Source organism: Haliea sp. E17 (assembly GCF_048323675.1).
Classification (GTDB): Bacteria; Pseudomonadota; Gammaproteobacteria; order Pseudomonadales; family Halieaceae; genus Mangrovimicrobium.
Map to the genome: position 1 here is coordinate 457,598 of NZ_JBLWFK010000004.1, position 114,417 is coordinate 572,014.

General features: G+C 64.5%; 103 protein-coding genes (2 of these 103 only partly in view). 55 read left to right on the top strand and 48 right to left on the bottom strand.

The annotated features are described in order from the left end of the window. The 7 genes from ACNKU3_RS12670 to ACNKU3_RS12700 all read left to right on the top strand — a co-directional run. A protein-coding gene (locus tag ACNKU3_RS12670; protein ID WP_418259837.1) for a succinylglutamate desuccinylase/aspartoacylase family protein crosses the window boundary here: on the top strand, positions 1–481 show its 3' end. 593 nt of this gene lie to the left of the window's left edge; only the last 481 of its 1,074 coding nucleotides appear in the window; the start codon falls outside the window, past its left edge; its stop codon occupies positions 479–481. 26 nt (positions 482–507) lie between these two features. Next, positions 508–1,743, top strand: a complete 1,236-nt coding sequence (locus tag ACNKU3_RS12675; RefSeq protein ID WP_418259838.1) for a mechanosensitive ion channel family protein — start codon at positions 508–510, stop codon at positions 1,741–1,743. 125 nt (positions 1,744–1,868) lie between these two features. Further along, on the top strand, positions 1,869–3,518 hold the full coding sequence (locus ACNKU3_RS12680; protein ID WP_418259839.1) for a peptide ABC transporter substrate-binding protein: 1,650 nt from the start codon (positions 1,869–1,871) through the stop codon (positions 3,516–3,518). Between the two features lie 10 nt (positions 3,519–3,528). Next, entirely contained in the window at positions 3,529–5,166 is a 1,638-nt protein-coding gene (locus ACNKU3_RS12685) for a peptide ABC transporter substrate-binding protein (RefSeq protein WP_418259840.1), read from the top strand. A 9-nt stretch (positions 5,167–5,175) separates the two neighbouring features. After that, complete coding sequence (locus ACNKU3_RS12690) at positions 5,176–6,108, top strand: ABC transporter permease (RefSeq protein WP_418259841.1); 933 nt, start codon at positions 5,176–5,178, stop codon at positions 6,106–6,108. Beyond that, complete coding sequence (locus tag ACNKU3_RS12695; protein WP_418260003.1) at positions 6,108–6,995, top strand: ABC transporter permease; 888 nt, start codon at positions 6,108–6,110, stop codon at positions 6,993–6,995. The genes ACNKU3_RS12690 and ACNKU3_RS12695 overlap by 1 nt, the downstream gene beginning before the upstream one ends. Beyond that, positions 6,995–8,584, top strand: coding sequence for an ABC transporter ATP-binding protein (locus tag ACNKU3_RS12700; protein ID WP_418259842.1), 1,590 nt, complete (start codon positions 6,995–6,997; stop codon positions 8,582–8,584). Before ACNKU3_RS12695 ends, ACNKU3_RS12700 begins: the two co-directional genes overlap by 1 nt. A 22-nt stretch (positions 8,585–8,606) precedes the next feature. Here ACNKU3_RS12700 and ACNKU3_RS12705 read toward each other — a convergent pair whose 3' ends face one another. After that, positions 8,607–10,538 carry a sensor histidine kinase gene (locus ACNKU3_RS12705; RefSeq protein ID WP_418259843.1) on the bottom strand — a complete coding sequence of 644 codons (1,932 nt, stop codon included), beginning with the start codon at positions 10,536–10,538 and terminating at the stop codon, positions 8,607–8,609. Positions 10,539–10,640: 102 nt separating this feature from the next. Between ACNKU3_RS12705 and ACNKU3_RS12710 the strand changes: the two genes are divergently transcribed. Then, positions 10,641–11,273, top strand: coding sequence for a response regulator (locus ACNKU3_RS12710; RefSeq protein ID WP_418259844.1), 633 nt, complete (start codon positions 10,641–10,643; stop codon positions 11,271–11,273). Here the strand turns inward: ACNKU3_RS12710 and ACNKU3_RS12715 are convergent. Beyond that, the gene (locus ACNKU3_RS12715) at positions 11,270–13,633 is read right to left on the bottom strand and encodes a hypothetical protein (protein WP_418259845.1); all 2,364 of its coding nucleotides are present in this window, start codon (positions 13,631–13,633) and stop codon (positions 11,270–11,272) included. The two genes, ACNKU3_RS12710 and ACNKU3_RS12715, sit on opposite strands and share 4 nt — an antisense overlap. 125 nt (positions 13,634–13,758) lie before the next feature. On the opposite strand from ACNKU3_RS12715, the gene ACNKU3_RS12720 reads away from it, so the two are divergent. From ACNKU3_RS12720 to ACNKU3_RS12735, 4 genes are all read left to right on the top strand, one after another. Then, positions 13,759–14,574, top strand: coding sequence for an inositol monophosphatase family protein (locus ACNKU3_RS12720; protein ID WP_418259846.1), 816 nt, complete (start codon positions 13,759–13,761; stop codon positions 14,572–14,574). Continuing rightward, positions 14,571–15,137: a L,D-transpeptidase family protein gene (locus tag ACNKU3_RS12725; protein WP_418259847.1), complete on the top strand. Its 567-nt coding sequence runs from the start codon at positions 14,571–14,573 to the stop codon at positions 15,135–15,137. Before ACNKU3_RS12720 ends, ACNKU3_RS12725 begins: the two co-directional genes overlap by 4 nt. A 70-nt stretch (positions 15,138–15,207) precedes the next feature. Further along, on the top strand, positions 15,208–15,486 hold the full coding sequence (locus ACNKU3_RS12730) for an Lpp/OprI family alanine-zipper lipoprotein (RefSeq protein WP_418259848.1): 279 nt from the start codon (positions 15,208–15,210) through the stop codon (positions 15,484–15,486). A 169-nt stretch (positions 15,487–15,655) separates the two neighbouring features. Beyond that, complete coding sequence (locus ACNKU3_RS12735; protein WP_418259849.1) at positions 15,656–17,806, top strand: PQQ-dependent dehydrogenase, methanol/ethanol family; 2,151 nt, start codon at positions 15,656–15,658, stop codon at positions 17,804–17,806. A gap of 8 nt (positions 17,807–17,814) precedes the next feature. On the opposite strand, the gene ACNKU3_RS12740 is transcribed toward ACNKU3_RS12735, so the two are convergent. Together ACNKU3_RS12740 and ACNKU3_RS12745 are read right to left on the bottom strand one after the other, a co-directional pair. After that, on the bottom strand, positions 17,815–18,753 hold the full coding sequence (locus ACNKU3_RS12740) for a L,D-transpeptidase family protein (protein ID WP_418259850.1): 939 nt from the start codon (positions 18,751–18,753) through the stop codon (positions 17,815–17,817). Then, positions 18,753–20,552: a gamma-glutamyltransferase family protein gene (locus ACNKU3_RS12745; protein ID WP_418259851.1), complete on the bottom strand. Its 1,800-nt coding sequence runs from the start codon at positions 20,550–20,552 to the stop codon at positions 18,753–18,755. Before ACNKU3_RS12745 ends, ACNKU3_RS12740 begins: the two co-directional genes overlap by 1 nt. Positions 20,553–20,897: 345 nt before the next feature. Here ACNKU3_RS12745 and ACNKU3_RS12750 point away from each other — a divergent pair, with 345 nt between their 5' ends. From ACNKU3_RS12750 to edd, 4 genes are all read left to right on the top strand, one after another. Beyond that, on the top strand, positions 20,898–21,977 hold the full coding sequence (locus ACNKU3_RS12750; RefSeq protein ID WP_418259852.1) for an MBL fold metallo-hydrolase: 1,080 nt from the start codon (positions 20,898–20,900) through the stop codon (positions 21,975–21,977). A 227-nt stretch (positions 21,978–22,204) separates the two neighbouring features. Further along, complete coding sequence (gene zwf / locus ACNKU3_RS12755; protein WP_418259853.1) at positions 22,205–23,659, top strand: glucose-6-phosphate dehydrogenase; 1,455 nt, start codon at positions 22,205–22,207, stop codon at positions 23,657–23,659. After that, positions 23,652–24,335 (top strand): 6-phosphogluconolactonase, encoded by a 684-nt coding sequence (gene pgl / locus ACNKU3_RS12760; protein ID WP_418259854.1) that lies wholly within the window; start codon positions 23,652–23,654, stop codon positions 24,333–24,335. Before zwf ends, pgl begins: the two co-directional genes overlap by 8 nt. After that, positions 24,335–26,158 carry a phosphogluconate dehydratase gene (gene edd, locus ACNKU3_RS12765; RefSeq protein WP_418259855.1) on the top strand — a complete coding sequence of 608 codons (1,824 nt, stop codon included), beginning with the start codon at positions 24,335–24,337 and terminating at the stop codon, positions 26,156–26,158. The genes pgl and edd overlap by 1 nt, the downstream gene beginning before the upstream one ends. 7 nt (positions 26,159–26,165) lie before the next feature. Here edd and ACNKU3_RS12770 read toward each other — a convergent pair whose 3' ends face one another. Continuing rightward, complete coding sequence (locus ACNKU3_RS12770; protein ID WP_418259856.1) at positions 26,166–27,020, bottom strand: sugar phosphate isomerase/epimerase family protein; 855 nt, start codon at positions 27,018–27,020, stop codon at positions 26,166–26,168. A gap of 268 nt (positions 27,021–27,288) precedes the next feature. On the opposite strand from ACNKU3_RS12770, the gene ACNKU3_RS12775 reads away from it, so the two are divergent. Genes ACNKU3_RS12775 through ACNKU3_RS12785 form a run of 3 tightly spaced genes read left to right on the top strand, consistent with a single transcriptional unit; the run spans position 27,289 to position 30,146 of the window. Further along, on the top strand, positions 27,289–28,287 hold the full coding sequence (locus ACNKU3_RS12775) for a branched-chain amino acid aminotransferase (protein WP_418259857.1): 999 nt from the start codon (positions 27,289–27,291) through the stop codon (positions 28,285–28,287). Between the two features lie 2 nt (positions 28,288–28,289). After that, positions 28,290–29,264, top strand: a complete 975-nt coding sequence (locus ACNKU3_RS12780) for an NAD(P)H-quinone oxidoreductase (RefSeq protein WP_418259858.1) — start codon at positions 28,290–28,292, stop codon at positions 29,262–29,264. A 48-nt stretch (positions 29,265–29,312) separates the two neighbouring features. Further along, positions 29,313–30,146, top strand: coding sequence for a transglycosylase SLT domain-containing protein (locus tag ACNKU3_RS12785; protein WP_418259859.1), 834 nt, complete (start codon positions 29,313–29,315; stop codon positions 30,144–30,146). 140 nt (positions 30,147–30,286) lie between these two features. On the opposite strand, the gene ACNKU3_RS12790 is transcribed toward ACNKU3_RS12785, so the two are convergent. The 4 genes from ACNKU3_RS12790 to ACNKU3_RS12805 form a co-directional block, all read right to left on the bottom strand. Further along, a complete protein-coding gene (locus ACNKU3_RS12790; protein WP_418259860.1) occupies positions 30,287–30,889 on the bottom strand; it encodes a hypothetical protein in 603 nt (200 codons plus the stop codon). A 118-nt stretch (positions 30,890–31,007) separates the two neighbouring features. Further along, positions 31,008–32,522, bottom strand: a complete 1,515-nt coding sequence (locus ACNKU3_RS12795) for a parallel beta-helix domain-containing protein (protein WP_418259861.1) — start codon at positions 32,520–32,522, stop codon at positions 31,008–31,010. Positions 32,523–32,526: 4 nt separating this feature from the next. After that, positions 32,527–33,696, bottom strand: coding sequence for a cytochrome-c peroxidase (locus ACNKU3_RS12800; RefSeq protein ID WP_418259862.1), 1,170 nt, complete (start codon positions 33,694–33,696; stop codon positions 32,527–32,529). Between the two features lie 5 nt (positions 33,697–33,701). Further along, positions 33,702–34,331: a c-type cytochrome gene (locus ACNKU3_RS12805; RefSeq protein WP_418259863.1), complete on the bottom strand. Its 630-nt coding sequence runs from the start codon at positions 34,329–34,331 to the stop codon at positions 33,702–33,704. Between the two features lie 183 nt (positions 34,332–34,514). On the opposite strand from ACNKU3_RS12805, the gene ACNKU3_RS12810 reads away from it, so the two are divergent. After that, positions 34,515–34,910 carry a zf-TFIIB domain-containing protein gene (locus tag ACNKU3_RS12810; RefSeq protein ID WP_418259864.1) on the top strand — a complete coding sequence of 132 codons (396 nt, stop codon included), beginning with the start codon at positions 34,515–34,517 and terminating at the stop codon, positions 34,908–34,910. A 93-nt stretch (positions 34,911–35,003) separates the two neighbouring features. Here ACNKU3_RS12810 and ACNKU3_RS12815 read toward each other — a convergent pair whose 3' ends face one another. Further along, positions 35,004–36,065, bottom strand: coding sequence for a DUF481 domain-containing protein (locus tag ACNKU3_RS12815; protein ID WP_418259865.1), 1,062 nt, complete (start codon positions 36,063–36,065; stop codon positions 35,004–35,006). 209 nt (positions 36,066–36,274) lie between these two features. On the opposite strand from ACNKU3_RS12815, the gene gor reads away from it, so the two are divergent. Genes gor through ACNKU3_RS12840 form a run of 5 tightly spaced genes read left to right on the top strand, consistent with a single transcriptional unit; the run spans position 36,275 to position 42,480 of the window. Continuing rightward, a complete protein-coding gene (gene gor, locus ACNKU3_RS12820) occupies positions 36,275–37,633 on the top strand; it encodes a glutathione-disulfide reductase (RefSeq protein ID WP_418259866.1) in 1,359 nt (452 codons plus the stop codon). Between the two features lie 18 nt (positions 37,634–37,651). Then, complete coding sequence (locus ACNKU3_RS12825; RefSeq protein ID WP_418259867.1) at positions 37,652–38,581, top strand: ABC transporter ATP-binding protein; 930 nt, start codon at positions 37,652–37,654, stop codon at positions 38,579–38,581. Then, complete coding sequence (locus ACNKU3_RS12830) at positions 38,571–41,387, top strand: Gldg family protein (RefSeq protein WP_418259868.1); 2,817 nt, start codon at positions 38,571–38,573, stop codon at positions 41,385–41,387. The genes ACNKU3_RS12825 and ACNKU3_RS12830 overlap by 11 nt, the downstream gene beginning before the upstream one ends. Next, positions 41,384–42,274: a DUF4340 domain-containing protein gene (locus ACNKU3_RS12835; RefSeq protein WP_418259869.1), complete on the top strand. Its 891-nt coding sequence runs from the start codon at positions 41,384–41,386 to the stop codon at positions 42,272–42,274. The genes ACNKU3_RS12830 and ACNKU3_RS12835 overlap by 4 nt, the downstream gene beginning before the upstream one ends. A gap of 23 nt (positions 42,275–42,297) precedes the next feature. After that, positions 42,298–42,480, top strand: a complete 183-nt coding sequence (locus tag ACNKU3_RS12840; RefSeq protein WP_418259870.1) for a hypothetical protein — start codon at positions 42,298–42,300, stop codon at positions 42,478–42,480. A 33-nt stretch (positions 42,481–42,513) separates the two neighbouring features. On the opposite strand, the gene ACNKU3_RS12845 is transcribed toward ACNKU3_RS12840, so the two are convergent. Continuing rightward, complete coding sequence (locus ACNKU3_RS12845; RefSeq protein ID WP_418259871.1) at positions 42,514–43,506, bottom strand: LysR substrate-binding domain-containing protein; 993 nt, start codon at positions 43,504–43,506, stop codon at positions 42,514–42,516. A 238-nt stretch (positions 43,507–43,744) separates the two neighbouring features. On the opposite strand from ACNKU3_RS12845, the gene ACNKU3_RS12850 reads away from it, so the two are divergent. After that, on the top strand, positions 43,745–44,326 hold the full coding sequence (locus ACNKU3_RS12850) for a hypothetical protein (RefSeq protein WP_418259872.1): 582 nt from the start codon (positions 43,745–43,747) through the stop codon (positions 44,324–44,326). Here the strand turns inward: ACNKU3_RS12850 and ACNKU3_RS12855 are convergent. From ACNKU3_RS12855 to ACNKU3_RS12900, 10 genes are all read right to left on the bottom strand, one after another. Next, positions 44,323–45,297: a 2-hydroxyacid dehydrogenase gene (locus ACNKU3_RS12855; protein WP_418259873.1), complete on the bottom strand. Its 975-nt coding sequence runs from the start codon at positions 45,295–45,297 to the stop codon at positions 44,323–44,325. The two genes, ACNKU3_RS12850 and ACNKU3_RS12855, sit on opposite strands and share 4 nt — an antisense overlap. Then, positions 45,294–45,734, bottom strand: coding sequence for an HIT family protein (locus tag ACNKU3_RS12860; protein ID WP_418259874.1), 441 nt, complete (start codon positions 45,732–45,734; stop codon positions 45,294–45,296). The genes ACNKU3_RS12855 and ACNKU3_RS12860 overlap by 4 nt, the downstream gene beginning before the upstream one ends. Positions 45,735–45,785: 51 nt before the next feature. Then, positions 45,786–46,349 (bottom strand): UbiX family flavin prenyltransferase, encoded by a 564-nt coding sequence (locus tag ACNKU3_RS12865; protein ID WP_418259875.1) that lies wholly within the window; start codon positions 46,347–46,349, stop codon positions 45,786–45,788. A gap of 575 nt (positions 46,350–46,924) precedes the next feature. Further along, positions 46,925–48,964 (bottom strand): TonB-dependent receptor, encoded by a 2,040-nt coding sequence (locus ACNKU3_RS12870; protein WP_418259876.1) that lies wholly within the window; start codon positions 48,962–48,964, stop codon positions 46,925–46,927. Positions 48,965–48,997: 33 nt separating this feature from the next. Beyond that, complete coding sequence (locus tag ACNKU3_RS12875; protein ID WP_418259877.1) at positions 48,998–49,291, bottom strand: hypothetical protein; 294 nt, start codon at positions 49,289–49,291, stop codon at positions 48,998–49,000. 77 nt (positions 49,292–49,368) lie between these two features. Further along, positions 49,369–50,211 (bottom strand): YbaY family lipoprotein, encoded by an 843-nt coding sequence (locus ACNKU3_RS12880; protein WP_418259878.1) that lies wholly within the window; start codon positions 50,209–50,211, stop codon positions 49,369–49,371. A gap of 83 nt (positions 50,212–50,294) precedes the next feature. Further along, complete coding sequence (locus ACNKU3_RS12885; protein ID WP_418259879.1) at positions 50,295–51,167, bottom strand: alpha/beta fold hydrolase; 873 nt, start codon at positions 51,165–51,167, stop codon at positions 50,295–50,297. Beyond that, positions 51,160–52,722, bottom strand: coding sequence for a class I adenylate-forming enzyme family protein (locus ACNKU3_RS12890; RefSeq protein WP_418259880.1), 1,563 nt, complete (start codon positions 52,720–52,722; stop codon positions 51,160–51,162). The genes ACNKU3_RS12885 and ACNKU3_RS12890 overlap by 8 nt, the downstream gene beginning before the upstream one ends. A gap of 129 nt (positions 52,723–52,851) precedes the next feature. Continuing rightward, on the bottom strand, positions 52,852–55,095 hold the full coding sequence (locus ACNKU3_RS12895) for a TonB-dependent receptor (protein ID WP_418259881.1): 2,244 nt from the start codon (positions 55,093–55,095) through the stop codon (positions 52,852–52,854). A 139-nt stretch (positions 55,096–55,234) separates the two neighbouring features. Further along, positions 55,235–56,689 carry a sodium:solute symporter family transporter gene (locus ACNKU3_RS12900; protein WP_418259882.1) on the bottom strand — a complete coding sequence of 485 codons (1,455 nt, stop codon included), beginning with the start codon at positions 56,687–56,689 and terminating at the stop codon, positions 55,235–55,237. 106 nt (positions 56,690–56,795) lie between these two features. Here ACNKU3_RS12900 and ACNKU3_RS12905 point away from each other — a divergent pair, with 106 nt between their 5' ends. After that, positions 56,796–57,437, top strand: coding sequence for a TetR/AcrR family transcriptional regulator (locus ACNKU3_RS12905; protein WP_418259883.1), 642 nt, complete (start codon positions 56,796–56,798; stop codon positions 57,435–57,437). Positions 57,438–57,457: 20 nt separating this feature from the next. Here ACNKU3_RS12905 and ACNKU3_RS12910 read toward each other — a convergent pair whose 3' ends face one another. Beyond that, complete coding sequence (locus ACNKU3_RS12910) at positions 57,458–57,814, bottom strand: hypothetical protein (protein ID WP_418259884.1); 357 nt, start codon at positions 57,812–57,814, stop codon at positions 57,458–57,460. Between the two features lie 303 nt (positions 57,815–58,117). Here ACNKU3_RS12910 and ACNKU3_RS12915 point away from each other — a divergent pair, with 303 nt between their 5' ends. Continuing rightward, positions 58,118–58,447, top strand: a complete 330-nt coding sequence (locus ACNKU3_RS12915) for a hypothetical protein (RefSeq protein WP_418259885.1) — start codon at positions 58,118–58,120, stop codon at positions 58,445–58,447. A gap of 48 nt (positions 58,448–58,495) precedes the next feature. On the opposite strand, the gene ACNKU3_RS12920 is transcribed toward ACNKU3_RS12915, so the two are convergent. From ACNKU3_RS12920 to ACNKU3_RS12940, 5 genes are all read right to left on the bottom strand, one after another. Next, complete coding sequence (locus tag ACNKU3_RS12920) at positions 58,496–61,138, bottom strand: TonB-dependent receptor domain-containing protein (protein WP_418259886.1); 2,643 nt, start codon at positions 61,136–61,138, stop codon at positions 58,496–58,498. Between the two features lie 29 nt (positions 61,139–61,167). Next, the gene (locus ACNKU3_RS12925; RefSeq protein ID WP_418259887.1) at positions 61,168–64,665 is read right to left on the bottom strand and encodes a hypothetical protein; all 3,498 of its coding nucleotides are present in this window, start codon (positions 64,663–64,665) and stop codon (positions 61,168–61,170) included. 14 nt (positions 64,666–64,679) lie between these two features. Beyond that, positions 64,680–65,087, bottom strand: a complete 408-nt coding sequence (locus tag ACNKU3_RS12930) for a hypothetical protein (RefSeq protein WP_418259888.1) — start codon at positions 65,085–65,087, stop codon at positions 64,680–64,682. 263 nt (positions 65,088–65,350) lie between these two features. Further along, positions 65,351–66,202 carry a TauD/TfdA dioxygenase family protein gene (locus ACNKU3_RS12935; RefSeq protein WP_418259889.1) on the bottom strand — a complete coding sequence of 284 codons (852 nt, stop codon included), beginning with the start codon at positions 66,200–66,202 and terminating at the stop codon, positions 65,351–65,353. Between the two features lie 10 nt (positions 66,203–66,212). Then, entirely contained in the window at positions 66,213–66,746 is a 534-nt protein-coding gene (locus tag ACNKU3_RS12940) for a nuclear transport factor 2 family protein (RefSeq protein ID WP_418259890.1), read from the bottom strand. A gap of 221 nt (positions 66,747–66,967) precedes the next feature. Here ACNKU3_RS12940 and ACNKU3_RS12945 point away from each other — a divergent pair, with 221 nt between their 5' ends. From ACNKU3_RS12945 to ACNKU3_RS12955, 3 genes are read left to right on the top strand one after another with little or no spacing between them, the layout of a single operon-like run. Then, the gene (locus ACNKU3_RS12945; RefSeq protein ID WP_418259891.1) at positions 66,968–67,162 is read left to right on the top strand and encodes a hypothetical protein; all 195 of its coding nucleotides are present in this window, start codon (positions 66,968–66,970) and stop codon (positions 67,160–67,162) included. Positions 67,163–67,174: 12 nt separating this feature from the next. Beyond that, a complete protein-coding gene (locus ACNKU3_RS12950; RefSeq protein WP_418259892.1) occupies positions 67,175–68,944 on the top strand; it encodes a lysophospholipid acyltransferase family protein in 1,770 nt (589 codons plus the stop codon). Further along, on the top strand, positions 68,925–69,719 hold the full coding sequence (locus ACNKU3_RS12955) for a UDP-2,3-diacylglucosamine diphosphatase (RefSeq protein WP_418259893.1): 795 nt from the start codon (positions 68,925–68,927) through the stop codon (positions 69,717–69,719). Before ACNKU3_RS12950 ends, ACNKU3_RS12955 begins: the two co-directional genes overlap by 20 nt. A gap of 9 nt (positions 69,720–69,728) precedes the next feature. On the opposite strand, the gene ACNKU3_RS12960 is transcribed toward ACNKU3_RS12955, so the two are convergent. Both ACNKU3_RS12960 and ACNKU3_RS12965 read right to left on the bottom strand, forming a co-directional pair. Next, positions 69,729–71,504 (bottom strand): hypothetical protein, encoded by a 1,776-nt coding sequence (locus ACNKU3_RS12960; protein ID WP_418259894.1) that lies wholly within the window; start codon positions 71,502–71,504, stop codon positions 69,729–69,731. Between the two features lie 45 nt (positions 71,505–71,549). Next, positions 71,550–71,897, bottom strand: coding sequence for a hypothetical protein (locus ACNKU3_RS12965; protein WP_418259895.1), 348 nt, complete (start codon positions 71,895–71,897; stop codon positions 71,550–71,552). A 113-nt stretch (positions 71,898–72,010) separates the two neighbouring features. Here ACNKU3_RS12965 and ACNKU3_RS12970 point away from each other — a divergent pair, with 113 nt between their 5' ends. The 6 genes from ACNKU3_RS12970 to ACNKU3_RS12995 all read left to right on the top strand — a co-directional run bounded on the left by ACNKU3_RS12970 (position 72,011) and on the right by ACNKU3_RS12995 (position 77,103). Further along, positions 72,011–72,274, top strand: a complete 264-nt coding sequence (locus ACNKU3_RS12970; protein WP_418259896.1) for a DUF3012 domain-containing protein — start codon at positions 72,011–72,013, stop codon at positions 72,272–72,274. A gap of 22 nt (positions 72,275–72,296) precedes the next feature. Then, a complete protein-coding gene (locus tag ACNKU3_RS12975; RefSeq protein WP_418259897.1) occupies positions 72,297–73,106 on the top strand; it encodes a transporter substrate-binding domain-containing protein in 810 nt (269 codons plus the stop codon). After that, entirely contained in the window at positions 73,107–74,129 is a 1,023-nt protein-coding gene (gene glpQ, locus ACNKU3_RS12980) for a glycerophosphodiester phosphodiesterase (RefSeq protein ID WP_418259898.1), read from the top strand. Between the two features lie 119 nt (positions 74,130–74,248). Then, entirely contained in the window at positions 74,249–75,697 is a 1,449-nt protein-coding gene (pyk, locus tag ACNKU3_RS12985; protein WP_418259899.1) for a pyruvate kinase, read from the top strand. Beyond that, positions 75,697–76,656, top strand: coding sequence for a glucokinase (locus ACNKU3_RS12990; RefSeq protein WP_418259900.1), 960 nt, complete (start codon positions 75,697–75,699; stop codon positions 76,654–76,656). Before pyk ends, ACNKU3_RS12990 begins: the two co-directional genes overlap by 1 nt. Before the next feature lie 240 nt (positions 76,657–76,896). Beyond that, positions 76,897–77,103 (top strand): cold-shock protein, encoded by a 207-nt coding sequence (locus ACNKU3_RS12995; protein WP_418259902.1) that lies wholly within the window; start codon positions 76,897–76,899, stop codon positions 77,101–77,103. Positions 77,104–77,196: 93 nt separating this feature from the next. On the opposite strand, the gene ACNKU3_RS13000 is transcribed toward ACNKU3_RS12995, so the two are convergent. From ACNKU3_RS13000 to lgt, 10 genes are all read right to left on the bottom strand, one after another. Then, the gene (locus ACNKU3_RS13000; protein ID WP_418259903.1) at positions 77,197–78,558 is read right to left on the bottom strand and encodes a tetratricopeptide repeat protein; all 1,362 of its coding nucleotides are present in this window, start codon (positions 78,556–78,558) and stop codon (positions 77,197–77,199) included. A gap of 15 nt (positions 78,559–78,573) precedes the next feature. Next, positions 78,574–79,176, bottom strand: coding sequence for an energy transducer TonB (locus ACNKU3_RS13005; protein ID WP_418259904.1), 603 nt, complete (start codon positions 79,174–79,176; stop codon positions 78,574–78,576). Positions 79,177–79,182: 6 nt separating this feature from the next. Further along, positions 79,183–79,536, bottom strand: coding sequence for an ExbD/TolR family protein (locus tag ACNKU3_RS13010; protein WP_418260004.1), 354 nt, complete (start codon positions 79,534–79,536; stop codon positions 79,183–79,185). Positions 79,537–79,607: 71 nt separating this feature from the next. Next, on the bottom strand, positions 79,608–80,015 hold the full coding sequence (locus ACNKU3_RS13015; RefSeq protein WP_418259905.1) for an ExbD/TolR family protein: 408 nt from the start codon (positions 80,013–80,015) through the stop codon (positions 79,608–79,610). 11 nt (positions 80,016–80,026) lie between these two features. Then, positions 80,027–80,554: a MotA/TolQ/ExbB proton channel family protein gene (locus ACNKU3_RS13020; RefSeq protein ID WP_418259906.1), complete on the bottom strand. Its 528-nt coding sequence runs from the start codon at positions 80,552–80,554 to the stop codon at positions 80,027–80,029. A 3-nt stretch (positions 80,555–80,557) separates the two neighbouring features. After that, positions 80,558–81,946 (bottom strand): MotA/TolQ/ExbB proton channel family protein, encoded by a 1,389-nt coding sequence (locus ACNKU3_RS13025; RefSeq protein ID WP_418259907.1) that lies wholly within the window; start codon positions 81,944–81,946, stop codon positions 80,558–80,560. A 1-nt stretch (position 81,947) separates the two neighbouring features. Further along, the gene (locus ACNKU3_RS13030; RefSeq protein WP_418259908.1) at positions 81,948–82,733 is read right to left on the bottom strand and encodes a DUF3450 domain-containing protein; all 786 of its coding nucleotides are present in this window, start codon (positions 82,731–82,733) and stop codon (positions 81,948–81,950) included. A 232-nt stretch (positions 82,734–82,965) separates the two neighbouring features. After that, positions 82,966–83,490: a dihydrofolate reductase gene (locus tag ACNKU3_RS13035; RefSeq protein WP_418259909.1), complete on the bottom strand. Its 525-nt coding sequence runs from the start codon at positions 83,488–83,490 to the stop codon at positions 82,966–82,968. Further along, positions 83,487–84,320 carry a thymidylate synthase gene (locus tag ACNKU3_RS13040; protein ID WP_418259910.1) on the bottom strand — a complete coding sequence of 278 codons (834 nt, stop codon included), beginning with the start codon at positions 84,318–84,320 and terminating at the stop codon, positions 83,487–83,489. Before ACNKU3_RS13040 ends, ACNKU3_RS13035 begins: the two co-directional genes overlap by 4 nt. Further along, the gene (gene lgt / locus ACNKU3_RS13045) at positions 84,317–85,135 is read right to left on the bottom strand and encodes a prolipoprotein diacylglyceryl transferase (protein ID WP_418259911.1); all 819 of its coding nucleotides are present in this window, start codon (positions 85,133–85,135) and stop codon (positions 84,317–84,319) included. The genes ACNKU3_RS13040 and lgt overlap by 4 nt, the downstream gene beginning before the upstream one ends. Positions 85,136–85,258: 123 nt before the next feature. Between lgt and ACNKU3_RS13050 the strand changes: the two genes are divergently transcribed. Continuing rightward, positions 85,259–86,020: an NRDE family protein gene (locus tag ACNKU3_RS13050; RefSeq protein WP_418259912.1), complete on the top strand. Its 762-nt coding sequence runs from the start codon at positions 85,259–85,261 to the stop codon at positions 86,018–86,020. Between the two features lie 2 nt (positions 86,021–86,022). On the opposite strand, the gene ptsP is transcribed toward ACNKU3_RS13050, so the two are convergent. Together ptsP and ACNKU3_RS13060 are read right to left on the bottom strand one after the other, a co-directional pair. Further along, positions 86,023–88,287: a phosphoenolpyruvate--protein phosphotransferase gene (ptsP, locus tag ACNKU3_RS13055; RefSeq protein ID WP_418259913.1), complete on the bottom strand. Its 2,265-nt coding sequence runs from the start codon at positions 88,285–88,287 to the stop codon at positions 86,023–86,025. A gap of 4 nt (positions 88,288–88,291) precedes the next feature. Further along, on the bottom strand, positions 88,292–88,792 hold the full coding sequence (locus ACNKU3_RS13060) for an RNA pyrophosphohydrolase (RefSeq protein ID WP_418259914.1): 501 nt from the start codon (positions 88,790–88,792) through the stop codon (positions 88,292–88,294). Positions 88,793–88,921: 129 nt separating this feature from the next. Between ACNKU3_RS13060 and ACNKU3_RS13065 the strand changes: the two genes are divergently transcribed. Further along, positions 88,922–89,590 carry an HAD family hydrolase gene (locus ACNKU3_RS13065; RefSeq protein ID WP_418259915.1) on the top strand — a complete coding sequence of 223 codons (669 nt, stop codon included), beginning with the start codon at positions 88,922–88,924 and terminating at the stop codon, positions 89,588–89,590. A 287-nt stretch (positions 89,591–89,877) separates the two neighbouring features. Here ACNKU3_RS13065 and asnS read toward each other — a convergent pair whose 3' ends face one another. From asnS to ACNKU3_RS13085, 4 genes are all read right to left on the bottom strand, one after another. Continuing rightward, on the bottom strand, positions 89,878–91,275 hold the full coding sequence (gene asnS / locus ACNKU3_RS13070) for an asparagine--tRNA ligase (protein WP_418259916.1): 1,398 nt from the start codon (positions 91,273–91,275) through the stop codon (positions 89,878–89,880). Positions 91,276–91,334: 59 nt separating this feature from the next. Next, positions 91,335–91,904: a hypothetical protein gene (locus tag ACNKU3_RS13075; RefSeq protein ID WP_418259917.1), complete on the bottom strand. Its 570-nt coding sequence runs from the start codon at positions 91,902–91,904 to the stop codon at positions 91,335–91,337. 148 nt (positions 91,905–92,052) lie between these two features. Next, on the bottom strand, positions 92,053–92,682 hold the full coding sequence (locus tag ACNKU3_RS13080; RefSeq protein WP_418259918.1) for a phosphoadenosine phosphosulfate reductase family protein: 630 nt from the start codon (positions 92,680–92,682) through the stop codon (positions 92,053–92,055). Between the two features lie 94 nt (positions 92,683–92,776). After that, positions 92,777–93,577, bottom strand: a complete 801-nt coding sequence (locus ACNKU3_RS13085; RefSeq protein WP_418259919.1) for a ParA family protein — start codon at positions 93,575–93,577, stop codon at positions 92,777–92,779. Positions 93,578–93,630: 53 nt separating this feature from the next. On the opposite strand from ACNKU3_RS13085, the gene ACNKU3_RS13090 reads away from it, so the two are divergent. After that, entirely contained in the window at positions 93,631–94,308 is a 678-nt protein-coding gene (locus tag ACNKU3_RS13090; protein WP_418259920.1) for a DUF924 family protein, read from the top strand. Positions 94,309–94,521: 213 nt separating this feature from the next. Then, on the top strand, positions 94,522–95,805 hold the full coding sequence (locus ACNKU3_RS13095; protein WP_418259921.1) for a CinA family nicotinamide mononucleotide deamidase-related protein: 1,284 nt from the start codon (positions 94,522–94,524) through the stop codon (positions 95,803–95,805). Between the two features lie 28 nt (positions 95,806–95,833). Here the strand turns inward: ACNKU3_RS13095 and pdxH are convergent, their stop codons facing one another. Genes pdxH through ACNKU3_RS13110 form a run of 3 tightly spaced genes read right to left on the bottom strand, consistent with a single transcriptional unit; the run spans position 95,834 to position 97,380 of the window. Then, complete coding sequence (gene pdxH / locus ACNKU3_RS13100; RefSeq protein ID WP_418259922.1) at positions 95,834–96,469, bottom strand: pyridoxamine 5'-phosphate oxidase; 636 nt, start codon at positions 96,467–96,469, stop codon at positions 95,834–95,836. 12 nt (positions 96,470–96,481) lie between these two features. Further along, positions 96,482–97,048, bottom strand: coding sequence for a DUF4136 domain-containing protein (locus ACNKU3_RS13105; RefSeq protein WP_418259923.1), 567 nt, complete (start codon positions 97,046–97,048; stop codon positions 96,482–96,484). Between the two features lie 35 nt (positions 97,049–97,083). Further along, positions 97,084–97,380 carry a hypothetical protein gene (locus tag ACNKU3_RS13110; RefSeq protein WP_418259924.1) on the bottom strand — a complete coding sequence of 99 codons (297 nt, stop codon included), beginning with the start codon at positions 97,378–97,380 and terminating at the stop codon, positions 97,084–97,086. Between the two features lie 199 nt (positions 97,381–97,579). On the opposite strand from ACNKU3_RS13110, the gene ggt reads away from it, so the two are divergent. From ggt to ACNKU3_RS13180, 14 genes are all read left to right on the top strand, one after another. Next, positions 97,580–99,319 (top strand): gamma-glutamyltransferase, encoded by a 1,740-nt coding sequence (gene ggt / locus ACNKU3_RS13115; protein ID WP_418259925.1) that lies wholly within the window; start codon positions 97,580–97,582, stop codon positions 99,317–99,319. A gap of 89 nt (positions 99,320–99,408) precedes the next feature. Beyond that, entirely contained in the window at positions 99,409–100,746 is a 1,338-nt protein-coding gene (locus tag ACNKU3_RS13120) for an energy transducer TonB (RefSeq protein WP_418259926.1), read from the top strand. Then, on the top strand, positions 100,733–101,980 hold the full coding sequence (locus ACNKU3_RS13125; RefSeq protein ID WP_418259927.1) for a hypothetical protein: 1,248 nt from the start codon (positions 100,733–100,735) through the stop codon (positions 101,978–101,980). The genes ACNKU3_RS13120 and ACNKU3_RS13125 overlap by 14 nt, the downstream gene beginning before the upstream one ends. Further along, positions 101,980–103,227, top strand: a complete 1,248-nt coding sequence (locus ACNKU3_RS13130) for a hypothetical protein (RefSeq protein ID WP_418259928.1) — start codon at positions 101,980–101,982, stop codon at positions 103,225–103,227. The genes ACNKU3_RS13125 and ACNKU3_RS13130 overlap by 1 nt, the downstream gene beginning before the upstream one ends. 620 nt (positions 103,228–103,847) lie before the next feature. Beyond that, positions 103,848–105,377 (top strand): hypothetical protein, encoded by a 1,530-nt coding sequence (locus ACNKU3_RS13135; RefSeq protein WP_418259929.1) that lies wholly within the window; start codon positions 103,848–103,850, stop codon positions 105,375–105,377. Continuing rightward, entirely contained in the window at positions 105,374–107,437 is a 2,064-nt protein-coding gene (locus ACNKU3_RS13140) for a PEGA domain-containing protein (RefSeq protein WP_418259930.1), read from the top strand. Before ACNKU3_RS13135 ends, ACNKU3_RS13140 begins: the two co-directional genes overlap by 4 nt. Positions 107,438–107,469: 32 nt before the next feature. After that, entirely contained in the window at positions 107,470–107,730 is a 261-nt protein-coding gene (locus tag ACNKU3_RS13145) for a hypothetical protein (RefSeq protein ID WP_418259931.1), read from the top strand. A 33-nt stretch (positions 107,731–107,763) separates the two neighbouring features. Next, positions 107,764–108,546, top strand: a complete 783-nt coding sequence (locus ACNKU3_RS13150; protein ID WP_418259932.1) for a MotA/TolQ/ExbB proton channel family protein — start codon at positions 107,764–107,766, stop codon at positions 108,544–108,546. A gap of 10 nt (positions 108,547–108,556) precedes the next feature. Beyond that, positions 108,557–109,795, top strand: coding sequence for a hypothetical protein (locus ACNKU3_RS13155; protein WP_418259933.1), 1,239 nt, complete (start codon positions 108,557–108,559; stop codon positions 109,793–109,795). A gap of 2 nt (positions 109,796–109,797) precedes the next feature. Next, positions 109,798–110,892: a vWA domain-containing protein gene (locus ACNKU3_RS13160; protein WP_418259934.1), complete on the top strand. Its 1,095-nt coding sequence runs from the start codon at positions 109,798–109,800 to the stop codon at positions 110,890–110,892. After that, on the top strand, positions 110,892–111,890 hold the full coding sequence (locus ACNKU3_RS13165; RefSeq protein WP_418259935.1) for a VWA domain-containing protein: 999 nt from the start codon (positions 110,892–110,894) through the stop codon (positions 111,888–111,890). Before ACNKU3_RS13160 ends, ACNKU3_RS13165 begins: the two co-directional genes overlap by 1 nt. Then, on the top strand, positions 111,865–112,635 hold the full coding sequence (locus tag ACNKU3_RS13170; RefSeq protein WP_418259936.1) for a hypothetical protein: 771 nt from the start codon (positions 111,865–111,867) through the stop codon (positions 112,633–112,635). Before ACNKU3_RS13165 ends, ACNKU3_RS13170 begins: the two co-directional genes overlap by 26 nt. A gap of 82 nt (positions 112,636–112,717) precedes the next feature. After that, positions 112,718–113,371 carry a hypothetical protein gene (locus ACNKU3_RS13175; RefSeq protein WP_418259937.1) on the top strand — a complete coding sequence of 218 codons (654 nt, stop codon included), beginning with the start codon at positions 112,718–112,720 and terminating at the stop codon, positions 113,369–113,371. Then, on the top strand, positions 113,371–114,417 hold the 5' portion of the coding sequence (locus tag ACNKU3_RS13180; protein ID WP_418259938.1) for a M48 family metalloprotease. It continues 330 nt past the right edge of the window; 1,047 of the gene's 1,377 nt are visible here — the first part of the coding sequence; its start codon is at positions 113,371–113,373; its stop codon lies beyond the right edge, outside the window. Before ACNKU3_RS13175 ends, ACNKU3_RS13180 begins: the two co-directional genes overlap by 1 nt.

Sequence of the window (114,417 nt, forward strand, 5' to 3'; positions counted from 1 at the left end):
CGTCCTCTACGAGGCGGGAGAGGCGCTGCGCTTCGAGGAGCTGCATATCCGGGCCGGCGTACGCGGCTGTATCAATGTCATGCGCCACATCGGCATGCTGCGCGAGAGCCGCAGCCGCAAGTCACTGCCAAAGCCGATTATCAGCGAACAGACCGCCTGGGTGCGGGCGCCGGAGAGCGGCGTCCTGCGCACCCTGGTGCCACTGGGTGCGAAAGTCAGCAAGGGACAGGTCCTGGCCCTGGTGGCGGACCCCCTGGGCACCATGGAAACCGAAATCACCGCGCCGGAATCCGGTATGGTCATCGGCCGCACCAACCTGCCGCTGGTCTACCAGGGCGACGCCATATTCCATCTCGCCTACTACGGCCGCCGGGTCGGCCGAGTGGAAAAACACGTGGAGCAATTCCAGGAGGAGTTCGGCAACGGCAACGACCCTGACGGCGATGCCGCTGGCGGCTTTGAAGAGCCCGCCATCGCCTGATTTACCCGACGACAAGAACGAGAACCATGCTGCAAGAACTGACCCAGACATTCCCGGCCCTGTCCGAGCTATTGACCCTCTCGGCCCTGTTCCTCGCCGCCCTGCTGGCCTACTGGCTCACCCGGCAGTTGCTGGTGCGCGCCGCGCGCAGCATGGCGCTGCGCTCGGCAGTGACCTGGGACGACGCCCTGGTGGCGCACCGGGTCCCCGGGCGGCTGGCACAGATGGTGCCGGCGCTCATCATCTACGCCGGGATCGACCTGCTGCCCCAGGTCCACGACACCCTGGAGCGCATTGTCCTCAACCTCACCGGCGCCTATATGGTGGTGATCGCCACCCTCACCCTTAGCGCTGTGCTGCAGGCGGCCAACACCATCTACGAGGCAACCCCCGGCGCCCGCCAGCGACCGATCAAGGGCTTTCTGCAGCTGGTCCAGCTGCTGTTGTGGATTATCGCCGGTATCCTGGTCATCTCGGTGCTGATCGACCGCTCGCCGATCATCCTGCTCTCCGGTTTCGGCGCTGCCACCGCGGTACTGATGCTGATCTTCAAGGACACGATTCTCTCCCTGGTCGCCAGCGTCCAGCTCAACGCCCAGGACATGATCCATGTGGGCGACTGGATCGAGGCCCCCGCCTTCGGCGCCGACGGCGATGTCATCGACGTGCAACTGCACACCGTCAAGGTGCAGAACTGGGACAAGACCATCACCACCATCCCCACCCATCGGTTGATTTCCGACCCCTTCAAGAACTGGCGCGGTATGTCCGAGTCCGGCGGCCGGCGGATCAAGCGCAGCCTCTACATCGATGCCGGCACCCTGCGTTTCCTCTCCCCGGAAGAAATCTCCCGCGCCGGGCGGGTCGCGCTGCTGCAGGACTACCTGGCCGGCAAGCAGCGGGAGCTGGCGGAATACAATGCGGGCCTTGCGGATCGCCAGGTCGTGGGCGAGATCAACATGCGCCGGCTGACCAATATCGGCACCTTTCGCGCCTATATCTACCACTACCTCAAGCACCACCCGCGCATCCGCCAGGACATGACCCTGATCGTGCGCCAGCTGCAGGCGGGCGCCGAGGGTATTCCCATCGAGATCTACTGCTTTACCGACACCACCGCCTGGAATGAGTACGAGGGCATCCAGTCGGACATCTTCGACCACCTTTTTGCAGTGGTCGGGGAATTCGGGCTGGAACTCTACCAGCACCCCTCGGGGCGGGACTTCGCGCGCTGGGGCGGGGAGGCCAGGGGCCCGGGCTGAGCCGGACCCGCCGGGCGTATCCCGGGTCAGTTGGCACGAATCGTGAGTGTATTTTGAGGGGTCGGCAGTCTCACTCGTCTATCACTATACTGTTTTGCAAACACAACAAATCCGGACCCCGATTCATGCCCTTTTTGCACCGTGCCCTGCTCGCAGTCCTGCTTTCCACCCTCGTCGCCTGCACCGGCGGTGAAACCAACGTAGAAAAGGGTAACCGCGAGGGAATCCTCCACTACGGCAACGGCTCCGAGCCCCAGGGCCTCGACCCCCACGTGGTGACAGGCGTGCCGGAAAACCATATCGTGCGGGCCATTTTCGAGGGCCTGGCGGTGAAGAACCCCTGGACCCTGGAACCGGAGCCCGGGGTGGCCGAAAGCTGGGATATCTCCGACGACGGCCTCGTCTATACCTTCCATATCAACCCCGAGGCGCGCTGGTCCAACGGCGAGTCGATGAGCGCCGAGGACTACGTCTGGTCCTGGCAGCGGGCGCTCAACCCGGCGATGGGCAACCAGTATTCCTACATGCTCTACCCGCTGGTCAACGCCGAAAAATTCGCCAAGGGCGAGATCAAGGACTTCAGCGAAGTCGGGGTCAAGGCCCTCGACAGGCTCACCCTGCAGGTCACCCTGAACGCGCGCACACCCTACTTCCTGCAGCTGATGGACCACTACAGCACCTTCGCCGTGCACCGCGCCACCATCGAGAAGTTCGGCGCGGCCACCGACCGCTATACCCCCTGGACCCGGGTGGAGAACATCGTCAGCAACGGCGCCTTCAGGCTCAAGGAATGGCAGCTCAACCGGCGTATCGAGGTGGAGAAAAGCGATACCTACTGGGATCGCGACAAGGTCAAGCTGAACGGCATCGTCTACTATCCCACCGAAAACGTGGTCAGCGAGGAGCGCATGTTCCGCGTCGGCCAGTTGCACTATTCCCAGACCGTGCCGCTGGACAAGATCCCCGTGTACGAGGACATGCCGGACACGCCTTTCGTCCAGGCACCCTACCTGGGCACCTATTTTTACCTGCTGAATACCAACCGCAAGCCGATGGACGACGTGCGCGTGCGCTGGGCGCTGTCGCTGGCGGTGGACCGGGTGACCCTGACCAACACGGTGCTGAAAAAGTCGCGGATTCCAGCCTATACCATTACCCCGCCCGGCACCCTCGGCTACCAGCCGCCAATCCTGTTCCAGTACGACCCCGAGAAGGCCCGCAAGCTGCTCGCCGAAGCGGGCTATCCCAACGGCGACGGCTTTCCGCCGGTGGAGGTCACTTACAACACCTCCGAGGACCACCGCAAGATCGCCGTGGCCCTGCAGCAGATGTGGAAAAAGGAACTCAACATCGAGATCACCCTGGCCAACCAGGAGTGGAAGGTCTACCTCGACACCGTGGACACCATGAACTTCCAGATGGCCCGCCGCGCCTGGATCGGCGACTACGTGGACCCGACCTCCTTCCTCGACATGTACATCACCGGCGGCGGCAACAACAACACCGGCTTTGCCGATCCGGTCTACGACGACATGATCCTGCGCGAGGCACCGCGGGCCGCCACCAAGGAGGAGCGCTTCCAGATCTTCTACGATGCGGAAAAGCGCCTGATGGAGCAGATGCCGATCCTGCCGATCTACACCTATACCAGCAATCACCTGATCCACCCCAGCGTCAAGGACATGCCGTCCAACCTGATGGATTCGATGAACTTCAAGTACGTGTGGCTTGATCCCGACTGGGACAGGGAGCAGCCGGCGGCGAAGGAGCACTGAGATCATTCCCGTGCCCAGAGCCCTGCACTGCGCGCTGCTGTCCACCCTGTTGCTGGCGGCCTGCGGGCAGGGTGAACCCAACGTCGCCAGCGGCAATCGCGAAGGTATCCTGCACTTCGCGATCGGGGCCGAGCCGCAGTCGCTCGACCCCCACGTGCTGACCGCGGACTCGGACTCCAAGATCGCCCGGGCGCTCTACGAAACCCTGATCACCCTCAACCCGGAAACCCTCGCGGTGGAACCGGGCGGCGCGCAAGGCTGGGATATCTCCCCCGACGGCAAAACCTACACCTTCCACCTCAATCCCCGGGCGCGCTGGTCGGACGGCGACCCGATCACCGCCCAGGACTGGCTCTGGTCCTTCCGCCGCTCGCTGCACCCGGACATGGGCAACCAGGTTGCCTACACGCTCTACCCGATCACCGGCGCGGAGGACTTTGCCCAGGGCAACACCGACTTCAGCGCGGTAGGCATCAAGGCGATTGATGACTACGCCCTGCAAATGACGCTGATCAATCCGACGCCCAACTTCATGCGGGTGCTCTCCAACAACCCGAACTATCCGGTGCAACGCAAGACCATCGAGCGCTTCGGCAAAGTCACCGACCGCTACACCGGCTGGACCCGCCCCGGCAACCTGGTCGGCAACGGGGCCTTCACCCTCGAAGACTGGCGCATGGGCCGTTCGGTGGTGGTGCGCAAGAACCCCTATTACTGGGACGCGGACCACGTCGCCCTCAATGGCATCGTCTTCCATACGGTGGAAAACCGCTCCGCGGAAGAGAAAATGTTCCGCGTCGGCCAGCTGCACTACACCGACAACGTGGTGCTGGCGAAGATTCCCTGGTATCGCGAGCAACCCGACTCGCCCTACCAGCAGGCGCCGCAGATGGGCAGCTATTTCCTGATGTTCAATACCGGGCGCTTTCCACTGGACGACACCAGGGTTCGGCAGGCGCTGGCGAAATCGATCGATCGCAAGTCGCTGATCGACACGCTGCTGCTGGGCACCGCCATTCCCAGCCCGGCGCTGGTGCCGCCCGACGTCGCCGAGGGCTACACCCCCCCGGACCTGCTCGATTACGACCCGGTGCAGGCGCGGCAACTGCTGGCGGACGCGGGTTATCCCGGCGGCCGCAACTGGCCGAAGGTGGAGCTGCTCTACAACACTTCCGAGGACCACCGCAAAATCGCCGTGGCGCTGCAGCAGATGTGGAAGCAGGTGCTCGGTATCAAGGTGACCCTCACCAACCAGGAATGGCAGGTATTCCTCAATACCGTGGATGTCGGTAACTACCAGATCGCCCGACTGGGCTGGATCGGCGGCACCGCCGACCCGACCGACATGCTGGAGATCTACACCAGTGACAACCTGATGAACATGACTGGCTTCTCCGACTCCCGTTATGATGACATATTGCTCAAACAGGCCCCCGCAACCATCGACCAGGCCGAGCGCATGGAACTGCTGCGGGAAGCGGAGACCATTCTGATGCAACAGGTGCCGGTACTCCCGCTGTATGCCTACACCAGCAAGCATCTCGTGCAGCCCAGCGTGAGCGGCATGCCCGCCAACAAGCTGGATATCCCCAATTTCAAATACGTCCGACTGGATCCCGATGCGCCAGTCTGGAAAGCGGAGGACTGACCCGAAACCATGTGGCGATTCATCTCTTACCGGCTGCTACAGGCAGTCCCGGTTATCCTGGCGGTCATCACGGTGACCTTCTTCCTGGTGCGGGTGGCCCCCGGCGGGCCCTTCGCCAGCGAAAAGGCCGTGCTGCCGGAGGTCAAAAAAGCGCTCGAGGCTCAATACAACCTCGATAAACCCATGTTCGAGCAGTACATGATCTACCTCGGCGACCTCGCCCACGGCGATCTCGGGCCCTCCTTCAAGTACCCCGGGCGCAGCGTCAACGAACTGATCGCCGCCGGCCTGCCGGTGACCGCGGAGCTCGGCCTGTATGCACTGCTGGTGGCGGTGATCATCGGCGGCCTCGCCGGGGTGATCGCGGCGCTGAAACCCAACACCGCCCAGGACTACATCCCCATGTCCGCGGCGATGATCGGCATCTGCCTGCCCTCCTTCCTGCTGGGGCCGCTGCTGGTGCTGGTCTTCGGCATCCACCTGGACTGGCTGCCGGTGTCCGGCTGGGGCGACATCCCCGGCGACAAGATCCTGCCGGCGATCACCCTGGGCTCCACCTATGCCGCCTACATCGCCCGCCTGTCCCGGGCCGGCATGCTGGAGGTAATGTCCCAGGACTACATCCGCACCGCCCGCGCCAAGGGCCTGCCGGAGTGGCAGGTGGTGATCAAGCACGGCCTGCGTGGCGGCCTCATTCCAGTCGTCGCCTTCCTCGGCCCGGCCTTCGCCGGCCTGCTCGCCGGTTCCTTCGTGGTGGAAACCATCTTCCAGATTCCCGGCCTCGGCCGTTTCTACGTGCAGGCCGCGTTTAACCGCGACTACACCATGATCCTCGGTACCACGGTGTTCCTGTCCACCCTGATCGTGCTGTTCAACCTCCTGTCGGACATTCTCGCCGCCTGGATGAACCCGCGCCTGCGCGCCCAGTTCGGAGAAAAATGATGGTTTCTGAAGTCATAACCGATATCACCGAGGCGGAACAGGGCACCTCCCTGTGGAAAGACGCCTGGCTGCGCCTGCGCAAGAACCACCTGGCCCTGGTGGGCCTCGTCGTGCTGGTATTCATGATCGTGATCGCGCTGCTGACCCCGTGGATCGCGCCCTATTCCTACGAGACCCAGAACCTGGAGCTGGGGGCCTCGGCACCCTCGGCGCAGCACTGGCTGGGCACGGACATCTTCGGCCGCGACCTGCTGACCCAGATCATGTACGGCGGCCGCATCTCCCTCGCCGTCGGTTTCGTCGCCACCTCGGTGGCGCTGGTGATCGGCGTCACCTGGGGCGCCATCGCCGGCTATGTCGGCGGCCGCACCGACGCCATCATGATGCGCCTGGTGGACATCATGTACGCCCTGCCCTTCATGATCTTCATCGTGCTGCTGATGGTGGTCTTCGGTCGCAACATGCTGCTGCTGTTCCTCGCCATCGGCGCGGTGGAGTGGCTGACCATGGCGCGGATCATGCGCAGCCAGGTGCAGACCCTGCGCCAGCAGGAGTTCGTCGAGGCGGCGATCTCCCTGGGCCTGTCGCCGGGCACCATCATCCGCCGCCACCTGATTCCCAACGCCCTGGGGCCGATCATCGTCTACACCACCCTGACCATCCCCTCGGTGATGCTGCTGGAGGCCTTCCTGAGCTTCCTCGGCCTCGGGGTGCAGCCGCCGAAAACCTCCTGGGGCCTGCTGATCTCCTACGGCGCAGAAACCATGGAGGAATTCCCCTGGCTGCTGATCTTCCCCGGCCTGGCCCTCAGCATCACCCTGTTCTGCCTCAATTTCCTCGGCGACGGCCTGCGTGACGCCCTCGACGTACGGAGGTCCAAAGACTGATGTCACTACTCGACGTACAAAACCTGCAGGTCAGCTTCGTCTCCCGCCTGGGAACGACCAGGGCCGTGGATGATATCTCTTTCACCGTGGAAACCGGCAAGATCACCGCGATCATCGGCGAGTCCGGCTCCGGCAAGTCGGTGGCCTGCTACTCCCTGCTCGGGCTGATCCCGCAACCCCCCGGCCGCATCGACGGCGGCCAGGCCCTGTTCGAGGGACGCGACCTGCTGCAGATGAGCGAGGCGCAGCTGCGCGAGATCCGCGGCCGCGATATCGCCATGATCTTCCAGGACCCGATGACCTGCCTCAACCCCTTCATGACCATCGGCAAGCAGCTGGTGGAACCGCTGATGTACCACAAGAAGGTGAGCAAGGCCGAGGCGAAGAAGCGCGCCGTGGAGCTGCTTGCCGAGGTGGGCATCCGCGACCCGGAATCCACCTTCGACAACTTCCCCCACCAGTTCTCCGGCGGCATGCGCCAGCGGGTGATGATCGCCATGGCGCTGATCAACGAGCCCAAGCTGCTGATCGCCGACGAGCCGACCACCGCGCTGGACGTGACCATCCAGGCGCAGATCCTGAAGCTGATCGCCGACCTGCAGAAAAACCGCGATATAGGCGTGATCTTCATCTCCCACGACCTGGCGGTGGTCGCCGACATCGCCGACCAGATCGTGGTGATGCAGCAGGGCAAGATCGTCGAGGGCGGCAGCAGCGACAAGATCTTCCACCACGCCGAACACCCTTACACCCAGAAGCTCCTGTCGGCGATTCCCGCGGGCAGCAAGGAGGGGCCGGTCGCCCACCCCGAACCGCTGATCCAGGTGCGCAACCTGTGCACCTGGTTCGAACAGGGCAAGCACAAGGAGCCGGTCAAGGCGGTCAACGACGTCAGCTTCGACATCAACCGCGGGGAGATCCTCGGGCTGGTGGGCGAATCCGGTTCCGGCAAGTCGACCATCGGCCGCTCGATCCTGCGCCTGGTGCCGGTGACCTCGGGGCAGGCGATGTTCGACGGCACCGACCTCACCCGGCTGGAAGGCTCGGACCTGAAGAAGATGCGCCGGCGCATGCAGATGATCTTCCAGGATCCCTTCGCCTCCCTGAACCCGCGGATGACCGTGTTCGATACCCTGGCCGAACCGCTGCTGCTGCACGGTATCGAGAACAAGAAGACTGTCGCCAGCGGCGTGCTCAAGCTGATGGACGATGTCGGCCTGGCCCGCGCCTTCGTGCGCAAGTACCCACACGAGTTCTCCGGCGGCCAGCGCCAGCGTATCGCCATTGGCCGCGCCCTGGCCACGCGGCCCGAGTTCATCGTCGCCGATGAACCGGTCTCCGCACTCGACGTGACCATCCAGGCGCAGATCCTCGACCTGATGCTGGATCTCGGCAAGGAGTACGGCCTGACCATGCTCTTCGTCTCCCATGACCTTGCCGTGGTGCGCCACCTCGCGGACCGCATCCTGGTGCTCTACAAGGGCCAGGTGGTGGAACAGGGCACCGGTGTCGAACTGTTCGACAACCCCCAGGAGGACTATACCCGCAGCCTGCTGGAGGCCATTCCGGGCCGGACGCTGCTGGCCTGAACCGGGGCCGGCTGCGCCCGACTCAGCGGCCGTTGTCGGCGGCGGACGCCAGGCGCAGTAATACCCTCGCCACAGCACCGCCGCAGGCACCGTTTTCCAGGCTGAAACCGTAGCCCAGTTGCTCGCACAGGCTGACTACGATATGCAGTCCCAGCCCGTGCCCCTCAACGCCGGTGTCGCCGCGCCGGTAGGGCTGCGCGAGATGCTTCAACGCTGCGGCGGGAAATCCCGGCCCGGTATCCACCACGCACAACACACAGTGTCCCCCCTGGCGCCGGCAGCCGACCAGCACGCCACCGCTGGCAGTGTGCTGGATGGCGTTCTTCACCAGGTTGCCGACAATCCGCACCGTCGCCACGGGGTCGCCCGACACCTGCAAGCGACTCGGGCGACCGCGCAGCTCAATGCCCCGGGACTCCGCTTCCGGGGCAAACATCCGGCATACCGCATCGATAATCAGCTGTACCGCGAAGGGTTCGCTGATTGCGGAAAGTTGCGGCGGCGTGCCTGCTTCACCTTCCTGATCCTGTTCGCTATCGAGGTAATTGCCGACCAGCGCATCCAGGTAGGCAATACTGTCGAGCGCCGACCGCGCATCACTGCCCTCTCCGGATAACTGCCCCAGCGCCATTTTCAGCGACACCAGCGGCTGGCGAATATCGTGGCTTGCGGAGGCCAGGGCCAGGCTCTTTTCCCGCGCCAGGCGCAGGGCGTCGGCACGGCCGACTTCCGCCGCCTCCAGCGCGCTGCGCGTGCGCACCTGTTCGGCCAGTGCCGCCATCTCCCGCGCCAGTGCCGCGTCGCGCTGGCGGCGCACATCCGCGGACTGGTCGGCAATCGCCATCCCGAACATCACCGCGTCGAACAGCAGGCCCACCTTGGTAAAATCAAAGCCCAGCGCTACCGGCAACACCCCCGGCAGGCTGTGCACGAAACTCGACACCAGGGTCGCCAGGCACAAACCGACCCATCCGGCGACGTAGAAACGGGCAAAGCGCTGGCCGCCGCGCAGGGCGTTGATGCCCGCGGCCAGGTAGACCAGCGCCCCGACACTGCTCAGCCAGAACCCCGCGCGCTTGACCCAGAGGTCCTCGACCAGCAAACCCCAGGCCAGCGTCGTCAGGAATACGCCTATCAATACGCGGATCAGCAGGTCGAAGCGCGGCGCACTCTCCCAGGTACGCAGGAAGTGGCGGGCAAAATTGGCCGCGGCGATGTTGATCGCCAGGCCCAGGGGAAGGGAGGCAAAGGCGTTCCAGCCCGGCAACTGCGGCCACAGGTACTGGAAACTGAGGCCGTCCATGTGAAAGACGTAAAGCAGGGCCGCGCCGAGGTAGAGAATGTAATAGAGGTGAATCCGGCTGCCCAGCAGCAACCACTGGAACAGGCCGTACACCAGCATCAGCGCGGCGGCGGTATAGAAACCGGCGCTGCGGGTCGCCTTGCGGGCGCGAACCTCGGCGAAACTCGCCGGGCTTTCGATCGTCACCGGCAGATAGGTAGTGCCCCGCGACTGGTAACCGATCAACAACCCCCCCTGTTCCCCGGCGGCGAGGGCAAATTCCACCGCGAGCAGGCGGTAATCCACCGGTCGCTCGGCAAAGGTCGAACGCTCCGAGTTGCGCAGGAGCAACTGCCAGCCCGCGGCGTGGCGCTGGTAGACTGCCAGCTCGTTCATGAAGCGGGTATTCAGGGACAGTATCCAAACGCCGGCTTGCGCGCCCGCATTGGTCACTGGCAGGTACAGCCAGACGGTGCCGTGGGTGAAGCCAAAATCGACCTGCCGGGATGGCAGCGGCGCAAAGCGGGAATCCCTGCGCGCCAGGACCCGGTCCGGGGCCGTGCTTACCGGCAGATCGTCGACCGCATAGCGAATATCCGCGTGGAACTGGCGGCTGGCCTGTCCCGGCTCCAGCGACAGGGCGTGCAGCGGCGCCGCGGAGAAAAACAGCAAGAAGAGCAGCACTGTGCGCAAGCGGGCGGTGATGGGCGATCCCCCTGCCGTGGTTTGTCTATACTGGTGCTTTCAGCCTACACCCGGTACCGGCAATCCGCCATGCAAGCACAACGCCTCGTGATCGCCGACGACCACGCCATCGTGCGCAGCGGACTGGCCACACTCCTCGCACAGTTCGCGGACGTGGCGATCGTCGCGGAAGCCGAGCACGGAATCGACGCCATCGCCGCGGTCAAGCTGCAGCAACCGGACCTTCTGCTCCTCGACATCGCCATGCCCCATGTCGGCGGCCTGGAAATCATCGGCGAGATCGCCCACTGGAGCCCCGCTACCCGCGTTGCGGTGTTTACCGGGCTGCGCTCCGGCGGCGTGATGCGGCAGCTCATCGACAGCGGTGTCGATGGCCTGTTGCTGAAAAGCCTGGCGCCGGCGGAGCTGCAGCAGGGACTCCGCCGGATTCTCGATGGCGAGACCTGGATCTGCCCGCAGGCCCGGGAACTCGCCGCCGCGACGCAGGGCCTGGTGGAACTCACCGAGCGCGAACGCCAGGTCATGCAGCAGGTCGTTTCCGGCGCCAGTAACCAGCAGATTGCCGAGCGTTTCAGCATCAGCGCCAAGACTGTGGACAATCACCGCACCAGCATCATGCGCAAACTGGATGTGCACTCCCTGGGCGGCCTGGTCCAGGTCGCCCTGCGCGAGGGACTGCTGGACGCCGGCGAACAGGCCTAGTCTTCGATCACCGCGCTCACTCCCAGCCGGTTGATGCCGGCCAGCAGCGCGGCGGGGTCGAGCACATTGAAATCCACCGCATATTCCCTGCCGCCATCGAAGGCGAGGTAGGCGGAATAGGCCCCGTCCACCACGCTGTAGCCAACCCCCGCGATCCCCGGCAGCTGCCGCAGCCCGGCCTCGACATCCGCGCGCGCGGCCTGCAGCGACTCGCGCAGCGGCAGGCTGTCCACCAGCGCCCGGGCGCTCACCAGGGTGGCGCTGGCCGCCGGAATCCGCTCGATGTTGTCGGCGGCGGCGAGGATATCTGCGGCCTGTCCGGCGCTGAGTACGTCGCGGTTGATGCGGTAGCTGTCGCTGACGCTGATGGTTTTGATCAGTATATCGACGGAGACGGTGACGCTGACCGTTCGATCGATGTGCCGGTAATCGTAAGCGGCGTACAGTGCCTGGCGCAGCGCCTCGCGGACCGCGTCGTCGTCATCCTGCGCAGCGCGGTCGCGCAGTGCCTCCATGGCATCGATGTAGGGAGCGATTTCCACCCGCGCCTTGCTCCGCGCACTGCTCGCCGCGGAGCTGGCGATACTGTCGCGCTTGCTGTCCGAGGGAGTGCAGATACCCAGGGCGCAGTAACGGCGGCTGTTGATTTCACTGCGCACGCCCGCATAAACGGCGGAGTAGACATCCCCCGGGATGGCCTCGACCCGGGCAATCGCCTCGGCGGTAATCGTCGGGATCACCGCGCGCAGGCCACGCAGGCTGAGCTCGAACTGGTAGTCCGTCGCCGCGGCCTCCAGGTCGTCGAGCGCCGCGTCGAGCTGTGCTTCTACATCGTCGAATACCTCCCCGGCACTGCGTCGCAGGTAGGTGCCAATTTCCGCATCGAGGTCGACGCTGGCATGGGTCTCCCCGTCGACAAAACTGATGGACACCGGCATCAGCAGCGCCGGCAATTCCACCCTGGCCTGCATGCTGACGCCCTCGTTGCGGATGAGGATTTTGCCGCGCAGGTCCGCTGCGGGCAGGACCGACCGGTAGCCGCCCGCGAGCGTGGCCCGCAGCGTGCCCGCGGCGTCAGCGGCAAAGGTCGCACGCAGGCGGGTGGCGGGCAGGATCGGCATCCAGTCCGGCTGCCAGGCGACATCGGGTTCGATATTGGCGTAGAGCGAAAGCCGCTGCTGGGCCGCCCCCCTGAGGGGCTGCACGTCGAAATTTGCGCTGGCTTCGGCGAGGTCGAAGTCGAACAGGCCGAAGCCCAGGATGGCGAAGGCGACGCTGGCGTGACCGTTGAAACCGGCGAAGTAACCCACCGGTGAAGCGAAGGGATCGGCGAGGTCGATATCGGCGAAAGTCGGGTCGCGGACGATGTACTCGCCGCGCAGGTTCAGGATATCGAAGATCTTGATGCCGACGGATTTCTCCCCGGTCTCGTAGCGATGGCCGTAGAAGGCCACCGCTCCGGCAATGCCCCCGAGGGGCACATAGGGCAGCAGGCCCTGGTCGGACTCGGCCTCGCCGCGGGCTTCGCCCAGCAGGTTGCCGTAGCGGTAGAGCATCTTGTCGACGAGGTCGTGCACCAGGATCACGCTGCCGCCGAAGGGCGGGTCGATGCTCACCAGCGTGCCGCCGCCGGCGCGATCACCGACCTCGAGTTCGACCCCGCCAGTGAGGTAGAACAGCAGGTATTGCCGCTCGTCGATCAGCCGGATATTGATGTCTTCGTCAGCGTTCAGCTGCGCACCGCTGTACAGGCCGACCTGCGCCCGGCTGGTGCCGATCACGCCGATGTAATCGGTCAACTGGCGTGGCAGGACGGTGCCGCCGAACAGCGACAGGACTTCCCCCTCGCTGTCGAAGCGGATGTCCACGTCGGAGTCGGTCAGGGCCTGTTCCGGCGTGGCCGCGGGCGACAGGCGGAAGCTGCCCTGGATATTGATCCCCCCCGGTATCGGGGTTTCACTGCCCTCGACACTGAGGTCATCCCGGACGAGCCGCGGATTCTCGAGAAACACCGGGCGGAGGTAAAAGGACCGTCCGGATTCGAGGATTGCCAGCAGGCTGGCGTTGTCCGCGAAACCGCGGGTGGACAGCGCGCAGTTGCCCTGGCGGTTGGCGCACAGGGCGCCAGCGCCGGCCGCCCAGCCGAGGAAGGCGTTGTTTCCCGCCGGCCTGGCCGCGAAGACTTCACTGAAATTCTGGTCGACCACCTCGAGGGTGCAGGTGCTCCCGGGCCCGCACTGGTAGGCCCCGGACTGGCTGACCACGCTGCCGCCCGCGGGCACCTCGACCACCAGCCTGCAGGCCGGCAGCAGGGCGATGAGAACGACCACGACAAGGCGCTTCGCCCACCGGGTTTCCATGGCATGACGCCTCCTTCGACTCCGGGTCGCGACCAGTATGCCCCCCGCAGCGGACTCGCCCAATGAGGGATTTTCCTCATTTTGTTCACGGGCCGGGCGGGCTGCGGGATGGTAGACTTGCCCGCATGAACTTCGACCACGACAAGATCTGCGCCGCCATCGTCGAGACCGCGGCCCAGGAAATCATGCCCCTGTGGCAGAATCTCGAATCCCACCAGATCGAACTCAAGCAGGCCAATGATGCGGTGACCGTCGCCGACCGCGCCTGCGAGCAGGTGCTCAGCAAACGCCTGGCAGCCCTGCTGCCCGGGTCGCTGGTCATCGGTGAAGAGGCGGTTCACGAAAATCCCGCACTGCTCGACGCCCTGCTCGGCGACGCGCCGGTGTGGGTGCTCGACCCGCTCGATGGCACCAATAACTTCGCCGCCGGCGACGGCCCCATCGCCACCATGGTGGCGCTGGTGAAAAAGGGAGAGACGCTCGGCGCATGGATTCATTATCCGGTGCGCCAGCAGACCCTGTTCGCCGAGCGCGGTGCTGGCAGCTGGCTGGACGGTGAACGGGTTTCCGTCAGCGCCTACGACGGCGCCATGAACGCCGTGAGCGGCGCCATGTCCGCCAAGTACCTGCCGCAACACCTGAAGGCGCAGGCGCTGCGCGGCGCCAGCAGCCTCGGCCACCACTGGGCCAGCGGCTGCGCCGGCTTCGACTACCTGATGCTGGTGACCGGCAACTGCCAATACCTGTTCTACTACCGGACGCTGGTCTGGGACCACGCCCCGGGCGTGCTGATCGCCAACGAGGCCGGCGCGGTGACCGGTCGCTACGACGGCAGCCCCTACCGCCCGGAGGCTGACGGCGTGGGCCTGATTTGCGCCAGCGACGCCGCCATCTGGCAGGAACTGCAGCGGAGGACACTGCCCGCAGGCGCCATGCAATGAGGCGCCGTTCGGTACTGCCTGTCCTGTTCTGCCTGGCCTGTGCCGGCTTCGGCGCCCGGTCGCTCGCCCAGCCACCGGCCAACCAGCCCTGGCTGCTGATCGACACCAGCGCCATGACCGTGAGCATCATGCGCGGCGACAGTTCGGTCAAAACCTACGACAACATGGCCATCGGCAGCGGCGGCACCAGCTGGGACAAGCGCCGCGGCGACGGCAAGACGCCGCTGGGCGAGTTCCGTATTCTGGAAATCCGCCCCAGCGCCCGCTTCGACCTGTTCATGGCCATCGACTACCCGACCATTCACCACGCGCTGCAAGCGCGCTCCCAGGGCGATCTCAGCGATGCCGAGTTCGCCCGCATCGAGTCCGCCTGGCACGCCAGGCGCTGGCCGCCACAGGACACCGTACTCGGCGGCCACCTGGGTATCCACGGCACCGGCGCCGGCAGCCTGGAAATACACCGCGACATCAACTGGACGGATGGCTGTATCGCCCTGACCAACGAACAGGTGGAGGACCTGGCCACCCGAATAGGTCCGGGCACCTTTGTCAGGATACGCTAAACTGAACCATTGCTGTCAGGGGCTGTCCTGATAGATTCACGATAACGTGAGCACTACCAAGGAGAATCAAATGAAATCACTTTACAGGGTTACTGCGGCCGGCCTGATGCTGGCGGCACTGGCGGGGGCAACTGGCTGCGCGTCGACGTCAGACATGAACGCCCTGCGCGCAGACATGCAGTCGGATATCGACAAGGCCAACGCCACTGCCAGCCAGGCCGCCGCGGACGCCGCTGCAGCCCGCCAGGAAGCCGCTGCCGCGCGCGCGGCCGCCGAGCAGGCGAATGCCACTGCCCAGGACACCAACGAAAAACTGGACCGGATGTTCAAAAAGTCCATGTACAAGTAAATACACCCGGCCCGTGTAATTCCTGCGGGCCAGGAAGTACAATCCCCTCAGGCCCACCCCGGTGGGCCTGTATTTATCAACGCAGAAACCCGCCCAGGCCCGCCTCCGGACAACGTGGTTTCGCCGCGTCCTGAACAGAGCCAGAATAAAATCAACGGGGTTTCAATCCATGCAGTATTTCAGACTTTTTGTCCTGTCGCTGGCAGTGGCCGGCGCCGGTTGCAGCGGCGACAAGGGACCCACAGCGCCCGACCCGCAACAGGTTCCAGCGGTCTCCGCAGCGCCGGCGCAGTCCGCGCCCGCGGCGGCCGATTCGACGGACTGGCCCAACTTTGGCGGCGATGGCAGGGAACAGCACTACAGCCCCCTCGCCCAGGTCAACCTCGACACCGTCGGCAAACTCAAGCTGGCCTGGTATTACGACCTCGAGGACGGCTTTTCCGTCTCCACCCCGGTGAAGGGCGGTGACAAACTGTTCACCACCACCGGCCACAGCCATATCCGCGCCTTCGACGCGGCCAGCGGCAAGCTGCTCTGGGAATACGACGCCGGGGTCCGCGAGATCGCCCAGTCACCCCTGCACCTGAGCTGGGGCAACAAGGGCATCGCCTGGTGGGACCACAAGGTCTATCTCGCCACCACCGACGGCCGGGTGATTGCGCTGGATGACAGCAGCGGCGAACCGGTGTGGGAGGCCCGCCAGTACGCGCTCGACGAGATCCGCTACAGCAATGGCGCGCCCCGGGTCTTCGACGGCAAGGTCATCATCGGCCACGGCGGCGCCGATATCACGCCGATTCGCGGCTACGTCACCGCCTATGACGCCGAAAACGGCGAACAACTCTGGCGCTTCTACACCACCCCGGGCGACCCCAACAGCCCCGCCACCAGCAAGGCGGAAGAGATGATGCGCGCCACCTGGAACGGCGACTGGTACGGCAAGGGCGGCGGCGGCACTGCCTGGAACGCCTTCAGCTACGACGCCGAACTGGACCTGCTCTACCTCGGGGTCGGCAACGGCTTCCCCTACAACCACCTGATGCGCAGCCCTGGCGGCGGCGACAACCTGTTCCTCGCCTCCATCGTCGCGGTCAAACCGGACACCGGCGAATACGTCTGGCACTACCAGGTCTGCCCCGCCGAACAGTGGGACTGCACCGCGGTGCAGGACATGACCATCGCCAACCTGGAGATCGACGGCAAGCCGCGCCGGGTACTGATGCAGGCGCCGAAAAACGGTTTCCTCTACGTGCTGGACGCCGCCACCGGCGAGTTCATCTCCGCGGAGAAAATCGCCAAGGTGACCTGGGCGGAAAAAATCGACCCGCAGACCGGGCGCCCGGTGGAAAACCCCGCCATGCGCTTCGAGGGCCTCGGCGACAAACTGTTCGAGCTCTGGCCCGGCCCCCAGGGCGCCCACAGCTGGCTGCCCCAGGCTTTCAGCCCGCGCACCGGCCTGGTGTATATCCCGATCATGGAAATGGGCGCCCTCTTCGGGCCGCCGCAGCCCAACATGACCGGGATCACCGCCAACATGGGCGTGACCATGATCCCCGACCCCGATCTCCCGGAAAGCCGCCGCAGCTACCTGCGAGCCTGGGACCCGGTCAAACAGCAGGAGGCCTTCACTATCGACCTGCCCGGCGACTGGCCCGGCGGGGTACTGGCCACCGCCGGCGACCTGATCTTCCAGGGGCGCATGGACGGTTACCTGAAGGCTTATAACGCCAGCACCGGCGAGGAAGTCTGGTCCTGGAAAACCGCCTCACCGGTTGTCGCAGCGCCGATCGCCTACAGCGTGGACGGCCGCGAGTACATCACCGTGCTCACCGGCAACGGTTCCCAGGGGGGCGGCCTGCTGGCCACCGGCAACGCCGCCTACCGCACCGATTACCGGCTGCCGCGCCGGGTGCTGACCTTCGCCATCGACGGCGCGGCAACGCCGCCGGATGTGACGCTGCCGGAGCGCGTGCCGCTGGAGGACCCGGATTTCATCCCCGACCCGGAGAAAATCCAGGCGGGCGCCCTTACCTTCCACAGCGGCTGCCTGGTGTGCCATGGCATGCAGGCCATCGGCGGCGGCGCCGCCCCGGACCTGCGCTACTCGCCGATGATCCTCAGCGCCGAGCTGTTCCAGTCGGTCGTCAGGGACGGCGCGCTCAAGCCCCGCGGCATGCCGCCCTCGCCGCAGCTGTCCACCGACGAGCTGGAAAACATGCGCCACTACCTGCGTTTTCGCGCCATGCAGGCGGCCCAGGCCGCCGGTGGTGAAGCGGGTGCCGAGCAGCCGGCGACACCGCAAATCTCCACCGGTACCTGAGTGGCTCGTCAGTAGACCGGAATCCGGCTGCCGGAGATTTTCACGGGCAGCCCACTGGGCCGGGCCAGCTCCCGCTCGATGGCGGCCACGTTGATAGACGTCGGCCGCTGGAACAGGGCCGCGTCCACTGCGTTTTCCGCGAGTGTATACAGGTCTGAATGTTCCGGGCTCGCACCCTCCAGCGGCGGATAGACCTGGATGTAGAGCTCATCGCCGTACCAGCCTACCTTCACCGGCTGGTTGATGATGCGTACCGGGGTGCCGACCGGTACCGTCTCATAGAGGGTTTCAATATTTTCCGGCAGCAGGCGTACACAGCCGTGGGACACCTGCATGCCCACCCCGAATTCCTTGTTGGTGCCGTGCATCAGGTAACCGGGAATGCCCAGGCGCAGCGCGTAACGCCCCAGCGGGTTATCCGGTCCGGGGGGAACGACTCGCGGCAGGGGGTCGCCCTGCTCCGCGTGCTCCCGGCGGATACTTTCCGGCGGTGTCCACGACGGATCTTTCTGCTTGGAAATCACCCGGGTTTCGCCCAGGGGTGTCTCCCAGTCCATGCGTCCGATACCCACCGGGAAGGAGTAGACCACCGGCTCCTCGCCCCGCGCGGGTTTCGGGTAGTAGTAAACCCGCATTTCCGGCAGGTTCAGCACCAGCCCCTCGCGCGGCGCATCCGGCAGGATATGCCGGGAGGGCAGCACTACCCGGGTCCCGGCTCCGGGCAACCAGCGGTCGACCTCGGGATTGGCGAGCACGATCGCCTCCTGGCCGACGTCGTTGCGGCGGGCGATATCGATCAGGGTGTCCTGCTGCAGCGCCGTGACCGACATCTCCATGCCGACCAGGCTGAACTCCGCCGGCGGCAGGTAATACATGGCCGCACCGGCAGTACCCGGAAGCCAGCCCAGGGCGATAACCAGAGTGACGGGAAAACGGAAAATACGCATTACCAGGCGACTACCGTACCGTCCTTGCGCATCTCGGTCGCGCCCTGGTAGACACCGCTGTGCGGGTCGCGCCAGATAGCCTGGTAGCCGCCGAAGCGCACACCGCTGCTGTCGATCTCCACCCGGTAACCCATGCCGCGCAGGCGTTCCGCCGTCGCCGCGGGCACGCCCGCCTCCAGGTAGAGGGTACCCAGGGGGTCCTCGTCGACCCCGGTGGGCTGGCGGCCGCCCTCGTGCATGAAGCGCGCGGCGTCGCCGGCCTCCTGCAGGTTCATGCCGTAGTCAATAAGGTTGACCAGCACCTGGACGTGACCCTGGGGCTGCATGGAGCCGCCCATCAACCCGAAACTCATCAGCGGCTGGCCGTCCTGCATCAGGAAGCCGGGGATGATGGTCTGGAAGGGTCGCTTGCCGGGGGCGTAGACGTTCGGGTGCCCGGGCTCCAGGGAAAACAGCTCGCCCCGGTCCTGGAACATGAAGCCGAGCCCGTTCGCGACCATCCCCGAGCCCATGCCCCGGTAATTGGACTGGATCAGCGAGACCATCATGCCGTCGGCGTCGGCCACCGTGAGGTAGGTGGTGTCGCCCTCGCCCTCGACTTTCGGTTCACCGGGGCCGAATGCGGGCGAAGCTTTCACCGGGTCGATCAGCGCAAAGCGCTCCCGGCCATAGGCATCGGAGAGCAGCGCGGTCTCCGGGAAGGCGCTGAAAGCGGGGTCGGCGTAGTAGCGGGCCACGTCCTCGAAGGCCAGCCGCTTGGCTTCCACCATGTAGTGGAAAACCTCGGCCGACTCGCGCGGCCACTGCTTTAACTCAACGTTTTTCAGGATCGACAGCATCTGCAGGGCGGCGAAACCCTGGCCGTTGGGCGGCAGCTCGTAGAGCTGGTAGCCGCGGTAATCGACGCTGGCCGGCGCAACCCACTCGCCGCGATGGGCGGCGAAGTCCGCGTATTCCAGGCCGCCGTCCATGGTCGCGAAATAATCGGCCATGGCCCGCGCGAGGCTACCGCTGTAAAACGCCTCCCGGCCGTCGCGGCCTATGGTTTCCAGGGTTGCCGCCAGCTCCGGATTGCGGAAGATTTCCCCGGCCGCGGGCGCCGAACCATCGCGAAACCAGGTTGCGCGGATATTCGCCAGTTCCGGCCGGCCCGCGTAGACGCGACTGAAATATGCCCAGTTGCGATCGAGGTAATAGGCGATGACGGGAGACACCGGGAAACCGTCCCGGGCATAGCCGACCGCAGGGGCCAGCACTTCCGCCATGGGCAGTTTGCCGAAGCGCTCGTGCAGCGCAAACCAGGCGTCCACGGTGCCGGGAACCGTTACCGGCAGCGGGCCGATGGCGGGGATACCTTGCGCATTGCTCCCCGGCGCACCCGCCGCCCTGCCCGCGGCAATCCGCGCCTGCAGCTGCGCCAGGTCCTGGTTCTGTGGCGAGCGCCCGGAGCCGTTGTAGCCCTGCAGTTCGCCGCTCGCGGGGTCCCAGACAATGGCGAACAGGTCGCCGCCGATGCCGCAGCCGGTGGGTTCCATCAACCCCAGCGCCGCGTTGGCGGCAATCGCCGCGTCCACCGCAGAACCGCCGCGGCGCAGGATATCCAGCGCCACCTGCGAGGCCAGCGGCTGGGCGGTGGCGGCCATGCCGTGCTCGCCGTAGACCGGGCTGCGCGACCAGGCGGCGCCCACCGGTCGGCCACCGGGACCGAGTGCGCTGTCGGTATTACTCACTGTCGGGGCCGGGGTGCTGCAGGCGCTGAGCAGGAGCAGGGCGGGCAATAACTGGCATAGACTTCTCATTGTTGCTTTTCGGCCTTTTGTCTTCGGCTTCCAGCATAGCGTAACCGGCATTTACTCGCAGCGGTCCACTTGAATGGGTTTTGTCGGTAGATTGCCGGTCGCGCGCGAGGCGTTTGGCCCGTTGAAACACGCCAAAAAGCGTACCTCCATGTACAGGCTCGGTCGGCGACGTCCTGTCGCCTCACGGTTTCAACGGGCCAAACGCCTCGCACACACCCTACCCACAGTGCCATATCCTCTTACACTGGTATACGGGAGTACTGGCGTAAAGCAGTCAACGTCCTCCGGGTGGACAGCGCCCCCCGGAAATCCGACCATAGGAAGACTCAGCAAGGTATAAATCAAATGCTCGCAGAAACCCCGGAAATCTATCGTGGCCTCAAATACCCCTTCGGGCGCAAACCGGACATCCGCCCGGGCAAGCCCGAGGAGATCGCCCCCGGCGTGTACTGGGCGCGCTTTGCCATGCCGATGTCGCTGGACCATATCAACCTGTGGCTGCTGGAGGACGGCGAGGGCTGGACGATTGTCGACACCTGTCTCGATATTCCCTCCACCCGCGAGACCTGGGAGACCATCTTCAGCGATTTCATGGGCGGCAAGCCGGTCACCCGGGTCATCTGCACCCACCTGCATCCGGACCACGTGGGTTCGGCGGGCTGGCTGACCGAACGCTTTGACTGCGAGCTGTGGATGTCCCGCGAGGAGTTCCTGATGTGCAAGGCACTGACGGCGGATACCGGTCGCCCGGCGCCGGAAGTGGCCCTGCGGTTCTATCGCCGGGCAGGTTATACCGAGGAGCAGCTCGACCACTACAAGGGCCGCTTCGGCCAGTTTGGTCAGTACGTCTACGCGCTGCCGGACAGTTTCCGACGCCTGGTCGACCGCGAAACCATCACCATCGGCGAGCACTACTGGCAGCTGCTGGTGGGCCGGGGACACTCGCCGGAACATGTCGCCCTTTACTGCCCGGCGCTCAAGCTGCTGATTTCCGGCGACCAGGTCCTGCCGCGCATCACCCCCAATGTCAGTGTCTTCCCCACTGAACCGGAGGGCGACCCGCTGCGCGAATGGCTGGCCTCCAACGCGGATTTGCGCGACACGCTGCCCGACGACCTGCTGGTGCTCCCCGCCCACGAGGCGCCTTTCCTGGGCCTGCACTACCGCCTCGGCCAGGTCATCGAGTCGCACAATCGCGACCTGCGCAACCTGTTCGCCTTCCTCACCGAGCCCAAGCGGGTGGTGGACTGTTTCCCGGCGCTGTTCAGGCGCACCATCGGCATGGAGGATCTCGGGGCGGCGACCGGGGAGACGCTCGCCCACCTCAACTGCCTGCTGCGCCGGCGGCGGATTACCCGGCGGCGGGACGAGCACGGGGTGCACTGGTACCGGCAGATCGCGGCGACCGCCGGGGCGGACGTCTAGGGCCGCCGGAACCCGCCCGGCGCAGCGGTCGCCGCGTTCCAAAGGAAAAAAACAGACAGCGAGCAGCGCCCGAAAAATCCTGCTACCATGAAACAAAGCAGGAAAAGCCGGGCACAGAATCCGGCGTTCAGTTCACAACAGCACCGCTACTCGCAATACACGCTCGCGCCCTGGTAAAGGCAATTCACCCGGCTATCGTACTGCTACAGTTCGAGGTTCATTAGCGCATGAGTCAGTTGGTCGACCTGGTCATATTCGGCGGCACCGGAGACCTCTCCTCCCGCAAGCTGCTGCCAGCCCTGTTTCAACTTCACCGCCACGGCCTCGCCGAGCGCCTGCAGCGCATCGTCGCCACCGGACGGAGCGAGATGGATACCGACGCCTTTCGCCAGATTGCGCGCGACAACCTGCTGCGCTACCTGCCCGATGACGACTGGGACGAAACCATCTGGAGCGAATTCCGCGAGCGCCTGCACTATGTCCGGGTCGAGGCGGCGCACGCGGAGCACTACCGCGCGCTCGCCAGCCTGTTGCAGGAGGGGCATTCACAGGGGCAGCTCTACTACCTGGCCACGCTGCCAGCGCTCTACGGCGAGATCTGCCAGCAACTGCAGGCCGCGGGCGCGGTGGGCGAGCACAGCCGGGTGGTGCTGGAAAAGCCCCTGGGTCACGACCTCGCCTCCTGCCAGCAGATCAATCACCAGGTGGACCAGGTGTTCAGCGAGGAGGCGACCTTCCGCATCGACCACTACCTGGGTAAGGAGACGGTGCAGAACCTGCTGGCCCTGCGCTTCGGCAACCAGCTGTTCCAGCCGATGTGGAACAACACCTTTGTCAGCAGCGTGCAGATCACGGTGGCGGAGGAGATCGGCGTCGCCGGGCGCGGCAGCTATTACGCCGAGACCGGCGCCCTGCGCGACATGGTGCAGAACCACCTGCTGCAGGTGCTGTCGATTGTCGCCATGGAGCCGCCTGCCAGCCTGCAGGCCAGCGATATCCGCGACGAGAAAATGAAGGTCCTGCGCAGCCTCGAACCGATCACCGCCGCCAACGTCAAGGAGCGCACGGTGCGCGGCCGCTACGCGGAGGGCGCGGTGGATGGCCACGCGGTGAAGGGATTCCTCGAGGAGGACGAATTCCAGCACGCCGAGGACACCGAGACCTTCGTCGCCCTGAAGGCCAGCATCAACAACTGGCGCTGGGCCGGCGTGCCCTTCTACCTGCGCACCGGCAAACGGCTGTCGCGGCGCTATTCCGAAATTGTCATCGAATACCGGCGGCCGCCGTTTTCGCTGTTCGCCAACGACCCGCAGGAGTTGACCAACAAGCTGGTGATCCACCTGCAGCCGGAGGAAAGTATTTCCCTGCACACGCTGAACAAGAAGCCAGGGCTGCGCAGCAAGCTCAAGCTGCAACCGGTAGAGCTGCACCTCACCGACGACCAGCAGCGGGTGGAGGACAGCTACGACGCCTACGAGCGGCTGCTGCTGGATGCCCTGCACGGCGACCAGACCCTGTTCATGCGCCGCGACGAGGTGGAAACCGCCTGGCGCTGGATCGATACCATCATCGCCGCCTGGGAAGAAAACAGCACGCCGATCAAGAACTACAACGCCGGCACCATGGGACCCAACGCGGCCACCGCGCTGATCGCGGTGGATGGACGTCAGTGGCATGAGTGAATGGCGCCGCTTCGCCAGCCGGGAAGAACTCGACTGCGCGCTGGCGGCGCACCTGGCCGCGCGCCTCGGCGCGGCAATTGAACAACACGGTGCGGCGAGCATCGCCCTGTCTGGCGGCAGCACACCGAAAGGCATGTTCGCGCAGTTGTCGCGGCAGCCACTGGACTGGGACAGGGTCTATGTCACCCTGGTCGACGAGCGCTGGGTGGATGCCGACCACGCCGACTCCAACGAGCGACTGCTGCGGGAAAACCTGCTCGTCGGGCCCGCGGCGGACGCCCGATTCATTGGGCTGAAATCGCCGGCACCTTCCGCTAGCGAGGGACTCGCGGCCTCCACGGAACAGCTATCGGCGCTTCCGCTGCCCCTCACCTGCGTGGTGCTGGGCATGGGCGGCGACGGCCACACCGCCTCCTGGTTCCCCAGGGCCGCCAATCTCGCCGCGCTGCTGGACCCCGGCAACCCGGCGCTGCTGGGTACCTGCGACCCGGTGACCGCGCCGCACCAGCGCATTACCCTCACCCTGCCGGTGGTGCTGGCGGCGGGCGAGATCATCCTGCATATCACCGGCGAGGAAAAAACCGGCGTGCTCGCCGCAGCCGCCGCGCGGCACTACCCCGTCGCCGCCATTACCGAACAGCAAGCCAACCCCGCGACCATCTGGTGGGCCCCCTGATGACTGACCCGAGACTGACCGCAATTACCGACCGCATCGTCGAGCGCAGCCGCGACAGCCGCGCCACCTACCTGCAGCGCATGGATAAGCTGCGCGGCCAGGGGCCGACGCGCAGCCGCATGTCCTGCTCCAACCTGGCCCACGGCTACGCCGCCTGCGACAGCGGCGAGAAACAGACCCTGCGGCTCACCGAGGCGGCCAACATCGGCATCGTCAACGCCTACAACGACATGCTCTCCGCCCACCAGCCGCTGGAGACCTACCCGGCGCTGATCAAGCGGGCAGTCCACGAGATCGGCTGCACGGCCCAGGTCGCCGGCGGCGTGCCGGCGATGTGCGACGGCGTCACCCAGGGCGCCGAGGGCATGGAACTCTCCCTGTTCAGCCGCGACGTGATCGCCACCGCGACCGCGGTGGCCCTGTCCCACAACATGTTCGACGGCGCCATCTGCCTCGGCGTGTGCGACAAGATCGTCCCGGGCCTGTTGATCGGCGCGCTCTCCTTCGGCCACCTGCCGGTGATCTTCGCCCCGGCGGGTCCCATGACCACAGGTATTTCCAACAAGGAAAAGGCCGCGGTTCGGCAGCAGTTCGCCGAGGGCAAGGTGGGTCGCGAGGAACTGCTGGCGGCGGAGTCCGCGGCCTACCACGGCCCCGGCACCTGCACCTTTTACGGCACCGCCAACAGCAACCAGATGCTGATGGAAGCCATGGGCATCCATATTCCCGGCGCCGCGTTCGAGCACCCCGGCACCCCCCTGCGCGATGCGCTGACCCGGGAGGCGGCCCAGCGCCTGTGCCGGATCACCGACCTCGGGCCGGACTACACTCCCCTGGGCCGGGTGGTAGATGAAAAGTGCATCGTCAACGCGCTGGTCGCCCTGCTGGCCACCGGCGGCTCCACCAACCACAGTATTCACTGGATCGCCGTGGCCCGCGCCGCGGGCATCCATATCAACTGGCAGGACTTCCACGAGCTCTCCGCCATCACCCCGCTGGTGGCGCGGGTCTATCCCAACGGCAGCGCCGACGTGAACCATTTCCACGCCGCCGGCGGCTCGGCCTTCGTGATCAGAACCCTGCTGGAAGCCGGCCTGATGCATGAAGAAGTGCTTACCAACTGGGGCGCGGGCCTGTCCCTGTACACCCGCGAGCCGCGCCTGCAGGAGGGTGGCCTGCACTACGTGGCCGGCCCCACCAGCAGCGCCGACACCGAGGTGATCCGCCCCGCCGACCAGCCCTTCGCTCCCGAGGGCGGCCTGCGCCTGCTGCAGGGCAACCTCGGCCGCTGCGTCATCAAGACCTCCGCCATGGCCCCCGAACACTGGCTGGTCGAGGCCCCCGCCCGGGTATTCGAGACCCAGGAGGCGCTGAAGGATGCCTTCGATGCGGGGGAACTGGATCGCGACCTGGTGGCGGTCATCCGCTACCAGGGCCCGTGCTCCAACGGCATGCCGGAGTTGCACAAACTGACCCCCTACCTCGGGGTGCTACTGGATCGCGGCTACAAAGTGGCACTGGTCACCGACGGCCGCATGTCCGGCGCTTCGGGCAAGGTTCCCGCCGCCATCCACCTGAGTCCCGAGGCCGCGCACGGCGGTGCGATCGCCAAGGTCCGCGACGGCGACGTGATCCGCGTGGATGCGGAGAAGGGCGAACTGAACTGCCTGGTGGACGCCGTGGAGTGGGAGTACCGGGAGCCGGCACCGCGCGTATCCGACGACTGCGAGTGGGGCATTGGCCGGGAACTGTTCAAATTTATGCGCCGCGCCGCCAGCGAAGCCGAAGCTGGCGCCAGCGTGCTGTTTCCCGAGGGCCACTAGGCAAGGGCTACTGCCGCTGGATGCGGACCGCGCTCTCAACCATGCGGATGGCGTCGGTGGCCAGCGCGTCCCGGCTGTCGAAACTGTCGCGCCAGATATGTTCGGGCCGGGCAGGTTCTTCGGCGATGCCCAGCGCCTGGACTACCAGCCAGCCGCTGTAGTCGAGGAAGGCGAGGGTGGCGAAGGTTTCCTGCCACTGTACCTGGCCGCGCCCGAGTTCCCCGCGGTGGCTCTCGGACAGGCGCACGTGAAACAGGTAGTCACCGGCGGCGGGCAGTGCCCGCGCCGGGTTGAACTCCTCCAGGTGGGCGTGGAAGGTATTGTAGGTGACCCCGATGTTATCCAGCCCCACGTCCCGGCACATCCGCGCCGCGGCGCTCGCGGTATTCACCAGGTGGGCGTCATAGCGGCTCTGGAACTCCAGCCCCAGCGCCAGGCCCAGCCCGGCCGCGTGTTCCGCCGCCGCCTGCAGGCAGTGCCGGCTCCACTCCCATTCGCGGTCGGTGGGCGGTGTGCCGGACAGGCAGCCCTGCGCCTGGCACAGGCCGCCAGCGAGCAATTCGGCGCCGATCAGGGCCGCCTCGTCGATTCGCCGGCGCAGGTAGTCCAGCGCCCGGGCACGCACCTTCGGATCGGGAGAGACCGGGTTGGCCTCGGCCGGCAGCCGGGTGCTGGCGGTAGCGGCGAGACCGAGGTCGGACAGCGCGACGCGCAGCAGCTTGAGCACCGATTCGCCCTGCCCGTTCACCGGGATCTCGACCCCGTGGTAACCCAGGCCTGCCAGGCTCTCCAGCACCGGCAGCTGCGCGACGCCAGTAGTCTCGCCCCACAGGCGCATGTCCATTCCAATCCTGACGTCCAACGTCGCCCCCCTGTCCCCGCGTTGCCGGCGTGCCCAACCCGCACCGGCAGCAGGCCCAAGCATGCCATGAGCGGAGTGATTAATCCGCGCTTTAGTGGCGAAAAAGCCACATCCTGCGCCGCCCGTAGCGGGTGCATTCCACCCCCGGGTCGCTGCCCCATGATCCAGCGTGAAAATTGCCGCAATTCACCGGACACTCCCCCTAAAAACCCCAATCTCGGGTTATGATTAACTGTTATCTTTCCTGAACAGTGAAGAGTTACCCTCGATGGCGGCTTTCGGCACCAGTTTTACAGCCAACATGGTTACCAGTTATTTCAGTGACGGGCAGTGGTCACCGGCGCGCCTCGAGCCCGTCGCACCCTTTGCCCTGCACCCGGCGACCCACGTCCTTCACTACGCCAGCGAATGCTTCGAAGGCCTCAAGGCCTACCGCAGCGACAGCGGTAGCGTGCACCTGTTCCGCCCGAACAGCCACGTCGCACGCATGCAGCGCAGCGCGGCCCGGCTGTTGCTGCCGGCCCCCTCGGAAGAGGTCATGCTGCAATCCCTGCAGATGGCGGTTGCCGCCGCGGTGGACGAGATTCCCGAGTACCCGGGCGCCCTCTACCTGCGGCCTACCCTCTTCGGCACCACCGAGGATATCGGCGCCGCCGCCCGCCCCTGCGATCGCGCCACTTTCTGTGTCCTGGCCTCGCCGGTCGGCGACTACTTTGCCGGCGGCCTCAAGCCCCTGCGGGTGAAGGTCGATGACAAGGCCCAGCGCACCACGCCGGGCTTTGGCGAGGTGAAGACCGGCGGCAACTACGCCGCCGCCCTGCGCGAAGTCGTTATGGCGAAAAAGGAACTCAATGCGGACCAGGTACTGTTCGCACCGGGCGGCGTCATCCAGGAAACCGGCGCCGCCAACTTCGTGCTGATTGAAGGCGAGGAACTGATCACCAAGCCCCTGGACGGCTCGATCCTGCCCGGCATTACCCGCGACAGCATCCTCACCCTGGCCCGCGCCGCCGGCCTGAACGTGGTCGAACGCGACTTCGACGTGGCCGAACTGCTGGAACGCGCCCCGCGCGGCGAAGCAGCCCTGACCGGGACCGCGGCGGTGCTTACCCCGGTCGGCGAACTGGTCTACAACGGCGCCACCATCACCGTCGGCAACGGCGAGATGGGGCCCTGGTCGGCCCGCCTGCGCGAGCAGCTCTGCTCGATTCAGAGTGGTGCCGCCGAGGACCCCCACGGCTGGCGCGTGGCGCTGCAGGCTGACTGAGCATGCGGCGTTACGTCGCGATCAATCCCGCGGACCAGTCGCTTTCGGTCGAGCGGGACACTGTACCGCAGCCTGCCGCTGGTGAATTGCTGATCGAGGTCTGCGCCGCCGGCCTCAACCGCGCCGACCTGTTACAGCGCGCCGGCCATTACCCGCCGCCCGAAGACGCCTCACCCATCATGGGCCTGGAGGTCTCCGGGCGCGTCGCGGCGATCGGCGCTGGCGTGGAAGGCTGGGCAGTGGGCGACCGGGTCTGCGCCCTCACCCACGGCGGCGGCTATGCCGACTGGGCCCTGGCGCCCGCCAGCCAGTCCCTGCCGGTGCCCGCGTCCATTGACCTGGAAGCCGCTGCGGGCCTGCCGGAAGCCCTGTTCACGGTCTGGCACAACCTGTTTCAGCGCGCCCGGCTGCAGGCCGGTGAACGCGTGCTCATTCATGGCGGCGCCAGCGGTATCGGCACCCTGGCGATACAGGCCTGTCGCGCCCTCGGCGCGGACGTCTACAGCACCGCCGGCAGCGCGGAGAAATGCGCTGCCCTGGAGGCCCTGGGCGCCACCCGCGCGTTCAATTACCGGGAGGAAGACTTCGAGCAGGCCCTCGCCGGGCTCGGCCTGGCGAACCGCATCGAGGTCATCCTCGACATGGTCGGCGGGGACTTCATCCAGAAGAATTTCAATGTCGCCGCCCCCGAGGCGCGCCTCGTATCCATCGCCTTCATCCGCGGCTTCAAGGCCGAGGTAAACTTTGCGCCGCTGCTGTTCAAGCGCCTGACCTTTACCGGCTCGACACTGCGTGCCCAGTCCTTCGCCCAGAAGGCCGTCATGAAGGAGGAAATTCTCCAGCACCTGTACCCTCATCTCGACAGCGGCGCCCTGCGCCCGGTCATCGACCGGGTATTCCCGCTGGAGGAAGTCGACGCGGCGCAGCAGTGGATGCAGGGCGGCACCCACACCGGCAAGATCCTGCTGCGGATGTAAGCGGCAATTGCCGCGAGCACCGTATCCCGCAAGCCCCCCGGACCGACCATGCCACACTTGATACAGGTTTTCCTGACGCTCGCGCTGTGCCTGCACATCGCTGCCTGCGACAACCACACGGCGCCTTACCCCGAGGGTATTTTCGGGCCGGGCGCCAACACCTGGGAAAACGGTGCCGACAGCTTCATGCATGACGCAGGCGACGAGGCCGCGCTGCGCGAACTCTGGCTTGCGGGCAGTCTGGAGTACGGCGAGCTGGAGCAGATCGCAAGCCGTTTCCTGGCACAGGCGGACTGGGTCACACCGACCCTGAGCAGCGAGGACTACCACCAGTTCATGGCACTGCAGCACCTGTTCATCCAGTACGGGGAAAAATACGGGGTCGATTACCAGCTCGCCGCGGCGGTCGGCTTCCAGGAATCGCGGCTCAACCAGGACGCCCGCGGTCCCGGCGGGGCGATCGGTGTCATGCAGATACTGCCCAGCACCGCGGTCGACAGCAACGTCGGCATCGCCGACATCCACCAACTGGAGGCCAACATCGAGGCCGGCATCAAGTACGTTGCCTACCTGCGCGACAGTTACTTCCCGGAACCCGAAGTGGACCGCATGAACGGTACACTGATGGCGCTGGCCGCGTACAATATCGGCCCGCACCGGATGGCCGTGATGCGCGAAAAAGCCGCAGAAATGGGTTATGACCCGAACAGCTGGTTCGACAACGTCGAGTTGCTGGTTGCGGAACAGGTCGGAAAGAACTCCGTGCAGTATGTGGCGAATATCTTCAGGTACTACCTCGCCTACCGCTTCAGCGCGCAGCAGCAGCTGTCGGAAGAACCAGGGGGCCCGCAGGCGCTATCGGGCGAAGACGGCGCCAGCTAGCCCGCCGTCCAACTGTGCCGGTGCTGGCAATCCCTCAAACGCGTGGCACCCGCCCTCACCGGGCCCCGGCGGGATACCTGATTCCCCGGGCTGGCCGGAGGCGCCTCTAACTGCGGGCGGCCCCGGCCGGCGGGTGTGGATCAGGGGGTAGCGGCTTTGGGTGCTGCCTTGGGTCGCGTGGCGGCTTTTTTCTTCGCCGGTGCTTTTCGAGCAGCTGCCTTTTTGGCGGGCGCCTTCTTCACCGGCGCCTTTTTGGCGGCCGGTTTACGCTTCGCGGCAGCTTTTTTCACCGGGGCTTTCTTACCCGCCGCCTTTTTCTTCGCCGGCGCTTTTTTCGCCACTGTGGTGCCGTAGGCCTTCTCTACCATCTTTGCCGCCTGGTCGGCCGCCTTGGTCTTGCGCTCGATCAGTATCAGGTCCGCTTTTACTGAACCGTATTGTTGCGCGGATTCATAGGCTGCAACGGCGATTTTCGCGACCGACTCCGCCAGTTCCTGCACCTGTTTAACCAGTGCATCCACCTTCTCCTGGTTGCGCGGTGTGGCCTTCGCTTTCAGCGTGGCGCGCGCCTTTTTCAGCCTGTCGTTGGCCGTGCGATGCCGTTTGCGCGCCGCCTCCAGTTCACGCTTGGCCCTGGAACTGGCCTGTTCGGTTTCCGCCACCAGCTTCTTGCGAAGCTGCTCCACTTTTTTATTGGCCTCGGCCGCCATCCGGGTAGCCTGGGCGAGTTCTTTCTCCAGCATGGGCGTGTCGCTCCGTCTGAGGTTGGGATACCGCGTTCTAAGTGTAGGCAGAAAACCGCCGCGCGAATACGACTTTTTCATCCGCGGAAAAAACCTACCGCGGCGGGGCGCAGTTTTTTCAGTTTTTCAGCGAGAGCATATAGCGTGCGGCGGCCAGCAAGGTTTCCCCGTCGAGGTGCTGCTGCGGCGGCATTTCCGGATAATCCTCGCGCTTCTTCACCGGCTGCCGGGCGTACGCGGCAATGCCCTGCGGATTGTCCATGTAGAGCGCCTGGATGATTTGCGTCGGCGGGCCGATCAGACGCACGGAGTAAGCGTGGCAGCCGGCGCAGATACCGTAGTAGGTGAGCTTGCCGATATCGACATTTTCCAGGCCGCGCGGCGGAACCGGCTGCGGCAGGGTATAGGTCGCGACCTTCGCTGTCGTGTCGAAGGCGCATTCGCCGTATTTTTCCAGTCCGATGGTGCGGTAGCGCGCCGGGTGCAGGATGCAGCCATCATCCATTCCCACGGTATCGACGATGTCGGGTCCCCGGCTTTCCAGCTGGGTTGCCAGGTAGGCGCGCACGACAGGCGCGGGATCGAGGCCGTTGTCGCGCATCAGGTTATCGAGCAGTTTGGGACGATTGGGATTGGGTTCCGATCCGGGGTCGTTGGGAATATTGGTCGCGAGGGTGAAGTCGGTAAAGATGATGCCGGCAGAATTGTTGCCGGTGACAATATTGCCCTCGATAACCACATCGTCACAGGCCATCACCAGCATGCCGGTGCCCGCGGGGACATTGGCCACAATGGATCCGGGCACAGCGAAATTTTCGTGATTGTTATCGATCACGAAATTGTTGCGGATCAACACGTCACCACAGGTCTTGATCGGCAGGCCCGGCGTGACGAAGGCGAGAATGCCGCCGGTGTTGTTATAGACGTAGTTGGCCTCCACCAGGGCGGAGCGGCTGTTCTCGATCTCGATGCCGGCAACACTCTCGAACACCCGGTTGTAGACCACGTCGACATTGTCGGACATGCCGATGTAGATGGCCGCGTCCTCAATTCCCGAAAGCACGTTGTGGGAGACAATCCCGTTCTGGCCCAGCTGGGGAAAGATGCCATAAACCCCGGTATCCACGACGATATTGTTGCGGATGATAAAGTTGTTACCGGCCTGCCCCATCACGCCGTTGCCCTTGTAGTGTGTGATATGGAAATTCTCGATGGTGGTGCCATTGCCGGAATAGAGAATTGCGTCGTTGCGCACCCCGTCCCCCTCCAGCACCGGGTAGTTGCCCTGTTCGATCACTCCGGACAGGGTGATATTGTCCTTGTCGATATACACGGTCTCGCGGTAGGTGCCGGGCATGACCTTGATCACGGCGCCCGGCGCCGCGCGATTTACCGCGTCCTGTATGGATTCACCGTCCCGCACCAGGATCACTTCGCCGCTGGTCGGTGTCGCCAGCCGGCGCACCGCGTCCTGCGCAACCGCCCCCACCGACTCGCTACCCGCGGAATTGAATTGGGCCGCCGGCGTCGAGGGCACTTTTATCACGACGGGTTCGGCGCGCTGCCGGGTGCCGAGCTGGTAGGCGCCCGCCAGCAGGGCCAGGGTGACAATCGGGACGATCAGCTTGCGCATAGTGTTATTCTCCTTGCGAACCGGCGGCGGCTTCCGGCCGATTGTGAACCGGCGGCAATCCCGAAGGCAACTGCGCGGGTACCTGCGGCATGAAACTCTGGTCGCTGAGGGCGCCGAGGAAATCCACCAGGCGATCCACTTCCTCGTCGCTGAGCCGGGGATTCCAGATATGCCAGTGAATATTCAGCTGCTCGCCAGCGGGAACGGCGTGACCGCGGCCACCGTTATAGAAAGCGACGGCCGCGCGCAGTGTGGCGAAGTTGCCCGCGTGCATGTAGGGCGCGGTGAGGGCGACATTGCGCAGGCTGGGAACCCTGAAGGCGCCGCGCAGGCTGGCGTCCCCGGTGGCGCGCTGGGCGCCCGGGTCGAGGGGAGCGCCATCGGCCTCGGGTACACCGATGACCGCCAGTTGCTGGTTGCTGAACAGGGGCGGAGTGTGGCATTCGGCACAGCGGGCCACAAACGAGCGGAACACGTTGAGTCCCTCCTTCTCGCGGTCACTGAGCGCTCCCGCGGCACCGTGGGCGTACAGGTCATAGCGGCTGTTCAGCGATATCAGCGAGGATTCAAACGCGGCGAGTGCGGTATACACAGACGCCAGTACGATCGTATCCGTGCCGGGAAACGCCGTGGCGAACAGCGCCCGGTAGGCGGCGCTGGCGCGCAGCGCTTCGAGCAGGCTGGCCGGGGTGGTCGCCATTTCCCGCGGGTCATACAGGGGCCCCTGCATCTGCGCCTCCAGGCTGTCGGCCCGGGCGTCCCAGAACAGGCGGCGCTGGAAGGCCACATTCCACAGGCTGGGCGCCGAACGCTCCAGCAGTTCACCGCCTACGCCTGCGCTGCGCGCCCGGCCATCGGCAAAGCCGAGTTGCGGCTGGTGGCAGCTGGCACAGGACAGGCTGTGGTCGGCGGACAACAGCGGGTCGAAAAAGAGGTAGCGGCCGAGATCGATCTGCTGCGGCGTGAAGCCTTCGCGCAGCGCGGGCAAGCCGCTCTTCAGGCCTCCCACACCCGCCGATTGCAGCGAGTCATACTGCCGATACAGGCTGCGCAGGAAGCAGCCCCCCCGCTCAAGCTCGAAGCCCGGGGGGCAGGTGGTGCTGAGGGTAAAACCGAAAGCGGCACTGCAGTACAGGCCTGCGGCAACCAGGGTAACGCGCAGCAACTGCCCCACAGGCGCTATTTCGCGAGGCTGCGCAGGTAGCTCACCACGTCGCGGACGGCCTGGTCATCGGGCAGGGTAGCGGCCATCGCCCGCATTTGCCGGCCGTTCAGGTCCGCCGGGGTACTGCCCCGGCTACCCTCGCGGAAGGCATGCAACTGGCTTTCCAGGTACCAGTCATCACTGCCCGCCAGGCGCGGCGAATGCAGGGCCTTGTTACCCATCGCATCGGCGCCGTGGCAGGCGCCACACAACTGCCGGTAATAGTCGCCGCCCAGCCCGCTGTCCCCGCTAACCGTCACCGGCGAGACCGGACTGTCGAGACTGGCTATGTAATCACTCACCGCGTACAGCGCCTGGTCATCCGGCAGGCTTTTCGCCATGGCCGCCATGGCCTGGGCCCGCGGGCTGTCGCTTTCCCCACCGCGCAGTCCGCTGCGGAATTTCTCCAGCTGGGTGGACAGGTAGACCGGCGCCAGGTGATTGAGTCGCGGGGCACCCTGGGCGGGGTTCCCCCCGGCGTCAGCCCCGTGGCAGCTGGCACAGACCACATAGAGGGGACGCCCCGCTTCGGCGGACTCGGCCTGCGCCGGCGCAGCCACTGCAGCGACCAGGCCTGCGGCCAGTAAAACGAGGGGATAGCGCATGCATTATTCTCCGAACTTGTATCATCCCGGGCTGCGTATAATAATTCCAAATTACGCCACACTGAAATTTCACCCACTGGCCCGGGAAGACAGATTCAGCTGTATCGGCTAGACTCGGAGCCATGGGGGCTGCTGCACCGGCAGCGCGATAACAGACTCTCCAGACATCACAGGGACCATCACATGGAATTCAACCCCGAAACTCACAGCATCCAGTGCCCCAAGTGCGGCCATGGCATGAACGAGGTCACCTACGGCGACGTGACGATTGATCGCTGTTCCCACTGCCAGGGGCTGTGGTTCGATACCGGGGAAGCGGACGCCCTGAAGGGCAAGTGGATGGGCGATGCACTGGACCTGGGCGCCTCCTCCGAAGGCCGCAAGTGGGATGCGGTAGAGGATATCTCCTGCCCGCGCTGCGGCAAGGACATGGAAAAGCGCTCCGACCCAAAACAGAAACACATCTGGTTCGAGGAGTGCCCCGACCACGGCATGTTCATGGATGCCGGCGAATTCACCGACTACAAGCACGAAACCTGGGCCGACTGGTTCCGGCGCCTGCTGCGCGGCAAGCGTTGATGCTTTGCTGGCTGTGAAAAAGGGCGACATTGTCGCCCTTTTTCGTGGCTGTCGCTAACGCCCGGGGGCAGCGCCTGCAGCCCGGCCGCCGACTTACCAGGTGTAACCGAGGCGGACCGAGTAGGTCTGGTCCAGCTCATCGACGGTGTCCGGAACACCGGAATCGTATTCCAGCAGCACTTCCGCCGCGGCCTCGAAATTCCACAGCAGCGGGAAGGCCAGGCCAAAGGTCGTATTCACCACCACGTCCGAGGTATTGTTAAGGTTCCACAGGCCGTTCTGCAGGAAGTACAGGCGCGAATCGCCGCCCAGGTAGTTGCTGGTAAAGTCGATATTCCAGGTCGCGCCGGGGTAGTCGTTGTCCGGCGCCACAATGTAATCCTCGTTGACGTAGGCCAGGCCCGCATCTGCGGAGAGGGCGAAAATCGGGTCGGTATAAAATTCCCGGCCGATGTAGGGACCGATGTAATAGCGCAGGTCCAGGTCGGCGAATTTATCCGCCTCCGCATAGGCCTGGATACCGCCGTAGGCCGGGCCGTCGAAGAAATAGTCGTATTTGCCCTGAACGGTCCAGTTATCGGCATTCTTGAGGCCATTCACCTCATCCAGTTCGCCGAAGTAACGCAGGGTGTAGCGATCCTTCTCGCTGCGCCAGACACTTTCCAGCCGGTAGTCCAGTTCGTCGGTATCGGTGTTGCCGCGCTCCATGGTGAGGGCGAAGTTCACCAGGCCTGTCCATTTATAGCCCTGGCCCAGCTCCCAGGGCTCGGGATTCACCAACAGCAGGTCTTCCAGGTCGGGGACCTCGCCGTCGGCGGCGACGCCGCTAACGACCAGTTGTTGTTGCTCGACCACCAGCGGCTGGTCCTCGATCACGGTGTCGTCCACCAGTTCCATTACCACCGGAGCCGCGGTGCGGATATCGCTGACTTTTTCCATCGGGATGGCAAGGGTGCCGGCGAAATCGGTTTCCAGTTCCAGCGCGCCGTCGCGCACACTGAGCACCTTGCCCCTGATTACCGAACCGTCAAGCATCGTCACTTCGTCGGGCGTTACCGGTATCTCGGTGGCTATTGCTTCACTTTCTGCCCGGGCACCGCCTATGCCCAGTGCCAATGCGCCTGCAAACAGCGCCGCGCCTAGAAACCTGTTCATTTGGTCACCTTGTTTTCATCATGGGGTACGCCGCGGCGGCCAGCTTCGCGGCTGCGCACAATGGTAACGGCCTGTCGCGAGGTTACAAGCCCTTCCGAAAGCCACTTGCGTGGTTCAGGGTGACGGCGCCTGCTGATAGACTAGGAAGCACCGGGGACTGTGCTCGCGCACAGGGTATCCCGGAATCATTGCACAGAGGGGAAAACCAGGTGGCTGACTTCGACTACGACCTTTTCGTCATCGGCGCGGGTTCCGGCGGTGTGCGCGCCGCGCGCATGGCGGCCGGTTTTGGCGCCCGGGTAGCCGTGGCCGAAGACCTCTACCTCGGCGGCACCTGCGTCAACGTGGGCTGCGTGCCGAAAAAGCTGTACGTCTACGCCGCGGAATTCGGCAAGGGCTTCCGCGACGCCCAGGGCTTCGGCTGGGACAGCGGCGAACCGGTTTTCGACTGGGCTACCCTGCGCGACAACAAGCAGGTGGAAATTTCCCGGCTCAACGCGATCTACCGCAATATTCTCGGCGGTGCCAACGCGCAGATCATCGACGGCCGCGCCCGCATCCTCGGGCCCAGTCGCGTGGCGGTGGACGGCCGCGAGTTCAGCGCCGGCAAAATCCTGGTCGCCACCGGTGGCTGGCCCTACATCCCGGAATTTCCCGGCAGCGAATACGCCATCACGTCCAATGAAGTCTTCGACCTGGAAGACTTTCCCCAGCGCCTTGTGGTGGTCGGCGGCGGTTATATCGCGGTCGAGTTCGCGGGAATTTTCAACGGCCTGGGCGCCGACGTGACCCAGTTGTATCGCGGGCCGCTGTTCCTGCGCGGTTTCGACCAGGACCTGCGCCAGCACGCCGCACAGGAAATCGCCAAGAGCGGCGTCGACCTGCGTTTCCAGACCCAGGTGGCGAGCCTGCGGCCCGGCATCAACGGCCTGCATGTCACGCTCGACAATGGCGATACGCTGCACGCAGATGCGGTGCTCTATGCCACCGGCCGCAAACCCAACCTGGCAGGACTGGGACTCGAAAACGTCAACGTCCGCTGCGACGACAAGGGCTATATCGCCGTGGATGCGCATTTCCAGACCAGTGAACCGACGATTTATGCCCTCGGTGACGTCACCGGCGGCATGGAGCTCACCCCGGTCGCCCTGGCCGAAGGCATGGCCTTTGCCCGGCGCGAGTTCGGCGGCCTCGACGCCAGGCCGGAATACGACTTCGTTCCCACGGCGGTGTTCTGCCAGCCCAACATCGGCACCGTCGGCTTCACCGAGGAAGCGGCGCGGGCGGAGTTTGGAGACGTCGAAATCTACAAGAGTACGTTCAAACCGATGAAGCATACGCTCTCCGGACGCGACGAGCGCAGCCTGATGAAACTCATTGTCGACAGGGCCACGGATCGGGTGGTCGGCGTGCACATGGTGGGACCGGACGCCGGCGAGATCATGCAGGGTATCGCCATCGCCCTCAAGGCGGGCGCTACCAAGGCAATCTTCGACAGCACCATCGGCATCCATCCCACCGCCGCCGAGGAGTTCGTCACCATGCGCGAACCCTGGTCAGGCAACTGAGGCTGACGCAATCCGGCAATGATTGAAGCGCGTCACCTCACCCGGCAATTCGGGCGCACCACCGCGGTATCCAACGTCTCTTTCCGGATCGAGGACCGCGAAGTGGTGGGCCTGCTCGGCCCCAATGGCGCCGGCAAGACCACCATCATGCGCATGCTCAGCGGCTACCTGGAGCCGACCACCGGCAGCATAGAGGTCGGCGGTGAAAGCCTCGGCCAGAACGCCTATTGCATCCAGCGCCAGCTCGGCTACCTGCCGGAGAACCTGCCGGTCTACCCGGAAATGATGGTCGCCGATTACCTCGACTACGCCGCCACGATCAAGGGTATCGAGCGCAGTGAACGCATGCGCAGCGTGCGCGAGGCACTGGTCGCCACCGACATGCTGGAGCATGCGCTGGACAACATCGGGCGCCTCTCCCGCGGCCAGAAACAGCGCGTCGGGGTTGCACAGGCCATCCTCGGCCGGCCCCACTACCTGATTCTCGACGAACCCACCAACGGCCTGGACCCGCGCCAGACGGAACAGATGCGCGAGCTGATCCAGCAGCTGGCCCGGCGCGCAACGATCATTGTCTCCACCCACATCATGCAGGAAGTCGAGGCCGTCTGTGACCGCGTACTGATCCTCAACAGCGGGCAGCTGGCGCTGGACCAGCCGCTGGCGCAACTGCGCAACTGCCGCGAGTTGCTCCTGCACACCGACGCCGGAACCGCGAACCTGGAGCAGTGCCTGTCCGGGCTCGAGGGTATCGAGAGCTTCTCTCACAGCGCGGGTTCCGACGGACTGCACTGGCGACTGCGGCTGCGCGCCGGGACCGATTGCGACCAGCTGGCGGGCGAGGTTTCACAGTGCGTGCTGCAGGCCGGAGCCCGGCTTTACGGGCTGAGCCCGCAGCAGGCGCACCTGGAAGACATTTTCCGCGAGGTCATCGGCGATGGACACTAGGCCCGCCGCCCGCCGGGTGGCGCGCAAGGAACTCGGCATCTTCTTCGCTTCACCCGCGGCCTGGTTGTTCCTCGGGACTTTTGCCGGCGTATCCCTGTTCGCCGTGTTCTGGGTCGAATCCTTCTTCGCCCGCAACGTGGCCGACGCCCGCCCGCTGTTCCAGTGGATGCCGCTGCTGCTGGTCTTCCTGTGCAGCGCCCTCAGTATGCGCAGCTGGAGCGAGGAGCGGCGCAGTGGCACCCTCGAACACCTGCTGGTCCAGCCCACCCCGCTGTGGCGTATCGTACTCGGCAAGTTCTACGCCTGCCTGGCCCTGCTGAGCCTGGCACTGGTGTGTACCCTGCCCCTGCCAGTGACCGTGGCGCTGGTCGCCAACCTCGACTGGGGGCCGGTGTTCGCCGGTTACCTGGCCAGTATTCTGCTGGGCGCAGCCTACCTGAGTATTGGCATGTGGGTGTCGGCGCGCACCGATAACTCCATCGTCGCCCTGATCGGCAGCGTGACACTGTGCGGGCTGTTCTACCTCGTCGGCAGCGACCTGTTCACCAATTTTTTCCCCAGCGCGCAAGCGGAACTGCTGCGCGAGCTGGGCAGCGGTTCACGCTTCGACAGCATCACCCGCGGGGTGATCGACATTCGTGACCTGTTCTATTATCTGAGCCTGTGCTGCGCCTTCCTCGGCCTCACCATCTACCGCCTGGAGCGGGAGGGCTGGGCGCGGTTTGCCACCACGCCACGCCAGCGCCACTGGCGCGTCGGCATCGTCCTGGTACTGGCCAACCTGCTGGTGGCCAACCTGTGGCTGGCAAAGGTACCGGGACTGCGCCAGGACATTACCGAGGGCCGCATCTATTCGCTCTCCGACACCAGCCGCGAACTGCTCGGGCAACTGCGCGAGCCGCTGTTGATCCGCGGCTATTTCAGCGCCCGCAACCACTCCCTGCTGGCGCCGCTGGAGCCCCAGCTGAAAGACCTGATCGAGGAATATGCGACAGCCGCCCACGGCAACGTGCGGGTGGAATTTGTCGACCCGGCCGGGAACCCGGAGCTGGAACAGGAAGCCCTGCAGCGTTTCGGCATGCACCCCACCCCGATCCAGGTTGCCGACCGGCACCAGACCTCACTGGTCAATGCCTGGTTCCATGTGCTGGTGGAGTACGCCACCGAGTTCCGGGTACTGGGATTCAGCGACCTGATAGAGGTTCGCACGGCCACCAACGGCCGACCGGAGGTTCTGCTGCGCAATCCGGAATTCGATATCACCAGCGCCATTCGCGATGTGATGCACGACTACCGCTCCGGCGGCGACCTGTTCGCCGGCATCCAGGACCCGGTCGAATTTATCGGCTATATCTCCGCCGACGGGAAACTTCCCCAACGCCTGCGCGACTATCGCGACGTGATCGAAAAAACCCTGGCCGATGCGGTGGCTGCGTCTGCCGGCAAACTGAGTTTCCGCCTGCTGCAGCCCGAGGATGGCGATGGCGCGCTGGCGCAAAAGCTCGAGCAGGACTGGGGCTTTACCCCGCTGCATGACCCCGATACGGACACCCCGTTTTTCTTCTACCTGACCCTGGCGGATTCGCGCCAGGTGGTGCGACTGCCGGGAGAGGGCTTTGACCCGGCCAATTTCCGCCTGGTGCTCGACGCCGGGTTGCGACGCTTTGCCCACGGATTCACCCGCAGCGTGGCCCTGGTCGCACCGCGCACACGTCCGGAGCTGGCGCGCCTCAATCTCGGCGGCCCCGGTTTTGCCCGGCTGCGCGAGGCCATATCCCGGGACTACACCCTGATCGAGGAAAGGCTCGACGATGGCAGCGTCAGCCCCGAGGCGGACGTGCTGGTCCTTGCAGCACCGGAAAACCTCGATGAAGTCGCCGTTTATGCCGTCGACCAGTTCCTCATGCGCGGCGGCACGGTGATCCTCGCCACGTCCCCCTGGACAGTTACCCCCGGCGAACAGGGCCTGGAGCTGCATGGGTACAACAGCGGGTTGCGGGATTGGCTGGCGCACAACGGTGTCGGGATCGGCAAGGGTCTGGTCATGGACAGCCGCCAGGCGAGATTCCCGGCCCCGGTACAGCGCGCCCAGAGTGACAGCGCCGCGGACAACCTGAAAATCATCGACTATCCGTTTTTCGTCGACGTGCGCGACGACGGACTCAGCGAGCACCCGATCAGCCGAAACCTGCCCCATGTGACCGTGGCCTGGCCCTCTCCGCTGGAAGTCCAGCACCTGCCCCAGCGCCGGGTAACTCCCCTGCTGTTCTCCAGTGCGGATGCCGGGGTCAGCCAGCAGCCGGAAGTGGCCGCGCGCGAGAACAGCAGCTGGCAGATTCCCGAACCCCGCGCCAGGCAGGTGCTGGGGGTTTCGATTCACGGGGTGTTCGACTCGGCTTTCCAGGCTCCGCCCCTCGCCCTGGCGCGGCACATCGACGGCCGCCTGCCCCAGGCCTTCGTGCGCCGCTCGCCGGAATCCGCGCGGCTGATTGTCTACCCCTCCAACGATATCTTCAGTGACCGGGTGCTCAGCGCGCTGGTGCAGGCCACCGGCACCCAGTACCTCGGGCCGATAGCCCTGTTCAGCAACACCCTCGACTGGGCGCTGCGCGACCAGCGCTTCCTGCCAATTCGCGCACGGGCGCACTTCAACCGCACGCTGCCGCCGATGACAGAAAAGATGCGCCTGGGACTGGAACTGTTCAACTACGGCGCCGCGCTGGGCTGGCTGCTGCTGCTGGCACTGCTGGGTTGGCTGTTGCGGCGTCACCGCAGGACCTGGCTGCGGCGGGAGCTGGGGCTGTGAACCGGCCCGGCATTTTCCTGCTGACGCTGTTGCTGTTCCAGCTGGGCCTGCTTGGCTGGCTGCTGCGCAGTGCGGGCAACGCGGATGGCAATACCATCCCCCTGCTGGTGCAAACCGGCACCTATGTGGTGGATACCCTGCGTATCGAAGACAGCGCGGGTGACAGCGCGATGCTCCACAAGGGCGCCAACGGCTGGATGCTGCCGCAGCTGAACGGCCTCCCCGCTGACAGCGAGCGTGTCGAAGCGCTGCTGAAAACCCTGACGGCAACCGATGCCGGCTGGGCCATCGCCCACAGCAGCGCCGCCCGGCAGCGCTTTGAAGTGGCCTCCTACCGTTTCCAGCGCAAGATCACCCTGGTCGCCCAGGGCCGGGAACTGGGCAGCGTCTATATCGGCTCCTCCCCGGGCTTTCGCCGGCTCTACGCACGCAGCGCCCACAAAAACCCGATCTACAGCATCCCGCTCAACCGCCACGAAATCCCGGCCCACGACGATGGCTGGCTACTGCCGTCGCTACTGCAGGTGCGAGCCCCGGTCGCGATCAGTTCCGACGGTTACAGCCTGCGGCACAGCAATGGCCAGTGGCTGGACGGCAACGGGAACCGGGTAGCGGAGGAGCAGATCGAGGCACTGCAACACGCCCTGCGGGACCTGCGTGCAGAGGGGCTGGCGCCGCAACAGCTCGCCGACAGCCTGCAACCCGCCCAGGCGGAACTGATTCTCGGCATCGAATCCCTGGGCGGCAACTTCACCCTGGAGTTCTACCTGCACGAGGGGCAGCACTACCTGCGCAGCAGTCGCTACCCCTTCCTGTTCCGTTTGCCCGGTTTTATCTACGAGCGGATCCGTGGACTCGACAGCCTGATCCTCACAGGCGCAGAATAGGGCCAAACACAGGAGAAGCAGCGATGCGATTACTGGGCATGATTCTCGCCCTCGGTGCAATCGGCTGGTTGCTGTATACCGCCGCCGGCGGCGAGGATGCCGAGACCGCCATTCCGGAAGGTTACCAGCAGTCGCTGGAAAAGGCGCAGGGCGTACAGGACATTGTCAACCAGGCCGGCGTCCTGAAGGAAGAGGATACCTACTAGTAGTAGCGGGTAGGTGCGGGTAGTAGCTGGCGCTCAGGAGATTGCGTGCAGTTGCGCGGCATTCTCCGCCACCTCCCCGGGGCCGTTGAGATGCTTCATCAGCAGCCCGCGCATCCACTGGTGGGGGGCGCTGCGCGAGGTCCGGGTGTGCCGCATCAGGGACATTTTGCCGCGGTTGCTGCTGTGGGTATTGCGAATCATGCGCTGCAGTTCCATGGGCAATTCGCGGCCGGTAATCAGCTCGCTGTACAGGCCCGAGGCTTCGAATCCCGCATTCGCCACCAGCAGGCTGTCCGTCCGCGCCAGCACCCCGACCGCCGAGGCAAACTGGGTGGTTTCCAGGGCGATGGTGCGGTGCACGCCGTACTGTCCGAGCACATCGTCCACCATAGAGGTGTTTTCACGGGTTAGCCGGGGCAGGTACAGGCGCAGGTGCGGGTAGTCGAGAAAGTCCTGCAGGCCGATCGCCCCCTTTTCCGCCAGGGGATGATCCCGGCGCATGTAGCAACGCGGTGCCAGTGTGGTTATGGGTTCCGCGTGAATATCGCGGCAGGTTTCCAGCGCCACGAACGCGGCAAAATCCACTTCGCCCTTTTTCAGCATCTCCTGGTAGTCGGGCGTGATCTCCGCGGCGATAACCTGCACATTGGGGGCGCTCACGTACAATTCCGCGATCAGGCCGGGCAGCAGAGCTTCACAGAGAATGGGCGGTAGCAGTAGTTTGAAGGTACCGGAATAGGTGGCGGGGTCAAAATCTGCATCACCCAGCACCCGCTCCACAGTCTCCAGCAGCCGGGGCAGTTCCAGCGCCAGTTCCTCGGCCCGCGGGGTGGGCACCAGGCCGTGGGCAGTGCGGGTAAAAAGCTCATCCTCGAAGGCGTCGCGCAGTTTCTGCAAGGTCTTGCTCAGCGCGGGCTGGCTCACCGCAAGACGCTCCGCAGCCCGCGTCACGTTGCGTTCCTCGAGCAGAATCTGCAGTGCGACCAGCAGGTTCAGATCGGTACGAATCAGTTTCTTCGAGATCATTCACTTCCCCCGGAAACAGCGATAACCGCCTGTTGTAGTCGGATGCTAGCAAAGACTAGTCAAATACCGGAACAAAAACTGCCCTTTTTGCCAGTTAGTGGCCGCGATCCGCATCGATCTGCGAGTATGAGGCCGTTAAAATGTCGCCGCCGGAAACTCCGCGCCCTCGATACATGGCCGGAAGTCCCCTGCCCTGCTACCCTTTGATTCATCGCAATATCACTTGCCGAGGCATAATATGCGCAAACTTTCCGCCTTTTTCACCCCCTGGCTCTTGCTCCTGCTGACCGCCTGCAGCGGTATCGAGACCCAGCCCGCCGACACGGCGACGTTTGCCGCAGGTTCCTACAAGTACTACAAGTGGCGCAATGAGCCCCTGCGCAATACCAGTAATTCAGGCGATTCCTTCTACCTGGTAGACCGCATCCTGCGCGAGGAAGTTGACGCGGCGCTGGCGGAAAAGGGCTACCTGCTGGATCCGGCGCGCGCGCAATTCAGCGTGGGTTACGTGCAGGGCCCCGGATTTCTCGAAGGCGTGAGCAGCCAGGACGCCTGGGGCGGTATCGACCCGATCCCTTCGGCCCGCCCCAACCGGCAGGTCAACCAGGCGATGGTCGATAACGCCAATGCCCTCTCGGGCGTGCATGAAACCCAGAACATCGCGCTGCAACTGGACGACACCGCCACCCAGACCGAAGTCTGGCATGTCCTGATAACCAAGATCGTGGAAAACGCCAACGAAACCGACGTGAAAAAGCTGACTGACGTCATCCACCAGGGCATTCGCGAGGGCCTGAAAACCCTGCCCGATGCCGACTAGTCCCGGTAGACCCCGGGGTTGGCGCAGTGCGGCATGCGCTGCCCGGCCAGCGCCGCCAGCGCATTAGCCACGGCCATATCCGCCATCCGCGCGCGGGTCTTCAGGGTGGCGCTGCCAATGTGCGGCGCCAGCACGACATTCGGCGCCATCAGCAGGGGATTGTCAGCGTCCACCGGCTCGCGCTCGTAGACATCGATCCCCGCCGCCGCCAGCCGGCCGTCCGCCAGCGCCGCCGCCAGCGCGGCTTCATCCAGCACGCCCCCGCGTGCCGTGTTCACCACGATCGCCCCGGGTTTCATGCGCGCGATTCTCGCCGCGTTCAGCAGGTGGTGGGTATCCGCGGTCAGGGCCACGTGCAGGGAGACAAAATCACTCAGACCGAGCAGTTCGTCGAGATCGACCATCTCCACCCCCGGGACCTCGCGCGGCGTGCGATTCCAGGCCAGCACCCGCATACCGAAACCCTGTGCCCGCCGCGCCACCGCCTGGCCGATCTCGCCCAGTCCGACCAGGCCGAGGGTCGCCCCGCCGACGTCCGTGCCGACGAAGAATTCCGGCGCCCAGGCCTGCTGTGGGGACCACCTGCCAGCGCGCACGAAAGCATCGGCTTCCGCCACCCGGCGCGCCGCTGCCAGCATCAGTGCAAAGGCGGTATCCGCCGTGGTTTCCACCAGCACACCCGGCGTGTGGCCCAGGGGAATTCCGCGCGCGGTGAGGGCGGCCACGTCGACATGATCGACGCCCACCGACATACTGGAGACGAATTCCAGCTGGCGCATGGACTCAATGAAGCCCGCATCAATCCGGTCCGTGAGCAGGCAGATCAGGCCCCGGCAGCCGCTGGCGGCCTCGCGCAGAGCAGCGGGCCCGATCAGGCCCGGTCCCGGCCAGACCTCGAATTCACAGTGCTCACCGAGGTGACGGAAGCCTTCGCCGGGCAGCGTGTGGCTGACGAATATGCGCCGGCTCATCCCGCCCGGTCCGGCAGCGCAGCGGCCTGCAGCCCGGCCATGCGCACCAGCAGTTCCTGCCACTCGCCGAGGGTTGTCAGGGAGTAGTCCTCCCCCGGCGGCAGGTTGCCCCAGATGGGCTGCGGCCAACAGGGGTCGTCCTGGGCACGGCCGACGATGTGCAAATGCATCTGCGGCACCTGGTTGCCGAGGCCGGCAAAATTGACCTTGGCATAGCCGAGCGCCGACTTGACCAGATCGGAGAGCGCCGCGCAGTCAGCCAGTACCGCGTTGCGGTGGTCCTCCGGCAGGTCGAGAAAATCCGTCAGCCGGGTTTCCGGCACGAGGATCAGCCAGGGCAGGCTGGCGTTGCGGTGCAACAGTACAGCCCCCGTCGGCATCTGCCCGAGGTAGTGGGCATCCGCCAGCAGCTGGGGATGAATATCAGACTTGTCCATTGCCATGCTCCATGGTGAACGCCGGGGCTACCTGTTACTTTAGTCCGGCTATCAGTGTCCCTGCCAGCGCTGCACCCGGTCGACCGTGATGCCAAACAACTCGAGGGTCCGCCCCACGGTCTGGGTAACCAGCGCATCGATGGAGTCCGGACGCGTATAGAAGGCCGGCACCGGCGGCGCGATCACCGCGCCCATTTCAGAGAGCTGGGTCATGCTGCGCAGGTGCCCGGTGTGCAGGGGCGTCTCCCGCACCATCAGCACCAGCCGGCGGCGCTCCTTGAGCACGACATCCGCCGCCCGGGTCAGCAGGGTCGAGGTCACGCCGGTGGCGATCTCCGACATGCTGCGGATGGAACAGGGCGCCACCAGCATGCCCAAGGTGGGGAAGGAGCCGCTGGCGATGGTGGCGCCTACATCCTTGATCGGGTGAAACTCGCTGGCCAGTGACTTGAGGGCACCCAGCGGCATATCCAGCTCGTGGTGCAGGGTCAGCTCGGCGGACTTGCTCATCACCAGGTGGGTTTCCACGCCCAGTTCGCGCAGGATTTCCAGGGCGCGCACGCCGTAGATAATGCCGGAGGCGCCGCTGATGCCGACAATGATTCGCTGCTGCATTGGATGGTGCTGTCCGGGTGGTATGTGTGGTGGACTCTAGCAAAAATATGGCGGGATCGCTTGAAATTACGCTGTTGTCTATTGTGCCGTACTCAAGCTATTCCGTTGATCTCGTGCCCTTGGTTGGCGGGTCCACAAGCTCTGGAGTACTAGCGCCGAGCGCGATCCGGCATATCCCCGCTGGAACACGCCAAAAAGTGCACGTCCGTGTGCAGGCTCGGGTGGCGACGTCCTGTCGCCACACGGTTCCAGCGGGGATATGCCGGCTCACACTCTACCTGTGGCGCAGAATTCGAAGAACGGCACTGCGTAGAACGAAGAGTAAAACCAGAGTAATTGTATTTACTCGTACCAAAAGGCTGGAGGTTTATTTCTGGAACGAAGGAACAGAATTCTGAGTTCGCTGCATACGAGAGACTCAGTTCCGTACTGCCCCCACGGTGAGTTAAAGCGCTCTCGAGCCGTGGGGGCAGTACGGAACTGAGGCTCCATCGAGCACGCAAAAGCACGACAAAAAAGCCGGGTTGCCTCGAAAAAACAGGGCAGACCCGGCACTCGAACCTCTCACATGGCGCCTAGAAACGCAGGCGCAAACCGGCCTCCACTCCGCGTCCAGCCTCGGGTGCCACCTCTCGCAGGAAGGAGGTACTGAGGCGGATCTCCTCGTCGGTGAGGTTGTTCAGCGTGGCGAACAGCAGCAGTTCCGTTTCACCCAGGGGCAGGGCGTACTCCGCGCCGAGGTCCCAGCGCGTGTAACCCGCGGTGGGCAGCTCGTTGGCGCCGGGACGGTCCTGGTCCGCGGCGTCGAGCACCTGGCCCCAGACGCTGAGGGCATCGCCGGTCCAGGACAGGCGCGCGCCGAGGCGCAGCGGCGGCAGGCGCGGTACGTCACCGCCACCGTCGAGGCTGCCGCGGACCGAGTCACCGAACAGTCGCAGCCGCACCTCGCCGGCGCTGGTCTGGACGAGGGAAAACTCGCTGTCGACCTCGACGCCATAGAATTCGGCATCGCGGTGGGCGTAGAGGTACACCGGCACCCCGTCCCACTCCTCGCCGCTGGCGAACAGGCCGATATAGTCGCTGAAATCGTTGTAATACAGGCTCAGCGTGGCAAAGTGCCCCTCCTGCTGCCACTCCAGGGAGAGGTCGATGTTGTTGGACACCTCGGTATCGAGCTTATCGTCGCCGATCTCGATGGCGTTGGTGGCGGCGTGGACCACCCACTGCGCGGGACTGCTGGCGCTGGTATTGGAATAGAGTTCCTCGATGGCCGGCGCCCGCTCCGCCCGCGACAGCGATGAGCCAACCTGCCACGCGGGCGATAGCTGCCAGAGGGCCGAAGCGGACGCGCTGAAGGCGGTGAACTCACGGCTTTTCGACGGCCCCTCCGGATCGCGCGAATCGCGGTCGAGGCGCAGCCCGAACTCGAACAGCCAGTCGCCCACGTGGTAGTCCTCGAGCAGGAACAGGCCGCTGTCGTCGCGCTCGGTGGGCGGGATGAAAGCCTCCGTGCCGATGGCGCTGAAGTCACCGGAGACTGCCTGCAGCCCGACAACCCCGTGCAGCGGCCCCAGGGGCTGGTGCACCAGTTCCAGCCGGCCCTCCCAGCTGTCGTTGACATAGCGGGTACCCACCGCGCCGTCGTCTTCCACTTCCGCGTGCTCGTACTCGGTGCGGGTGAGGAAAGCGCTCAGTACTTCGACGCCGGGCAGCGGTTCGTGCAGGTGCAGCGCCGCGTCGTAGCGGGTCTGCTCCATTTCAATGGTCACGCCACCCTCCTCCAACTCATTCACTTCTTCGGCGTCGTGATCTTCCTCGTGGGCGTGATCGTGACCGGCAAGGGGGATGCCGTAATTGTTGTCCAGCCGGTTGACGGCGAGGCCGAAAAAGCCCGCGTCGAAGTGATAGCTGCCACCCAGTGTCAGGCTGCGGCTATCACCGGCGGTATTCTCCAGAGTGCCCAGGCTGTGCTCGTCGAGGTCCTCGTCGGGCGTCGCTTCCGGGCTGCCCGGAATATCCAGGTCGGACCAGTCACTGGCGAAGCCGTCGACATGCAGGGCGAGGGGACCCAGCGCGGTTTCCGCGCGAGCGACCACAACATCCCTGTCCGAGGCGTTGTCGTGGCGGTATTCCACCCCCCCTTCGGGTGCATCGGGCAGGGCGGTGGGGATGCGGTTGTCCAGCACATTGACCACACCGCCAATGGCACCGCCGCCGTAGAGCAGCGTCGCCGGCCCGCGCAGTACTTCGATGCTGTTGGCCAGCAGTGGCTCGAGGGCTACCGCGTGGTCCGCGCTGATAGCCGAGGCGTCGGCGCTACTGGTGCCATTTTGCAGCACCCGCACCCGGGCGCCCTGCTGGCCGCGCACCACCGGCTGGCCGACACCGGGTCCGAAGGAGGCGCTGGCGAGGCCGGGGTTGCCGTCGAGGGTGGCACCGAGGCTGCTGGCCACTGTCCGGTGCAATTCGTCACCGGAAAGCACGGTAACCGGCAGCGCGGTTTCGGCAGATTTCTTGTGCAGTGGTACGGATACCAATACGTGTTCCATCGGCAACTGCTCTGCAGCCGCCTGCGCCGCGAACAGGGCCGCGGCGATCGGGGTAAAACGCTTCATGTCTGTCTCCAGTCGAAATCAAGAAGGATTGCGTCAGGAGAAGTGCGGTGGCCCCCGGGCGAGGAAACCGATGCGGGGAACGGATTCAAAGGAAGGGCTGGCGTGCCGGAGTGGCGGTAACAGGCCAAATTGCGGCAGGCTGGAGGAAGAGCTCGTGTTGACCGCGAGGCCGGTGGTGCTCTTGCAAACCAGGCAGTGGGAAGCGGTGTCGGCGTCGCTGTGCCAGTGATCGAGTTCATGCAGTTGCAATCCGGCGACGCACAGCAACGCCGCCAGGGCGAGCAGGCGCGCAAATCGGAAGCGGTGCAGGGGCAGCAGGGAACGCATGATTTCGGGAGTCAACTCAGTAGCGCGGTATTATAGCGGGCAGGCGCTGCGCCGCACTACCCTCTGCGGTGTCCCTGTCACTCCATTTTGAAAGTGGCGACGACCTCTTCGCCGGACAACAGGTCCATGGTGTTGCCGTCCATGCGGTAGGCATCCACGCCTGCAAGCATTTTCAGGTAGGCCTGTTCCGTCTCCATGCCGGAAACGCAGGCCATCATGGTGCTGGCCATCTCGCCAAAGCGGATCGGGGTGCCGTGTTCGGACTCGCCCTCGGAACTGAACTGGCCGTGGTAGCGGTTACAGCCACTGAAGCCGGCGACCGACTTGTCCTGCTGGTTCAGTTGCAGGTTGACAGGTCGTTCACCTGCACCCAGCGGGGCCGGTTCACCACCCAGGGTTTCCAGCACCCAGGCCGGGTCGTCACCAGTGGCGGCGGGGCTTTCACCGGCAGCTGCCGCGGGCGCAGCGGCGGCGGGTCGCGGCGGCGGTTCCGCCACACGCCGCACCAGGATTTTCAGCGGTCCCTCGGCAAAGGGATCGATGTATTCTGTGGTGGTAAACATGAGCTTGCCACCCACGGAAACCGTTGCGCGCAGGGCGTAGCGCATACGGCTGTCTATAGCAGCGGGATCGTAACTGATACTGAAGGGCCAGGGTGGGCCGGACTCCGGCTTGAAAATCACGGTTTCCATCACTGACGCGGGCGCATCGGCGCGGGAAATATCCTGCAGCTGAACCTCGACCTCGGCGCCGGGCGGCAACAGCATGCGCTCGCGGTAGTAGACCTCGCCTTCGATGAGCGCCGTATCCGCCTGCCCTGTCGCCATGCCCGCCTTGCCTTCATCATTGCCGCAGCCCGCGACGCTCACCAAAAGGCCCGCACCCAGGAGGGTCAGCCAACTGCGCAAAATCGATTTCATAACTGTTTTCTTGCCCCGTTCCGACAGCCCTAACTATAGAACAGATTGCCTCCGGCAAGTAGTTATCGGCCTGCGTCCGCCGGTCACGGATCGAGAGACGCGAGGAAAGTATCGATGGCTGCGCGTGCCGCGGGCTCGTCCAGGGTCGGCGCATGGCCGCGGTTGGACAATTCGGCGTATTGCAGGTCGGGCTTCCTGCGCTGCATCGTCGCCACGCAGGAGGCCGCGAGGATATCCGAAAGCGCCCCGCGCACCACCAGCATGGGGTGCGCCGCGGCTGCGTCGAACACCGGCCAGAGGTCTGCGGGTATGGCGGCGCCATCGTCGGCATCAACCGGCTGGGCGATTGCCTGGTCGTAGGCCAGAACCGGCACCCCGTGCTCTTCGCGATAGACCGCGCGGGCGAAATGCAGCCAGTCGGCATCGGTGAAATCCGGAAATGCCTCGCCATTGATCCCCCGCGACTGGGCGACGGCCCCGGCCCAGTCGATCACCGGCTGCGCCTTGCCCACATAGTTCTTGATCCGTTCCAGCCCGCGGGGATCGATCTCCGGCCCGATGTCGTTGAGGATGATCGCGCGCACCCGCGCGGGTGCCATCGCCGTCATCAAAAGCGCCATCAGCCCGCCCATGGAAGTACCGCAAAGCACAGCCTGCGGCACATCGAGCTGGTCCAGCAGGTGCAGCATGTCGCGGGCATAGGTCAGGGGCGTGTAGTTGGCCGGGTTGCTGTCGTACTCGGAGCGCCCCCTGCCGCGCACGTCCACCGCCACCACCCGGTAGCGCTGGCTCAGGTGCGGGGCCAGCCCGGCAAAATCCGCGGAATTGCGGGTCAGGCCGTGCATACACAGGACCAGCCCGGGTTGCGCCACTGCGGGGTCGGCACAGGGATAGTCCCTGGCGTAGAGTTTCAGCCCGTCCTCACTGTGGTACCAGATATCGCTATATTCACTCATAGTGCCGGTCTCCGAAGGTCTGGCGCAGCTCGCGCTTGAGTATTTTGCCATTGGGGTTGCGCGGCAGTTCGTCGACGAAAATCACCTCGGCGATGCGCTGCTGCTTGCCCACCCTGCCGTTGGTCCACTCGCGGATAGCACCGTGGTCCGCGCCGGATTCCGCCACCGGCACCACCAGCGCCACCGGGGTCTCACCCCAGCGCCTGCTGGGCAGGCCGATCACCGCGGCATCATCCACCTCGGGGTGTTGCACCAGCACCGCTTCAATGTCCTGGGGATACACATTCTGTCCCCCCGAGAGAATCATGTCCTTCTTGCGGTCCACAATGTAGAAATAGCCGTCACTGTCGTAGTAGCCGATGTCGCCGCTGCGCAGCCACTGTTTCCCTTCACTGTCGACGAACATCGCCTGTGCGGTAACGTCCTCCCGTCCCCAGTAACAGGGCATGGCGATACGCGCGCGGGAGACGATCTCGCCCGGCTGGTCGGGACCCAGTATGCGATCCTCGTCATCGATAATGCAGATGTCGGTTCCCAGCAGCGGCCGACCGACACTCGACCAGCGGCCCTGCGCTTCCTCCGGTTCCAACGTGGTGATGATCCCCTCGGTCAGTCCGTAGAGCTCGATCACCCCGCAACTGAACTGCTCGAAAATTTCCTGTTTCAAGCCCTCGTGCAGCGGCGAGCCGCAGCTCATCATCGCCTGCATGCTGCTGACATCGCCGCCTGCCGATTTCAGGGCCTCGATCACCCGCTGGTACTGGATCGGCACCATGGCGATATGGCTGATGCGCTCCCGCTCGATCTGCCGCAGGGTATCCGCGGGATCGAAGCTGCGGCAGACCACGGCGGTGCCACCCGCCAGCAGCGTGCAGAGCATGCCCACCCAGGAAATGTTGGAATACAGGCCGATGGTAAACAGGCTGCGCGCACTGCCGTGGTAGCGCAGCGCAATCGCCAGGTCCATCGCCCAGGCCAGGCGGCCCTGGTGGGTATGGAGAATACCCTTGGGCAGGCCCGTGGTGCCGGAACTGTAGATGATGTTCAAGGGCGCATCCGGCGCGATGGCTATGCCGGGGAAAGCTGCAGGCTGCCCCTTGCAAACCTCCTCCAGGCTGAGCCAGCCGGAGCTGCCCGGGGACGCGGCAACGATGCGCAGGGCCAGTTGCGCCGGCAATCCCCCGTCGAGGTTGTCCAGCCGCGCCCGCTGGTCCTCGCTGGCGATCAGCGCGCTGGCGCCGGCGTCAGCAAGCATGCCGACCAGGGCCTCGTCGCTGACCGAGAGGTTGATCGGCACCGAGCAGGCGCCGGCGGCCATCACGCCGCACAGCGCCTGGACCATCTCCAGGCTGTTGGACATGACCACCGCCACACGCTCGCCGGGCTTGATGCCACGGGCCACCAGCCCATGCGCCAACTGGTGGCTGGCGGCGCAGAATTCCGCCCAGGTCCAGCGCCGGTTATCGCAGATGACCGCCTCCTTGCTGCCGCGCCACTTGCCGTGCAAGGCCAGGATCTCCGGCAGGAGCGGGGAAATTGATTCGAACTTGTCCACTGGGTAGTTTCTCTTCTCGTAGCCGTGCGTGCCGATGCCACTAGCGCCAGGCAGTCTAAACCGGGAAAAAATGCCGCGGGATATCCCGCGGCGAAGTCAGGTCGGGCTGCAGGCCCGCCTCCACCTGGTTCAGAATTTGTACTCTACCGAGGCACTGATAGTGCGCGGCGGCGCATAGAATACTGTCGTGTTGTTCTCCAGCCCGAGCGCGGACGGACAGGTAAACCCGAAACAGTACCCGGAGGTCTTGATCTCCTCGTCAGTCAGGTTCTTGCCGTTGAGTCCCAGCAACCAGTCGCCGCTGGCGCTGGTCCAGACGATGCTGGCGTTGATGGTGTCGTAGGCGTCCTGGTCGATCTCCGGCACCGGAGTCTCGAACTGGGCCACATCGCCCTTGTAGGACCAGTTGAGGTTGAAGTTGGTGTTGCCGCTGAACAGGTCGCGGTTGTAGTTCAGGGCGATATAACCCATTTCCTCCGGCGTATTCTGGATCACGACGTCGTCGGAGACATCCACGCCATCGACGATCCACTCCTTGATATTGGTATCGAGGAAGCTGGCGGCCACCTGCACGCTGAAGTTTTCGGTCAGCAGGAAATTGCCCTCGATCTCGATGCCGGAGATCTCCGATTTACCCGCGTTGTAGAGGGTGCCCACGAAAGTGTCGTTGATGCCGTCCGCGTTGGTATCAAGGCCCGCGGAGCCAGGCACCTGCATGTCGGTGTACTCACTGTAGAACAACGCGATATTGGTCACCGCGCGGCCGTTCCAGTAGCGGGATTTCAGGCCCACCTCGAATGAATCCAGGTTCTCCGGCGCCACCCCGTCCTCGACATCGGCGAACACGAAGTTGGCGCCGCGGGGATCGAACATGCCCGCCTTGAAACCCTGGCTGTAACCGGCATAGGTGGTGATGTCGTCATTCCAGTGGTAGCTCAGGTTGATGCGCGGGGAAAAGTCGTAGAAGGTTTTTTCCGCGCTGTAATCACTGGTCACGCCCAGTTGCACGCCGGTACCACCGAAAGCCGGCGAATTGATGCCCAGGTAGGACGCGCGGTAGACATCCGCGCTGCGGGTATCCTCGGTATAGCGTCCGCCCACGGCCAGGGAAAGCTGTTCGGTCAGGTTGTAGGTCAGGTCGGCGAAGGCAGACCAGGATTCGGTTTTCGCCACCCCGTTGCTGTAGGCGGAAACCCCGATATTGCCGAGCACCACGTCGAACTCGGTGCCCGCGCTGGCATCGAGGTAGTAGAGACCGGCCACCAACTGGATGCGCTCGCTGTTGTACAGCAGCTGGAATTCCTGGCTGAACTGTTCGTTGTCGTAGATGCCCGGGGCATCGAGGTCCATGCCCGCGAGGCCGTCGAAATCGATTACCGTGTTGAACTCGTCCTCGCGATCCGCGGTAATCGAACGCAGGGTGATGGTTTCGCTGAGTTCCCAGTCCACCGACAGCATCCAGCCGTCGGCCTCGAACTCGTTGCGCCCGCCAATGCCCGCGGTGGAAGGCTGGTCGGCGGCACCCGCGGTGCTGTCGTAGATATCCTTGAGCACCGGGGTACCCGAGAAGGCGCCCGGATAGACGCGGTAACCCGCCACCGGGCTGCTGTCGTCCTCGGTATTGTCGTAGGCGAAGCGGAACAGCAGGCTATCGGTGGGTTCCCACTCGGCGCTCAGGCGGTAGGCAAAGATGTCCTTGTCGTATTGGTCCTGGCCGGTGGTCAGGTTGTCGCCGTAACCGTCGCGCTGGAAGGAGGCAAGGGTGCCGCCGACGCGGAAACTGTCGCCCAGCGGCGCGGACACCGTGCCCACCAGGTCGGTCTGGTCATAGCTGCCGTAGGTGGCTTTCAGCGAACCGGAGAACTCGTCGTCCAGGCGCCGGGTGACATACTTGATCGCCCCGCCAATCGTATTGCGCCCGTAAAGGGTGCCCTGCGGCCCGCGCAGGATCTCGATGCGCTCCACGTCGTAGATGTCCAGTACGTTGCCCTGGGGCCGCGCCAGGTAGACGTCGTCCAGGTAGAGCCCCACGCCCTGCTCGAAACCGGCGACCGGGTCCTGCTGGCCGACCCCGCGGATAAACGCGGTCAGGGTGTTGGTAGTGGCGCGGGAGGCTTCCAGGGTCACGCTGGGCACGGAGAGCGCCAGCTCGGTAATGTCCGACGAGCCCTTCAGGGCCAGCTCTTCGCCGGACAGCGCGGTTACCGCGATCGGCACGTCCTGGAGGTTCTCCGCACGGCGCCGGGCAGTCACGACCACCTCCTCAAGGGCAAACTGCTTGCTCGTGGCCTGGGCGGCAACCTGGGGAGCGGTGACAGCACAGCTGGCGGCGAGCGCCAGGAACAGGGGTGTACGGGTGCAAATAGGCTTCATCGGTTTTGACCTCGTGGGTACTGTTATTCTTTCAGTCGGTTATTAGCATTATTTTCGGGGACTGTGTCGCCCGATATTTCAACGCATGTTGAATTTTTCTGGAAACATATTCAACAAACGTTGAACTGTCAAGCGCTATTCAGTCGGCTGTGGACAAATCCGCCGGACCAACCGCCCGCGCAGGGCTCAACAGGAGCCCGCCAAGACCAAAGACCAGCGCCGCGAAAATCGCGTAGGTGGCTGAAACTGCGGGATTTTCTACCCCCAGAGCGAGATTGAGCAGGAGGTGGGCAGCGAGGCCGATCAGGGCCGCCCCCCAGACAACCCAGACCGGTATAGGCCGCCGCACCAGCACCCCGAACAGAATCGGCACCACCGAGGCGGCGGCCAGCCCGTAAACCCCCTTCTGGGCAAACAGGCCCACCAGTGGCGGCGGGTTCCAGGCCAGCACGACGCCGATGACACCGACCCCGACCAACACCCAGCGCGACAGCTTCAGGCCGTCGACGCGCCTGCTGGCCAGCGGGCCGACAATGTCGTTCACCACCATGGCGGACAGCGCGACCAGGATACCGTCCAGGGTGCTCATTCCCGCCGCCAGCAAGGTGATGAAGACAAACACCAGCGCGTACTCGCCCCAGGGCGACGAGCCCAGTTCATGCAGCAGGTACTCCCGCACCACCGCATCCTGCGACTCCACCTCGACACCTGCCAGTCGGGCGTAGAAACCGATCATCAACATCAGCGTGAACACCGAGCCCACGACCACCGTGGAAATGATGAACTGGCGAATATCCTTCTCACTGCGCAGGTACAGCACCTTGGTGAGAATGTGCGGCTGCAGCATGAGCGCAAAGGTAATCACGAAACCGCTGACAAACACCGAGAAGAAATCGAAGTAGAGACTGCTGTCGCGATTGAAGGGCGCCGCGTATTCGGCGCCGACACTGCGCAGCGCACCGATGAAATCACCGTCGAAATACTTCCAACCCTGCACGAACAGCACTGCAGTCACCAGCAGCATCATGATGCCCTGCAGGGAATTAGTGTAGGCGTGGGCGTAAGTGCCGCCCATCAGCACATAGGAAAAGACGAACACCAGCACCAGTACCAGCGCGGTCTTCTGGTCCACCGGGAACAGGCCGGTCACCAGCAGGCTGCAGCCCACCAGGATCAGCACCACGAAGGTGATCGACAACAGGTTGATGAAGGCGAAGAACAGGCTCAGCCCCCGGTGCTGGTAGCGGTAGTGGATCCACTGCGGGATGGTAAGCGCGGCGCCGCGCTCGCCGAGGCGCAGGAATCCCCGGGTCAGCACCAGGAAGGCGGTCAGGATGCCGAGGGAACCCGCCACGCCGTAGTGCAGGTAGGCCGAGAGTCCGTCCGCGTAGACGAAACCGGGATTGATGACAAAGGTGGCGGTGGAGGAGATGGACGCGGCCAGGGTGATCCCGATCAGCCAGGGATGCATGTCCTTGTTGCCGATGGAAAAACCCGCTACCGACCGGGTGCGGCGCATGCCGCGCCAGGACAACCAGTAAACCAGCGCGGCGTAGGCGCCGACCACGCAATACTTGAACACTTCCGGAGTCATGGGAGAAATCCTGAGTTTATTCGATTTATAGGAGGCGAAGATTATTCAACATTTGTTGAATAATCAAATATGATAATCTTCTGGTCGAACGCCGACAGGAAAAACAATGAGCAAAAAGCCGCCCAGCACCAAGAGCGAACGCATTCTCGACGTCGCCGAGGAGTTATTCGCCATTCACGGTTATGACGGTGTGACGCTGCGCCAGATCGCCCAGGGCGCCGGTGTCGACGTGGCGCTGGCCAACTACCACTTTGGCAAGAAACTCGACCTGTTCAAGGCGGTTTTCGACCGCCGCGCGGTAGAGGTCAACCAGGCCCGCCTGGACGCCCTGCGCGCCTGCCAGGCAGCCGCCGGGCCCGGCGGCCCGCCGCTCGAGGATATCATCGGCGCGTTCCTCACCCCGCTGGACGACGCCCAACAGGGCGGTGGTCCGGGCTGGACCAATTACCTGGCGCTGGTCGCCTACATCAATAACTCGCCCTACTGGGCGCCCAAGATGATGTCGTCGCTGTTCGATACCCTGGTACTGGAGTTCATCGCAGCGTTGCGCAAGGCCCTGCCGGGGGCCAGCGAAGAGGATATTTTCTGGTGTTACCAGAGCCTGTCGGGCGCGCTGACCCTGGCCCTGGCGAAAACCGGGCGGATCGACAAGCTGTCGGGAGGGAAATGTAAATCCGCGGACATCAGCGCCGCCTTCGAGCGCATGATCCCCTTCACTGCGGCGGGTTTCCGCGAGGTCTGTCGCTAGGCCCCCGCGGCGGGCGGGTATTACAGGCGCAGGGTCGCGTTCTGGTAGCCTTCGCTGGCACAGGTGGTGCTGGCGACGAACTCCTGCAGGCGGCCATCGACCAGGTTGTTGTTGTCGGCGGCGATATCAAACATCAGGCCATCCACGTAGCCGATGGCCTTGGCCAGGATATTGTCACGTTCCGTGTCGTCGAACCCGTCGAGCACATCGTGGGTGCGCGCACCGTACTCCACCTCGGTGAGGTAGCCAAGCGACTGCTCCGCGAGCACGCAGGCGAGCTGGCGGGAAGCATTGAATTCCTCGGGCGCCAGGGACAGGGCGGCGGCCGGCAGCGCCACCAACAGGGAAATAAAACCGGCCATCACAGCATTTCGCATTTGCATCGGGTTCCACATTCTTTACGCCAGCGGAATCGACGCATCCGCGGCCTGATGAGCGCGAAGTTAACCGCCTTTGGTTACAGCAATATGACAGTATCTTGACACCCGCAAACCGGCCGCAACCGGTGCAGCGCTTATATGTCATAAATATTTATTAAATATGAATTTTTTATGACAACGATAGATGCACGCACCGGTTTATGCGTATTCTTGCCCCATACGCCTAGCAAGCGATTACTACAACATTGTTACAGTATTATGAATTTTGGCCGCCATCGGCCCCGCCAGGAGATAGGTACCATGAAAAAAATCGCCATAGCCCTGTCATCGTTCGCCCTGATCGCCTTCGCCTCAATGTCACAGGCGGACAGCGCCAAGGACTGCATGCTCGAGGGCACTGTCTATAAATCCGGCCAGGGTGACGAGCAGAGCACCAAGGTCGAATTCCACTCCATGCAGAAGTATGACGAAGACGCCAACTGCCGCGTACGCCGCAACGAAAAGATGGAATTCAAGCTCCCCGCCGACACCCGCCTGAAGGAAGCGCCTTCCGGCAGCACGGTACGCTACCGCTACCAGGAAGACAAAAACGGTAAAGCGGATACCCAACTGATTTCAGTCGGCGCATAAGTCTCGGCTGCAGGGTAAAAAAAGGGGTGCGCAAGCACCCCTGAATCACTAGAACCTGGCCTTCAGGCCAAGACTGTAGGTAATACCCGGATCCCACTTCTCGTAGACCTGTCCACCCTGGGTCCACTCGATGTCGTCGCCGAGAATATTGGCGGCTTTCGCCTCCAGTTCCACTTCCTCGCCCCACAGTTCGAAACCGTACTTGACCAGTACGTCGATGCGGTTGCGGTCTTCTTCGATGATATCCGGCGCGTTGTTGTCACCCACCAGCACGATGCGGTCGCCGGTGAAGTTATAGGCGATACTCGCGGTGATACCCGTGTCGTAGTCCTGGTAGGAAAACAGCGCGTTGGCCAGCAGGTCTGACTGGCCGGTCATGCGCCGGGTGTTGGAATACAACGGCGCAATCTGGCGCCCGCCGGTCAGCGGCACGTCAGCGGCGGTTTCACCCGAGCCCAGCAGCGTCACCTCGGAATCGATCCAGGAGACGTTGGCGGAGATCCGGAAGCCGTCGAAGGCCGGGCTCAGGCCGAACCACTCGCCGAAGTACAGGTCCTTGCGCATGTCGAATTCCACGCCCTCAAGCTGCGCTTCATCCGCGTTGAACCAGGTGTAGATATCGCCCTGGGCCTGGATCTTGGCCAGCTCGATGGGATTGCTGAAATCCTTGCTGAATATGCCGATCGACATCTCGTCGGCCTGGCCGAAATACCACTCCCAGCGCAGGTCGAGGTTCTCCACGTCCGCGGGCTCCAGGAACACGTTACCGCGGTAGAGGTTCTGGTCTTCCGGGTTGCGCAGCGTGGAACCGGTGATTTCCAGCAGGCTGGGGCGGTTCACCGTTTCCGAGTAGGCCAGGCGCACCTGCATGTTCTCGATGAATTCCCAGGTCACGGAGACCGAGGGGAGGAGGTCGTCATACTTGCGCTGCGTGGCGTTGATCGTGCCCTTCTCGGTGTTGCCACCCCAGGCATCGGCTTTCAGCTCGGTATCCTCGCTGCGCGCGCCGAACTGCAGGCGCACGGTGGGCAGGACCTGCATATCCACCGAACCGTAGTAGGCGGCAATTTCCTCCGAAGACTCCGCGAAGGGATAGATGCCCGAGGCATTGGCCTGGCCGGCGGAGAAGTCCCGCACGCTCAGGTAGAGGTTGGCCCAGTTATCGTTGCTGAACAGCTGGCTCGGGGTTTCCCAGCCGATGTAACCGGGCGCGGTCGGCTGCAGGCCGAAGCGGAACAAGCGGTCGTTGCTCTCACGGGTGCGCTCGTAGGTGGAATAGCCGGCGCGCAGCGTGGTATCCATGAAATCTACCGGCAGTTCGATATCGAAACCGTACTCACTGATATCGTCGTCCAGCTTGCTGTAGTTGCGCTCCGGTGCCTGGTACACGTCGCGCAGGTCACCCGCCGCCTGGCGGCTGGGATCGACCAGCGCCATATAGCCGGAGTTGTCCTCCGCGTAGGTGAAGGTGCGGGTGTCCGGCGCCTTGCGCGAACCGCCGCCGTCCACCGCGCGCCAGTCCAGGCGCATATCGTTGAGCGCGGAAAAGTAGTGCTCGCCGGACAGCTGGTAGGACTCGATCTCGTTCTCGGTCCACTGCAGGCGGTAGCTTTCCACCGGCGTACCGTCGGTGACATCGTCTTCGCTGGACAGGCCGCGGTCCTGCTGTACCTGGTCTTCCGACTGGCGCAGGTCAATGGCGGTGAAGGAGATCGAGTTGTCCTGGTTTATCTCCCAGCCGACATTGAGGAAGCCGCTGAGGTTGACCTGCTGGGTGGTGATCCAGCGGGTGTAGTCCACGGTCTGGTTGCTGCCGCCGTCCACACCGGTAAACTCGTAGCGACGCATGTCCTTGATGGTATTGAGCCAGGAATTGCTGTATTTCACGCTGGCGAGCACCCCGAGGGCGCCGCCATTGTCGAAATCGATACGCTTGCCCAGTTCGGCCTCGGCACCGTAGATCGGCTTCACATCCTTTTCGTAGATGTCCCAGTTGTTGTAGAAACTGGCGCCGAGGTTGGCCTTGTCCGGGTAGGGCGTCGCCTCGAACTCCTCGCTGGTCAGGCCCTGGATATTTTTCGGTATCTTGCGGGTACCGTCATCCCAGCCCCAGTTGTCGTTTTCGCCGCCCTTGTAGTAGACGCCGTCGCCACCGGTGGACTCCGAGTTGCCGCCCATGCGCAGCTTGAACTCGAAGTAATCCTCGTCGGGCAGGGTCTTGGTGCGAATATCCACCACACCGCCGGAGAAGTCGCCGGGGTACTGGGCGGAATAGGTCTTCTGCACCAGCAGGCTGTTGACGATATTGTTCGGCACGATATCCAGCGGCACGGTCTTCTGGAAGGGTACCGGGCTGGAAATGCGCGCCATGTTGATCAGCGTCGATGAGTAGCGCTCACCCAGGCCGCGCACATAGACGTACTTGCCGCCGACCAGGCTGAGGCCGGCCACCCGTGACAGGGTGGAACCGACATCGGTTTCGGGGACGAGGTTCATGTCCTCCTCCCCCAGTACATTGGAAATCTCCGAGGTGTCGCGCTTTTCGTCCGGGATGAACTGCCCGGTGACGAACACCTCTTCGATCTGCGGCACCGCCATGGGTGCCGGATTCGCGGCTTCCTGGGCGAGAGCGCCGGGAACCTGGGTTCCCAGCGCTGCCAGTACGGCCAGTGATAACTGCTTGCGTTTCATCAGTTGCACTCTCACTTGCAGGCCGACCCTTAGAGGCCAAATACCCAGTTGCCCTTCCAGCTGTCGAAGTCGGAACCGACCACGCCAGAGGACTGGAAGAAGCCGTCGGCGGGCAGGGTCGCTGCCGACGGGATGCTGCCGTCCTGGGTCACATTGACCGCGCCGTCCAGGTACATCTGCAGGTCGGCGTTGTCGCCATCCACCACATCGGCGCAGCCGAAGGAGCTGCTCTCGATGTTGATATCGATGCCGAGCAGGCCGACGGACTCACCGGACACGTCCAGGCAGGTTGCGGAGCCGGTGACCAGTACGTTGTAGAGGTCGGCACCGGTGCCGCGACGCAGGCGGATGGCCCGCTCGCCGGTGTTGCCGATGATGCTCATGTTGGCAATTGTCGGGTTGGAGCGCGGCTCGACGTTCTCGTCGCCCTCGCGGTTGTCCGCCTCGATGCCGTTGTCGCCGGCGTCATCCGCCTGCACGATGTGCACAAACTGCATGCGGCCAACCCAGCCATCGGTCCAGTCGAGGGAGTCGTCGCCGTTGCCGGTCAGCACGATGTAGCTCACGTCCACGGCGCCGCCGAAGAACTCGACACCGTCGTCCAGGTTGTTGTGCACCTGGATGTGGTCGACCTGGGTGCCGCGACCGATACCCTGGAAGGCGATACCGTTGAGCTGGTTTTCCGGGTCGACGTTGGAGCCGGCGTACTTGACCACCACGTAGCTGAGCTTGCCGCTGTTGTCGTCGGCGTTGCTGCCGCCGAACAGGCCGGAATTGGCCTCGCCTTCCTTGGTGCAGGCATCGGTGCCACCCACTGCGCCTTCCGGACAGTCGTTGATCGGCGCGTTACCGTTCAGCACGACGCCACCCCACAGGCCGCGGGCGCCGTCCAGGTTCTGGCCCTGCACGTCCTCGATCGCGGTGAAGGTCACCGGCGCATTCGCGGTGCCGTTGGCCATGATCTGCGAACCGCGGGAGACCACCAGGAAGTCGGTGTCGTCGTCGCCGAGGATGGTGGTGCCGGCGTCGATGACCAGGGTGCCGGTGTCGGTGTTGTCACCGCCCACGACCACCTTGCCGTCGAGCACGTAGTAGTTGCTGTTGTTGAGCTGCAGTTCACCGGAGATGGTGCCGCTCAGGACACAGCTGGGCATACCGGCGATTTCCGCGCCCTCGGTAGTGCCCGCGGGGCAGCCAGCCGCCGGGAATTCCGGCACGCCGGTGTCGATGTCGCCAAAGGTCCAGCCGCTGGTCCAGTTGACGTCGCCCACCGCACCGATAAAGTCGCTGCTCTCGAGGTTGGCGATGCCGGAGAGGTCAGCCGGGGATACCGCGCCGCCGCTCTGGGAGACATTGCCCAGGCTGTCGAGGAAGGCCTGCAGGTCGGGGTTGTCGCCGTCAACCACTTCGGGGCAGTCGAAGGAGACGCCGTCGAAGGTGATGTCGGTACCCAGCAGGTTCAGGGACTCGCCGGAGACATCGATACAGGTCGCGCTGTTGGTCAGGTAGCTGCTGTACATGTGGATGCCGGTGCCGCGACGGAAGCGCACGCTGCGCTCGGTGGGGCTGCCGACGATGGTCATGTTGGCGATGGTCGGGATGGAGCGCGGCAGCGCATTCTCGTCGCCCTCGCGGTTGTCCGCCTCGATGCCGTTGTCGCCGGCGTCGGTGGCCTGGTTGATCAGCACGTACTGCATGGTGCCGGTCCAGCCATCAGTCCAGTCGAGGGAGTCGTCGGCGTTGCCAGTGAGAACAATGTGGCTGGCGTTGACGGTGCCGCCAAAGAACTCGAAACCGTCGTCAAGGTTGTTGTGCACCTGTACGTAGTCAACCACCGTGCCGGAACCGATACCCTGGAAGGCGATACCGTTGAGCTGGTTTTCCGGATCGACGTTGGAGCCGGCGTATTTCACTACCACGTAGTTCAGCTTGCCGCTGGAATCGCTGGCGTCGCTGCCGCCGAACAGGCCGGAGTTGGCCTCGCCTTCCTTGGTGCAGGCGTCGGTGCCGCCTGCGGCGCCTTCGGGGCAGTCGTTGATCGGGGCATTACCGTTCAGCACCACACCACCCCACAGACCGCGGGTAGTGGCCGGATCGACGTTGCCGAGAAGATCGTCGGCGCCGGTAAAGGTCACCGGCGCGTTGGCGGTACCGTTGGCCATGATCTGCGAGCCGCGGGAGATCACCAGGAAATCGCTGGAGGTGCCACCGAAGACGGTCACGCCTGCAGCGATGCTCAGGGTCGCGGAATCGGTGTTGTCACCGCCGACAACCACTTTGCCGTTCAGGCGGTAGAGGCGACCGGCGGTCAGGTTCAGGTCCTGGGTAATGGTACCGGTGAGGTCACACACGGTCTGGCCGGCGAACTCCTCGGCCTCGGTGGTACCCGCAGGACAGCCCATGCCCGGGTTCGGGGTGGTGTTGCTCACGGAACCGGCCACGGTCCAGCCGGCGGTCCAGTTGTCGCCGCCGATGGCGCCGATAAAGTCGGCACTCTCGAAGAAGCTGCCGCTCGGGGTAACCGGTGACACGCTGCCTCCGCCCAGGGAAACCTCGTCGGCGCTGTCGAGGTACATGGCGACCGAGCCATCGTCATCGTCGGTCACCGCTTCGGCGCAGTCGAAGCTGGTGCCGGCCACGGTGAGGTCCGAGCCGAGCAGGTTGCGGGATTCGCCTTCGACACGGATACAGGTGCCGGAGCCGCTGACCAGCGAGTTGGTCAGGTGCAGGCCGGTACCGCGACGCAGGCGCAGGCCGTTTTCGCCGGCGAGACCGAAGCCGGACATGTTGCTGATCGAGGGAATGGAGCGCGGCATGGCGTTCTCGTCGCCCTCGCGGTTGTCCGCCTCGATCAGGTTGTCACCGGAGTCGGACTGCTCCAGGTAGAGGTACTGGATGCTGCCGCTCCAGCCGTCGGTCCAGTCCAGGGAATCGTCACCGTTGCCGGTCAGGACGACATATTTGGCGCTCACCGTACCGCCGAAGAACTCGATACCGTCGTCCAGGTTGTTGTGTACCTGAACGTACTCGACGCTGGTGCCGCTACCCACGCCCTGGAAGGCGATACCGTTGAGCTGGTTTTCCGGGTCGACGTTGGAACCGGCGTAGCTCACCACCACGTATTTGAGGACACCGGAGTCGTCGCCGGGGTTGTCGCCGCCGAACAGGCCGGAGTTGGCCTCGCCTTCCTTGGTACAACCGGCAGTGCCGCCCTCTTCGCCTTCCGGGCAGTCGTTGATCGGTGCGAAACCGTTGATCACCAGGCCGCCCCAGAGGCCGCGCACGTTGTCTTCTACCGAGCCGGTAACCGCCTGCTCGGCGGTAAATTCGATGGGCTGGTCTGCGGTGCCTTGCGCGTCGATGCGACAGCCCTGCTCAATGACGATGAAGTCCTCGCTGCTGCCACCGACAATGGTGGCACCGGGCGCGATTTCCAGGGTGCAGGACTGGGCCTGCGCCTGGCCGGAAACGCCTCCGGCAATAAGGCCTGCGGCGGCCAGCGCTGCGTAAAGTTTGCTGCGATTCATTGCTTTCACTCCCCTTAATCGTTGCTAACGCGCAATGCGCCGCCAGTAATGCGGAAGACCACATCGTTGCCCAGTAACAGGCCGTCCGGGTTCAGCTTGCCGCCGGGCAGCTGGCTCACGTCGATGTCGTAGATTTCGCGGCCGTCGTTGGCGGTTTCGCCGCTGGCGGTGATCGCGGAGGACAGGGAGTCCGGGATGACGCTCTCGATCACGTCACCATCGCCGTCTCCGTCGCCATCTCCGTCGCCATCGCCATCGCCGTCTCCATCGCCATCACCATCTCCGTCGCCATCGCCGATAACAATCTGGCCGGGAGAGACGTTGTCCGAGGAAGAACCGCCGCAGGCAGTCAAGGTGGCTGCGGTCAGCGAAGTCACGCACAGTGCGAGCAGGAATTGCCGCAGTCGAGAGTCAAGAACCATGTTGAACCCCTAATCCGAGTTAGTGGAATAAAGACACGAATGTGCCCGGCGTTAGCCGATCTATGTGGGGTGCATGGTAGGAATGGGAGGTGACACATATGTGATAGTAATGTTTCATTTCTGTTAAACGTTGGGAGGTGCTCATTTTTCGTGCGCAATATGCCCGGTTATGGACAGGCGGGGTCACATAGGGCTCCGCGCGGGTGGTGGCGAGGGATTTTGGCCGGCAGCGGGCGCCGAAGGCCGGGGTCGTTATTGCTGCGTCAGAAAGCGACAGGTCGTGGAGAAGGATTCAGGGTGTGCGGCGCGGCCCCTTCGCTGCCGACGATAACCCGCTGCAACACCCGCCGCCCTACCGCTGCCAGCGAGCCTCGGGCGTGCTGCAGCGCCCGGTTATCCCAGATCACCAGGTCGCCGCGCCGCCAGATATGCTCGGCGATGTTGTCCGGGGCGTAGAGGTAATCGAAGGTCTCGCGCAAGAGTTCCCGGCTGTCCGCCCACTCCAGGCCCACCAGCTGCGCAGCATGCATTTCGCTCAGGTTGAGGTAGGACTGGCCGGAGTGCGGATTCTCCAGGATGGTTGGGCGACGCCCCCGCTGCATGAACTCGGGATCGGGAACATCGCAGACCCGCTGTTCCAGCAGGCTGAAACCCGGGGTGATCATGTCGACCTCGCGACTGGCGATCGCCTGGCGCAATCGCTCCGGCAGCTTTGCCAGGGCCCGCTCGGCGTGGGCGAAACGGGTGGAGGAAGCGCCATCGACCACGTCCAGCGCATGCAGTGCGATGGCCTCGAAAGGATGCTCGGTGTAGGCGGCGTCGGCGTGAAAGGCCAGTCCGCTGCGCACCACCGCGTGCTCGCCCTGGTTGCTGAGCACGCCGCTTTCGCCGTCCCGCAACAGCACCGGACCGAACCAGCCGAGCACCTCGCGCTGCCGCGACAGGCTCAGTTGCTGGCCGGGCGCGACCAGCAGGCTGTGGCGCCAGAAGAGCCTGACCAGCCTTGCGATATCCGCCTGCTCCAGCCGGCCGGCGAGATTTGTGCGGACCTCTACCCCGTAGGGCGTGAGTTGCCGCCAGCTCAGCTGTCCGTCGGTCTGCCAGCCAGCGCCCATGTCTCCGGATTCAGACCAGGTCGAGATCCCGGTAACTGGCGTCGTCAGGACGGCGCCCGCCGGGCTCGATCATCATGCCGAGCATGCCCTGGGACCAGTCCGCGGAGTCCGGGTACTGGCGGAACCAGTCGGTGACGACTTCGCGGCGGATGACCCGCCATTCGTCGCCGCGCTTTTCAAACTTGTCGATATAGCGACCGGCGCCGATGACATCCATCTTGCCGCCATCGGGCGTGCTGATGCGGTGAATGCCGTAGAAGTAGGCCTCGACATCCGCCTGCTGACCGCGGATGCTCATCAGCACGTTGGTGATGTGGTGCATGGTCTGGTCCATGCCACCGCCCATCAGGGGAAAGGCCCAGTCGACAAATTCCTGGGCATTGCCGGTGAAGTCCAGGTGTTTGTCGACACAGTCGGGCCAGTAGGCGCTCAGCACCATGTCGGCGTCGAGGCGATCGACGCCGCGGGCGTAGCGGTAGAGGCATTCGCGGATGGCCTCGCGGTCGGCCAGTTCCTCGAGAATTCGGCTGGTGGCTGTTGTCATCGGGCTTCGACCTCTGTTCTTTCATTATTGTCGGGGGCGGGCGCGGAGAATCCGCGCCATGCTGCCAGTATCGCAATTTGCCCACACATTACAATCTGCCCGGACCCGGCATTGCTGCCACAGGCAAGCCCGGTAACCCGTCACAAAACATTCACCGGTGTTTATTCCCGCTGTAACACGCAAATCCGATGCTTGTACCCACAAATCGGGAGGGGACACCGATGAACCGAAACAGTACAGGCACCAACCCAATTGAGAAAGGCCGGATCCGCGACGAAATCAATGCGCAGATCCATGAATTCCTGCAGCGCGGCGGCAAGATCGATGTCCTTGTCGCCAACCAGCGCCAGCAAACCAGCAGCACAGCGATCGGCTCCGTCTGGCGGGTAGACGACCTCGCCGAGCTGGATCGCTAGGGGAGCACTTCCTTGCTGGAGATACAGGCGTTCCTCGAGCGCCGCTACCCCGATTTCGTACAGCGGCACCAGCGCACGGCACGGACGCTGGGCCGCTTCCTCGGCTTCCTTTTCTACGAGTCCCGCTTCCAGCAGTTCGAGCGTGATTATCCGCACCTGCAGGGCTTCGACTTCATTGAACAGACCCTGCGCTACTTCGACTTCACCCTGCGCCTGACCGACAAGGAACGCGCCCGCATTCCCGCCTCGGGTCGCGTGGTGATCGCCGCCAATCACCCGATCGGCTCACTCGACGGGCTGGCGCTGATGCAACTGGTGCGGCAGGTCCGCCCGGATGTCAAAGTGGTCGCCAACGAACTGTTGAGCGCGGTGCACCCGCTGCAGCCGGTACTGCTGCCGGTCAACAACATGGGCGGCTCGACGCCGAAGAAGAACCTGCGCAATATCCGCGAACATCTCGAAAACGACGGTGCGCTGATTATCTTCCCCGCGGGGGAGGTCTCCCGCTTCGGGCCGAAGGGCGTAAAGGACGGCGAGTGGCAGAACGGCTTTGTAAAAATCGCCGCAGCCACCCGGTCGCCGATCCTGCCGGTGTTCGTCGCCGGGCGCAACTCGCTGTTTTTCTATAGCCTGTCCTTCCTGGCGCGCCCGCTGTCGACCCTGTGGCTGGTGCGCGAGATGTTCAAGCAGAGCCACAATACGGTCGACGCCCGGGTCGGCAACCCGATTCCCCACGAACACTACGCCGGCATCAAGGTATCGGCGAAGAAGCTCGCGGCCATGTTCCGCAAGCACGTGTATCGCCTGGCGCGCAATGGCCGGCCGATTTTCCAGTCGGTTGAAACTGTCGCCCATCCCGAGAACCGCCTGCTGCTGAAGCGGGAAATTGCCGCCAGCGAACACCTTGGCGAAACCGCGGACGGCAAGAAGATCGTGCTCTGCCGGATGCAGGATTCACCCTGCGTGATGCGCGAAATCGGCCGCCTGCGCGAACTGACCTTCCGCACCGTGGGTGAGGGCAGCGGCAAGCCCCGCGACACCGATCGCTTCGACCGCTACTACCTGCAACTGGTACTCTGGGACAGCGTCGACCTGGAAATCGCCGGCGCCTACCGCCTCGGCGACGCGCGCATGATTGTCGCTGAACTGGGCGTGGACGGACTCTATTCCGCCAGCCTGTTCAACTACGGGCCGGGCATGCAGGATATCTTTGCCCGGGGCCTCGAACTGGGGCGCAGCTTCGTACAGCCGCGCTACCAGAATCGCAATGCCCTGGACTATCTATGGTTCGGGATCGGCGCATTCATCAGCAAGTATCCGGCTTATCGCTACCTGTTCGGTCCCGCGTCGGTCAGTGCCATCTACGGCGAAGAGGGCATCGCGCGCATCGCCCACTTCCACCACCTGTACTACGACCGGCCGGGCCTGGAAGCCTCAGCGCGCACACCCTTCCGGATACCGGCGGACCTGGCGTTCCGCTTTACCACGGAATTTACCGGCGCCGACCACGACGAGGACTTCCGCGCCCTGCGCGACGCACTGGCGGAAAAAGGCCTGCCGGTGCCCACGCTTTACAAGCACTACGCACAGGCGCTGGAGCCCGGTGGCGTGAGCTTTACCGCCTTCAATGTCGACCACGATTTCGGCGACTGCGTAGACAGCCTGGTCCTCGCCGACCTGGACATGCTCAAACCGAAAAAGCGCAAACGCTATCTGGGGGCCGCCACGGCCGCATGCGACAGCCTTGGGGAGGGCTCACACCATGAACGCACTGAATGCTGAAGGCCGTATCGACTGCGAAACCCTGTGGATTTCCGACGTCCACCTCGGCAGTGTGCACAGCAAGGCGGAATACCTGCTGCAGATGCTCAAACGGGTGAACTGCAAAAAGCTCTACCTGGTGGGCGATATCGTCGACGTCTGGGCCATGCACCGCCGGGTCTACTGGCCGGAAGCGCACAACGCAGTATTGCGGGAACTGCTGAAAAAGTCCCGCTCCGGCGTGGAAGTCATTTATGTTCCGGGCAACCACGACCAGAATTTCCGTGAATTCTGCGGCAGCCAGTTCGGCAATGTCACCCTGCGCGAGCGCGTCGTTCACACCACGGCCGACGGGCGGCGCTTCCTGGTGATCCACGGCGACGAACTGGATTTCGCCGTGCGCTACAGCCGCATCAATCGCTGGATCGGCGACATCGCCTACGACACGGTCATGATGCTGAACCGGCTGCTCAACCACTTCCGCGCCTGGACCGGCCGCCCCTACTGGTCGCTGGCCGGCTGGCTGAAATCCCATGTCGCCCAGGCCGAACAGGCGATCAAGGCCTACCAACAGGCGGCGGTGAAACTGGCCATCGAGAGCGGCTACGACGGTATCATCTGCGGCCACCTGCACCACCCGGTGGTGCAGCAGTACGGCGACGTGCTCTACTGCAACGATGGCGACTGGGTGGAAAACTGCACCGCCCTGGTCGAGGACGCCCAGGGCGAACTGCGCCTGGTCAAGGCGATCAGCCTGGACGCCCGCGCCACAGAGCTGGTCCTGGCCGCGGCCTGAGCTGCCCCCTCACTGCGCGGCGACCGGCAGCAGGCTGCCCTTCCCGTCATCCGCCGCGAGGATTTTCTGCGCCGCCAGCAGGGTATGCTGGACGTTGTCCACGCGGATCACGTTGTTGTAGACCGTGGTGCGCAATCCGCCACTGGTGCGCAAGAGGTCGTCCACGAACCACTGGCCATCCGCATCCCTGAACTGCAACTGCATCGCGCTGCGCAATCCCTGCACAATCGCGCTGCGGTAGCGCTGCTCGCGCACGCTGTCACCCAGCGCCCGCGCCAGCTGCCAGGCATCCACCAGGCCCTCCAGGTACACGCCGGTCGAAGATGCGTGGGGCGGCCCGTATGCCGGCACTCGCGGATTGTAAAAGCGCCCGGGGGTGTCCGGGTAACCGTCACCGGAGTGCTCCTGCATCGCCAGTAGCCAGTCGTTCATGCTGAAAATCCAGTCGGACAGTTGCGCTGAACCGCCGTCCTGCCAGCGCAGGTAGGCCGCCTGGGTCTGCCAGGGCACAAAGGCCGGGCGACGGTGGTCGCGATGCCACTGGCGATAGAACTCGACGCTCTGCATGAAACGTCGCTCACGCCCGGGGTCTGCCTCACGCTGCAGCAGCGCAGCCCACAACAGCAGGGTTTCACCAGGATAAAAATTGTGGAAATTAGCCTCCCGGTTGCGCTTTTCCGGGCGCAGGAAGTTGTTGAATTCACCGCTGTCCTGCCACAGCAGGTCCGTGGTCGCCACCAGGGAATGCAGCTGTGCTGCATATTCATCGCCGGGCATTTCCAGCAGGGCCAGCGCCGCCAGGGCTACCGCGCCGAGCTTCACCTGGCCCTTGTACTGGATAATGCCGAGCTCACCCTCGCGGCGGTAGAAGTGCGCCAGGTTGTACTCGATATTGCGGCGGGCGGCGGCGAGGTCCTCCCCGTCGCCGCTGACCCGGGCGAGGCGCACCAGCGCGAGCGTTGCCATCCACTGGCGGATCATGTTGTTGGCGTGGCTCTCGCGACCTGAACCGGGGTAATACATATAGGTCATGCGGCCGTCCGGGTGCAGGTTCGCATGCATCCAGCGGCCCATCTGCCGGGCAAACTGCGCTACCGAATCCCGGTTCACCGCAGCGGGCGGCAGCGTTCGCTGGCCCCGGAACAACTGCTGCGCCCGCGGTTCCGGCTGCAGTGTGACCAGCACCTGGGCGGCTTCGAAACTGCGCAGCTGCGCCTCCCGGAGGAGCGTATCGCCATCCACCTGCAGGAACCTGGCCGCGCGCGACAGCGCCCGCTCGAAGGACAGGTTCTCCGCCACCATCATGGTGGGGGCAAAGCGCAGGCTGCGGCCCGCGTAGATGACCTCCAGGCCGCGCACCCCGCGCTGCGCCGGCGTGAGATCGTCCCCCAGCTGTTGCGGATCGAGATCGCGGAAGCAGCAGGCCAGCGACAGCTCGACACTGTCACTGGCGGTGGCAGCGCGCTGCCGGGCCCGGCTCACGGCGTCGAACACGCTGTCCGGTCCGGCCTGGCTCCAGGCCTGTCCGTCGCGTTTGCCGTCACGCCACAGGGCGGCATACACGGACTCCCATGCGGGCTCCAGCGGTGGCGCCGCGGTCACCGGATCGCCGCGCAACGCGCTGTCGACGACTCCCGCAAGCGTCTCCAGCCGGGTCGCCGACAACTGCGGCGCGGCCGCGGGCGATCGCCCCTGCAGCCACTGGAAATAGACGCCCTCGAGAAGCGCAGCAAGCAACAGCGCCGGCACCCACAGGGCAGGTCGCAGGAATTTCGGTTTAGGCATGACCGCGGGCGCCTGGAGACATGGGGGATTCCGGGAGGGTGCGAATCAGAGATCGGTTTCCTGCTGGAACTCCCGCTCAATGCGCTGTTGCAGTTCGTAGCGACTGCCGGCGCGCTGCTGCTGGGTAGCCCGCAGGCGATCCTGGTAGCGCTGGCGACGGTACTGGGCGACCAGGCCGGGAAATCGCTCCTGCTCGATCTCGCCGGCGATCAACTGCTCGATGAAGGCGATATCAATCCCCACCCGGTAGGCGATGCGGCTGGGGCGAATCTTGTTGGCGTGAAACAGGGCCACGATATGAATCTGCTCCTCGCGACTGTGCTCACAGGGGCGCGAGTAACCGTAGGGCGGCGAGGGCGTGCGATTATCGGTACTGGAATGCTCGGCAGACATGGCTGCATTATCGACACAAGGCCGCGCTTTTTCCAGTGTGACTGGCGAGCACCGCCCGCCGATGCAATACTACCCGGGGCCAGCGCAACAATTGCGGCAAACGGAGAGCAGACATGAAAAAGATACTGACTGTGGCTATCGTACTCGGACTGGCCGCCTGCAGCGCCGAACCCGGCAGCAAGAAATGGTGCGAAGCCAAAGCAGAACAGCCGAAAAGCGAATGGAGCGGCTCCGACGCCACCACCTACCTGGCCAACTGCGTCATCGAGGGCAGCGAGGTAGGGTCGGAACGCTGGTGCAAAAAACTTGAGGAAAAGCCCAAGGGCGACTGGACGAGCAACGAGGCCGCCAGCTACGCCAAACACTGTGTAATGTAATCCCCGGGGAGAGCGACCGTACATGCTGAAACTGAATCGACGCACACTGGCGGGCTGGATGCTCGCGGGCCTGATGGCCCTGCCATTCACCGCCACTGCCGGCGAAACCCTGCAGCGGATAACCGACTTCAAGGTGCTCAAGGTTGGCATGTCCGCCGACCAGCCGCCGATGACCACACTCAACCGCCGCGGCGGAGTCATGGGTTATGACGTCGACCTCGCCCAGGCCATGGCCGCAGCGATGCGCGTCCAGCTGGACATCAAACTGATTCCCTTCGGCGACCTGCTCGATGCACTGGAAAAGGGTGAGGTGGACATGGTGATATCCAACCTGTCCATTACCCCGGAGCGCGCCGAGCAGGCCTATTTTGCGGGCCCCTACATGATGTCGGGCAAGTCGATTCTCACCACCGACAAGGTCCTGGCGGAAGCCACCACCAGCGACACCTTCAACACCGGGGACGTGCGACTCGCCGCGGTCAAGAATGGCACCAGCGCGACCTTCGTGACCGAAAACATACCCGAGGCCACCCTGATCCTGGTGGACAACACCAACCTCGGCATCCAGAAAGTGCTGAACGGGGACGCCGACGCCATGCTCGCGGACCTTGCAGTGTGCAAGCTCGCCGTGCTGCGCAACCTCGGCACCGGTCTCGTCACCCTGCCGGAACCGCTGACCCTGGAGCCCATCGGCATCGCCGTCAGCCGCGACGACCCGCAGCTGCAGAACCTGGTGGAGAAATACCTCGACTCCTACGCCAAGACCGGCGCGCTGAACAAGCTGCGTGACAAATGGTTCGAAAATGCCGACTGGGTTACCGAGCTGCCCTGATTGCCCGTTCCCCGCTGGCTGCTCGCGCTCGCTCTGCTCGCCGTGAGCACTGGCATTCATAGCGGGCCGCTGGTCATCGCCCATCGCGGTGCCAGCGGCTACCTGCCGGAACACAGCCTGGAAGCGAAGGCGCTGGCCCACGCCATGGGCGCGGATTTCCTGGAGCAGGATGTCGTGCTCAGCCGCGACGGTGTCCCGGTCATCCTCCACGACATCCACCTGGAGTCCACCACCGACGTCGAGCAGCGCTTTCCGCAGCGGGCGCGCGAGGACGGCCGCTTCTATGCGCTGGATTTCGATCTCGCCGAGCTGCGCAGCCTGCGGCTGCACGAACGCAGTCATCGCGACGCCGATGGCCGGGAGCGCGCCTACTACCCCGGCCGCTTTCCCCTCGGCCAGGGCAGCTTCCGCCTGCCCACCCTGCGCGAGGAGATTGAACTCATCGATGGCCTGAACCGCTCCACCGGGCGCCCGGCAGGCCTGTATATCGAGCTCAAGTCTCCCAACTGGCACACCGCCCAGGGCTACGATATCGCCACCGCGGTGATTGCCGTGCTCGAGGAGACCGGCTACGCGGACCGCTCGCAGCAGGTCTTCCTGCAGTGCTTTGACGACCTCACCCTGCGCCGGCTGCGCGAGGAGTTCAGGACACCCCTGCCCCTCATCCAGTTGATCGGCGAGAACAGCTGGGGCGAGGACAGCAAGGTCGACTACAGCTGGCTGCAGACCGACGCCGGGCTCGCCTATATCGCCGGCTACGCCGACGGGATCGGCCCCTGGATTCCCCAGGTGGTCGCAGTGCACGATGACGGGCTTCTCACCCCCACCGGCCTCGCAGCGCGCGCCCACCAGCACGACCTGCAGGTGCACCCCTACACCCTGCGTGCGGACGACCTGCCAGCGGGGGTCAGCGACCTCGGCAGCCTGCACCGGGCCCTGTTCACGGAGGCCGGGGTCGACGGCCTGTTCAGTGACTTTCCCGACCTCACGGTGGCCTTCCTGCGCGGCGCCGCGCAGCAGTAATCTGCGGCAATCCTGCCGCTTCCCGGGTACTGGCACTGGCACTGCCCGCTGGAACAGGGCATCATTTCACCCCTGAGCAATGCCGCCCCCACCTCCCTGAACAAGACTCTGGAACACCCGTGACACCCAAGGTAAACCGACGCACCAAAATCGTGGCCACCATCGGCCCGGGCAGTGAATCCGAGGACATGATCGGCCGGCTGATCAACGCCGGCGTCAATGTCTTCCGCCTGAACTTCAGCCACGGTACGGCGGAGCAGCACGCCACGGTGGCCCGGCGCATCCGCCGCCAGTCCGCCGCGGCAGGCCGCTATGTGGGCATTCTCGCCGACCTGCAGGGACCCAAGATCCGCATCGCCGGATTCCGCGACGGCGCCATCAACCTGTCGCCCGGCGACCGCTTTGCCCTCGACCTCAGCCTCGGCAAGGACGCGGGGGATATCCGCGCGGTGGGCGTCGACTATCCCGAACTGTGCGAGCACGTGGGGCCGGGGGATACGCTGCTGCTGGACGATGGCCGGCTGCGCCTGACCGTGGACGCGGTAAGCTCCCCGGTGGTGGAATGCACGGTGCTGATCGGCGGTCGCCTGAGCTCGCGCAAGGGTATCAACCGTCTCGGCGGCGGCCTCGCGGCCCCGGCGCTGACCGCCAAGGACATGGCGGATATCGACGACCTGACCCAGGTGGCCCCGGATTTTGTCGCGGTTTCCTTTGTGTCCAGCGCCGAGGATATCCACCAGACCCGCCAGCTGCTGCAGAACGCCAACCTCAACCCGGCGATCATCGCCAAGATCGAGCGCGCCGAGGTGGTAGCCGACGAGGAACTGCTCAACGGCATTATCGAGGCCTCCATGGGCATCATGGTCGCCCGCGGCGACCTCGGCGTGGAAGTGGGCGACGCCCAGTTGATCGGTATCCAGAAATCGCTGATCGCACGGGCGCGCAAGATGGACCGGGTGGTGATTACCGCCACCCAGATGATGGAATCCATGATCGACAGCCCGATGCCCACCCGCGCGGAGGTGTTCGACGTCGCCAACGCGGTACTCGACGGCACCGACGCGGTGATGTTGTCGGCCGAGACCGCCGTGGGCAAGTACCCGGTGGAAGTGGTGACGGCGATGGCCGACGCCGCACTGGGGGCGGAGGTACAGGCGGTGGCGCGCACCTCGCGCTATCGCATCGACCGGCAGTTCAGCACTGCCCAGGAAACCATCGCCATGTCAGCCATCTACGCGGCCAACCACTACCCCAACGTCCGCGGCATCGCCAGCCTTACCGAGTCGGGCAATACCCCGCTGCGGATGTCGCGCCTGAGTTCCGGCCTGCCCATTTTCGGCCTCAGCAACAACGCAGAGACGCTGCAGCGCCTCTGCCTGTGCCGCGGCGTCGTCCCCCTGTACTTCGACGCCAGCGCGTTTGAGGAAGAGGAAGTCGAAGCCCGCGCCATCGAGTTTCTCAAGGACGGCAATTACCTGCTCAAGGGGGATTCCATCCTGCTGACCAAGGGGACCGTGATGGGCCGCGCCGGCTCCACCAATATCATGAAAATCCTGCCGGTCAGCTGATGGGCGACCGCGGCACGGAAATCCGGCTGGTTGCCGATATCGGCGGTACCAACACGCGTATCGCCCTGTTTGACACGCAGACGGGGGAGTTTCGCGGGCTGCAGGAATTTCTCAACCGGGACTTTGCCGGCCTCGGCGAGGCTATCGAGGCCTGGCTCGCCACCCTCGATGAAACCCCGCCGGACCGCGCCTGCATCGCCGCGGCAGCCTACCAGTCCGGCGATCACCTGCGCATGGTCAACTGCAACTGGTCGTTTTCCCGTCGGCAGCTGCAGGAACGCTTCGGCTGGCGCAGCGCCGGCTGGCTCAACGACTTCGAGGCCAATGCCCACGCCCTGCCCTGGCTCGGCGCGGAGAATTCCCAGCCGCTGCAGGCGGGTAATACGGCCAATCCCGGCAGGCTCGCCGTGGTCGGTCCCGGCACCGGTTTTGGCGGCGCCAGCCTGCTGCAGGCTGGCGGCCGGGCGGTTGCCTGCAGCGCGGAACCCGGCCACATGGGGCTGTCACCAGCCAGCGACCTGGAACTGGCGGTGTTCGAATACCTGCTGCGCGACCACCCGGACATCTTCGTCGAATTACTGGTCTCGGGCCCGGGACTGTGCCGGCTCCACCAGGCGCTCTGCGCCCTGGAAGGACTGCCGGCGGAACCCCTGCAACCGGCCGACATCAGTACCCGCGCGCTTCAGGGCAGTGACCCGAGCTGCAGCAGGGCCCTGGGACTGTTTTGCAGCCTGTTCGGCTCCGCCTGCGGCGACTTTATCCTCGCCAGCGGCGCCTGGGGCGGACTCTATATCGCCGGGGGAATTTCCCTGAAAATCATGGACTTCCTGCAGCAGAGCGAGTTCCTCCCGCGCTTGCGCGCCAAGGGCGCCATGGGCGAGCACCTCGCCGGGGTGCCGGTGTGGATGATCACTGCGAGCCACCCCGGCCTCATCGGTGCCGCTCACGCACCGATTTGAGCCGTTTTTGCGGTTTTTCCTGCACTAAAAACTGGCTAAAAATTCCGCATTATTCCCAAATAATATTTTTTTCGGGATACGGCCTATTTCCCCACCAAGTGATACACTCAAAGATGTCGAGGGTTTTTCTTCGGCAGGATTTGGTATGCGCTCGAAGTTCCGCTGAGGTCCTTTGCACGTCTCCAAGTACTTTATTGGCAGTTCCCCGCACGGGGCGTTTCATCTAGACAGGTAATATGTATGTCCACCACCACTGGCACCGTTAAATGGTTTAACGAAAGTAAGGGCTTTGGTTTTATCGCTCGCGAAGACGGCCCGGACGTCTTCGTTCATTTCAGCGCCATCCAGGGCGACGGCTTTCGTACACTTGCTGACGGGCAAAAAGTCCAGTTTGAAGTGACCGAGGGCCAGAAAGGTCCTCAAGCGGCAAACGTTGTAGCGCTGTAACAGCACCCAATAAAAAAGGAGCTTTCAAAGCTCCTTTTTTATTTCTATTGCTGTAAAGGGAAGAGCCAGTCATCACACCGGCTCTGGCCAGGTTCAGCCCTCTGCAAGGCTGCGCTGACGCTCCAGTTCGGAATCCATAAACTTGATCCACTGGCTCGCATATTCCTGGGACCGCTTGTCCTTGGCGGCAGCCTGGAATGCATCGCGCGCTTTCGCGTACTGCTTGGTATTGAAGTAAGCCATACCGAGCACCAGTCGAGCCGTATCGGGGCGGCGTACACCTCCGCGTGACAGGCCCTTGTTGATCGCGTCAATCGCCTTCTCATTCTGGTCGCCGTCGAGGTAGATATTACCCAGTCGGGCGTACAGTTCACCGGAATCGGACTTGGCCGCGGCCTTTTCCATCGCCGGGATGGATTTGTCCACTTCCTGTGCCTGGCGCCAGGCGCCACCGGTGATTTCCCAGTTCTTCGAGGTGTCCTCGATGGAGCCGTCCTTGAGGCCCTTGTCCATGACTTTGGCCGCGTAGTAGGGAAGCTCGCCGTTCAGGTAGAGGTAGGCCATGGTGACCTGCTCGGTCCCCTTGTCCAGCACGCCCTGCACATAGGCGGTATCCATCGCCGCCAGCTGCTCTTTCTCCTTCTTCTGCTCGCCGTACATGTGCGACAGCTGTACCCAGTAATCCTTCTTCGGGTAGTAGGTCAGCAGAATTTCGAGCATCGCCACGGTATTCTTGACGTCGTTTTTCTCGAAGTAGAGGAAACGCGCCAGGTTGTACCACTGCTCCTTGGCCGGCTTGCGCTCGGCAGCGGGCTTGTCGGCCTGCCGCTGGTTGTGCATGCTGATCGCCTTTTCGACATTGCTCAGGGCCTTGTCGTAGTCTTTCAGCTGGTAGTAACCCTGGGCGAGCAGTACATAGGCGTCCGGATTCGGGGAGTCGGTCATCTTGAACCATTCGTTCAAGGCATTGATACCCTTCTGCCACTGCTCCTGCACGAAATACAGCTGTGCCACGGTGAAGCGGGTATTGATCTCCATCGCCAGCGGGATGTCCGGCTGCGCAATGACCCTCTCGTAAGCTTTCAGGGCATTGGCGTAGTCACCGCGCTCGTAATAAATGAACGCGTACATGTTCCAGACGTTGGCAAGTTCATAGCTGTTCAGCTCGTTCTTGCCGCCGGCGCCGATCAGTTCGTCGAGCAGCTTCTGGGCAGTTTTCATGTCCTTGGCTTCGGCCGCAACCTGGGCCTCGGACAGTTTTTCATAGACCTTGGCCCGCAGTGCCGGAGTACGGCGGGTTTCACGCTGGTCGGGCTGTTTGTCCTGTGCCATTACCGTTGACAGGGCGGAGAAGCCCATGTCGCTTTGCAGCTGGGTAACGGCAACCTGGGCGACCAGCACCGGGAGCGCGAACAACGCGGCGCGACTCCAGGTTTTTGGATGCAACAATTTCATATCACTTACGCCTCGTTACTCTTCCAGCTCATAGGTGAACTTGTTCTGTACACCGGGCACTTCGATCGCCTGGCCGTCCATCACACGGGGCTTGTACTTGAACTTCATCGCCGCACTAACCGACGCCTTCTCGAACACGCCAGAGGGCTGGCAGTCGACCGGCTGGGGATCGCGGATCGCACCCGAGGTGGTCACGGTGTATTCGACGATGCAGTAGCCGGTGATGCCGCGGGTCTGGGCCCGGCGCGGATAGATCGGCGCGACCTTCACGATCGGCAGGTATTCGCCATCGGTACCGACACCACCGCTGACATCGACATTCACATCGACCTTGGCGGTCGGCGCAGTGTTAACAATGTCGATATCCACGTCCATGTCGAGCTCCGGGGTTTCCATTTCCGGCGGCGGTTCTTCGGGATCCTCGACCTTGTCGGGCTTCTTGACTTCCCGCTGGGTCTCGATCTCCTTGTCCTGGCGCACGATCTCGGCAACCTTGGTCGCCTTGACGTCGGGGTTTTCGAAGTTGCGGTCGATCAGTTTGTACATGATCACAAACAGACCGAGCGCGGTGGGAACGGCGAGCAGAATCGCCACAATCATTCTTACAGACTTACCCATTTCTACTTACCCCGCCTCTTCCGTAGATGCACACAGAGGCGAGCCTTCCATCAACGGCTTCAATATCGTGAACAATTTGCTTACTACGCCGGTCGGTGAATCGACGTCCGCCTGGATCACGAAGTTGGCCTTCGGCGACTCCTTCTTGGCCGCTTCCGCCAGGCGGCGGGCGTTGTCCAGGGATATCTCCTTCTTGTCGTAGTAGATATCGCCGAGCGCAGTTACCGCGAAGATAATCGTGCCGCGCTCACAGGCGCCGGTCGAAACCGCTTCGGTCTTGGTGATCTCGACACCGGGTTCTTTCACAAAGGAAGACGTTACGATAAAGAAGATGAGCATAATGAAGACCACATCCAGCATCGGGGTCAGGTCGATTTCACCCTCCCCGCCACCCTGGGCTGCGGCTCCGCCACCGGAACTCCCACGCCTACTCACTTCTTCGCCTCCTCTGGCCAGTTCACAGCTATCACCCCAGCTTCTCGGGCGGCGTCACCTACTTCGATCAGTGTCCTGGAAGTAGCACCGGGCTCGGTTTTCACCACAAAGGCCTGTTCGGGATCGGACGCCAGCAGTTTCGCAACGTTGGCGCGCACCGCCCGGATATCGATCCGGCGGTTCTCCATCCAGATCTGGTCGTCACCGGTGATGGTGACCACGATACTTGTCGCATCTGACGGATCCGCCTGGGATTTATCAGGCCGGTTGACTTCGATACCGGCTTCCTTGAGGAAGGAAGCGACGACGATAAAGAAGATCAGCATGATAAAGACCACGTCGAGCATCGGCGTCAGGTCGATCTCTGCCTGGTCGGCATCCGCATTTTTGTTTCGTTTACGCATTAACTACGCTCTCAATGATCTGTTGTCAGGTTGTCCTGCAAGAATTCACTTTCGCGCTGGGCAATCCTGGTCACGTAGGTGTTGCCGAATACTCCGGACAACGCTGCCACCATGCCGGCCATGGTGGGGATGGTGGCCTGTTGCACACCACCCGCCATGGACTTGGCGTCGCCGCCGCCGGTCACAGCCATCACGTTGAAGACCTCGATCATCCCGGTCACCGTACCCAGCAGACCGAGCAGCGGACAGAGCGCCACCAGGGTCTTGATCACCGGGAGGTACTGGCTGATCTGCATCCGGCACTCGGAAATCAGCTTGTCGCGAACCTGGTGGGCATTCCAGGACTTGCGCTCGGGGCGGCTTTCCCAGGCAGTAATCGCCTTGGCCACATCCGACTTCCAGCCCATCTTGAAATAGCAGATTCGCTCGAAGATCAACATCCACATGACGAAGAGCAGGGCGGCAATAAGCCACAGCACGTCGCCGCCCTTGTCCATGAAGCCCATGATGGCTTCATACAAACCTCCTAATCCGACCATGTCTTAAGACCTCAGGTTGGCTTCGGTGTGCTCCGCGATGATACCGGTGGTCTGCTCGTCCAGGATGTGGACGATGCGCTGGGCACGACCGTTGACGAAGGTGTGCAGCAGGACGACGGGGATCGCCACCAGCAGGCCGAGAACCGTGGTCACCAGAGCGCTGGAGATACCGCCGGCCATTGCCTTGGGATCGCCGGCACCGAAGATGGTGATGGCCTGGAAGGTAATGATCATACCGGTCACCGTACCCAGCAGACCCATCAGCGGTGCGATGGCCGCGATGATCTTCAGTACAGTAAGACCGCTTTCCAGTTTCGGAGTTTCCTTCAGGATGCCTTCGGAGAGCTTCAGTTCCAGCGTCTCGGTATCCATGTTGGGGTTGTCCTCGTGAATCTTCAGGACGCGACCCAGCGGGTTGTTGGTGTTGGCCTTGTCGGACTTGAGCTGGGCGCTAACCTTGCCACCGACGATGGTCAGCACGATCAGGCGCCATACGGCCAGGATCAGTGCGAACACACCCACTGCGGTGATTGCATAACCCACGTAGCCACCCTGGTGCCAGCGCTCCTCGAGGGTCGGGCTGTTGATCAGGGCAGACAGGTAGGAACCGCCGGTCGGACCGGTCGGGTCAACACCGAACTTGTTCATGCCGCCGGAAGAGGCGACCAGGGACTTGGCCCAGCTCTGGTAAGAGCCGGAGGGCTGGCGAGCCAGTTCTTCCAGGCTGCCTTTACCCGGCTGGTAGCTCAGGTACTTGCCTTCGTCGGAGACGACGTTGAAGGTACCGACACGCACCACGCGCTGTTGCAGTTTGTCGCCGTTCGGCTTGGTGACTTCGGCGTCGAAGGATACCACGCGGCCGGACTCGACCATCTCCCGGTTCATCTCGTACCAGACGCGCTCGATTTCCTCGATGGAGGGCAGCTTGTCGGACTGGCTCATTTTCTCGATGAGTTCTTTCAGGAACGCTTCACGACCGGGGTATTCGGCGGAAGTGAGCGAGTTTTCCAGGTTGCGGGCGAGGTCACCGGCGGAGGAAGTCAGGTGACCGAACAGCTCGGACAGGGTACCCAGCTTCTCGCGCAGCTGCTGCTGCTTGGCCGCCACCTGCAGCTCGTTTTCCTCGAATTTGCCTTCGAGGTCAGCAGAGATCTGCTCCTGGCGGGTGCGTTCGGCTTCGGCGCGCTTCAGCTCTGCAGCCTGGTTGGCCTTGTCCTTGGCGAAGCGCTGCTCGCGCTCGCGGTTTTCCTGGGCAGCATTTACCTGGCCGCGTTTTACGAACTCCAGCAGCTGGTCCAGGCTCTGCGCTTCCTGGGCCACGGCACCGGTGGAAATCGTCAACAGGCCGGCGAATGCAGTTGCCGCGACGGCCTTCACTAATTTGATACTCATGTTACTTGGCCTCCGGTGCGGCAATAGGCAGGGTCAGCAGGTCGATGGCGGCCTCTTTGCGAGCGATGCGCAGTCCCGACATGATGGCGTTGCGGTATTCACCGCGATCCAGCGGTACCCATGTGCGGCTGGCCTGATCCCAGGCGCCGGACAGCTCGGTGTCGGTGGTCTGGTACAGCAGGGCTACACGACCGACGCTGAGGAAGTTGACTTCACGCTCCTGGCCATCGATTTCTACCGATCCCTTGTAGGCTTCGATGCTGCGACCGTATTCATTTTCGATCTGGTACGCTTCAAGCACCTGACGGAATTTCTCCGCGATGCTGACGTCAGCGCGATCCACGTTGGCGCGCAGGAAGGCGACACGCTGGTTGCGCTCGTCCATGTGGAAGGGCACGTCCAGCTCGATGAATTTTTCCAGGCCGTCGATCATGCGGATGACAAGCGGGGTCATCTGGCGCTGGATCACGGTTACCTGGTCGATGGACTCATCGATTTCCGACATCCGCTTCACCTGGTCGTCGATCTGGCGCTGCAGGCGGGCGTTGTAGACCTTGAGGCCGTCGATCTGCTTGTTGACTGTTTTGTAGTCATTCAGCAGGTCGCGGGTCTCGTCGGCCAGCTTGTCGATTTTGACCTGCGAAGCCCGAGCGGCGTCGTGTTTGGCTTCACCAACATTGATAACGGAGTCAAGCGTACTGGCCTGCGCTGTCGTGCTCAGGCCCCCGAGGGCGCCCGCTGTGACAAGCGCAGCGATCAGTGCATTTTTTAATCGATGCATAGTCATGGGAGTTTTGTTTCCTGTGTCCAACAAAAGAAGAAGCGGCTCTGAGTAAACCGGGGATCGGAATTACACTAAGTGAATAACAACAGAGTCGGTATACAGAGGGACCTCATTTAAGCTGATTGCAAAATTATTTTCAATTTTCCGACGCACCTGATTGTTCCTCTCTGCACAAGCGGGAAATAAGGTAACACCTGTCAAAGTGCGATACCATCTGCGGTAACACTTTTCTACCCTAACGGGTTAGAAAATCGCGTTCAAATGTCACAAAGCTGTAGTCACAGGGGTTCTCAGCGTCGTTGGCGTGACGCTCCCGACTGACCTCGCGCCACTCATGCCAGTCAATTGATGGCAGCATCGTGTCACCATTTAACACCTTATGAATCTCGGTGAGGTAGATGCGATCGGTGTCGGGTAACAGCTGCCGGTACAGTTCCGCCCCGCCGATCACCATGACCTCAGCCACCCCCGCTGCGAGCGCCAGGTCCCGCCCCCGGGCCAGGGCCGCAGCTGCATCATTGGCCACGTGGACACCCTCAGCCCCCCACCCCGGGTTGCGGGTCACCACGACATTGGCGCGGCCCGGCAGCGGCCGGCCAATCGACTCGAAGGTCTTGCGCCCCATCAGCACGGGCTTGCCCATGGTGATCCTGCGGAAGTGGCGCAAGTCCGCGGGCAGGTGCCAGGGCATGCCGCCATCGCGCCCGATCACGCCGTTGTCGGTAGCTGCCACGATCAGGGCGATCACCGGCTCGCTCATATCGCCACCGGAGCCGCGATATGCGCGTGCGGCTGGTAGTCCAGTATCTCGAAGTCCTCGAAGCGATAGCCGTAGATGCTGTCAGGCTTGCGCAGGATGTTGAGCCGGGGCAGGGCCCGCGGTTCCCGCGCCAGCTGCTCACGCACCTGTTCGAAGTGATTGCTGTAGAGATGGGAGTCACCGGTGGTGATGATGATCTCGCCGGGCTCGAGGTCGCACTGCTGGCACAGCATGTGGGTCAGCAGGGCCAGGCTCGCCGTGTTGTAGGGCAGGCCGAGGAAACTGTCGCTGGAGCGGATATAGAGCTGCGCCGAGAGCCGGCCGCCCGCCACGTAGAACTGGTAGAGCAGGTGGCAGGGCGGCAGCGCCATGCGCCCGGCGCGGGCATTGTCCTGGGGGCTGACCTTTTCATCCGGCAGGTACTCCACGTTCCAGCCGTGGAACAGGATGCGGCGGCTGTCCGGGTTGTTGCGCAGGCAGTCGACCACGTAATCGATCTGGTTGATGTGGCCGCCGTCGCGGGTGGGCCAGGCGGTCCACTGGGCGCCGTAGATGGGTCCGAGGTCGCCGCTTTCCGTGGCCCACTCATCCCAGATGGAGACACCGTTCTCCTTCAGCCAGCGGGTGTTGGTGTCGCCGTTGAGGAACCAGATGAGCTCGTTGGCTATGCCCTTGAAGTGCAGCTTCTTGGTAGTGAGCAACGGAAAACCAGCGGCGAGGTCGTGGCGGAACTGGCGGCCGAACACCGACAGGGTACCCGTGCCGGTGCGGTCGTCCTTGCGCACGCCGTTGTCGAGAATATCCTGCAACAGGTCGAGGTACTGTTTCATGTCTTGCTCACGCTCCCGGCTGAACTGGACCGCCCCTGGCCGCGGTAGGCGACGACCAGCAACACGATACCGATAATGATCATCGGGGTGCTTAGCAGCTGGCCCCGGGTCAGCCAGCCGAAGGCATCGAAACCGATATGCGCATCCGGCTCGCGGAAAAATTCGACGAAAAAGCGCGCGCAGCCATAGATCAGCGAAAACAGGCCGGACACCGCGCAGGTTGGCCGCGGCTTCGAAGAAAACAGGTAGAGCACCGTAAACAGCAGCACCCCCTCGAGGGCGAACTGGTAGAGCTGCGAGGGATGCCGCGCCAGCTGCGCCGGGTCCGCGGGAAACACCATTGCCCAGGGTACATCGGTGGGCCTGCCCCACAGTTCCTGGCCGATGAAGTTACCCAGCCTGCCGAGCCCCAGCCCTACAGGTACCAGCGGCGCCACGAAATCCATCAGTTTCCAGAAGGGGATGCTGTTGCGCCGACCGAACAGCCACATGGCGAACAGCACGCCGAGGAATCCGCCGTGGAAGGACATGCCACCCTCCCAGACGCGCAGCGCCCAGCTCGGGTCCTCGACCAGGTGCTTGCCGCCGTAGAGGAAGGTGTAGCCGATCCTGCCGCCCAGCACCACGCCGAGGGCGGCGTAGAACACCAGGTCGTCGAGTTGCTCCCGGCGCACCGGACTCCAGGGCAGGGCGCAACGGCGCCGGGCCAGCAACCAGCCCACCGCGATACCGGTGAGGTAGGCCAGGCCGTACCAGTGGACTTTCAGCGGGCCGATGGCGACAGCGACCGGATCGATTTGCGGGTATGGCAGCATGGGGGGTACCGTGCGAATGAGCGCGTATTATGTTGCAGCGATTGCCGTTTCTCAATTCCGCCCCGGTTCCGGGCGACGCCGCAGTATTCCACCGGAAGGTTACAGCGGGTAAGCTTGCCCCGCATGTGCCTGATATTGTTTTCCTGGCGGCAGCGCGCCGACATTCCGCTGCTGCTCGCCGCCAACCGCGATGAATTCCACGCCCGCCCCTCGCGGGCCGCCGGCTTCTGGCCGGAGCACCCGGAAGTGCTGGCGGGCAGGGACCTGCAGGCCGGGGGCACCTGGCTGGGGCTTACCCGCGGCGGCCGCTTTGCGGCAATCACCAACTTTCGCGATCCCTCGCGCACCCGGCCGGCGCCCCGCACCCGCGGCGAACTGACCCTGAACTTCCTGCTGTCGGGGCAATCGGCCGCCGCGTATATCAGCGACATCCGCCGCCACGAGGCCGACTATGCCGGGTTCAACCTCCTGCTCGGCGACGGGCAGGCGCTGTGGTACTACAGCAACACGGGCGGCGGCGCACAGCAGCTCGCGCCGGGCACCTACGGACTCTCCAACGCGCTGCTGGATACCCCCTGGCCGAAGGTCGAACTGGGGCGCGCGGCCTTTGCCCCGGTGCCATCCACCTCCCCTTCACATGAGCAACTGGCGGCAGCGCTGGCAGACCGCAGCATTGCCAGCGAGGCCGGCCTGGCCCTGCAGGGGCTGGAGGGAGAAATGGAGCGGGGCCTGTCCGCGCAGTTTATCGTCGACCCGGTGTACGGCACCCGCGCCACCACTACCTTGTGGCTCGGCGCCGACGGCGACTGCAACTTTCGCGAGATCCGCTACGACAATCGGGGGGAAGAGAGCGGCAGGACCGAAGAGACCTTCCGCAGCACCTGAATCTAGTCCACCGGCTTGTGGATGTAGCGCTGCATGCCGTGGTCGCTGAGGAAGGTCACCATGCGCTCCTGGATGGTTTCCGCCCGCTCCATCTGCAACACCTCGGCGAGCAGCGCCCGGGCTTCGGCCAGGGTGATATTGCGCAGCGCGTTCTTGACCCGCGGCAGGCTGGTGGCGTTCATCGACAGCACCTCGTAACCCATCGCCATCAACAACACCGCGCCCGCGGGATCGCCGGCGAGCTCACCGCAGATGCTCACCCGCTTGCCCTCGCGCATGGCGGCGTCGGCCACGGCAACCAGGGCGTGCAGGACCGCGGGATGCATCGCGTGGTACAGATCCGCCACCCGGGCATTGTTGCGGTCGACCGCGAGCAGGTACTGGGTGAGGTCGTTGGAGCCGACCGAGAGAAAGTCCACCCGCCGGGCCAATTCCCGGGCCTGGTAGACCGCCGAGGGCACTTCCACCATCACGCCGATGAGCGGCAGTTCGGTCTCGATCCCCTCCTGGAGAATTTCCTGATGGCTGCGCTGGATCAGCTGCAGGGCCTCGTCGAGTTCGGCGACATTGCAGATCATCGGCAGCATGATGCTCAGGTTGTTGAGGCCGGCATTGGCTTTCAGCATCGCCCGCACCTGGGACAGGAAAATCTCCGGGTGGTCGAGGGTCACGCGGATGCCCCGCCAGCCGAGGAAGGGGTTGTCCTCCTCGATGGGAAAATAGGGCAGCGCCTTGTCGCCGCCGATGTCGAGGGTGCGCATGATCACCGGCCGCGGCGCAAAGGCCTCGAGCTGGCTGCGGTAGATCTGCCGCTGCTCCTCCTCCGAGGGGAAGCGGTCGCGCAGCAGGAAAGGTACCTCGGTGCGATAGAGTCCGACGCCCTCGGCGCCCTGCTCCAGCGAGCGCACCACATCGGCGGTCAGGCCGGTGTTGACGAACAGGGGCAGGCGGTGCCCGTCGAGGGTCTCGCAGGGCAGGTCGCGCAGGGATTCCAGGTCGCGGCTCAACTCCCGGTCGGAGTCCAGCACCGCCTCGAAACGCTGCAGCACCTCCGGCCGCGGGTTGAGGTGAACCGCACCGTTATAGCCGTCGACCACCACCTGGCGCCCCTCGAGGCGGGTATAGGGCAGGTCCACTGCGCCCATCACCGTGGGGATGCCCATGGCCCGGGCGAGAATCGCCACGTGGGAGTTGCCCGAGCCGCGTACGGAAATCAGCCCCGCCAGCTGTTCGCGGGGAATCTCACCCAGCGAAGACGCGGTGAGCTCCTCGCCGACCAGCACCGCCTGCGCGGGATAGGTCTTGACCTGCTTGTCCTCCGCCTGCAGGTGGGCGAGCATGCGGGTTCCCAGGTCCTTCACGTCGACCGCACGCTCCTTGAGGTAACTGTGCTCCATGCGCTCGAAGTGGCGGATGTGCTCGATCATCACCTGGCTCAGCGCACCCTGGGCCCACTGGCCCTCCTTGATCAGGGTGACCACCTCGCGGCCCAGCTTGGAGTCGTCGAGGATGCCGAGATAGACGTCGAACAGGGCGTGATCCTCGGGGGATAACTGGCCGCCCAGGTTATCGGCCACCTGCTGGATATCCTCGCGCACCCGGCGCAGCGCGGTGCGAAACGCGTGCAGTTCCGCGCGGCGGTCGGTAATGGTCTTGCGCGGCACCGCGTAGAGGTCCGCCACCGGCGACACCACCACCGCGGTGCCGATGGCGATCCCCGGCGCACCCGGCACGCCGCTGACCCGGGCGGCGGCGGAGTCATCCTTGCTGTCGGGATCGAAGGAACCGGTCACCCGGGCGTGGGCGATCACCGCGGCCAGCTGGGCTGACATGGTGACCAGGAAGGCCTCTTCGCCCTCGTCGAAGCGCCGGCGATCCGCCTGCTGTACGACGAGGACGCCCAGCACCTTGCGCTGGTGGATGATCGGCACGCCGAGGAAGGCGTGGAAGGGCTCTTCGCCGATGTCCGGGAAAAAGCGGAAATTGGGGTGCGCCGGCGCATTGTCCAGGTTGAGCGGCTCCTCCCGTTCGGCGACGGTACCGACCAGACCCTCCCCCGGCCCCAGGCTGGCGACGCCGACCTGGTCCTGGTTGAGGCCCTCGGTGGCGCGGAAAATAAAGCGCTCGCCGCCGCGATCGCGCAGGTAGACACTGCACACCTGGGTGCCCATGGCGTCCCGCACCCGCCGCACGATGATGCGCAGCGCCTCGTCGAGACTGCCTGCGGCGTTGACCTCCTGGACGATATGGCGCAGGGTTTCGAGCATCGGCCTAGCTCCCGGCCTGCAATTCGGTCAGTCGTCCCAGCGGCAGTGCCAGCTCTTTCATGGCCCGGCGGTAGACCTCCCGCTTGAAGGAAATCACCTGGTTCAGCGGGTACCAGTAGCTGACCCACTGCCAGTGGTCAAATTCCGGTTTGTCATTGAGGTCCAGGCACACCGCGTTGTCCTCCGCCAGCAGGCGCAGCAGGTACCATTTCTGCTTCTGGCCGATACAGGCCGGGGTCTGCCCCTTGCGCACATAGCGCTTGGGCAGGCGGTAGCGCAGCCAGCCGCGGGTCGCGCCGAGCACCTCGACGGAATCCGGCCCGAGGCCGACTTCCTCGTAGAGTTCGCGGTACAGGGCCTGCTCGGGGCTCTCGCCCTCGTTGATCCCGCCCTGGGGAAACTGCCAGGCGTCACGCCCCCCGACCCGCCGGGCCCACAGCACCTGCCCGTGGTCGTTGGCGAGGACTATCCCTACGTTAGGCCTGAAACCGTCTTTATCTATCACTGTTGTCGCAATCTTATGGTTGGCGAGCTATTGTTCCACACTTTAAAGCACCTGAGAAATTTACTCCACGGGTAGCAGGCGCTATCCTCCCGCACCCGGTTTGTGACAGTTCAACGGCCCCAAAACTCCATGTCCCTCGCAATATTTGATCTCGACAATACCCTCCTCGGCGGCGACAGCGACTACCTGTGGGGCGAATTCCTCTGCGAGGAGGGCCTGGTGGACGGCGCGCACTTCGCCGCCGAAAACGAGCGCTTCTACTCGGACTACAAGTCGGGCAACCTCGATATCCTCGCCTACCTGCGCTTCGCCCTCGGCCCCCTGCGGGGCCAGCCGCCCGCGGTCCTGGAGGCCTGGCACCGGGAGTTCATGCGCCGCAAGATCGCGCCGCTGATTCTCCCGGAGGGGCTGGAACTGCTGGACAAGCACCGCCGGCTGGGCGACCAGCTGCTGATCATCACGGCGACCAATGCCTTTATCACCCGCCCGATTGCCACCGCACTGGGCGTGGCCGAGCTGCTGGCCTGTGAGGGGGAGATCGTCGACGGCCTCTATACGGGGGAACCGGCGGGGGTTCCCAGTTTCGGTGCGGGCAAGGTGACCCGGCTGAATGACTGGGTCGCGCTGCACGGGGCCAGTCTCGACGGGGCCTGGTTCTACAGTGACTCCCACAATGACCTGCCGCTGCTGGAGGTGGTCGACAACCCGGTGGCGGTGGATCCGGACGAGCGGCTGCGCGCGCATGCGGAGCAGGCGGGTTGGCCCGTGATTTCCTTGCGGGAGAATTGGCCGGGGTGAGCAATCAGGGCGACTTCATGCCCGGAATCAAAACCTCTCCTAACCCCGCTGTCACACCAGCCAGTCGGCTCCAATACCAGATGCGATCCTGCCATGTTGACCACTTGGCGGGCAGGCACTCTGCAGCCCGGGCCACCGACTCCAGCACGCCTCGCCGGGACCGCCAAAAAGCGCACGTCCATGTGCAGGCTCGGCCTCGGACGTCCCTGTCCTCGGACGCCCCGGCGAGGCGTGCTGGAGCCGATGTCCCTGATGGGTTGCCAGCGACTTAACTGGCGTTTGCACTTCTAGAAATGGGCATTGCCGGGGGTTCTGGGGAACGGTATCGCGTCGCGCACGTTTTCCATGCCGGTCACATAGTTCAACAGGCGCTCGAAGCCCAGACCGAAGCCGGCGTGGGGGACGGTGCCGTAGCGGCGCAGGTCGCGGTACCACCAGAGCTCCTCGCGCAGGTGTTCTTCCATGCGTGAATCGAGAACATCGAGGCGCTCCTCGCGCTGGCTGCCGCCGATGATCTCGCCGATGCCGGGGGCCAGGACGTCCATCGCGGCGACGGTTTTGCCGTCGTCGTTGAGGCGCATGTAGAAGGCCTTGATGTCCTTGGGGTAGTTCATCAGGATCACCGGGCGGCCGACGTGTTTCTCGCTCAGGAAGCGCTCGTGCTCGGAGGCGAGATCGACGCCCCAGCTGACCGGGAATTCGAAGGACTCGCCGCAGTTTTCCAGGATCCTGATTGCCTCGGTGTATTCCATGCGCTCGAAGCGGTTGTCAATGACGGCGCGCAGGCGCTCGATGACGGTGTTGTCGATACGCTGCTGGAAGAAGGCCATGTCGTCCTCGCGCTCTTCCAGCACCCGGGTGAACAGGTGCTGCAGCAGGCCCTCGGCGAGGTCGGCGTCGTCCTGCAGGTCGGCGAAGGCGATCTCCGGTTCGACCATCCAGAATTCGGCCAGGTGGCGGCTGGTGTTGGAGTTTTCTGCCCGGAAGGTGGGACCGAAAGTGTAGACATTGCTCATGGCCAGGCAGTAGGACTCCACTTCCAGCTGGCCGGAGACGGTGAGGAAGGCGTCGCCGCCGAAGAAGTCCTGGCTGTAGTCGGGCTTGCCGTCGGCGCCGCGCGGCAGGTTGACGGCGTCGAGGGTGCTCACCCGGAACAGTTCGCCGGCGCCTTCACAGTCGCTGCCGGTGATGATCGGGGTGTTGATCCAGTGGAAGCCCCGCTCGTAGAAGTAGTTGTGGATGGCGTTGGCCAGGGTGGTGCGGACCCGGGTGATGGCGCCAAAGGTATTGGTGCGCGGCCGCAGGTGGGCCTGGGTACGCAGGTACTCGAAGGTGTGGCGCTTCTTGGCGATGGGGTAGCTCTCGGCGTCTTCCACCCAGCCCACGACCTCGACCGCGCTGGCCTGGATCTCCACGCTCTGGCCCTGGCCCTGGGATTCGACCAGTTCGCCGGTGACTATTACCGCACAGCCGGTGGAGAGCTTGAGCACCTCGTCCTGGTAATTGGACAGGGTATCCGGCGCCACGGCCTGGATGGCATCGAAGGCGGAGCCGTCGTGGATGGCGAGGAAGGAAATACCTGCCTTGGAATCGCGCTTGCTGCGCAGCCAGCCGCGTACGGTTACGCTCTGGCCGATGGCTGCGCCGCCCCGCAGGGCGGCGGCAATGGAGAGGATGTCCGGCATGGTTGCTGTCTCCGGGTTGGGGGTATCTCAAAAACCCCGGAGCATACCGGATTGGACACTCAGGGCGCTACGGCAACGCTCTTCTTCATGTTGCGGGTGTAGCGGTTGCCGTCGAGGGTCACGTCCGGCACCACGCCCTTGTCGGAGATCACGAAGCCGAGTACGGAGCCGGACTCCCCAGCCAGTTCGACGCCCTTCGCGGCATCGATTTTCGGCAGGGTCACGTTGCCGTTCTCGCCCACCTTCCAGCTGCTTTTGTTGCGGAAGGTGTTGAGGGCGTCGATGTCGCGGAACACGATGACCTCGGACTTGCTGTGGTGCTGGGCGGTATCCAGGCCGTAGTTGTGGCCGGCATTGGTGTAGTAGGCGACCGGCTTGCCTTTCACCAGCAGTACGCCCTCGCCGTATTGCCCGCCGAGGCCGAAACCGAGGCGGAAGATGTCCGGGAACACCAGTACGCCCGCCGCATCGTCGAGCATTGCGTCGGCGCCCTCGGCCTGCTGCTTGAACTGGTCAAGCACCTTGGAGGTGTTGGTATTGATGTACTCGATGGAGTCCGCCATGACCGGCGGGCAAAGCAGCGAGAAAAGCAGTGTGGCGATAGCGCCATAGCGTGTAGTCGGTTTCATCGTCCCTCCCCTGCGGGCTGTGCCAGGGATGTCTTCAGAGAAGCTCCCGCTGCTGCCTGCAGCGTGGAGTACCGGGCGCAGTTTACACCAGCACGGGCACCGGTGGCGGCAAAAAAATCGAAAAACGCACAGAAATTGTGCGCGGCTGTCAGGCGGCGGTGTGCAGGCCGCATTCGCGGCCGTCGTGGACCTTGGTCGGGTCGAAATAATGCTTGCAGGTGGGCAGCTCGAAGCGCGCCATATAGTCTTCCACCTGCTGGTCGCTCCAGCTGAAGATGGGCGCGACCTTGACGATGCCGCGGCCGTCGACGGAGACGATATCCAGCGACTTGCGGTGCTCGGTTTCCTCCCGGCGAATGCCGGTCAGCCAGATTTGCGGCTTGAATTCCGCCAGCGCGCGGTCAAAGGGTTCCAGCTTGACCTGGCGGGTGAACTCCTGGTGCAGGTCTTCCTCGTCGACGGTAGGGATGCCGCCCATGATGGCGTTGCGCCGCTCGCTGGTCATCTCCGGGGTATAGACGTGCATGTTGAGCCCGAGGTCCTTGATCAGGCGCTCGGCGACAATATAGGTATCGCGCAGGTTATAGCCGGTATCGACCCAGATGGTCGGCAGGTTGCGGTCGATCTGGCTGACCAGGTGCAGCATGACCGCCGCATTGCGCCCCATGCTGGTGGTGGCAATGGTCGGAACCTGCAAGTTCAGCGCCCAGCGCACGACCTCCGCCGCGTCGGCATCACGCAGGGATTCATTCACGCTGTCGAGGTCCAGGTCCAGCACTGCATTACATCTCTTGGGGGCAATCGGAGCCGAACTTTAAAGAATCAAATCCCCCATTACAAATAACGGAAAATTATATGGTTATTCCGCCGCCTCAGGCCGCAGCCCGCGATGCGGAGCGCTCCAGCTCGGCGTGCAACTCGAGGTACTGACGGGTCAGTTTGTGGCTCGGGGCGAGATCGATCAGCGGCCGGTGCTCGCGGTGGGATTCGCGCATTTTCACCGAGGCGCCGAGATAGGTCTGCAGCACCGGATAGCCCTCCTCCTCCAGTTCGGCCACCAGCTCGCCGGGCAGGCGGGCCTGGGCATTGAACTGGTTGATGACCACGCCCTCCACTTCCAGCTCCGGGTTGTGATCCTCCTGCAGCTCGGCGATGTTATCCATCAGCGCGTAGAGGCTCTGGCGGGCGAAACTGTCGCAGTCGAAGGGCACCAGCACGGTGTCCGCGGCAATCAGGGCCGACTTGGAGTAGAAATTGAAATTCGGGGGCGTGTCGATGTAAATCCGGTCATACTCGTCCTCGAGTTTGGACAGGGCATCGCGCAGCTTGTAGATCTTGTAGCGGGACTCCAGCTCCTTCTCCATCGACGACAGCGTGGGGCTGGAGGGCATCAGGAACAGGTTCTCGTAGTCGGTCTCCCAGACAAAGGTATCCGGGTTCTTCTGCATGCGCCGGGAACCCACGGTCTGCTTGAACAGGCCGGCCACGCCCTGGGCCTCCGCGGGGTAGGCCTCGGCGTCGATCTCGCCGACCAGGTAGTGGGTGGTGTTGCCCTGCACGTCGAGGTCAACCACCAGGGTACGGTAACCCATGGAAGCGCCGATCGCGGCCAGGTTACAGGTAATGCTGGTCTTGCCGACCCCCCCTTTCTGATTGAAAACCACGCGTTTCATCTTCGTCTCAACCATCAACCTTCAAAGCGGACATTGGTTCCGAGTTTACTTCAATGGCGTGTGGCAATGTAAGCACCCCGCCCCAATTCCACTATGCTGGGGACAGGACCGGGACACCGGCGCGCGGCGGGGAGACCGACATCGAACAGGACATCGGCAACATCCACGACTTCTGGTTTGGCGAACTGGACAGCCAGGGCCTCAGCCCGCCCGACCGCCAGCGCCTGTGGTTTGGCGGGCTGACGGAAACCGATGCGCTCTGCCGCCAGCGCTTCGGCAGCCTGTGTGAGTGCGCCCTGGGAGGTGGGCTGCAGCACTGGGAGGACAGCGATGCCGGGCTCGTCGCCCTGCTCCTGCTGCTCGACCAGTTCCCGCGCAACATCCACCGCGGCAGCCCCCGCGCCTTTGCCGGTGACGCCCGCGCCCGCGCACTGAGCCGGGAATGGGTGGAGCACGGCCACTACCAGCGCCTGCCGGCCATTCACCAGGTGTTCCTTTATATGCCACTGGAACACAGTGAGGACCTCGACGACCAGGATACCTGTGTCGCACTGTTCGCGCAGCTGGCGGCGACCACCGGTTCGGACCAGGTGGCGAGCTTCAGCCGCTACGCCGCAGCCCACCGGGAGGTGATCGCGCGCTTCGGGCGCTTCCCCCACCGCAACGCGCTACTCGGGCGTGAATCCAGCGCCGGGGAGCTGGCCTGGCTCGACGCACATGGAGGTTTTTAAAGCAGCCTCGCGGTTTGGGCCTGGCGCGTGACTCCCGCCCCCCCGGCGCCACCAACCGGCTGGCACCTCCCCGGGCCCACCCGCGCCAGCGGCGGCAAGACCGCTACGGACCGACAAACCCGGTGCCCGGCAGCAGGCAACAGTTCCGACACCCGGGCAATCCCGCTATCCTTGGCAGCTCCGCAAACCAGCACAGAAACCAGAGACCAGGCCATGAGCGAGACCAGCCCGCGCGTACAGCTACTGCTGACCGGCAACGAGTTGATGAGTGGCGACACCATCGACTCCAATTCCGCCATGATCGCCCGCCGTCTCGACGAACTGGCCATCGACGTACGCCGCAAGGTCACCGTTGGCGACGACCCCGAACTGCTGCGCGAGGAACTGGCCGGCATGGCCGCCAGTGCCGATGTGGTGATCGTCAACGGCGGCCTCGGCCCGACCGTCGACGACCTCACCGCGGAAGTCCTCGCCCGGGTCGCCGGCGTGCCGCTGGAAGAAAATGCGCAGGCCCTTGCGCACCTGGAGCACTGGTGCGGCGGCCGCAAACTCACCCTCAACGCGGCCAATCGCAAGCAGGCCATCCTGCCGCAGGGCTGCCGGATCATCGACAATCCCATCGGCAGCGCGGTGGGCTTCGAGCTCACGGTGGGCCGGTGCCGAATCATCTGCACGCCGGGCGTCCCGGGCGAGTTGCGGGCCATGCTCGACAGCATCCTCGCAGGACTCGCGGCGCAGATGGGCCGCGTCCTGGAGCGCGACATCCTGCGCCTGCAAACCTTCGGGCTCGGTGAATCCAGCGCCCAGCAACTGATTGCCGACAACATCGGCGACTGGCCCCCGGAGGTGCACCTGGGCTTTCGCGCCGGCGCGCCGCAACTGGAGATCAAGCTGGGGGTCGACAGGACCCGGGACCTGCCCCTGCGCGAGCGCTGCCTGGCGCAGTTGCGCGAGTTGTTCGGCGACCACATCATCGGCGAGGGCGACGCCAGCCTGGCCGGCACGGTTATCGACCTGCTGCGCCAGCGCGGCGCGACGCTCACCACCGCGGAATCCTGTACCGGAGGCCTGATCGCTTCCATGCTCACCCGGATTGCCGGCTCCTCGGATGTCTTCCATGCGGGCTTCGTCACCTACGCCAACGATATCAAGCGCGACATCCTCGATGTGCCCCAGATCGACCTGGACACCCACGGCGCGGTGAGCGGGGAAGTGGTGCTGGCCATGGCCCGGGGGGCGCTGGAGAAATCCGGCGCCGACTACGCGATCGCGGTTTCGGGGATTGCCGGTCCCGGTGGCGGCAGCGCGGAAAAGCCGGTTGGCACGGTCTGGCTGGCCTGGGGCTGCGAGGACAACCTGCAGGCCCGGCGCCTGCTGTGGCCGGTGGAGCGCAGCCTGTTCCAGACCATGATTGCCGCGGCCGGCCTCGACATGATCCGCCGTACCTTGCTGGGGATCGAGGAAGAATCCCGCTACATGCTGTCGCGGCGGGTATGACTCCGGGCCGGGGGCGGGAGTGGGCCGGTCAGGGTTGCAACTGCTCGATAGCCCAGCCACCCGCGTTGCGGGTGTAGAGGAAACGGTCGTGCAGGCGGTGTTGGCGCCCCTGCCAGAATTCGATGCGCTGGGGCAGCACCCGGTAGCCGCCCCAGAAATCCGGCAGGGGAATTTCCCCGCGGCCGAACTTCTCGCGTATGGCCCGGGCCTGCTCCTCGAGCAGGGCACGGGTGGAGATGGGCCGGCTCTGGCGCGAGGCCCAGGCGGCGACCTGGCTCTCGCGGGGCCGGGTGGCAAAATAGGCGGCGGACTCGGCGAGACTCATTTTTTCGGCGCGCCCGGCAATGATCACCTGGCGATCGAGCACGTTCCAGGGAAAGTGCAATGACACCTGGGGCCGGGCCGCGATATCCCGGGCCTTGTTGCTGCCGTGGTTGGTATAGAAGACAAAGCCGCCGCGGGACAACCCCTTCAATAGCACGATGCGCTGCCAGGGGGCACCGTGCTCGTCCACCGTCGCCAGCACCATCGCCGTGGGGTCGCCGATATCCGCCTTTACCGCCTGCGCCAGCCAGTGTTCAAACTGGGTGAGCGGGCAGTCGTCCAGGCTTTCCCGGCTCAACCCGCCCGCGGTGTACTCGCGCCTGAGCTGTTCGTAATCCACCGCTGGCGCCCGTCAGTTGCTCGCGGCTTCTGGCGGGAACCCGGCAAACACCAGCTCCGCGGCCTTCTTGCGCCGCGCCGCGGCCTTGTCGGCATCCGGCTGGGGTTTCAGTTCGGACTGGATGACCGAGCGCCACACCGAGCGGGTGCGCTCGGGATCGATCATGTCCACGATCAGGGTACCCTCGGTGTACTGGCGCACGCTGACGTCGGACACCGCGGGGCCGCAACGCCAGCAATTGTAGTAGCTCATGCCGTCGTAGGTGCGCACGTCGGTGCGGTCCTGGGTCACCAGGTGCCAGGTCAACAGGAGGTCGGCAGCCGGGGTGTCGGCGATGACCTGGTAGCCCTTGCTCTCCAACTCCGCGGTGATCGCAGCATTGATCCGGTCGACCTGCATGTCGCTGATCGCGATGCTGGTGACTTTGGTGCGGTCGAAGGGCTGGATGGCGATGGTTTTCACCCTGGAGAAATCGTAGTCGTGATCGAAGTCCATCACGGCCTGGGGTCCGCTGGCGCAGGCGGAAACAAAAAGCATTACGCATACAATGCTCAGGAACTGCAGCAATCGTGAGGACATGTGGAAACTCCTTGTGTAGGTGGCAGCCATTATAGTCAATCCGCGCTCGTGGGAACCACCGGGGCACGGCGGGCAAAGGCAGGAATTTCCGGGAAAACATGGAATGTCTCCCAGCCTTCTCCCAGGCTTGCGGAAAGAGAGACACCGAAGGCCCGGCGGTAGCAGTCGTTCATCCGCTGCTGCAGTTGCTGCGGGCTGGCACCGAGTAGTGTGGCGGCTTCCAGCAGTCCCTCGGTGCGCAGGCGCAAACCGGGCGGCAGGTCGCCGCCGTTTGCCAGCGCGCTGAAGATAGCCTCCAGGCGGCGGTCTATCTCTTCTATCAACTGTTTCATTGCATCTCCCTGGTGCTGTGTATCCCCCGGCACTGCAGCGAAAATCAGCGCCGTGAAGCGGGCTTTGCGCACTCAACGCAGCGAATCAGCGCGCGCCGCCGCATTAGCTGGTCAATCCCTGACCGAAACGGTAGGCGCCAACTATAAAAACCGTTAAAGTCTTTTGTTACCGATCGCCACTCAAGCTGCTGTAATTATCGTGAAACTACCCAAGATTTTCCTCTCTTCGCTACTCGCCCTGGGACTTGTCCTGCCATTCACCACAACCGCCGAGCCCGCGCCCGGCGCACTGCCGATCATCGACTACGGCGAGCGCTTCCTGCCCGAAGTCGCCCGCAACGGCATGGTCGTCGGTCCGGAGCGGCTCGCCTCGGAAGTCGGCCTCGACATGCTGCGACGCGGCGGCAATGCGGTGGACGCCGCCGTCGCCACCGGTTTCGCCCTCGCGGTGACCTACCCGCGCGCAGGTAACCTGGGCGGCGGCGGTTTCATGCTGATCCACCTCGCGGACGGGGACCGGCAGGTCTTTATCGATTACCGCGAGGCGGCACCGGCGGCCGCTACCCGGGACATGTTCCTCGATGACACCGGCGCGGTGGACAAACAAAAGGAATATTTCAGCCTGCAGGCCGCCGGGGTTCCCGGCACTGTAGCCGGGCTGCTGGCGGCACTGGACAAGTACGGCTCGCTGTCGCGCAAGGAGGTTCTGGCGCCGGCTATCGCCCTGGCGGAGAAGGGCTACCCGATGAGCTTCGCCCAGGCGCGGGACCTCAACGAGCGCGCCGTGATGCTGGCCATGGACGCTGCGGCCAGCGCGGTCTTCTTCCACGATGACGGTTCGCCCTACGCCATGGGCGACACCTTCCGCCAGCCGGACCTCGCCTGGACCCTGCGCCAGATTGCCGAGCGCGGCCACGACGGTTTCTACAAGGGCCCGGTGGCGGCAAAGATCGTCGACGCCATGGAAAAGGACGACGGGATCATGACCGCGAAGGATCTCGCCAACTACCGCAGCCTGGAACGGGAACCGGTACGCGGCAGCTTCCACGGCTTCGAGGTGGTATCGGCTCCGCCGCCCTCCTCCGGCGGCATCCATATCATCGAGATGCTCAACATCCTCGAAGGCTACGACCTCGCCGCGATGGGCCACAACAGCGCCAACTATATCCACCACCTCGCCGAGGCGATGAAGCGCGCCTACGCCGACCGCAGTGAATACCTCGGCGACCCGGATTTTGTCGAGGTACCCAAACGACTGACCGACAAGGACTACGCAGTACAGCTGCGCAAGTCCATCGACCCGGACAAGGCCACCCCCGCCAGCGAGATCAAACCCGGCCTCGAACCCGTCAGCGAAAGCCGGGACACCACCCACTTCAGCGTCGCCGATGCGGCGGGCAACGTGGTCACCAACACCTACACGCTGAATTTCAGTTTCGGCAACCACCGGGTCGTACCGGGCACCGGCTTTCTGCTCAACAATGAAATGGCGGACTTCGCCGCCGCCCCGGGCACCGCCAATGCCTTTGGCCTGGTACAGGGCGAGCGCAACCGAATCGAGGGCAACAAGCGGCCGCTCTCCTCCATGTCACCCACCCTGGTCCTGCGCGACGGCAAACCGTGGATCGCCACCGGCAGCCCCGGCGGCAGCCAGATCATTACCACGGTGCTGCAGACCATTCTCAACGCCATGGTCTTCGACATGAATATCGCCACCGCGGCCATGAGCCCGCGGGTGCATCACCAGTGGCAGCCCGACACCCTGCTGCTGGAACAGGGCGTCAGCCCCGACACCCTGACCCTGCTGCTGGCGCGCGGCCAGCCCGCGGAGTACACGGAACGCACCCTGGGCCGCACCCAGTCGATCATGCTGCGCGATGGCTGGCTGTTCGGCGCCACCGACAGCCGCCGCCCGGAGGGTCACGTTGCCGCCTACTGACGGATAGCCATACAGCGCCTATACTGACACACGTTGTTTCTTCGCTTTGATAGAGGGGCGCCCTGAGAGCCCCCCCAAAGAGGCAACCCATGATTATAAAATTACCGCGTACGCTTACACTGGCCATCGCAACGCCATTCCTGATGACGAGTGGGGCCGCCCGCAGCGACGCCGTTGCCGTCTACGAGCCCGGTGCCGAAGTGCACCAGGCCGGCGATGTATTGCCCGACAGCACCCGTTTGAACCTGGTTTCGCCGACCCGCGGGATGTCGTTCGAGGTGGATGATGGCCGATCGGCCGGCACCTCCCCGGAATTTGTCATCCCCGGCCAGGCCCTCGATTTCCGCAAGGCCATCCGCGCCCTGGAGTCCGAGCACGGGGCCTATGCCGAACAGCTGTCGGAATACCTGGGCAGCCTCGGCGTCAACCTGCAACAGCGGGGCATGCACAAGGAGGCCATCGAGGTCTTCAAGCGCGGCGTCCACCTCTCGCGAATCAACGAAGGCCTCTATAGCTCGGGCCAGATTCCACTGCTGGAAAAGGAAATCGCCAGCCTGGTGGCGGTCGGCGAATACACCGAGGCCGACGAGCGCCAGGTCTACCTGTACCGGGTGCAGATGCGCAATTTCGAGGCCGGGCCGGAGCGCGCCGAGGCGTTCATGCACCAGGCCGACTGGCAGTACCGGGCCTACCGCATGGGGCTGGGGCAGAACGACTTTTCCCGCCTGGTCAGCATCTGGGATCTCAACAGCCTCGCCCTCAACGATATCGCCACCCTTGAAGGGCAGGCATCCGCCGCCCTGATCGCGCCACTGAAGGGCATGTTGCGAGCCCAGTACCTGATCGCCGATTACAACTTCAACCAGACCGAGTACGGCGTCACCAGCAACGACAGCTATACGGCCCAGTCGCAGATGAACCGGTTCAACGCGTTTCGCTCCCAGAGCTTCGGCAAGGGCGAGGCGGTCGTGGATTCCATCTATGACATCCAGGTCAACAATCACGGCCAAAACAGCGCCGAGGCAGCCGAGGCCAGGGCCCTGCAGGGTGACTGGTTGCTCTACCACGGCCAGCGCAACGGCGCCGAGGAACACTATCGCCTCGCGGTAGCGGAACTTGCGCCGCGCGATGATGCCGAAGCAGAGATAGAGCGATTGTTCGGTGAGCCCGTGGAACTGCCCGACGACGACGTGGTGCGTTACCTGCCGACACCGGTAGCAGTGGAAGAGGGCCGGCTGGTGCTGCAATTCTCCGTCAGCGACAGCGGCCGGGTAACCGACATGGAACGGGTCGACAACAACGAGGTCAACCAGAGCGCGGTAAACCGCATCATGCGCACCCTGCGCAGTACCCGTTTCCGGCCGCGCCTGGAAAGCGCCGGGCCGGTAGCAACCGAGATGGTAACCAGAGCTTATGACATCGAGTGAAACCGGCAAATCGACCAGCGCAGTGCTGGCACGCCTGCGCCCGGCAACGGCGCTGGGGCTGGTGTGCGCCTGCCTCGCCCTCGCCGGCTGTCCCAGCGCCAGTAATCCGCCGGCACCACAGTCACCGAGCATGCCCTCGTCGTCCTCGAGCTCCAGTTCATCCAGCTCCAGTTCATCCAGCTCCAGCTCTTCCAGCTCCAGTTCATCCGGCAGCAGTGGCAGTACATCCAGCACATCGAATTCTTCACCCGCCGGGTCCGCGTCGAGTTCCGGGTCGTCCGGCGGCAATTCCAGCCCGTCCTCAGCGAGTTCTGCGGGCAGCACGGGCGCTTCCACAGACGTCTCGACCGGTAACATGCCCGGCGCGTCGATGCCCTCCACCGCCGGCGGCAGCGCGGGCAGCGACGCCACCGCTGGCAGCCCGACCGGCGAAACCGGCACGGCAGGCGACGGCGGCATGGCGGACGCCAGCGGCTCTGCCGCTGGACAGGCCGGTGCAAGCGGCGCTGAGCCCGGTTTCGAGACCGGCGGCGGACTGGGCCTGCCGAGCATGGAAGACACCCCGAGCTTCGAGGATTCCTACCCCGGTTCCGGGGGCGAGGGCGAGGGCAGTGATGCGCCCAGCGGACAGGGCAGCACTGCAGCCAGCGGCGGGAACGGGGAAAACAGCGGCGGCAATGAAGGCACTGGCGGCGGAGACGGCAGCGACGGCACAGGCGGCCAGGGCAGTACCGCCGGCACAGCGGACGGCAGCGGCACACCCGGCCAGGGCAGCTATGGCGCGTACGGCACAGGCAACGGCGGCGGGCGGGTACTCACTCCCGCGGAGCAGGTCGCCATTCTCGACGCCCAGCTGGAAAAAGGCACCGGTGATTTCGACAGCATGATCCTCGAGCAGCAGGCCCAGCAGCGACAGGGCGCCCGGCAGAGCAGCGACAGCCGCGCCGCCAGCGCCGCCCGTGGCACCGCGGCCAGCAACGGCGCCTACGGCGGCGAGGTTGCCAGCGCCGGCGGGGTCTATGGCGGCAGTTACGGCGGCGGTATCGGCACGGCCACCGCGTCGAGTGAACCGCCACCCAGCACTGCCAAGTACCCGCCGCCGGCGGACATCCCCTCCGGCGAGGACGACGACGTGGTCGCCCGCCAGTTGCGCGAAGCCGCGATGCGCGAGGCCGATCCGCAGGTCCGGGAAAAACTCTGGGACGAATACCGCAAGTACAAGGGCATCGACTAATGCTCCGTGACACAACAAGAATAAACTGCACCGGCAAAATCGCCACGGTCTTCCTGCTGGCAATGCTGGCCGGCTGTGTCAGCAATACGATCAAGACCACCTCGGTGCCATCGGTGGACACCCCCTCGGTCGCCGTCGCGGAAAACCAGCTGCTGGATGTGGGGATCGCCATTTTCGACCCCGGTATCGATGATGCCGGGGACGAGGAGGAAACCATCTATCCCGAGGTGCGCAGGGCCGAATCCCGCTTCATGCCCAACCAGCTTGCCCAGGCCATGCAGCAGAGCGGCGCCTGGGGCGCAGTGCGCGTGGTACCCGACCCGGAGCGGGTGTCCGACCTCTCGGTACACGGCAAAATCGTGCACTCCGACGGCGAGTACCTGGAGCTGGCGATCACCGCGCGCGACTCCCGCGGCCACACCTGGCTGGAAAAAAGCTACTCCGGCCACGCCAGCGCCTATGCCTACAAGGCGGGCACCGTAAACACCAACGACCCCTTCCAGGCCATCTACAACACCATCGCCAATGACCTGCTGCGGGCCCAGGAAAAACTGCCCCTCGCGGACCGCGACAAGGTGCGGATGACTACCGAATTGCGCTTTGCCAGCCACTTCGCCCCCGACGCCTTCGGCGGCTACCTGGCCGAGGACAAGGACGGCGAATACCAGCTGCTGCGCCTGCCGGCCGCGGGCGACCCGATGCTCGAACGCATCGAGCAGATCCGCGATCGCGACCACGCCTACGTCGACACCATGCAGGAGTACTACAACCAGTTCGGCGACCAGATGTACCCACCCTACCAGGAGTGGCGCAAACAGAGCTTCCAGGAAGCCATCGCCATGCAGGAGCTGAAGGCCGAAAGCCAGCGCAACCTGATCCTCGGTGCCGTGGCCGTGGCCGCCGGTATCGCCGGAGTGGCCGGCGGTGACAGCAGCACCACCCGGGCGATGGGCAATATCGCCGTGATCGGCGGCGGCTACATGATCAAGAGCGGCCTCGACAAACGCAACGAAGCGCAAATCCACGTCGAGGCGCTGGAAGAACTGGGCACTTCGCTGGAAGCTGAAATCACCCCCCAGGTGATCGAACTGGAAGACCGCAGCATCACCCTCAGCGGTTCGGTGGAAGACCAGTACGCCCAGTGGCGCAGCCTGCTGACCGAGATTTACGCCACCGAGGTCGGTGCTTTGGAGATGCCGGAGTCGGTAGCGGACAGCTCTACCAGCAAGGCTGAAGTTGAGCATTAAGCTTTCGGGGCAGGCGAGCACACTTTGAGCTTTTTTGGTGGCCGGCTGTACCGTCAGTCAGGGGGAACCTACTCCGAGCGCGAGTCAGAACATTCCCCGCTTGAACACGTCAAAAAGCGCACATCCCTGTGCAGACTCGGTCGGCGACGTCCTGTCGCCTCACGGTTCCAGCGGGGAATGTTCTGACTCACACTCTACCTGCGGCACGAGATTTACTTTTAGCGGGACTGTTCCAGACTTCAAATTACACAGTGACCATCAGATCAGCTTCAATACACCGCGCTTCTGCTGAATTGCTTTTGGTGCCACTGTGCTGAACTGCGAAGCGCGGAGAGTGTGCGGCCTGCCTTCTCCCGGGGGGACCGTGAGGCGACAGGACGTCGCCGACCGAGCCTGTACATGGATGTACGCTTTTTGGCGTGTCCCACCGGGAGAAGGCAGGTCGCGCGCTCGGTGCCTGAATCTGGCACCGGACGAAAATGACCGGTCACTCGCCAATCCAGAGTCCAGAGGCCAGAGTCCAGAGAAGACAAGCCGCAAACAACGTAATAGAGTTACACACTCGAACCATCCCGATCCCAGCAAGCAGCAACCAGCCAGAGCCAAGGTCCAGCCAATCGATGTCGTCTCCGCGAGAGCCCCTGCAAGCCACGCCCCTGGAACCCGCAGCCAAACCTGGCACCGACACCTTCGATACCCCGGGCACACCGCGCTGGGTACTGCCCGCCCTCGGCGTCCTGCTGCTGCTCGCGGTGCTGGTCATCTTCTGGCTGCCGGGGCAGATCGAACCGGCGAACCCACGCCTGCCAGAGCCCGCCGCAGTGCAGCAGGACCAACCCGCGCCTGCAGCCAAAGCCGGCGGTGGCGAGCGCGACAGTGCCGGCGCAGACGCCGGGACACCCTGGTCCGATGCACAGGCAGCGAAGCTGCGCCAGGAAGCCAAGGACGCCCTGGAGAAACTGCTGGAAGCGCAGTATGAGCTGGAAGAGCGCGGGGTGACGCAGTGGGCGGCGGAGGACTATAACAACGCCCTCGCAACCGCGAAAACCGGCGATGAGCAGTACCGCCAGCAGCAGTACACCGAGGCACGGGGTTCCTATGAACAGGCGCTTGCGGCCATGCAGGCAATCAGCGCCGGTATACCCGCGATCATGGATCAGCAACTGGCCGCAATCAGTGCGGCCGTTGACGACGGCGACGTGGACTCCGCACAGCAAACGCTGGCGGTGGCGGAAAAACTGGAACCGGAGAACGCGGCGCTGCCGGAACTGCAGCAGCGCGTGGCCAACCTGCCCGGGGTCCTGGCACAGCTCGACAGCGCCGCGCAGGCGGAAGCCGGCGGCGACCTGGCCAGTGCAGAGCGGGCCCTGCAACAGGCCGTGGCACTGGACCCGCAGCACCAGCGCGCCGCCGCGGAACTGGCCCGGGTATCCGCGGCCTACGGCGAACAGCAGTTTGGCGACGCGATGAGCGCCGGCTACCGCGCCCTCGACAGCGGCGATTACGCCGCGGCGCGCAAGCAGTTCAACAATGCGGCCAAGCAGCGCCCGCAGTCCGCCGAGGCGCGCAGCGCCCTCGCCGAACTGGCCGTTGCCGAGCAGGCGGGCAGGCTCACCAGTTTGCAGCGGCAGGGCGAACGCCAGGCCGCGGCGGAAGACTGGGACGCGGCGGTGAAGACCTACGAGCAGGCCCTCGCGGTGGACGACAATGTCGTGTTTGCACGCGACGGGCTGCCCCGCGCCCGGGAGCGCGCGGCCCTCGACCAGTCCCTGCGCTCGATCATCGAGCAGCCCGGGCGGCTCTCGGATATTGCCGTGGCCGAGTCCACCGCACAATTGCTCGCAAGCGCACGCGCGGTCAGCGGCGCCGGGCCGAAACTGCAGGGCCAGATCGACACGGTGGACAGCCTGCTGCAAAGCGCCAATGCGGTTATTCCGGTCACCCTCACCTCCGACGGCCAGACCGAGGTGATCATCTACAAGGTGGCGCGACTCGGCACGTTCCAGCAGCGCACCCTGGACCTGCGCCCCGGCGACTACCGGGTGCGCGGTTCCCGGGTGGGCTTTCGCGACGTCCTCTACACCCTGGAGGTCGGGCACGACGCCCCGCCGCCCACCCTCGCCGTGATCTGCACGGAGAAAATCCTGTGACCGACAACAACCGCCGGGGCCCGATCGAGCCCAGCGCCTTCGAACCCCTGGACAGCGCCAAAACCGCACCCGTGCGCAGGGCACACCCGCTGCGCTGGACGGTGGGCGGCGCGCTGGCCGTGTTCGCGCTGATCATGCTGTTCCTGTTCAGCGCCCGCTCGCTCGACGTGGTTGTGATCAGCGAAACCCCGGCAGAGGTCGACGTTTCCGGCCTCGCCCTGCCCTTCGGCGAACGCTACCTCCTGCTACCCGGCACCTACCAGGTTCACGCGGAGGCAGAGGGCTATTACCCCGGTGACACCGAGGTCAGCGTGGAACGCGGCGACAGCCAGCGTATAGAGCTGGCCCTGCAGCCCCTCCCCGGACGCCTGAACATCACCAGCACCCCGGCAGACGCAAAGCTGTCTGCAGATGGAGAGGAACGCGGCAGTACGCCGCTACAGGACCTATCCCTGGAACCCGGCACCCATACCCTGCGCTTCGAGGCGGAACGCTACCGGACACTGGAACTGGACGTCGAGGTTACCGGCCGCGACATACTGCAGGAGCTGGCCGTCGAGCTGGAGCCCGCCTGGGCGCAGGTCAGCCTCGACAGCGCACCCACTGGCGCGGAAATTCTCGTCGACGGCGAGCCCGCCGGCACGACGCCCGCCACACTCGAGCTGATCGAGGGCGAGCGCCAGCTGCTGCTGCGCAGCCCCGGTTTCGCCGACGGGATTCGCGAACTCGCGGTGGTCGCAGGGGAAGCCCAGGACCTCGGCAGCATCACCCTGCTGCCCGCCGCCGGCCTGCTGCAACTGGATACCCGGCCCTCGGGCGCCAACGTGACTCTCGACGGCGAATTCCAGGGCCAGACCCCGCTGCAGCTCGAGGTCAGTCCGGGCCGCGACCACCGCCTCTCGGTATTCAAGCCCGGCTACCGGCGCCACAGTGAAACCATCCGCATGCAGGCGGCGCAGGCAGACGAACGCAGTATTGCCCTGCAGGCGCAGCTCGGTGAGGTGGAATTCGTGATCAGCCCGGCGGACGCGGTGCTGCGGATCAACGGCCGGGAGGTCGGTACCGGTAGCCGCACCCTGTCGCTGCCGGCGGCGGCGCAGAGCGTGGAGGTATCGCTGGCAGGCCATGCCACCGTGCGCGAGAGCGTGACCCCGCGTCCGGGCTTCCGCCAGCGGGTCGCAGTCACCCTGCGCACCGAGGCGGAAATCAAGGCCGCGCGCACACCGAACGAGATCACCACCGCCCTCGGCCAGACCCTGCTGCTGTTCCGCCCGGCCAATACACCCACCGCCGACTTCACCATGGGCGCGTCGCGTCGCGAACCCGGTCGGCGGGCCAACGAAGTCCTGCATCCGGTGGCCCTGCGCCGGGCCTTCTACCTGCAGACCACCGAGGTGACCAACGCCCAGTTCCGGCAATACACCGCGGACCACAACTCCGGGCAGATCGAGGGCAACAGCCTGAACCGCGACAACCAGCCCGCGGTGCAGGTGAGCTGGCAGCAGGCGGCCAGTTTCTGCAACTGGCTCAGCCGGCGGGAGGGCCTGCCGCCCTTCTACAGCGAGACCCGCGGCATCATCACCGGCTTCAATCCCGCATCCACCGGCTACCGCCTGCCCAGCGAGGCCGAGTGGGCCTGGGCCGCCGGCTCCAAAGGCGGCGTGCTGTTGCGCTTCCCCTGGGGCGAAGACTTCCCGCCGACCAAACCGGTGGAAAACTATGCCGACAACTCCTCCGCCTATGTTACGGGGCGCTTTCTCGCCGGCTACGAGGACGGCCATATCGTCAGCGCACCGGTGGCGTCCTTTGGCGCCAACCCGCAGGGACTCTACGACATGGGCGGCAACGTGGCCGAGTGGGTGAATGACGTCTACAGCATTCCCGCCGCGGACGGCGCAGTGGAGACCGACCCGCTCGGCGCGCAGAGCGGCGACAACTACGTGCTGCGCGGCGCCGGCTGGTCGCACAGCCGTATCGGGGAACTGCGCCTGTCCTACCGCGATTATGGGCAAGCCGGGCGCGATGACGTAGGATTCAGGATAGCCCGCTACGCCGAGTAGCGGCTGGTGACTCAAGGTCGATGTACCGAACCATGACAAGAACTCTTGCCCTGCTGCTGCTACTGGCGCTGCCACTTTCGCTTTCGGCACAGGAAGCGACGCAAGCCCCGGACGGCGAAGCGGCCGACGCAACTGCACAGGCTGCACCCGCCGGGGAATCATCGTCCAAAGCGACGGTCGAAAAAGGCCAGCCCGCCGACAAACCGGCGCAAGCGGACAAGGACCCCTTCGACTACCAGGCCTCGGAGCAGATCTCCGAAGACCTGTCCGTTTCCTTTCCCGTGGATATCTAATTTCCAATACAGGCGCTGCACATGAAGAACAGCATGTCCTCAGAATTCATCTACCAGTTGTTCGCCCTGCTGATTGCGATCATCGTGGTCCATGCGGTCTACGTAGGCGCTATCCGTCCCGCCGCCGACGCGCAACTGCAGCAGCAGGCGGCGCTGCTGGAAGCCGGAGAAGAGGCGCCGACCAACCGCAGCCTGGTGGTCGTCATCCGCGACTTCGAACAGGAGTCCTGTTTCATCCTGCTGATCTGGGCGCTGGCCATCATGGGTTACAAGGCACGCCACTCCCTGCGCGAACAGTCCCTGCTCAACCGCCGCCTGCTGGATATTCCCGAGGGCACCAGTGTCCTGCCCCAGGATGCCCGCGAATACAGCCGCGCGCTGGAGTCCCTGCCGCCACAGGAGCAGGACTACCTGCTACCGCGCACGCTGATCGCCGCCCTGCAGCGCTTCGCCAGCACCGGCAGCATCCAGGCGGTATCCGACACCATCCGCGAGAGTTGCGACATCGAGGCGGACCGCCTGGACTCTGAACTGTCGATGGTGCGCTACATCTCCTGGGCCATACCGTCGATCGGCTTTATCGGCACCGTGCGCGGTATCGGCGACGCCCTGGGCCAGGCCTACAAGGCGGTGGAGGGTGACATTTCCGGCGTAACCGCCAGCCTCGGCGTGGCCTTCAACAGCACCTTCGTGGCGCTGGTCCTGTCGATCGTCATCATGTTCTGCCTGCACCAGCTGCAGTTGCTGCAGGAGCGCCTGGTACTGGAATCCCAGCGCTACGCCGACCAGCGCCTGCTACGCCACCTGGTGGTCTGAGGATCGAAGCGTGGCGAGCGCCCTGCTGGACATCAACGACTGCACCCTGAGCCTGTGGACCGAGCATGGACGGGTAGAAAGCCCCGGCTATGCGCTGTTGCAGGGCCGCGACTATCGCTTTGGCGAAACCGCTCGCGCCAGCGCCCGCCTGACCCCGCGCAACATCAACAACCGCTACTGGTGGCAGCTGGGCACCGCGCCGCTGCAGCCGGCTCTCGGACCGGCGCGGCACACCGCCGACCTGGTTCACGCCCACCTGCTGCAGTTGCACGCCGAGGCCGGCGCCCCCGGGTCGCTGGCCATCGCCTGCCCCGGCAGCATGAGCCGGGAACAGCTCTCGCTGTTGCTGGGGATCACCCAGCAGTGCCCCTTCACGGTCACCGCACTGGTCGATCGCAGCACCCTGATCGGCAGCCTGCAGCCGGGCGCTTACCACCTGGAACTCCAGCTGCACCAGGCGCTGCTGACCGAACTGGTGCGCACCGATGGCAGCGTCGCCGCCGGCAGCTTCACCCCCCTGCCCGGCTGCGGCCTGCTGCAGTTGCAGGAACGCCTGGTCGCGCAGATCGCCGATGCGTTTATTCGCCAGACCCGCTTCGACCCCCGGCGCCAGGCGCACAGCGAACAGGCGCTCTACGACGCCCTGCCCACGGTGCTTGCCGCCCTCGCCGGGCAGGGCGAATACAATTTCGAACTGGGCGGCCATCGCGCCCGCCTGAGCCGCAGCGAACTGGCCGCGGCCAGCGCGCGACTGGTCAGCGCCATCCGCGAAACCATCGGTGAGCGCAGCGCCAGCCTGCTGCTGGATCCCCTGCCCGGAGCGCTGCCGGGACTGCCTGAAGCCTTTCCCGGCTGCAACACCCCGCCGCCGGATAGCGCCTGGCGCGCCGCCCTCGAACTGGCCGACCACCTGCACAGCGACAGCGGACAGTTCAACCTGCACGACAGCCTGCCGGATCGCGCTCCCGCCGCAACAACCAGCGCTGCGCGGGCGGCTGCGACAAGCCCGGCGCGGCCCCAGCCCACCCACCTGCTGCAGGGTGCCGTGGCGCGCCCGCTCGGCGAGGAACCCGTGGTGCTCGCGGACGGGGTTGTCCTGCAACGGCAGGCGCAGGGCTGGACCGTCTCGGGGGAGGCAGAGGTCAACCGCGGCGCTGCGACGCCGGGACAGCCACTGCGCAGTGGTGACCTGATCCGCGTGGCCGGGGAGGAATACCGCCTGATCGAAGTCCTCGCCAGGGGAAGCTGACCATGGCCCGCCGCAAGAAACGCAGCGCCATCGCCTTCAACCTCAGCTTCCTCGACATCATGTCCTGCGGCTTCGGCGCCGTGGTGCTGGTCTACCTGATCATCGATCACTCGGTGGAAGTGCAGTCCCGGGAAATCAACCGCGACCTGCTCTCGGAAGTGAACTTCCTGCGCCAGGAGGTCGACGACGGCCAGGCGGGCCTGGTGAAACTGCACAACACCCTGTCCGATGTGGACATGCAGATGGTGGAAGCCCAGGGCCGCGCGGACCGCATCAGCGAGGAACTGGAGGACTACCAGAGCCGTATCGCCGCCCTGCGCGCCGACGATCCCACCGATCCGAAGGAGATCGAGGCGCTGAAGGCGGAGATCCGCTCACTCGAATCCGAGGTGGAACAACTGCGCTCGGCCGCGGTCGAGGACAGCGGCCGCAGCGCCCGCACCTTTATCGGCGAGGGCCAGCGGCAGTACCTCACCGGGCTGCGCCTCGGCGGCAGGAACATCGCCATCCTGCTGGACGTCTCCTCCAGCATGCTGGCGGACCGGCTGGTCAACATCATCCGCCTGCGCAACATGGGCGCCGACGTGCAGCGCAAGGCGGACAAGTGGACCCGCTCGCTGGCCACCGTGGACTGGCTCACCGCGCAACTGCCGGTGAACGCCAACTTCCAGCTCATCACCTTCAACACCCAGGCCCAGTACGCGCTGCCCGATACCGCCGGCAAGTGGCTGGAGGTGGCCGATCGCGACCGCCTGGAAAAACTCTCCGCCCAGCTGCGCGACATCACCCCCAGCGGCGGCACCAGCCTGGAGAACGCCTTCAACGCCCTGAAACAGCTGACCCCGGCGCCGGACAATATCTTCCTGATCACCGACGGCCTGCCCACCCAGGGCAGCACGCCACCGAAGGGCAGCAAGGTCAGCGGCAAGGACCGGCAGAAACTGTTCCGCCAGGCGGTGCGGCAACTGCCCGGCGGCGTGCCGGTGAATATCATCCTCGCCCCCATGGAGGGCGACCCGATGGCGGCGGCGGAATTCTGGCAGCTGGCCCAGGCCAGCCAGGGTTCCCTGCTCAGCCCCTCGAAGGACTGGCCCTGATGGCGCGGCAGCGGCGGGCAGCGGAAGAGTTCTCACTGTCGTTCCTCGACGTGATCTGCTGTGGCTTCGGCGCGGTGATCCTGCTGCTGATGATCACCAAGACCGTGCAACCGCAAATCATCGAGGCATCCACGGTAAACCTGCAGGGCACGGTGGCGGAGCTGGAACAACAGCTGCAGGAAATTCGCGGCGAAACCGTGGTGCTCAACCGCGACCTCAATGCCAAGCATGAGCAACTTTCCGCCTACGAGGAGCGCATCGCCATCCTTCGCGGGCAACTCGCCAGCGCCCGCTCGCGCTACGACAACACCCGTGTGGAGAGCCAGAGCAACGAGGTGATCACCGAGCAACTGGCCCGCGCCCGGCAACAGCTCAGCGACGAGATGCAGCGCCTGCTGGGCACCCAGTACCAGTCGAAAAACAACCTGATCGGCGGCATCCCGGTCGACAGCGAATACATCATATTCATTATCGACACCTCGGGATCGATGTTTTCCTACGCCTGGAACCGCATGATCCAGGAGGTAGAAAACACCCTGAGCATCTATCCTGAGGTAAAAGGTATCCAGGTAATGAACGACATGGGCCAGTACATGTTCAGTCGCTACCGGGGCCAGTGGATTCCAGACACCCCGGGGCGGCGCAAGGTCATCATGCAGAACCTGCGCAACTGGAACGTGTTCAGTAATTCCAGTCCGGTGGAGGGGATCGAGGCGGCCATCCGCACTTTCTACGACCCGGGCAAGAAAATCAGCCTGTATGTCTTCGGCGACGAGTTCACCGGGGATTCCATCTCCGAAGTGGTGGACACCGTCGACCGGATAAACCGCGCCGATGCCAGTGGCAACCGGCTGGTGCGCATTCACGGGGTCGGCTTCCCGGTGCAGTTTATCCGTGCGCCGAACCTGCAGACGACCGGCATCCGATTCGCTACCCTGATGCGTGAACTCGCCTATCGCAATGGAGGGACCTTTGTCGCGCTCAACGATTTCCGCTAGTCGCTGCCTGCTGGTGCTGGCCCTGGCCCTGCTCGCGGGCTGCGGCCCGAATACCGTCAAGGTCGAAGGCCACTTCCCGCCGCCGCTGATGGACGCGCTGCCAATCCGGCTCGGCGTCTGGTACCCGGAGGAATTCCGCAACCACGAGATTTTCGATGAGGCGCGCAGCCGCAGCGAATCCGACTGGGTGGTGCAGACCGGCACCGCGCAGGTCGCCATGTGGAACAGCCTGCTGCAGGGCATGTTCATCCATTTCGTGCCGCTGCAGGAAGCGCCGGCGAAGGGCAAGCCGATACCCGGCGTGGACGCGGTGCTGATCCCCCACGTGGACGAACTGCAGTACGCCATTCCCCAGCAGACCCACATCAAGGTCTATGAAATCTGGATGCGCTACCGCTTCGAATTGCTCGACGATAAAGGCGAGTCCCTGGTTGGCTGGACCATGCCCGCCTACGGCAAAACCCCCACCGCGTTCCTGCGCAGTGACGAGGATGCCGTCAATCTCGCCGCGGTGATGGCCCTGCGCGATGCCGGCGCCAACTTCGCGATGACCTTCCCCGGCATACCCGAAGTGGCGGCGCTGATGGGCGTGCCGGAACCAAAGCCCGACGAAGCCGCGCACGGCGAACTGCCATCCGGCGACGAACTGCCGCTGCTGCTCGATGATGGCCCGGCGATGGATACCGGAGTCATCCACGAGGTCGAGAACGTCCCGGTGGAAACCGGTGGCGAGGATACGCCGTGAGCAGGGACCAGTACGATTTCCGTCCCGGTGGATGGAGCCGGCACAGCCCGTCGGCCGACGATAATAAAAAGGAGAGCGCGACATGAAACGCCTATTGCTGCTCGCAACGACCGCCCTGTTACAGGCCTGCGTCAACGCCACCGTCGACCAGATGGTCTACAACGCCCCCGAGGCCGGGGTGGGCGATGGCACCGTAGTCATCCTCGGCCGCCGCCAGAACAGCGACTATGAAACCGAGCCGGATTTCGTCCAGTGTATCGGCGACTACATCCACAGCCACGACAAGTCCATCTACGTGATCGACGAGCTGGATTTCGTCAACGCCCTTTATCCCTGGTTCGAACCGCGTACCGCGCCGCTCTACCCCCAGGACGTGGAGCGACTGTTGGAACACGAGGTGGTTGCCCAGCGCATGCGCGAGCTGAAAACCGAGTACATGGTCTGGGTCGACGGCTCCACCGAAACCACCGACTCCTCCGGCTCCATGACCTGCGGCATCGGCCCGGGCGGCGCCGGCTGCTTCGGCTTCGGCACCTGGTCCGACGATTCGGAGTACGAGGCGATCATCTGGGACTTCACCGACAAGGCGGAAGTCGGCCGGGTCGCCACCAGTGCCACCGGCCAGTCCTACATGCCCGCGGTGGTGGTGCCGATTCCCATCATTGCCCCGGTGCAGGGCACCGCCTGCGACGGTCTCGGCGAACAGCTGCTGCAATTCTTTTCCAGCAAGTACTGATGACCGTGCGCCTCTTGTACCTCGTCGCTTTCGCCCTCGCGCTGCTGGCCCACCCGGCCAGCGCGGAAAGCGTGGGCGAGAAGCAGTACCGCGAATTCAAGGAGGCCGGCGCGCTCTACGATGACGTCGAATTGCAGGCCTATGTCACCCGCATCGGCGAGAGCCTGCTGGCGGTGTCCGGCGAGAAGGGAGAGAAATTCACTTTCTCGGTCCTCGACTCGCCGATGATCAACGCCTTCGCCGCCCCGGGCGGTTACATCTACGTCAGCCGCGGCCTGCTGCCCTACCTCGAATCCGAGGAGGAACTGGCCGGCGTGCTGGGCCACGAGATCGCCCACGTCGACGCCAACCACCACGGCCGGCGCAAGGGCGCGAGCGTCGCCAGCAAGGTGGCCTCCATCACCACCTATATCCTCACCGGCAGCGGCGAACTGGCGCAGGCCTCGGACATGTACGGCGCGGAGCTGATCAGCGGCTACGGCCGCGACATGGAACTGGAGGCCGACGGCCTCGGTGCCGAGTACATGTACCGCGCCGGCTACGACCCCCAGGCCCTGCTGCAGGTGATTAGCGTGCTCAAGGACCAGGAGCAGTACACCCGGCTGCAGGCGCGCAGCGCCGGCAAGCCCGCCGGCACCTACCACGGCCTGTACGCCTCCCACCCGCGCAACGACAAGCGCCTGCAGACGGTGATCGCCAAGGCCCGGGAACTGGACGTGGGCGACTACGTGGAGAGCCCGGAGCAACCGGGTGAATTCCGCAGCCATATCGAGGGGCTGGTGTGGGGCGAGAGCGTCCAGGGTGAACGCGAGGAAAACCGCTACTACCACAACAAGCTGGCCTTCAGCTTTGCCCACCCCGAGGGCTGGACCGTGTCCACCAGTGGCCGAGCGGTAATCGCCCAGGCCCCCGACGGCAGCGCCTCGCTGACCATTACCCTGGCGCGGCGCGACAATGACACGCCCGAGCAGGCACTGCGCGGCAGCGTCGTTGGCGACCTCAGCGCGGGCACCGCGCTGGAGCAGGGGGGGCTGCAGGGCTACACG

What these genes read in the sequence shown, in the direction of transcription:
- ACNKU3_RS12675 (WP_418259838.1), top strand. Translation starts at nt 508, where the DNA reads ATGCTGCAAGAACTGACCCAGACATTCCCGGCCCTGTCCGAGCTATTG.
- ACNKU3_RS12680 (WP_418259839.1), top strand. Translation starts at nt 1,869, where the DNA reads ATGCCCTTTTTGCACCGTGCCCTGCTCGCAGTCCTGCTTTCCACCCTC.
- ACNKU3_RS12690 (WP_418259841.1), top strand. Translation starts at nt 5,176, where the DNA reads ATGTGGCGATTCATCTCTTACCGGCTGCTACAGGCAGTCCCGGTTATC.
- ACNKU3_RS12695 (WP_418260003.1), top strand. Translation starts at nt 6,108, where the DNA reads ATGGTTTCTGAAGTCATAACCGATATCACCGAGGCGGAACAGGGCACC.
- ACNKU3_RS12700 (WP_418259842.1), top strand. Translation starts at nt 6,995, where the DNA reads ATGTCACTACTCGACGTACAAAACCTGCAGGTCAGCTTCGTCTCCCGC.
- ACNKU3_RS12710 (WP_418259844.1), top strand. Translation starts at nt 10,641, where the DNA reads ATGCAAGCACAACGCCTCGTGATCGCCGACGACCACGCCATCGTGCGC.
- ACNKU3_RS12715 (WP_418259845.1), bottom strand. Translation starts at nt 13,633, where the DNA reads ATGGAAACCCGGTGGGCGAAGCGCCTTGTCGTGGTCGTTCTCATCGCC.
- ACNKU3_RS12720 (WP_418259846.1), top strand. Translation starts at nt 13,759, where the DNA reads ATGAACTTCGACCACGACAAGATCTGCGCCGCCATCGTCGAGACCGCG.
- ACNKU3_RS12725 (WP_418259847.1), top strand. Translation starts at nt 14,571, where the DNA reads ATGAGGCGCCGTTCGGTACTGCCTGTCCTGTTCTGCCTGGCCTGTGCC.
- ACNKU3_RS12730 (WP_418259848.1), top strand. Translation starts at nt 15,208, where the DNA reads ATGAAATCACTTTACAGGGTTACTGCGGCCGGCCTGATGCTGGCGGCA.
- ACNKU3_RS12735 (WP_418259849.1), top strand. Translation starts at nt 15,656, where the DNA reads ATGCAGTATTTCAGACTTTTTGTCCTGTCGCTGGCAGTGGCCGGCGCC.
- ACNKU3_RS12740 (WP_418259850.1), bottom strand. Translation starts at nt 18,753, where the DNA reads ATGCGTATTTTCCGTTTTCCCGTCACTCTGGTTATCGCCCTGGGCTGG.
- ACNKU3_RS12745 (WP_418259851.1), bottom strand. Translation starts at nt 20,552, where the DNA reads ATGAGAAGTCTATGCCAGTTATTGCCCGCCCTGCTCCTGCTCAGCGCC.
- ACNKU3_RS12750 (WP_418259852.1), top strand. Translation starts at nt 20,898, where the DNA reads ATGCTCGCAGAAACCCCGGAAATCTATCGTGGCCTCAAATACCCCTTC.
- zwf (WP_418259853.1), top strand. Translation starts at nt 22,205, where the DNA reads ATGAGTCAGTTGGTCGACCTGGTCATATTCGGCGGCACCGGAGACCTC.
- pgl (WP_418259854.1), top strand. Translation starts at nt 23,652, where the DNA reads ATGAGTGAATGGCGCCGCTTCGCCAGCCGGGAAGAACTCGACTGCGCG.
- edd (WP_418259855.1), top strand. Translation starts at nt 24,335, where the DNA reads ATGACTGACCCGAGACTGACCGCAATTACCGACCGCATCGTCGAGCGC.
- ACNKU3_RS12775 (WP_418259857.1), top strand. Translation starts at nt 27,289, where the DNA reads ATGGCGGCTTTCGGCACCAGTTTTACAGCCAACATGGTTACCAGTTAT.
- ACNKU3_RS12780 (WP_418259858.1), top strand. Translation starts at nt 28,290, where the DNA reads ATGCGGCGTTACGTCGCGATCAATCCCGCGGACCAGTCGCTTTCGGTC.
- ACNKU3_RS12785 (WP_418259859.1), top strand. Translation starts at nt 29,313, where the DNA reads ATGCCACACTTGATACAGGTTTTCCTGACGCTCGCGCTGTGCCTGCAC.
- ACNKU3_RS12790 (WP_418259860.1), bottom strand. Translation starts at nt 30,889, where the DNA reads ATGCTGGAGAAAGAACTCGCCCAGGCTACCCGGATGGCGGCCGAGGCC.
- ACNKU3_RS12795 (WP_418259861.1), bottom strand. Translation starts at nt 32,522, where the DNA reads ATGCGCAAGCTGATCGTCCCGATTGTCACCCTGGCCCTGCTGGCGGGC.
- ACNKU3_RS12805 (WP_418259863.1), bottom strand. Translation starts at nt 34,331, where the DNA reads ATGCGCTATCCCCTCGTTTTACTGGCCGCAGGCCTGGTCGCTGCAGTG.
- ACNKU3_RS12810 (WP_418259864.1), top strand. Translation starts at nt 34,515, where the DNA reads ATGGAATTCAACCCCGAAACTCACAGCATCCAGTGCCCCAAGTGCGGC.
- ACNKU3_RS12815 (WP_418259865.1), bottom strand. Translation starts at nt 36,065, where the DNA reads ATGAACAGGTTTCTAGGCGCGGCGCTGTTTGCAGGCGCATTGGCACTG.
- ACNKU3_RS12825 (WP_418259867.1), top strand. Translation starts at nt 37,652, where the DNA reads ATGATTGAAGCGCGTCACCTCACCCGGCAATTCGGGCGCACCACCGCG.
- ACNKU3_RS12830 (WP_418259868.1), top strand. Translation starts at nt 38,571, where the DNA reads ATGGACACTAGGCCCGCCGCCCGCCGGGTGGCGCGCAAGGAACTCGGC.
- ACNKU3_RS12840 (WP_418259870.1), top strand. Translation starts at nt 42,298, where the DNA reads ATGCGATTACTGGGCATGATTCTCGCCCTCGGTGCAATCGGCTGGTTG.
- ACNKU3_RS12845 (WP_418259871.1), bottom strand. Translation starts at nt 43,506, where the DNA reads ATGATCTCGAAGAAACTGATTCGTACCGATCTGAACCTGCTGGTCGCA.
- ACNKU3_RS12850 (WP_418259872.1), top strand. Translation starts at nt 43,745, where the DNA reads ATGCGCAAACTTTCCGCCTTTTTCACCCCCTGGCTCTTGCTCCTGCTG.
- ACNKU3_RS12855 (WP_418259873.1), bottom strand. Translation starts at nt 45,297, where the DNA reads ATGAGCCGGCGCATATTCGTCAGCCACACGCTGCCCGGCGAAGGCTTC.
- ACNKU3_RS12860 (WP_418259874.1), bottom strand. Translation starts at nt 45,734, where the DNA reads ATGGACAAGTCTGATATTCATCCCCAGCTGCTGGCGGATGCCCACTAC.
- ACNKU3_RS12865 (WP_418259875.1), bottom strand. Translation starts at nt 46,349, where the DNA reads ATGCAGCAGCGAATCATTGTCGGCATCAGCGGCGCCTCCGGCATTATC.
- ACNKU3_RS12870 (WP_418259876.1), bottom strand. Translation starts at nt 48,964, where the DNA reads ATGAAGCGTTTTACCCCGATCGCCGCGGCCCTGTTCGCGGCGCAGGCG.
- ACNKU3_RS12875 (WP_418259877.1), bottom strand. Translation starts at nt 49,291, where the DNA reads ATGCGTTCCCTGCTGCCCCTGCACCGCTTCCGATTTGCGCGCCTGCTC.
- ACNKU3_RS12880 (WP_418259878.1), bottom strand. Translation starts at nt 50,211, where the DNA reads ATGAAATCGATTTTGCGCAGTTGGCTGACCCTCCTGGGTGCGGGCCTT.
- ACNKU3_RS12885 (WP_418259879.1), bottom strand. Translation starts at nt 51,167, where the DNA reads ATGAGTGAATATAGCGATATCTGGTACCACAGTGAGGACGGGCTGAAA.
- ACNKU3_RS12895 (WP_418259881.1), bottom strand. Translation starts at nt 55,095, where the DNA reads ATGAAGCCTATTTGCACCCGTACACCCCTGTTCCTGGCGCTCGCCGCC.
- ACNKU3_RS12900 (WP_418259882.1), bottom strand. Translation starts at nt 56,689, where the DNA reads ATGACTCCGGAAGTGTTCAAGTATTGCGTGGTCGGCGCCTACGCCGCG.
- ACNKU3_RS12905 (WP_418259883.1), top strand. Translation starts at nt 56,796, where the DNA reads ATGAGCAAAAAGCCGCCCAGCACCAAGAGCGAACGCATTCTCGACGTC.
- ACNKU3_RS12910 (WP_418259884.1), bottom strand. Translation starts at nt 57,814, where the DNA reads ATGCGAAATGCTGTGATGGCCGGTTTTATTTCCCTGTTGGTGGCGCTG.
- ACNKU3_RS12915 (WP_418259885.1), top strand. Translation starts at nt 58,118, where the DNA reads ATGAAAAAAATCGCCATAGCCCTGTCATCGTTCGCCCTGATCGCCTTC.
- ACNKU3_RS12920 (WP_418259886.1), bottom strand. Translation starts at nt 61,138, where the DNA reads ATGAAACGCAAGCAGTTATCACTGGCCGTACTGGCAGCGCTGGGAACC.
- ACNKU3_RS12925 (WP_418259887.1), bottom strand. Translation starts at nt 64,665, where the DNA reads ATGAATCGCAGCAAACTTTACGCAGCGCTGGCCGCCGCAGGCCTTATT.
- ACNKU3_RS12930 (WP_418259888.1), bottom strand. Translation starts at nt 65,087, where the DNA reads ATGGTTCTTGACTCTCGACTGCGGCAATTCCTGCTCGCACTGTGCGTG.
- ACNKU3_RS12935 (WP_418259889.1), bottom strand. Translation starts at nt 66,202, where the DNA reads ATGGGCGCTGGCTGGCAGACCGACGGACAGCTGAGCTGGCGGCAACTC.
- ACNKU3_RS12940 (WP_418259890.1), bottom strand. Translation starts at nt 66,746, where the DNA reads ATGACAACAGCCACCAGCCGAATTCTCGAGGAACTGGCCGACCGCGAG.
- ACNKU3_RS12945 (WP_418259891.1), top strand. Translation starts at nt 66,968, where the DNA reads ATGAACCGAAACAGTACAGGCACCAACCCAATTGAGAAAGGCCGGATC.
- ACNKU3_RS12955 (WP_418259893.1), top strand. Translation starts at nt 68,925, where the DNA reads ATGAACGCACTGAATGCTGAAGGCCGTATCGACTGCGAAACCCTGTGG.
- ACNKU3_RS12960 (WP_418259894.1), bottom strand. Translation starts at nt 71,504, where the DNA reads ATGCCTAAACCGAAATTCCTGCGACCTGCCCTGTGGGTGCCGGCGCTG.
- ACNKU3_RS12965 (WP_418259895.1), bottom strand. Translation starts at nt 71,897, where the DNA reads ATGTCTGCCGAGCATTCCAGTACCGATAATCGCACGCCCTCGCCGCCC.
- ACNKU3_RS12970 (WP_418259896.1), top strand. Translation starts at nt 72,011, where the DNA reads ATGAAAAAGATACTGACTGTGGCTATCGTACTCGGACTGGCCGCCTGC.
- ACNKU3_RS12975 (WP_418259897.1), top strand. Translation starts at nt 72,297, where the DNA reads ATGCTGAAACTGAATCGACGCACACTGGCGGGCTGGATGCTCGCGGGC.
- ACNKU3_RS12990 (WP_418259900.1), top strand. Translation starts at nt 75,697, where the DNA reads ATGGGCGACCGCGGCACGGAAATCCGGCTGGTTGCCGATATCGGCGGT.
- ACNKU3_RS12995 (WP_418259902.1), top strand. Translation starts at nt 76,897, where the DNA reads ATGTCCACCACCACTGGCACCGTTAAATGGTTTAACGAAAGTAAGGGC.
- ACNKU3_RS13000 (WP_418259903.1), bottom strand. Translation starts at nt 78,558, where the DNA reads ATGAAATTGTTGCATCCAAAAACCTGGAGTCGCGCCGCGTTGTTCGCG.
- ACNKU3_RS13005 (WP_418259904.1), bottom strand. Translation starts at nt 79,176, where the DNA reads ATGGGTAAGTCTGTAAGAATGATTGTGGCGATTCTGCTCGCCGTTCCC.
- ACNKU3_RS13010 (WP_418260004.1), bottom strand. Translation starts at nt 79,536, where the DNA reads ATGCTGGATGTGGTCTTCATTATGCTCATCTTCTTTATCGTAACGTCT.
- ACNKU3_RS13015 (WP_418259905.1), bottom strand. Translation starts at nt 80,015, where the DNA reads ATGCGTAAACGAAACAAAAATGCGGATGCCGACCAGGCAGAGATCGAC.
- ACNKU3_RS13020 (WP_418259906.1), bottom strand. Translation starts at nt 80,554, where the DNA reads ATGGTCGGATTAGGAGGTTTGTATGAAGCCATCATGGGCTTCATGGAC.
- ACNKU3_RS13025 (WP_418259907.1), bottom strand. Translation starts at nt 81,946, where the DNA reads ATGAGTATCAAATTAGTGAAGGCCGTCGCGGCAACTGCATTCGCCGGC.
- ACNKU3_RS13030 (WP_418259908.1), bottom strand. Translation starts at nt 82,733, where the DNA reads ATGACTATGCATCGATTAAAAAATGCACTGATCGCTGCGCTTGTCACA.
- ACNKU3_RS13035 (WP_418259909.1), bottom strand. Translation starts at nt 83,490, where the DNA reads ATGAGCGAGCCGGTGATCGCCCTGATCGTGGCAGCTACCGACAACGGC.
- ACNKU3_RS13040 (WP_418259910.1), bottom strand. Translation starts at nt 84,320, where the DNA reads ATGAAACAGTACCTCGACCTGTTGCAGGATATTCTCGACAACGGCGTG.
- lgt (WP_418259911.1), bottom strand. Translation starts at nt 85,135, where the DNA reads ATGCTGCCATACCCGCAAATCGATCCGGTCGCTGTCGCCATCGGCCCG.
- ACNKU3_RS13050 (WP_418259912.1), top strand. Translation starts at nt 85,259, where the DNA reads ATGTGCCTGATATTGTTTTCCTGGCGGCAGCGCGCCGACATTCCGCTG.
- ptsP (WP_418259913.1), bottom strand. Translation starts at nt 88,287, where the DNA reads ATGCTCGAAACCCTGCGCCATATCGTCCAGGAGGTCAACGCCGCAGGC.
- ACNKU3_RS13065 (WP_418259915.1), top strand. Translation starts at nt 88,922, where the DNA reads ATGTCCCTCGCAATATTTGATCTCGACAATACCCTCCTCGGCGGCGAC.
- asnS (WP_418259916.1), bottom strand. Translation starts at nt 91,275, where the DNA reads ATGCCGGACATCCTCTCCATTGCCGCCGCCCTGCGGGGCGGCGCAGCC.
- ACNKU3_RS13075 (WP_418259917.1), bottom strand. Translation starts at nt 91,904, where the DNA reads ATGAAACCGACTACACGCTATGGCGCTATCGCCACACTGCTTTTCTCG.
- ACNKU3_RS13085 (WP_418259919.1), bottom strand. Translation starts at nt 93,577, where the DNA reads ATGAAACGCGTGGTTTTCAATCAGAAAGGGGGGGTCGGCAAGACCAGC.
- ACNKU3_RS13090 (WP_418259920.1), top strand. Translation starts at nt 93,631, where the DNA reads ATGGCGTGTGGCAATGTAAGCACCCCGCCCCAATTCCACTATGCTGGG.
- ACNKU3_RS13095 (WP_418259921.1), top strand. Translation starts at nt 94,522, where the DNA reads ATGAGCGAGACCAGCCCGCGCGTACAGCTACTGCTGACCGGCAACGAG.
- ACNKU3_RS13105 (WP_418259923.1), bottom strand. Translation starts at nt 97,048, where the DNA reads ATGTCCTCACGATTGCTGCAGTTCCTGAGCATTGTATGCGTAATGCTT.
- ACNKU3_RS13110 (WP_418259924.1), bottom strand. Translation starts at nt 97,380, where the DNA reads ATGAAACAGTTGATAGAAGAGATAGACCGCCGCCTGGAGGCTATCTTC.
- ACNKU3_RS13120 (WP_418259926.1), top strand. Translation starts at nt 99,409, where the DNA reads ATGATTATAAAATTACCGCGTACGCTTACACTGGCCATCGCAACGCCA.
- ACNKU3_RS13125 (WP_418259927.1), top strand. Translation starts at nt 100,733, where the DNA reads ATGACATCGAGTGAAACCGGCAAATCGACCAGCGCAGTGCTGGCACGC.
- ACNKU3_RS13130 (WP_418259928.1), top strand. Translation starts at nt 101,980, where the DNA reads ATGCTCCGTGACACAACAAGAATAAACTGCACCGGCAAAATCGCCACG.
- ACNKU3_RS13135 (WP_418259929.1), top strand. Translation starts at nt 103,848, where the DNA reads ATGTCGTCTCCGCGAGAGCCCCTGCAAGCCACGCCCCTGGAACCCGCA.
- ACNKU3_RS13145 (WP_418259931.1), top strand. Translation starts at nt 107,470, where the DNA reads ATGACAAGAACTCTTGCCCTGCTGCTGCTACTGGCGCTGCCACTTTCG.
- ACNKU3_RS13150 (WP_418259932.1), top strand. Translation starts at nt 107,764, where the DNA reads ATGTCCTCAGAATTCATCTACCAGTTGTTCGCCCTGCTGATTGCGATC.
- ACNKU3_RS13160 (WP_418259934.1), top strand. Translation starts at nt 109,798, where the DNA reads ATGGCCCGCCGCAAGAAACGCAGCGCCATCGCCTTCAACCTCAGCTTC.
- ACNKU3_RS13165 (WP_418259935.1), top strand. Translation starts at nt 110,892, where the DNA reads ATGGCGCGGCAGCGGCGGGCAGCGGAAGAGTTCTCACTGTCGTTCCTC.
- ACNKU3_RS13175 (WP_418259937.1), top strand. Translation starts at nt 112,718, where the DNA reads ATGAAACGCCTATTGCTGCTCGCAACGACCGCCCTGTTACAGGCCTGC.